This window comes from Barnesiella intestinihominis YIT 11860, assembly GCF_000296465.1.
GTDB lineage: Bacteria > Bacteroidota > Bacteroidia > Bacteroidales > Barnesiellaceae > Barnesiella > Barnesiella intestinihominis.
Genome location: NZ_JH815206.1, coordinates 398,557 through 513,899, shown reverse-complemented (window position 1 = coordinate 513,899; position 115,343 = coordinate 398,557). Strand labels below are relative to the sequence as shown.

The window sequence follows — 115,343 nt, the reverse complement described above, 5'->3', positions numbered from 1 at the left end:
CTGTCGTAATCGGTAAACCACTTTGTATAATTCGGTTGACCTGTTGTTCTATTTGATTTATTTCAGATTCTTCCGGTTCACGTTGGAATCGGAAATCAAGCTTACTCTTTTTTCTTTCTATATGAGCCGATACCGCACGACCACAACCAAAAAGGCGAATCATCGTTTGGTTAAGAATATGCTCCGTCGTGTGCATGGGCGGATATTCTTCTTTATTATGCTCATTTAATTGGGGAATATCTTTCATACCATATATCTTTAAAGTCAAATATTTTTACCTGACCAAGAGATTATTTCCGAGTCTAAAATACTATATACATTCGTATCGACATATTCGCCAGAGAACATCAATTCTCCGTCTCGTTCCGTCCCTTCCAACCGAAATCCCAATCGCCGAGGGATAGCATTACTCGAATAATTTTCTACGGCACACCGAATTTGAATGCGATGCATCAAACGTGCTTCCACAGCCCACCGACAGAGTGTCCGAACACTTCGGGTCATTATTCCTTGTCGCTGATATTCGGGCAACAGCCAATAACCGATTTCGGTACGATGATTGACAAAATCGGAATTCACAAACCCGACCAATCCACAAAACTCTCCTCGACATTCTATTACAAAAGTAAAATTTCTTTCTTCCTCCGGGAAAGACAATACTTGCGATAAGAAGTCCATTTCATCTTGTTCCGAAAGATTAGCAACAAAAGGCAACCACGTTTTCAGATAATCCCTATGATCGGCAATGGCTCGATAAATCATAGGGGCATCGTTCAACGTAACCTCCCTTAATCGGATACCTGTCTTTACATCAATGTCGAATTGTAACATTATTTCAATAAAAAATCATATCGGAAAGAAATCAGCACTCTGGTAAACTGTACATTATCATTCAAAGGTATGGACAACTCAGGACGAACCCATAGCTTATGAGCTCGAAAAAGAATGCCCGGAACAATACGATGTTCGACCATACGATACTCCGGAATATTCGTTATATCCAAAACCAATGCTGCCTCTTGGATCACACGACAAGCAGCATGTACCGTATAGCAAGTGTTATATCCCATACCAGAATCGTACATTGGCATAACACCAGCACCGAACTCCACTCGCCCTATCTTCTTATCCAAGCCGATCTTCAATCCGCTATCATAAAAACGCCCAGCATAATTGGTCCCGAAAAAAGCTTCGGCCGAAAACTTTACGCCCCAAACTCCCGTAGAGTAGCGGAAAGTTCCGTTCGCTCGGATATATTGCTCGCTCAGATGGCGTATAAATATGGTATTTTCCAATCCCACCGACCAATTCTTCGCCTGAAACCCGATCGACGCATATTTATTATTTCTCACTCCTACAAAAATCGACTTGAATTGCAACGAGTCATTTTGCGACCATACACTCAAAAAAGATATTACTCCTATAAACAACAATAAAACTCTCTTTTTCATAATTCCTTCGATAACCTCACATTGAGAATATTATACCCCAAATCATTCAAATGTAACCCATCTAACGAATAGTTCATATTCATTTTATCTTCATGGGCAAAATCGTCATACACATCTAAAAATACACCATAATTCAACGTCTCGACCATTTGAGACAACGCAAAGTTCAACTCTTTGATATAATCGTTTGTATGCGGATTATCGGTCTCTAAGTTTCTAGGTAAAATAGAAATAACAAACACCCGGCGTGGAGCCAATCCTTCGATCGTTCTCTTATACTCATCGACAAAATCGGTAATAAACTCTTGCCTCGTAGCATCATTGAAAAGTTTCCCTCCCAAATTATTCGTTCCTATCAACATCACTACATTTTTGTCTTGATAATTCAGATTCCAAGTAGCAATCTCCTCCAACTTCGCGCCACTTACACCATCGTTTCGTACAATCCATGTGGGAAAAGCATCTTTTACGTCCCACCCAGCAACCAACGAGTCGCCCACGAAACACAATTCACCTTCTTTTTCTTCCGAACATGCACCCAAGCTCAAAATCAAAAGCAACATTATTTTCCCCATTCTACACACCCAATTCAGTCTCATTTTTCTTACTCTTTATTTTTTTGTAAAAATCACTCTTTAAAATTTGATTTATAAACATATCGGTAAAAATCCGAGCGCCATCGCCATTTAAATGCATGTTATCATAAAACAGCTCCGGTCTATCAAAAAAATACTCCATTTGATTATCATCTATCACCCGAATTCCATTCTCTCGGCACAACTCTGTAATAACCCTTTTCGAATAGGGATTCCCCTCGTGCCTCAATTTACGATAATATGGAGGAAAAACGACCACCAATTCTACATTGTTCGATTGTAGCTGCGTTATAATCGCTTTCAAATATTCTAATTTTACCGAGTAAATAAAATCATCATCAGGTTCGTCTCCATAATTTTCAAAGATAGGCAAATTATTGGGTTTATGTTTCGCTACAAATCCATGATTTGCCATTTCTTCTCTCGGCAAAAAAGATTGTAAGAAAATACGGAACCACACGGTATTATATTTATACAAATTAGATCGAAGAAAAGCAGAGCCTTTTCCATCGTTTTGCAAGACCAACGCAGAATCTATAACCGGATTTCTCCCGTAATAAGGATTTAGCAACTCAATTCTACCGATATGATCGTCCGATAAATCATCGGGCTGCAAAGCTAAAATAACTCCCCGTGGTCGATGGTGTTCAAGCAGCCCGTCTATCATACATCTGAAAAATATTATGTTTTGAGCATTGCACCCCCCATTAAAAACAGAAATTCCCAAACTATCCATCATAATATCCGGCATAAAACTATTAATCGCGACAGAAGACCCGATAATCACCACATCTTCATTTGCCTGATGAAACAGATACTCTATCTTTGCATAATCTCCCGGAAGCCCATACCTTTTAGAATAAAATGACATGACTTGCCCGAATATAACATCGAAAACAAGTACGATTACAATAATCGACACACATGTTTTCACCAACTTAAATATACTTCGGTTCATAATCGGTCATCTAAAATTGAAAATAGATAAACGCTCCACCGTTGAATGAAGCCGTCAATATAATAAACGCAATAAAGAGAGATATAGATATGATTCTCACCCAATAGTTCTCAGCATTTAAAGCGTGAACTTTTATAGACATCTCATCTTTTATCTCTTTCAACATCAAAATACCTATACACATAAATCCTAACAGCAACGAAGGTATTCCTTCCCCCGTAAATAACGGACCTCGGTCGGTAAAAATTTTTGCAATGATACTGAATGCCGAATGAAGATCATTCGCCCTGAAAAAAATCCAAGCAAACATAACCAATACAAAAGTTACCAAACAATTAAAAACCGCATGCAATCTTTTGGAGACATTTATCTTCGGGAGCAATCTGTTTTTTTCAATCCCGACAATCTGGTACAGCCCATGCAAACTACCCCACAAAACAAATGTAAGATTCGCTCCATGCCAAATTCCACTCACCAAGAAGGTTACAAACAAATTCCACAAATGTCTGTAATGCCCCACTCTATTCCCTCCCAACGGAATATATAAATAATCTTTGAACCATGTCGACAACGAAATGTGCCAACGCCGCCAAAATTCCTTGATACTTTTCGCAAAATAGGGACGATGAAAATTCTCCATTAAAGTAAAGCCCATCATTTTCGAAGAACCTATGGCAATCAAAGAATACCCGGCAAAATCACAATAAATCTGGAAGGTAAAGAAAAAGGTCGCCAGCAACAAACTGACTCCCGAATGTTCCATATAATTATTGTACACGGCATCGACATAAGTAGAAACTCGGTCTGCTACACACAATTTCATGAAAAAGCCCCATATCATCAACCTAAGTCCTGTATCAAAATTCTCATACGAAAACTTATGTTTTTCTCTAAACTGAGGAAGCATATTTTTAGCTCGTTCGATAGGACCGGCGACCAACTGCGGAAAAAAAGAAATAAACAGGGCATATACTACAAAATTTTTTTCTGCCTTTATCGTTCCTCTGTACACATCAACCGCATAACCGACAGCTTGAAATATATAAAACGAAATTCCCACCGGCAATAGCACGTTCCATCGAGGTATCTCGATTCCTATATTTAGGAGAGAGAAAAAATCGGTAATCAACGAACCCGCAAATTCATAGTACTTATAGAAAAACAAAATACCCAAATTGATAAATATCCCCGAGAATAATGAAATCTTACGCCTTCGACGAGACCGAAAACGGTCCATGCACAAGGCCGAAATATAGGTAATCGATGTACTTGTCAACAGCAACAACGCATATACGGGCTCCCAACACATATAAAAATAGTAACTGGCCAGAAGCAAAAATATCGTACGTCCTTTAATACCCGGCAACAGGTAATAAACCAAGCATACAATCGGAAAAAACAAAATGAATTCTAAGGAATTAAACAGCACAACATTGATTCTTTAATTCGACAAGTAGATTATTCTGCACACAAATGTAATATTATTTTAAAAAGGAACAGATAATTTATTACAAAAATGCAGCTCTCTTAACAGCCTATTAATCAAATCGGAGAAAAAACTTTTCTTGCTTCCCAAAATCGGGCATACAAAAAAGACTGCCTTGCGAATCAAGAACAGTCTTTTTATTTTTCAATGTCAATAACAATAAACGTCATTAAAACAACGACTTACTCTACAATCAATTTGAACGATTTATCGCCAGCGCTCCCAGATACCACAGCCAAATAAATACCCGGTATAAAATTCTGAGTCGAGACACTCGCTTCTCCGTCAACAACTACATCGCATACATTCAAGCCGTCGATAGTATATATCTTCAATCGACCCTGAGCCGCCACGTTCAAAGGCTCCCCCCGTTTCACTGGATTGGGATAAAGTAAGGTGACTTCTCTTTCGGTTCCCGTCAAACCGGTAGAAGTACCGTCCATATAAACCTCAAACTCGGTAACGGTTGCCGACTCTCCGTCTATATTTCCGCTTGGAATTTCAATTTTCACATAACGAGCCTTCACCCTATCCACGGTCACCGACTTATTCGTTTTATTCAAATCGCCCGATGAAACAAGAGTCCAAACGCTATTCTCATCTGCACTATTATTTATTTTATTAAGGTCGGGGGTCTCTGTGGCCACATAGATATTATACCCTTCGATTTGATTCGCATCATATACCTTGAATGCATTTACATCATATTCGTCTTCCAAATCGAGAATGCAATAATGCTTATCGGCGGCAGACCTATCGAAATCCCAATGATACTCGGTATTTTCATTCAACCCGTCAAAAATATGCCGGGCATTGGTATAAAACGATTTAGCCCCCGAGGACTTCAAAAACATTTTACCTACACTCACCAAATTGCCCCTATCCGTTCTTTCTTTCAACTTACCGTAAATATCGAACCCATAGATACGCACGGCATTTTCACCGGTAGGAAGTTCCATCGAAAATTTAACAAACCGGGCTTCCTTAGGCTCGGCCAAACGATGATCCTTTACATTGGCGTTTCCCGCTTCCGCATCATTGCGATTCACCACTTCTTCCCAATCACCGTCGTTTCCCGTCTTACTGACGTAAATACGATAGGAATGAACATTGTTATTTCCCTCTACCGTTTTCGAATCCCGAAAGACAAAACGATCGACCATATACACATCGGCCAACTCAAAGATCACCCAGGGATTGGTACTCTTATTGTCGCACCATTTCACCCCCTTTCCCGGCTCCTCAAAAAGGCAATAAGCCGCTTCGTTATTGCTTACCTGTGCACTGTAAGAGTGTATACGCACTTGCGGTGAATCTATTTCGGGAGAAACCTCTTCAACTCCTATCGGCGACGATGGAGGCATTTCTCCATCGATAGCCCAATCGGACGGTTTATCGCCCATGACAAGCTCCAAAGTCCCGCCATTAACGATTTCTTCATGCTTCAACCAGCACCGACCGAGCTCTTGACCGTTCAGTTTGGCCGATTGAATATAGATATTCTTATCGCTTGCATTAGGAGCCAATACTTCAAACACTTTTCCTCCGTCGAGATTAATTGTCGTCTTCGTAAATACCGGACTTGAAATAAGATATATGTCTTGTCCCGCATTAGGATAAAATCCCATCGCATGGAATATATACCAAGCCGACATCGACCCCGAGTCGTCATTTCCGGGTAACCCCGTAGCAGTCGTATTATATCGCTCTTTCAAAACCCTACGGACAATCTCCGCCGCCTTGTCGGGACGATTCACATAGTTATACAGGCTTGGCACTAAAAATGCCGGCTCATTGCTTATTTGGAATAATCCCATATAGCTGTTTTGGTCGAACCCGTCTTGGACATGCGTAAAATATGTATCCAGCCGCTTCAAGAAAGCCTCTTTACCGCCACATCTCGCAATCAGCCCGTTCACATCGTGAGGCACGTAAAATGACATCTCCCACGGGAATGATTCATATACGATTCCTTCCCAACCATCGCGACGAAAAACATTGTAATCTTTCTCGTTCACCCAGTCGCCACTACCATTTTTCGGCCACAAGAATCCTTTGAATCCAAGACTATTGATGTTGTCGTTCCACAAGTTTTTCCAGTTATTCGACCGTTCGAGATACTTTTCGTAAACATCTTGTTTACCCAATTTCTTTGCTACGGTAGCGATTGCATAATCGCAATAGGCATATTCGAATGTGCGAGTTCCCGATCGCTCGGTCACCGTGGAAATATATCCTTTGGTATTATACTCCTCGACACCGCCACGACCTTCATTTCTCGGGTTCTCCGGTTCTACCTCGGCATTTTTAATCATTGCGGCCAATCCTTTTTCGTAATCAATACCCGGCAAATTTTTTACGATAGCGTCAGCAATCAGTACATCGCTGTTCGAGCCCCCTTGTACACGACCGTTACAATTCCCACTACGGCCGTCCGGCATATATCCCTCGTGCTCATAAATATCTATCATAGACCGTACGATATCGGCCTGACGAGAAGGTTTCAAAAGAGCGAACAACGGGTGTGTAGCTCTGAATGTATCCCAGATGGCATAATAATCGTCGAAATAAGGTTCGGACGATTCCCACAGCGGATTCTCACCCGTGCGGTCGGTAGGTTGTAAAAAGGCATGATACAAAGCCGAATAGAAAATAGTCTTGTCGTTATCGTTCCCCTCGACTTCCACAGTGTTCAACACCTCTTTCCATTGTGCGATTCCTGCATTGCGAATTTCGTCAAAGTCCCAAGACGAAAGTTCCGAAATATTCGCTTTGGCTTTCTCTGTGCTAATAAACGATATTCCTACTTTTACTCTCACTTTTTGACCCTCTGTCGTATGAAACCCGAAATAAGCCCCGGTTTTCTCTGTTCCCGTTGCATCTACCTGCTCGCCCGATTGGACAGACGTCCCTTTCCAAACAGTATACTCATCGGCGGGGGTATCCAACAAAGCGTAGAAATACACCGTATAAGGACCACCTAAATTCCAGCCTCCTTTGACGGTCGAATAACCCTCGATTTCTTTATTCGAAAGAATTTTTACCCCCGAGGCTACCAATTCCTGTGATTCGACATGTAGTGTCAGACAACTTCCTGCATCGATCAATATCTTTGAAGACTCCGATTGAGGGAAAGTATATTCATGAAATCCAGCCTTAGCAGATGCCGTCAGTCTCACTCCCACATTATACTTACTCAAAGAAACTTCATACAAGCCCAATCCGAATCTCTCGTTGGAACGTGCCGACGAATAATCCGAAAGGTTCAAATCTCCGGTTATCGGTTGAAATAAAATATTTCCATACTTGGGACCACCGCCGGTTCCGCTCACATGCAAATGGCTGAAACCTTGTATATTGCCACCCCTTCCCCAACCTGAATTATTGGTTCGGTCTCCACAATCGGCTCCTAATTTCACCATACCGAAAGGCACACATACTCCCGGGAACACATGTCCCTCGCCGTCAGCTCCGATTTCGGGTCTCACATACTCCCAATTCTCTCGGGCAATCACATCTCCTCCGGTACAAACCATCTTCATTGTATTCAAATTGACACGGATTGTATAGACTCCCGTAACAGGCACTTGAAACGCATTATCGAAGCCATCATTGGCGGTAGCCCGCTCATACAAATCGTATTCCTTTCCTGACTCGACGAGCAAATGTCCGGCTATATCTATACGACAAGTAATGGAAGGTTCCCATTTATTCGATACCAAAAATTTGAACCGGCCTTCATCTATACTATAATCCGATAAAGTTCCTGTCCACGTAAAGATACCAGGCTCCTGCTTTTCCATCGGGATAGCGGCATCCGGATCCCAACCTGCCTCCGTAGCATTACCTACCAAATAAAGATTGTCATAAGCGGCAAAAGCCGGACTAAGAAACGATAAGAAAAATACTAAAATGAAAAAAGATAAGTTTTTCATGTTTAAAAATTTTAGGATTAAATATTCATGTCACTTATATGACACGCAAAAAGCCAATAACCCTTAAAAGGCCAAGAATAAAATCTATAATTATGGAATATTAATTTATAATATTAAGATAAGTACCTCATAAACAAGGAGAAAATTCTTCCGATTTTAAAGATTTTTACGACACGCCAAACAGAGCCTTTGAAAAACAAATTTTATTATATTATATTTGCGACTACATACTTATATCACAATGCTTCTCTTTCAATAAATTCATGAAAATAACCGAAAATAATATTATAGAAAGTTTGAAATCTGGAGAAGAACAAGCATTTCGATACATTTACGACAAATACTACGGTTATTTATGTGCCATAGCAAAAGGTTACCTTTCCGATAACGATGCGGCAGAAACTGTTGTAGGAGATGTAATTTACAACATCTGGGAAATACGGAAAAATCTGAATATTCATACTTCGTTACGATCATACCTCATACGTAGTGTAAAAAATAGATCTATCAATTATTTACAGCAAGAGTACATTGCCAAAGAAATTTCTATCAATTCGCTACAAGATTACACCGAGATAGAATCTTTTTACTTTATAGAAGAAGAACACCCTTTGGAAAAAATGCTCGAAACGGAACTTGAAAAAACGATAAAATCTGCTATCCATACACTTCCAGACGAGTGTCGAACGGCTTTTATATTGAGCCGTTATCACGATATGAAATACGAAGAGATAGCATCCCAAATGAATATATCCGTTAATACTGTAAAATATCATATCAAGAATGCCCTATCCAAACTGAGAACAGAATTAAAAGACTACCTTGTCGTACTTTTATTATTTCTATTATCGAATGAACTTTATTGTAACACTATAAAGAAACTATTAGATTTCCTAAATACTTAAAATTATTTAAAACCGCTCATACAGACTACCCCAAAGAAAAAAAACATCTGTCTTTCCTTTGAATATGAAGAGAGCCGACATACATACCGAGCACATAAATAATCTGATTCTTTCATTTTTGAATCGGACAATATCTTCTACCGATTTAAAGGTATTGAAAGAATGGATTGACGAAAATGAAGACAACAAAGCCTATTTTTCGGAAATACAAAAAATTTGGCTGATTTCCAGCATTTACGAAAAGAAAAACTTCGATAAATTAAAAGACCGGGCTTTTCAACAATTCAAAGACCGGATCGCTCAAAAAAACCAAGAACAAGACATTTATATCTCACGTCCAAATTGGAATCGGATTTTTTATATAGCGGCATGTATCATTATTGCATTCTTTGCAGGAATAGGAGTAATGTACTTTACTGGGAATCAAAGACTCTCCGATCAAACACTATCCTATTCGGTAGAATCTCCACGAGGATCGAAATTAAAACTGTCTCTCCCGGACGGAACATCGGTATGGCTCAATGCCGATTCAAAACTATTATATGACAACAACTTCGGTATCAACAACCGCGATGTCACGCTATGCGGAGAGGGATACTTCGAGGTCAGCAAAAACAAAAATCTCCCGTTTCAGGTCGTATCGGACGATATAAAAGTAGAGGTCTTAGGGACAAAATTCAATGTCAAAAATTATCCAGAAGATCCGAATATCAAAGTCGCATTGTTAGAAGGTTCGGTGATGCTATACGATTCTCTTGAAAGCACGATATTAAAACCGAATCAGATAGCACAATACGACAAACAAAACAAAAAAACCACATTAAAGACCATAGCGGCAGAAAATACAAGCGCGTGGATAAACGGTCACCTGTATTTCGACGAGGAAAACATGGAAACCATCGCTTTGGCTTTGGAACGAGCATTCGATGTGAATATTACCATTAAAGACGAGACCCTGAAAAAAATGATATTCTACGGCGACTTCATTATCGAATCGAACAATATCGATGAAATTATGAATATCATGGCTGCCACAAACAAATTTAACTACCACTATAAAATCCGTAAAAACGAAATAGAAATATTTCAATAAACACATTCGATATTTATTGGTGTAATAGACAAATCCAATTTGTCTAATTACCCGTTTCATACCTAAAACCATGCTCAAAACAGTTACTATTTGCCGTTCGGTTTATCCGTTAAGATTCATTTTACTACTCGGTATTCTATTCTCTTTCAATGTTTTTGCTAAGCAAAGCGGAGAAGAATATATCATCGAAAGAGAAAACTGGAAAGCCTTTATTCGTCTTTCGGACGGTACAGTAGACCGATATGAATTTCGGGAACATGGCGTATGGAAAACCATACCCTTTCGCCACGACCGAATGGCCGGACCGGCTTGGGACGGTATCATGCTAGCTCACGATAAAAAAAATCCGGGATCGTTTATCGGTGAAAAAGACCACATTTTATACAATATCTCGTACGTCCCGGCGCAAGACCATCTCATCGTCAAATGCTCCATGACCAACACGGGGAGTACACCATACGCTCCGAAACAAAGCAGGCTGATTCTCGGTATCGATAGTGAAATGCACGCCTACCCTCAATGGGACACTAAATTTTTCCCCACTCTGCTACGTTGTGAAAAAGACTTCGCATGGGGCTATTTCATGTCTCCGAAACAAACCATATTCGGTTTTACAACGGCCGAACCGGTTGCTTCATACGCCATAAACTACATTTACGAGGGTTGGCTTAAATGGAAATGGGGACATCAAATAAGAACTGCCAGTTTAGATATGCTACATTGCTTACCTCTGCCGGAAAGGCATCCCCAGAACTTAACGGAGCTGGCTCCCGGAGAGACGAAATGCTGGCATATACACATGGGACAAATACAGTCCCTTCCCGACGTAAAATCGAAACTTTCGGAATGGGCTGCTATTCCCATGATCGAGTGTGACCGCTACACCATAACATCGAAAGAAAGCATATCCGTACGGGGGTATTCGACCGACTCGATAAGCATCGCAATAAAAGGCCCCGGCATAAAAAATCAAAAAAGCCTCACGACCGACAAAAAAGGCAATCTGTACACGACCTGTTTCCGCCCGACTCAAAAAGGAGAGTATAAAATCACAGCGACAACCCAATCGGGGAAAACGGCAGAAGCCCGCATATTCGTTCGGCAACCGTGGTCGTGGTACATGAAAAATGCCCGAGACTTCGTAGCCGAGAACCAACCCTTATTCTCCAACGCCTGTGAAACATTTTACGGATACTACACCGCCTTTCTTGCGGCAAAACATTTCCCCGACACGGCAAAAGACAACGCCTTGCAAGAACGGTTCGACAACACTCTGCCTCTAATTATCGACACAACCACATGGCTGCCTAACCCGAAATCACTGCCTCACCGCATACAAAATTTCTCTGCCCTAATGGGAATGCTGGTCGACCTATGGGAATATACGGGAGAAAAACATTACTTGGAAAAAGCCGCCCACATCGCAGATTATCTCTGTTCCGATAAAATACAAGGGCCTGACGGAGCTTATCGCTCGCAAGGAACTCATTACACGGCTGTTATCTATACAGCCAAATCGATGCTCGAATTGGTGGCCGCCGAAGAAAAGCTCATCGCGAATCCCGTTTGGAAAGAACGCCACGAACGACATTTAAACTCGGCCCGAAAAGCCGTAGACGATTTGTGCGGACGCCTCGACGACATAGAGACCGAAGGCGACATGACTTTCGAAGACGGCATGATCACTTGCAGCGCCCTGCAATTGGGCATGTATGGATTGCAAACTACCGAACCGTCACAGCAGAAGAAATACAGCGAAGCCGCCCGATATCTGATGGATAAACATAAATGTCTTGAACAATTATTAATCCCCGATTGCCGCATGAGGGGAGCCACACTGCGATACTGGGAAGCTCTCGATATTTATTTTATTCCCAATCAAGCCATGAACTCTCCGCATGGCTGGACGGCATGGAAAATCTACGCCTCTTACTACTTGTATCTGCTGACCGGTGAAGAATTTTATCTAACCGATTTCATGGACACGCTCGGGGCCTGCACCCAAATCATGAAAGAAGATGGTCATTTACGCTGGGGATTCATTCCCGACCCCTATATAGAAGCCAAGCTATATGTAGAAAATCCCGAGCAAAAACACCACGGATTAGTCGTTGACTCTATCGTGGGAGAACAATATTTAGATATGATAAGTCCGTGGTTGCGCCCCGACGATGAAAATACAATCTGTCAATTTAAAGAAAGAGGAGGAGCCGGAGACAATACGGTTCAAGAAATTTTCAAAGTCATGGAAGAGTGCGCTCTCACATCAGCCTATGTCCTCATACGAAAAGACGGCTCTATTCTGGCTTACAATTGTCAGGTTCACAAGAAAAACGGCACTTTGCATATTATACCCGATGAAGCCATCATCTCTAAGGTACACTTGAATACCGCCCGAAAAACAAATATTTCCATACAGGCGACCGGCAAAAAGATTCGCGCGAAATCGGTTCTCGGGTGTAAATGGATCGAACTAAATTAAGTCTTACCTCATGAACAAAAAACTTATTTTTTTAATAGTCAGCTTTTTGTACATGGTGACGGCTACGGCACAACCGTTATTAATCCCATATCCCCGATCGATAGAGATGCGGGAAGGATATTTCGCCCTCACCGCAAAAACAGGCATTATCAATCTCAGCGACAAGAATAACGCCCGGCTGTTAAAACATTATATAGAAGAAGATATCAATATTAACCTCCACGAACAACGAGGCGACAACAATATATTCCTAATCACGAACCGAAAACTCAAAGAATCGCTGGGAGCCGAAGGATACCGCATGAACATTTCGGCTGATTCGATCGTCATCGAAGGAGCTGAAAATGCCGGCGTTTTTTACGGAATCCAAACGTTACGACAGCTAGCGGCACAAAACAGACTGGCTATACCCTGCATGGAAATATTCGACAAACCCGAATACGAATGGAGAGACTTTATGCTCGACGAAGCACGCCATTTCAAAGGGAAAGTCGTCGTAAAGCAACTTCTGGAAGAGATGGCCTATTTGAAAATGAATAAATTCCACTGGCATCTCACCGACGATCAAGGGTGGCGCATCGAAATCGAAAAATATCCGCGGCTCACCCAGATAGGAGCATACCGGGACAGCACCCAAATAGGAGGTTGGAACAGTCCCCTCTACGATGTCAACATTCATGGCGGTTACTATACCCGAGAAGACATACGGGAAATCGTAGACTTTGCGGCCGAACGGCACATTGAAATCGTCCCCGAAATCGAAATGCCGGGACACACCTCGGCGGCTATAGCCGCCTATCCCGAGCTCGGTTCCTTGAAAACACCCCCTACCGTGGCCACATATTTCAACCCCACGTGGGGAGTATTCAACGTGGCCGACGAGCGTGTAATACAATTCATACAAGATGTTTTCGACGAAATTTTCGACTTGTTTCCAAGTCGCTACATACACATAGGCGGAGACGAAGTCCACCCCGAATCGTGGGAAGCCAACAGCGACATCAGCCGCTTCATGGAAGAAAAGAATCTCGACAATTATAGCGAAGTGCAAATGCTGTTTACCAACCGGGTCGCCTCGCTCATACACAGCAAAGGACGCACGATGATCGGGTGGAACGACATCATGGGCAAGAACATTCACGAGTGGGCCGACTCCGATAACGAAAGTACCCATGCCCTCGCTCCTTACGCCGTCGTTCAATTTTGGAAAGGAGACACCGCCCTCATAGCCGAAGCGCTGAAACAAGGTCATCGAGTCATCAACTCATCGCACAGGGATACTTACCTCGATTATAATTATACCAAAATTCCTTTGAAAAAAGCCTACGATTTCTCTCCTTTTCCCAAAGGCATAGACCGAAAATACAAGCCGCTGCTGTTGGGATCGGGCTGTCAAATGTGGAGCGAATGGATACCTCGCATCGAAGATATGCAACGCCAAGTGTTTCCCCGCATAGCAGCCTATGCCGAATCTGGTTGGACTATCGAAAATAAAAAAAATTTCACCCGGTTCTCGACCTCCCTATCCCAAATATTGATTCCTCGATGGAAACAAAAGAACATCGCATGGCATAAAGAATCGACACCGCAAGCCGAATAAATCAATACAGGTGCGTATCCACTCATATAGTTTTAGATAGTTTTTCATTCGGTAACAAAAAAATCACGAAAAAATATTTCGTTATCGACTACCCGATAAACATACAGACTTGTCCTAATTATATAACAAGAATATTGTTTTATGACTATTAACTAAAAAACTTTAATACTAACCTTTAATCAAACCAATCAATGATTAAGCATTACAGAACCCTGCTACTCGTGTTTGCGCTATTCTGTAATACGGTTGTCATTCAAGCTCAGAACGTTTCTCTGAAATTGAATAACGTAACCGTAAAGGAGGCCATCGAAGCAGTGAAAAAGCAAACAGGCAAATCATTCTTCTTCAATGTGAATGATGTAGATCTAAACCATCGGGTAAATATCGACTTAAAAGATGCGCCCCTCGGAAAAGCACTCTCTCAGATTCTTCAAGGTCAAGACATCGATTATGAAGTAAAAGACAATCACATCGTCTTATCCAAAAGAAACAGTACAAAAAACAACCAGACTTTTACAGTCGTAGGGCAAGTTACCGATGAGAAAGGAATGCCGCTCATCGGTGTAAACATCACTGCGAAAGGGCATGGAAACACGGTGACCGACATCGACGGAAACTATTCTATCAAAGCCGCACCGGGTATCGCTCTTGTGTTTTCCTATATCGGATATCTGCAAGAATCGGTCAAAGTAAACAAACAAAAGACGGTCAACGTCCAAATGACCGAAGACACGAAAGCACTGAACGAAGTCGTAGTCATCGGTTACGGAACTCAGAAAAAAGCCAATCTGACCGGAGCTGTCGATGCCATATCTTCGAAAGAAATCGAAGACCGCCCCGTTTCCAACCTAGGTCGTGCCCTGCAAGGAGCCGTGCCCAACCTCAATATCACCTATGGATCGGGAAAGCCCAATGAAGGAACGAACATCAATATCCGCGGTTTCGGCTCGATCAACCAAGATGCCAAACCATTGGTTCTTATCGACGGTGTCGAAGGCAACCTCGACAATATCAATCCCCGGGACGTCGAGTCCATCTCGGTGTTGAAAGATGCATCCTCGGCAGCCATATACGGTGCAAGAGCCTCGTTCGGTGTAATCTTGGTAACCACGAAAAAAGGAAAAGACGGCACGGCCAAAGTCAGCTACAACGGACGATTCAGCTTCTCGAGCTCGACAGTCAAGACCAATTTCCTTACCACAGGTTACGATGCAGCAAGATTGGTCGATGAATACTTGATGTCCTACAACGGGACACGCTACACCAAATACACCGAAGAAGACTTCGCCGAATTGGAAGCTCGCCGGTATGACAAGACCGAAAATCCCGAACGCCCGTGGACAGTTATCAAAAACGTAGGTGGAGTAGACCAATACATGCATTACGCCAACTTTGACTGGTACGACTACCTCATTAGCAATTCAAGACCCACTTGGGACAACAATTTGAGCATTACCGGTGGCACACAAAAGTTAAACTACTTCGTTAGCGCCAACTACCATACCGAAGACGGTATATACAAACAAAACACCGACCGATTCGAAACGGCCAATATCCGTGCCCGTATTAGCGGCGACATAAAAGACTGGTTCAACTTGACGGTCACCAGCCATTTGTATCACTCCCGCTACGAAGCGCCCGGTTTGGAAAACGGCAACAACATCGCGAACTACACATTCCATGCCATGCCTTTCTTAATGCCTTACAACCCCGACGGAACCCACGTGTTCAGTACCCCGATCATTGCACAACAACCCACCGACGGCGTACACATCATGACCGCCGATGGCAACACTTTTACCGACGATAAATTCAAGCGTTTGACAACATCGGTAAACGCTACATTCAAACTCTATAAAGGGCTCACATTGCACGCCAATTACAGTTTCCGATACGACACACAAGACAAAGTCGTACGTACAGCCCCCGCAGAATATTCGACGGAGCCCGGAGTCATTATCCCGGTAACAGGAGACCTGTTCAAAAACAAATTGCGTCAACGTAATAATAGCGAGTACTACCACATGGTCGATGCCTATTTAAGCTACGACAACACATTCAACCACCACCACATAAGAGGACTCGTTGGTTTCAACTACGAGCAAGATTATCAAAAGAATCTTTACTCCACAATGATGGATATACAATCCAACAACCTGAACGACTTCAACTTGGGTAACCACACCGAAGGTGTCTCTTTGGAAGGAGGACAATACGAATGGGCACTCGAAAGTTTCTTCGGACGTGTAGGATACGACTGGAAAGGAAGATACTTGGCAGAAGTAAACCTCCGCTGGGATGCATCTTCGCGTTTCCGCAGGGACAAGAGAGCAGCGGTATTCCCCTCGGTTTCGGCCGGTTGGCGTGTAAGTGAAGAACCTTTCTTCGCACCCATACGCAACACATTCTCCAATTTCAAAATCCGCGGATCGTTCGGGTCGCTCGGCAATCAGGCCATATCCAGCCCCTACCCCTATATACAGACATTGGATTTGTTGCAACAAAACTATCTGGTAAACGGCGAATTCCTCACCTACGCATCCGTCTCCGCTCCCACAGCAGGTAACTTCACTTGGGAAACCGTTGTTCATGGGAACTTGGGTCTAGACCTCGGATTTTTCAACAACCGGTTGACATTCGCCGGAGACTTGTATATTCGCGACACGAAGGACATGCTCGTCCCCGGTAAGACACTACCCGGAGTATACGGAGCCGCTTCACCGAAAGAAAATGCCGCCGACTTGCGCACCAAAGGTTATGAACTGACTTTGAGCTGGAACGACAAATTCAACCTAGCCGGCAAACCTTTCACTTATGGCGTATCTTTCGCTTTGGGTGACAACATCTCCAAAATCACGAAATACGATAACCCCACCAAAGATTTCAACGTTTCTCAATACTACGAAGGCATGACCATCGGCGAAATCTGGGGATACAAAATCGACGGCTTGTTCAAAACCGATGAAGAGGCTGCCGCATACCAAGCCGAAATAGACCACTCGCTCATCGCCAAAAACATCTTGCAAACGGCAACGGGCAAATACAAAGGTCTGAAAGCCGGTGACCCCAAATTCGTAGACCTCGATGGAAACGGTCGCATCGACGACGGTGAAAAAACGGCAAACAATCGTGGTGACATGCGTGTCATCGGCAACTCCCGCCCCCGTTACAATTACAGCGGAAGCATCAACCTCGGCTGGAACGGGTTCGATATTTCGGCCTTCTTTCAAGGTGTAGGTCGTCAGCACCGTTACCCCGACGGCAACGCCATGCTCTTCTGGGGTGGATATGCCCGTCCCTACTCTTCGTTCGTGCCCGAGCACTTCTTGGACGATGTTTGGAGCGAGGACAATCCCGACGCTTACTTCCCTAAATTAAGAGGTTATGCAGCTCAGGGAGACCGCCATTTGGCAAAAGTAAACAACCGCTATTTGCAAAATACCGCATACTGCCGTTTGAAAAACCTCACTGTCGGATATACCCTTCCGGTCGACCTCACCCGGAAAGCCCGGATCGACCGCGTACGCGTCTATTTCAGCGGTGACAATCTGGTCACTTGGACGGCTCTCAAAAGCAAATACATCGACCCCGAACAATTCTCTACCGATGGTAGCGCCCGGGTCTATCCGTTTGCCAAAACATTCTCTTTCGGTCTTGATATTACATTCTAATAACTTTCATTACTTATTCTCATGAAAAAGAACATTAAATATATAGTTGCGGCTGTTGCAGGTTTATGGTTGACCGGCTGTACCGACGACCTTGACCGCTTCCCGCTTTCTTCTCTTTCTCCCGAAACCTATTTCAACACAGAGGAAGAGTTGGAGACTTTCACGAACCATTTTTACAGCCAGTTCCCGAGCGCAGCGTCTGGTTACGGAGAATCCGAAGACATAGTTAACATCTTTACTCTACCCGCAACGACGATCGGGCTCACCCGCACAGTCCCCACCAAAGGAGGCGGCTGGAACTGGGACTACCTGCGTGAAATCAATCTCTATTTGAAATACTCCCATCGCTGTAACAACAAAATAGCTCGGGAGCACTACGATGGTATCGCACGTTTTTTCAGAGCCTATTTCTACTTCGAGAAAGTAAAAAGATTCGGCGATGTACCCTGGTATAACAAACCGTTGGAATCGAACGACCCCGACTTGAAAAAGCCTCGCGACTCCCGCCAACTCGTCATGGACTCGATCATGTCCGACATCGACTATGCGATCAACTACTGTGACGACAACTCCGAACTGTACCGCGTGACCAAATGGACGGCTATGGCCCTCAAATCGAGAATATGCCTGTTCGAAGGAACATTCCGTAAATACCATGGAATCGCAGGATACGAGACATTCCTCGAAGAATGCGCCACCATTTCCAAGCGGTTTATCGATGAGAGCCCTTACAGCATCTACACGTCGGGAGACAAACCCTATCGAGACCTTTTTGCCTCGATGAACGCCATACAACAAGAAGTTATATTGGCTCGTGACTACGACTACACAAAAGGTGTGAAGCACGAGGCTAATTACAACACCATGGCACAAACCTACGGACGTCCCGGCATGAACAAGAAAATCGTAAACAGCTACCTCATGACCGACGGAACCCGCTTCACCGACCAACCCGGCTATAAGACCATGCAATACTACGACGAAATGCAGAACCGCGACCCTCGCCTCACTCAAACCGTCGTAGGCCCGGGCTACATGCGTATCAATAGCGACAAAGTGGAATCGCCCAACTTCTCCTCGTCGACCACCGGATACCAAATCATCAAATGGGTAACCGATGCATCGGGCGACGGATACATGGGATCTTCCAACGACTACATTCTGTTCCGCGCCGCCGAAGTCTACTTGAACTACGCCGAAGCGAAAGCCGAGTTAGGAACCTTGACACAGGAAGACCTCGAAATCTCCATCAAGAAAATCCGCGACCGCGTGGGCATGCCCAACATCGACATGCTTGCCGCCAACGCAAACCCCGACCCCTATTTGTGCGCACCCGAGACCGGTTATAGAAATGTCACCGACCCGAACAAAGGCGTGATCCTCGAAATACGTCGCGAACGCACCATCGAACTCTGCCTCGAAGGACACCGTTATTACGACATTATCCGATGGAAAGAAGGAAAAATGTTCGAGCAGCCTTTCCTCGGCATGTACTTCCCCGGTTTGACACAAGGATCGGGAGACAACCGCTACGACGTGTTCGACATGAACGATGGAATCGCAGGTGACAAAGAAAAAGTGGACATCTGCATCTACACAGGCAAAAAACCTTCGGTGAAGAACATTCGTAAATTCTACAAGCTGGGCGAAGAGTTCGTCTTGACCGATGGAGACAAAGGCAACATCATCTGCCACGACATCGAGAAAGAACCCCGCCAGTGGAACGAAGAAAGAGACTATTTCTTCCCGATACCCACCACCGAAAGATCGCTCACCAACGGAGCTTTAACACAGAACCCCGGTTGGAACGACGGGCTGGACTTCTAAGTGTATAACATGGAATACAGGTGCAGAAGCATAACTTCTGCACCTGCATTCTCTATCCAAATATAAAATTCACAATCTATTAAAAAAAATAGACCGACAGACTACCCTCTCGCAAAAAGCATCTGTCTTTATAATAAACACCCAAATATTAATTTATCATTAACTAAAAAATTCTAAGTATGGAAAAGTTTACTTTTTTAGGTAAGAAAGTCGCTATGTCTGCTTTCTTATGTTGTTTTTCTTTGGTTGGCTTCGCCCAAGAAGATACTCAAACATTCAATTTCGACGCAACAGAAACCCAAGAGTATGCGGCATTCTTCAAACAGCCCTCTGCCATTGAAGGAAAATGCAATGCCGAAGTAATGGGTATCGACATCAATCGTGAAGGATTCTCTTGGGACGACATGAACACTTGGAAAAACGCCGAGGGAAAAATTTGGCATAAATACACCGATGGATATGTTGAAACTCTTTTTGGGGTATGTGCAAATGCCAGCGCTCCGTTCAATGGAAAAACGAGTTCTTTATCTTGGACAAACTCCGAAGGAGATAATAGATGGTATCCGGTACTGCCTGCCGTTAAAAATTTGAAAGGAAAATTCTCACTAACCAATTGTAAAGCTACCGTTGTCCACATCTCCAATACCCAATTGGATACTGTAAGAATCCAAATGACGAACGAAGACAAGGATTGCTATATGCACGTTCGTCGTAATTTAAACTGCAAACAATTGGATATGAGCGGATCCACTGGAAAATGTCGTCAATTGGCCGGTTACAAAAACGCATTCTCCGACGAGAACTCCCTCTTGTTCACAGATTGTCGTCCGGCCGAATTCCTCGATTGGTTGTTCAATATTGAAGACAATCACTACACATTCTCTACATTGCCGGTACACCCTACTACCGGAAAAGTATTAGGTAGCGGATACAAATTGCAATGGGAAGCTGCCGGCGGATATCCCATCGGACAGATGAATGCCGACGGTGAATACGAAATCGCCGTAGGAGAAGATATCGACCTTTCCAGCGAATATGACGTAGATGGTAATATCACGACCTACACATGGAAAAACATCGATGGAGAAGAAATTACGCCTCCCGATGCTTCCGACGGTTGGTTCTGCTTCGACGAATCGAACCTGAATCAAGAATACCGCTGTGAAATGACAAACGAAAAATACCCGGCTTTGGTATTAAAAACAGTATTCGTTAAAGTAGTCAGTGAATACACCTCTGGTATAAACAAGGTAGAAAACAACGGCATTGCAGTAGGACCGAATCCGGCAGCCGATTACATCACGGTGAAAGGCGAAGAAGTACAGAGCGTAGACATCTTCTCGCTTACGGGAGCTTGTGTAAAAAGCGTAAAAGATAATGTTCAAACTATCGAAATAGCAGACCTCGCACCCGGTATCTACACCATCAAAGTAGTAACCGCCAACGGTGAAAAGGTAGCCAAGTTTATTAAAAAGTAAGTAGAAAACAATTTTTTCTTCCAATAACAATAACCGGCAAGATATTTTCCATATCTTGCCGGTTTTCTTTTTCCCATAAAGAGACCGAACCGAACACAACACGGCTCAGCCGATAATTAGCGGGGAGTGTTCGTGTTTGTCCTGTATTTTTACTCGTTTTGTGAATTTTTTAATATAGTTCGTTGCGTTAGCGATATTAGGGGCTCAGTTGATAATTAGAAGCTGTTTTAAATTTATTCCGAGACAGATTGAGCCCTATGTTGAAGCAGATTGGAGTCCGAGATATGCAGCCAATAGCGGGCTATTGACAAAAATCAAAGGATTCAAGATGCGAGACAGGGGCTCAACATGACCGGAACCCACCTGCTTGCAATGATAATATTATTTCTCAATAAATTTAAAACAGCTTCTTAGTGGGGATCCTCCTTTTATACCTCTACCCCCTCAATCAAAGATTATATGATATTTTCAACCCCCTCGCCCTTCGGGCACTCCCCCTATCTCATCTGCGATGAGCAAAGGGAGAGGATTGAAAGTATCACTTTGAACCGTTTTATCCCTTCGGAGCTTTGTGGGGTATTCTCCTCCTCCCCTGCCGTGTCCCGTAGCATTACGGGGTGTTTTGCCCAGCAAAATATAGAGGAGGTGGCACGTAGTGACGGGAGGGTTAAATAATACCGGTAGCGGTAATGACAGGGGTAAGCCTCCTCTCCCCCTGCCGTATCCCGCAGCATGGCGGGGTATTCTGTATAAAATCGGAGCAAAGGCGAAAGAGGAATACATCTCAACCTCTCCCCCTGTGTTCCTGCAAGGAATATAGGGGGAGTGCCCGAAGGGCGAGGGGGTTAGAATACAAGCAAAAGCACAAACCCCGATCTTTTTACCCCCTCTCATTCATTAACATTCAAGTCTATCCCCATGAACTTTCTACTGAACCACAACACCAACAAAAACACAATACTTTCACCCAGCCATAGAACGCCAATAACGATTATTCCCCGATACGACCGACGGCTTCCTCTCAAAAAAAATAATTTGCAGACTACCCTTTTCCACTATATATTTGTCTTGTATATAAATAGCCGTAAGATTTTCGACAACACGTCGGCTTTCAAAACAAAAACATTTATCATGAAAAAAATTACTCTATTACTCGCGTTTTTTATCTGTCTGAACATCAGTTTGAACGCTCAGACATACCCCAAAAAAGAAAATGTCATTCGTCTGCTCACCTACAACACTCATTATTGCAAAGGAGGAAGCGACCCCGGCTCTATCGACGATTACAACACTCAGCGCCTTGCCTCGGTTATCGAAGCCCTCGACCCCGATGTGGTTGCCCTGCAAGAACTGGACAGCGCCATGAGCGACCGTAGAAGGAGAGATCTGTTAAAACAAATCTCTAAATTTACCGGACTCGATTATCAGCACATCTTCGGAGGCTTAGCCCCCATCAATGGCGGTAAAGTAGGTCCGGGACTACTCTTTAAAAAAGATTTGGAAGTAGTAAAGAAAAAGATTATCCCGTTGGCAGGCGATGAAGCCCGTAGCGCAGTACGGGTGGACTTCGAGAAATTCACATTCATGGGAACCCACCTCGACCTGAACGATGCAAAAAGAACCCAAAGCGCAAGCACATTGGTCAATGAAACCGACTTTATCCGTAAACCCTGTTTCCTCGCCGGCGATTTAAACGATTCTCACCGATGGAGCAACGGAGGAATCGCATTCCCCGTACTGGCCGATAAATTTTCTATCGTCAGCGATACAGAAGGTAACACCATTCCGGGCCGGACCGACAACGGGGCTCTCATCGATTATATCTTGTTCAAAGATTATAAAGACTCGGGAATTAAAATCGTTGAGACACACATTGTCCGCACGTTGAAAGTAAACGGGTCTGTCATTGACTTAGGATCGATATCCGACCACTACCCTGTTTATGTAGACATCGAGATTCCCGGGCTAAGCGGAATCGAAAATGCTACCCGAAGCAATTCGATTCGAATATATCCCACCCAAGTGCAAAACACATTAAACATTCAAAGCGAATCCCCCGTCAGAAAAATAAACATCTACTCGATGACCGGTCAAAAACAATTAGAGGCAAACAACCCCGGCACGGCATCGGTCGACATCTCCTCTTTATCGAACGGAATATACATCGTGGAAATTTTCGCAGATAACGGCACGACATTCAAAGGAAAGATTATCAAGAGATAAGTCATTCTTATTAAACTTATTTATACAATTATCAAAGTCCATATAAATGAACTTCGAGTTCTTTTTATCCCTATAAAAACAGCCGACAAACACATAAAACACATCATGAAGAAAGCAATATTACTCTCTATCGTTTTGGCCGGGACATTGTTCTCGGTAAAACCGCAGTCCTATCCCAAAGCCCCGGGAACAATCAGACTACTCACTTACAACACCCACTATTGTAAAGGAGGTTATGATCCGGGAGAAATTAACGAAAGCAACGTGAAAAAACTTGCACAAGTCATCAAAGCTTTGGATGCCGACGTCATCGCCTTGCAAGAATTGGACAGTGCCTCTCAAAGCCGGGGAAACCGTTATCTGCTGCACGAAATAGCCGAACATACAGGAATCGAATATACCGATGTGTATGCCAATGCGGCTCGCTTCGACAAGAAAGGAAGCATCGGTTGCGGCGCATTGGTTAGAAAAAATCTGCCGATTGTCAGCCGGTACATCGCTTATCTCCCGGGAGACGAGCCGAGAGCAGCCATTCAACTGGAACTCGAAAAATTTGTATTCATCGCCACACATTCCGACCTCAATAACGAAAAACGCAGACAAGGAACTAAAATCATTTGCAACGACTCCCGCGAAATGAAAAAACCCGTATTCGTGGCCGGAGACCTCAACGATTCTTTCCGCTGGTCGCGAAACAGCGCATCTTTCCCTCTATACGAAAAAGATTTTATCGTTGCAAGCGACACGGTCGGCAACACGATCCCCGGAAGAACCGACAACGGCGCATTGATCGACTTCATTTTATTGAGCAAAAAAGGGAAGAATAAAATAAAGATAGTCGACAGCAAAATCGTGAGAGAAATAAATATCGAGGGAAAAACGATAGATTTGGGTGAAATTTCGGACCACTATCCTGTATTCACAGACATTATATGTAAATAAATTTAATTGAAACTTTCATAAAGCCATGTTAAGACACTGTTTCTTATTCATAGGACTCATAGCCTTATGGATCACTTCTTGCTCCCGGACTCCGGAATATACAGACTCTGCCGCCCGGCTCGCCGAACGCATTGTACCATCGCACTCCGATAATTTCATCTTTACGCTCGTTCCTGCCGAAAAAGATTTCTTCGAACTAAGGCAGAATGGCGATAAAATAGAGATACAAGGGAATAACGGAATCTCTATGGCACGCGGACTAAACCACTACCTGCGCCATTATTGCCATGCCTCTGTTTCTTGGTGTGGCGATAATCTGGCTTCCATACCCGATACACTGCCCGCAGTCGGTGAACCGGTTCATATCGAAGCCTCTCAACCCCTGCGGTATTATCTAAATTATTGCACATATAGCTACTCTATGGCTTTTTGGGGGTGGGAAGAATGGGAAAAAGAAATAGACCGCATGGCCCTGCAAGGTGTCAATCTCCCTCTCATGGCTGTCAACAGCCAGTACGCCGTTTGGCAAAACACGCTCAAAAGACTGGGATATAACGAAAAAGAAATATCGGAATTCCTTCCCGGAGCCGGTTATGAAGCGTGGTGGCTCATGGGTAATCTCGAAGGCTTCGGTGGCCCCGTTTCCCAAAAATTCATAGACCGGCAAACCGACCTCCAACAAAAAATGCTGCGTCGCATGAGAGAGTTGGATATGGCTCCCGTCTTTCAGGGATTCTATGGCATGGTTCCCAACAGTTTGAAAGAAAAATTCCCCGAAGCCAACATCAAGGAACAAGGTGAATGGCAAACCTATCAACGTCCTGCGTTCCTAGACCCGAACGATCCCCTTTTCGATAAAATCGCCGACATATACTACGAAGAACAGGAAAAACTGTTCGGTAAAGCCGTTTATTTCGCCGGAGACCCATTCCACGAAGGAGGTCAATCGGAAGGTATCGATGTAAAAGCCGCGGCTAAAAAAATACTGAAAGCCATGAGACGTAAAACCCCGGAAGCTGTATGGATCATACAAGGCTGGCAACGTAATCCCATGCGCGACCTATTGGAAGGGTTGGAACATGGCGAGGCCATCATTCTCGACCTCATGGCATGCGAGCGTCCCCAATGGGGCGGCATAAAAAACTCGTTGTTTTACAAAGCCGAAGGACACATGCACCACGACTGGATTTGGTGCGCACTGCCCAATTTCGGCGGGAAAACAGGGCTGCATGGCAAAATGAGCAGTTATGCCTCGGGGGTAGTCTTTGCCAAAAACCACCCGTTGGGAAAAAACCTATGTGGAATAGGAACAGCACCCGAGGGAATCGGTACGATTCCCGTCGTATATGACATGGTATACGACATGGCTTGGAGAGAAGATAGCATCGATATAAAAGACTGGGTGAACCAATATACGCAATATCGGTACGGTAAAGCCGATCCAAACTGCAATCGAGCTTGGGAAATTCTGTCGAAAACCATTTACGAATGTCACAATGAAATAGGAGGACCCGTCGAATCTTATATATGTGCACGCCCCTCCGATACAATCAAACACGCCTCGTCATGGGGTACTGCCGAGATTTTCTATGATCCCGCAGAAATCGTTACAGCATGGGAATGCATGTACAATGTCCGGCACGAATTCGCACAATCCGAAACCTATCAATATGATTTGGTAGATCTCACACGACAAGTTTTGGGTGATTACGCAAAATATCTTCACAAACAGGCAGTAAACGCCTTTTATCGAAACGACTTAAAAGGATTTCAAACCTATTCCTCCAAATTCCTCGTTCTCATTCGAGACGAAGACAAACTGCTGTCCACCCGCAAAGAGTTCAATGTAGGAACATGGATAAACCAAGCACGCAACGCCGCTTGTACGCCTCAGGAACAGGAGCGTTTCGTTGCAAATGCAAAAAGACAAATTACCACTTGGACAAACCACGACTCAAAACTCCACGATTACGCCCTTAAAGAATGGAGCGGGTTGATGAGAGACATGTATCTGCCTCGTTGGAAAGCATGGGTCGACTACAAACTGGCTCTATTGAGAGGAGAAACCGCACAAGAACCCGATTATTTCCAAATCGAAAAAAATTGGGTCGACTCCGATACACGCTACGATAGTACCTCTACCGGAAATGCGATTTCTGCTGTTGAAGAAATCTATAAAAAATACTTCATCGAATTACAACAAACCTATAAAAACATTTAAATATCACGGTTCTCCTATGTAAAAAAACCTATGTCGGTTGTCTTTTTACAGAAACAGAATCCTTAAAAACATACCACATTATGCGACACAAAATTTTTATAGCCTTTTTATCCCTTCTCACCGCCACATCGACCCTCGATATGGCAAAAGCCCAATCCCTACCATACAAAAACAAAAATCTCCCCATCGAGGAACGCGTAGAAGACTTGCTGAACCGCATGACTGTCGATGAAAAAATCGCACAAATACGGCACATACACTCTTCGAAAATTTTTAACGGGCAAGAGCTCGATATGAAAAAACTGACCGATTGGGCAGGTAATACTTCATGGGGATTTGTCGAAGGCTTTCCCCTCACCGGCGACAATTGCGCTAAAAGCATGTATCTCATTCAAAAATACATGGTAGAAAAAACCCGGTTGGGAATACCCATCTTCACGGTTGCAGAATCTCTGCACGGTGCTGTGCACGACGGAGCCACCATATATCCCCAAAACATCGCTTTGGGGAGCACCTTTAATCCCGAACTGGCACGAAAGAAAACGCAAATGATTTCCGACGATCTACACAGCATGGGATTTCGACAAGTTCTATCCCCCTGTATAGACGTAGTACGCGATTTACGTTGGGGACGGGTCGAAGAGTCCTATGGGGAAGACCCATATCTATGCGGCCTTTTCGGCATCGAGGAGGTTTCGGGGTATCTCGAAAACGGCATATCGCCCATGTTGAAGCATTACGGCCCGCACGGCAACCCGTTGAGCGGATTAAATTTAGCCTCGGTAGAATGCGGATTGCGAGATTTGCACGAAATCTATCTCAAACCGTTCGAAATGGTTGTTAAAAACACCGGAATATTGGCAGTCATGTCGACCTATAACTCTTGGAACCATATACCCAACTCAGCATCACATTATCTGCTTACCGATATACTTCGTGACGAATGGGGCTTCAAAGGATATGTATATTCCGACTGGGGTGCTATCGAAATGCTCAAAACGTTGCATTTCACAGCCCGCAACTCCTCTGAGGCCGCCATTCAAGCCATTTCCGCCGGGCTCGATGCCGAGGCATCGAGCAAATGCTATCCCTTCCTGAAAGGATTGATCGAAAAAGGCCAGTTCGATGAAAAAATTCTCGACACGGCCGTCCGCCGGGTTTTATTCGCAAAATTCGCTATGGGACTCTTTGAAGACCCTTACGGCAAAACCTTCAAAAACCGTAAACGACACTCCCCAGAAAGCGTCAAACTCGCCAAAACGATTGCCGACGAATCAACCGTCCTGCTGAAAAACGAAAACCAGCTACTGCCGCTCGATGCCAAAAGCCTGAAATCGATCGCCATTATCGGGCCCAATGCCGACCAAGTCCAATTCGGAGATTACACTTGGAGCCGCAACAACAAAGACGGTGTCACCCCGCTACAAGGTATCAAGAACCGGGTAAACAAAAACACCGCCATACACTACGCCAAAGGTTGCAGTCTCACATCATTGGACACATCGGGAATAGCCGAAGCGGTCGAAGCCGCCAAAAACAGCGAAGTAGCCGTAATTTTCGGCGGTAGCGCCAGCGCCGCTTTGGCTCGTGACTACAAAAGCTCCACTTGCGGAGAAGGGTTCGACCTGAACGATTTGAACCTCACCGGAGCGCAATCGCAACTAATACGCGAAGTATATCGAACCGGCACTCCCGTCATACTTGTATTGGTAACAGGAAAACCTTTTGTCATAGAATGGGAAAAGAACAATTTGCCCGCTATACTCGTCCAATGGTATGCCGGTGAACAAGCCGGAAACTCCATTGCCGATATCCTATTCGGAGAAGTCGTTCCTTCGGGAAGACTCACTTTCTCTTTCCCTCGCAGCACCGGACATTTGCCTGTCTACTACAACTATCTGCCGTCCGACCGTGGATTCTACAAAAACCCCGGAAGCTACGACTCACCCGGACGGGACTATGTTTTCTCGGCTCCTTCGGCTCTATATAGTTTCGGATACGGACTTTCCTACACCTCGTTCGTTTATAAGAATCTCTCCACCGACAAAGACAAATACGAATTGAACGACACGATACACGCCACAGTAGAAGTAAAAAATACGGGGAAATACACCGGTAAAGAAGTAGTTCAATTATATGTCCGAGACAAAGCCAGTACCTATGTGACACCGGTAAAACAACTGCGCGACTTCAAAAAAATAGAATTAGCGCCCGGTGAAACCCGCACCGTACAACTTCAAGTACCCATCTCCGATCTCTATTTGGTCGACGAGAAAAACCAACGCTTCGTCGAAGCCGGCGAGTTCATTTTGGAAGTAGGACAAGCATCGAATAATATCATTTTGTCGAAAACTATCGTGGCGGGAGAACCATCGACGATCGGGAATGACGAAATCGTAAAACCTAAAAACAAAAAAAGTTCCCGCCAAATGGAAGTGAAAGGAGAAGTGCGTGACGTGCAGGCGACCCTCGTTCCCGATATGCAGATTATTGAAAAAAGCACCGGAAAAACCATTGCTGTTACCGACGCAAAAGGTCAGTTCAAATTCACTACCGGCAATCACGAATATCTCATCTTCAAAAAATCGGGATACCAAACTGTCGAAATAGAAGTAAATAACATGAATGTAATCAACATTACTGTAAACTACGGAGAAAACTAACGACCCTATTATTCATCTCATAAAAATTATTTATAATGAAAAGAGCACTTTCTATTTCTTGCCTATGGATTTGTCTTCTCGTCCTATCGAGTTCTGTAATCATGGGTCAAGACAACCATTTGGACATCACTCCCACTCCCCAAAGTTTGGTTCAGAAAAACGGACATTTTACTTTAAATTCCAAAACCTCTTTTGCCATTGGGAAAACCCAAAGAGCTGATTTAAAAAAAGTAGCTGCCTATTTCCAGTCAAAAATCCTATACTCCACAGGATACAATCTAAATATAAAAAACAGCGGGAGCTCAAACACTATCAGTCTGCAAATAGACAAGTCGCTAAAAATAGGGAACGAAGGCTACCAACTGACCGTAACCCCCAAAAAGGTAATTGTCAAAGCCAAAACTCCGCAAGGAGTCTTTTATGGCATGCAATCGGTTATGCAGTTGCTTCCTCCCCAAATCGAGAGCGAAACGATTATCGATAACGTAGCATGGGAAATCCCTTGTGTGGAAATCAAAGATGAACCCGCCTATGGATACCGAGGTATGATGCTCGACGTATGTCGCCACTTCCACGACGTGGAATTTGTAAAAAAACAACTCGACATCATGGCCATGTTCAAAATGAATTATTTCCATTGGCACTTGACCGACGACCATCTGTGGACCATAGAAATAAAAAAATATCCCCGTCTCGCCGAGGTTGGCTCTGTACGCCGGAACGCCGATGGAAGCATACATCGGGGCTTCTACACACAGGAACAAATCAAAGAAGTCGTTGCTTACGCAGCAGAGCGGTACATTACCGTTATCCCCGAAGTAGAACTTCCCGGACATGCACTTGCCGCTTTGACCGCATACCCCGAATATTCATGTACAGGAGGCCCGTTTGAACTACGCAACAAATGGGGCGTGGAAGACAACGTATATTGCGCCGGGAATGACAAAACTTTTGAATTCTTACAAGACATTCTCGAAGAAGTCATTCCTCTGTTTCCCGGCAAATTCTTCCATATCGGCGGTGACGAATGCCCCAAAGTAAGATGGAACGAATGCCCCAAATGCCAGAAAAGAATCAAAGACGAAAACTTGAAAGATGCCCACGAACTGCAAAGCTATTTCATTCACCGTATCGAAAAGATAATCCTTGCTCATGGAAAATCGATGATCGGCTGGGACGAAATTCTCGAAGGAGGACTGGCTCCATCGGCGACAGTGATGTCTTGGAGAGGAGAAGAAGGAGGAATTGCCGCCGCTTCTATGGGACACGATGTTATCATGACACCCTCCAAATGGATGTATATAGATCATGGACAAGGAGCTGTCGAAACCGAACCCATTGCCATTAGATTCGGACTCCCTCTCGAAAAAACTTATAGCTACGACCCCAAATCTCCAAAAATTCCAGAAAATTTGCGTCACCACGTTTTAGGAGCACAATGCAACATGTGGACCGAATATGCCGTAACCCCCGAGTATACCGAATACCTGTTATATCCCCGCATGCTGGCTTTGGCAGAATTGGATTGGACACCCAAAGAGAAAAAAGATTACAACTCTTTCACTCGTCGGCTCGACAATCAATTGATCCGACTCGATATGCACCACATCAACTACCACATACCCATGCCCGAAGGCCCTATGGCCGACCGTATTGCATATACCGAAAATACCACGCTGACGTTCCACAACAGCCGTAACTATCCTATGGTATATACGACCGATGGAAGTGATCCTCAAACAAGTTCGACAAAATACGAAAAGCCGTTATATTTCAATAAAGATGTAACAGTCAAAATAGCCACTATGCTCCCCTCAGGGAAATTAAGTCCGGTACGCTCTATCAAAGTAGTTCACGAAAAGCTCATGCCGGCTACCGAAAAAAGCACCCAACCCGGTATCGAGTTGAGACGTACCGAGGGAAACCTCTATTTTGTAAAAGACCTCGATGGAGCGCATTGGAGTGTACCGAAGATTGTCAAAGATTTTGAATTCAAACCGGATATCGAAGACAAAGGAGCATACTGCTACACCGGCTACTTCGAAGTTCCCGCCGATGGCATATACTATTTTTCCTCCGAAATGGACGAACTGAGAATAGACGGAAAGGTCATCATCAGTAACGACGGTAAACTCATACGCCATTCTCGCACACGTAATTCCATCGCTTTGCAAAAAGGCAAACATGCATTCCAGCTACTGATGATTAACAACAACATCGGCGGCTATCTGCGCACATGGAACAACAAAGGTTTTATCTTGGCTCCCGAAGGGAACGAATTAGAACTACCCAAACCCGAAAAACTAACCCATTAATCAAAGATGCAAATTGAAACAACGGGGAAGTCCTAAGAGTAGGACTTCCCCGTTGTCATATTATCAAGCATATTTGTTTCTGCCCTCGGTTTACACTATCTTTGCCCAAAAGAAAGCAGCAAATGGACTCAGAAAAAATAAACCGGCTCATCGCAGAAAACAATTTGGAAAAAGCTCTTGCATACATCGACGAATGGCTCTCGAACCACTCGAAAGACGACAAGGCATACTACTTGAAAGGACTGGTCTTTTGGAAACAAGGAAACTGGAAACTCACAATCGAGAACTATCTGAAAGCCATAGAAATCAATCCAAACAGCCCGGCCAAACAAGCCTATGAAATGGTAATGAACATTATCAATTTTTCCAATCCCGATCTATACAATCCGTAATCACGGATTAAAAAATCAAAACAAACAAGGCCCAATATACCAGCATTTGCAAACCTTGTAAAATCCACGAAATCTCTCGTCGGGTACTATACACCCGATAACTAATCCACGTAGATAAAACCACATACAAAGGCAATAACATGACCAAAGCCCAAGGTAAAGCATCGCCAGCGGCTTTTTCGACAAATACAAACGTTGCTCGGTTCATCAACCACGGCCACGCAAAAACCGGCAAAGCCGTTATAAGAATTAAAATCTTGAACCAACCGGGAACTTCCCGAGACGACTTTTCTTTCTCCATACTATAAATACTCATTCAAACAAATAGAATCGGCTGACTGTAATCACAGAAAAACCGCAATCATATCTGCACGATCTGTGTTTCCGCCTCCGGGTGCAAAGAGGATCGCCCCGTACAATCAATCCATTCTACACTTTATGCAAATATACAGAAAACAAGATTGAAAAGTGAAAAAGGTTGCAATATAAAAATTTGAGTGTACCTTTGTCCCGAAATTCAAACAATCAAAATTATGTCTACATATACCGAAGATACTCGTAAAGTAACGACTCACCGCCTGATGGAAATGAAACTCCGCGGCGAAAAAATTTCGATGTTAACCGCCTATGACTTTTCAATGGCGACTCTTATAGACCAAGCCGGAATCGATGTCATTCTGGTAGGCGACTCAGCATCCAATGTAATGGCCGGAAATGTAACGACGTTACCTATTACTCTCGACCAAATGATTTATCATGGGAAATCGGTTGTCCGAGCCGTTAAACGTGCCTTAGTCGTCGTCGATATGCCATTCGGCTCCTATCAGGGCAATTCCAAAGAAGCTGTTGCCTCGGCAATCAGAATCATGAAAGAGACGCATGCCGACTGTGTAAAGATGGAAGGCGGAGCCGAAATCCGTGAATCCATCGAGCGCATACTCAGTGCCGGGATACCCGTTATGGGGCATTTAGGTCTGACACCACAATCCATTAACAAATTCGGTACATATACCGTTCGTGCTCGTGAAGAGGCAGAAGCCAATAAACTCATCGAGGATGCTCATCTTCTCGAAGAGATAGGGTGTTTCAGTCTTGTTCTCGAAAAGATTCCGGCAGCATTGGCCACCCGGGTAGCTCAGGAAGTAACCATTCCGGTCATCGGTATCGGAGCCGGTGGTGGTGTAGACGGACAAGTCCTCGTCATGCACGACATGTTAGGCATCAACAAAGGTTTTTCCCCACGGTTCCTTCGTCGATACGCCGATCTAAGTACAACGATCACCGAAGCGGTACAAGCCTACGTAAAAGACGTGAAAACACAAGATTTTCCCAATGAAAAAGAACAATACTAACTACTGTCATTGGAGAAAAACTACGTTTCAACTAATTATTCGATAAAATTCATCACGAACATTTCATAAACAATTATTTTCATGATTAAGAATCGCAATTATTCACTCGATTTATTGAGAGTTATTGCCTGTTACTTGGTCATTCAACAACATGCCAGCGAATTTTACTATATAGGAGAAGGAGGAACGGTTGTTACCGGAAGCAATACTTTTTGGATTGGTATCATAACCACATTATGCCGATCATCTGTACCTCTATTCGTCATGCTGTCGGGATTCTTGTTACTCCCTATGCAAGACAAAATTTCTACATTTTTTCGCAAGCGTTTCACCCGAATCGTATATCCATTCATCGCATGGTGTGTATTATATGCCGGATACTACGTATTAAGCCGTGGGGATTCTTTTAGCCAAATGGCACTTAATATTTTACACATTCCTGTGAATTTCGGGTGTGAAATAGGTCATTTATGGTATATTTACATGTTAATCGGGCTCTATCTGGTAACCCCGATTATTTCCCCCTGGTTACAACAAGCCTCTAAACGAGAACTGGAAGGATATCTCGGCTTGTGGATAATCACAACTTTTCTCCCGTATATTCATTTAGTTTATCCCGAAGTGCTTGGCGAAGCATTCTGGAACGACACACCGTTGCTCTATTACTTCACGGGATTCATCGGATACTTCATTTTAGGATATTATCTGAAAAGATTCGGCTATCCTTCTGCGGCATTATCTTGGATAATACTCATAGTCGGTTTCGCGCTCTCGGCCGGGATTTTCTGTTCACGTATCGATACGGTTCCCACTGTGCCCGAATTGGAGCTTAGTTGGGGATTCTGTACGGTAAATGTATTCCTGATGACATTAGGCCTCTTCTCTCTAATCGGCCGATTATCTTTAAAAGGGAAAAATGCAGCCTGCAAACTGCTGTCGGATATATCGATAAAAAGCTATGGAATGTACTTAGCCCACATTCTGTTTCTAAATTTCTATTATGGACTATTCAAGTCTATCTCGGATGCGGCCTATGTCACAATTCCCTTGATCGCCGTGTGTACATTTATTACGGTTTACATATTCGTATATTTGTTATCCTACCTGCCCAAAAGCAAGTATATCATAGGATAATTTATAAAACCTGTCATCAATAATAATGCCGCTTCTGATAAGAAAGCGGCATTATTATTTTTCGCAGAGAACGAGCTCCTTCTCATTCTTCGTTTTTCTTTAACAAGTCCCGAATTTCCGACAACAATTTCACCTCTTCGGAAGGAGCCGGGGCAGGAGCAGGAGCAGGAGCAGGAGCCGTTTGTTCTTCCTTTTTCTTTTCCGTTAACTTCGTCAAAAGTCGAATAAACAAGAAAATAGAAAAAGCAATAATCAAAAAGTCGAAGGTTGCTTGTAAAAAATTACCATAATTAAGTGTAACCGCAGCCTGTTCTACCCCATCGACTACTTCAGGCCCTTTCATCACCCATTTTAAATCTGTAAAGTTGACACCGCCGATCAGTAACCCGAGAGGTGGCATGATGATATCGGCGACAACCGAAGATACGATTTTTCCAAAAGCGCCACCGATAATTACACCGACAGCCATGTCGATGACATTGCCTCGCATGGCAAATTTTTTAAAGTCTGCTAAAAATGAACTTTTCATAATAGTACGAGTTATTAATATTAGATAGATTACTCAAACTCAACACAATGCAAATAAAGAAATTTTTCTTTTATTTTCACATTCACATACATTGTATTCAAAAAAAATATTTACCTTTGCATCGCAATTTTAGGAACAAAATATACTTGTATGAAATACAAAATTGCCTTTTTGATTGCGCTGCTTGCTTTGATGAGTTGTTGTGCGACACCTTGTGGTTGTTAAACAATATTACAAATGTAAATGTTTTTAAGAAAGCAGAACAAAAAAAGAAGAAAAAAGTAAGATGTTATTTTTTATTCAATAAACACTTAAAGTTTTATTACAATGATTAAAGTAGGTATCAATGGTTTTGGCCGCATCGGACGTTTCGTTTTCCGTGCAGCACAAACAAGAAACGACATCCAAATCGTAGGTATTAACGACCTTTGCCCAGTTGACTATTTGGCATACATGTTGAAATATGACACTATGCACGGACAATTCGATGGAACTATCGAAGCGAATGTTGAAAAAAGTCAATTGATTGTAAACGGAAAAACTATTCGTGTTACAGCCGAAAAAAATCCTGCCGATTTGAAATGGAATGAAGTAGGTGCTGAATATGTTGTAGAATCTACCGGTCTTTTCTTGACCAAAGAAAAAGCTCAAGCTCATATCGAAGCCGGTGCTAAATACGTAGTTATGTCCGCTCCTTCCAAAGACGATACTCCTATGTTCGTTTGCGGTGTTAACGAAAATACTTACGTTAAAGGTACTCAATTCGTTTCCAATGCTTCTTGTACAACCAACTGCTTGGCTCCTATCGCCAAAGTATTGAACGACAAATTCGGTATTCTCGATGGTTTGATGACTACCGTTCACTCTACTACCGCTACTCAAAAAACGGTTGACGGTCCTTCTATGAAAGACTGGCGTGGTGGTCGTGCCGCTTCTGGCAACATCATTCCTTCTTCTACGGGAGCTGCCAAAGCCGTAGGAAAAGTAATCCCCACTTTGAACGGAAAATTGACAGGTATGTCTATGCGTGTTCCGACTTTGGACGTTTCGGTTGTCGATTTAACAGTTAACTTGGCTAAACCGGCTACTTATGCAGAAATCTGCGCTGCTATGAAAGAGGCTTCCGAAGGCGAATTGAAAGGCATTCTCGGTTATACCGAAGACGCTGTTGTATCTTCTGACTTCTTGGGTGATACTCGCACTTCTATTTTCGACGCAAAAGCTGGTATAGCTCTGACCGACACATTCGTAAAAGTCGTTTCTTGGTATGACAACGAAATCGGTTATTCTAACAAAGTACTCGATTTGATTGCCCACATGGCAAAAGTTAACGGATAATTCTATTTCTCCGATAAAAAAAAAAAGGCTGAACAGTTTGTTCAGCCTTTTTCTTTAATCCGACAGGTACACCCTCGTCATATACCCCGAAAGTATCCTTCTTATACCACGCCACACCTTTCGGATCACCCCTCTGTTTATATCATACATATATAACACCGTAACTATCCAAAAAGTTATTCAGCACAGGCAAAATCTCGCCGATGGCCTTTCCCATATTTCCAATAATTCTTACCGGCATATCGGCATATTGGGGCTCTATACCGCACATCATCGACACCGCTTTATGTTCTCTTTCCACTAATTCGATTTCACACATCAACATATAAGCTACTCCGTCGAACTCTATTTCATTCTCATACCTCACCCTCTTTCGTGGCGAATTTTCCCGTTCATAAGCTACCAACCAATGTGCTGCCGCTAATGATGCCAAAGCCGGAGCTTCCCATTCAATCGTTCTCATAACTTCTCCTATTCTGTTAGCACGCTTCCATCAGGGTATATTCACACTGCATTTACCCGTTTTGTCTGTGTATCTCCTCCTTTTGTTTACAATTTTTATAGGCAATATACCCCGATGGAACATGGCTAACTATGTTAATTACTAATCTATTATTTTGTTTTTCAAAAAAAGTTTATACCTTTGTTTTGGTAATAAAACCACACAAATATACTACCGCTTTTATTGAAAAGCAAATTATTTATGGTAATTTTACCATATTATGAAAATAAAAATGTGAACGACTATGGAGAATGAAGCTAAAATAGAAAGAATCAAGACATTGATGGAAAACTTTGGAGTAACCCAGTCGGAATTTGCCAAACGCATATCGATCGATGCGTCCAACTTCTCGAAACACCTGACCGGAAAACTACCTGTCAGCGACTCACTTATCAACAGAATCGTCGCAGACTTGGGCGTATCGAAAGAATGGCTATGTACGGGTAAAGGATATATGTTTCGTCCCTCAGACAACGATGCACACTCTCATATACGCACATTAACTCTTCCCTCGGAAGCGATTATACCAGAAGCAAGAAATGGGGCGAAAGTATACGGTCTGGACGTAACCGCCGGTAATTTGGCGCGGGATCGCATGTTTACCGAAGATTTGGTAATCGGCAGTATAGACGTTCCTTTCATCAATCCCGATTGCAGCATTGTCAAAGTAAGCGGAGACAGTATGAAACCCGTTATTAACAATGGTGACATGATCGCAATCCGCGAAATAAAAAATCCCCAGCTTATCTTCTGGGGGCAAATCTACGTCATATTGCTGGAAGATTACCGCATGGTCAAATATATTCGTAAACACGATAATCCCGATAGGGTTATCCTACGCAGTGAAAACAAAGAATACGACGACATCGAAATCGAGAAAAAAGAAATTTGCGATCTGTTCATTGTCGAAAACATTATACGCATAGACAGCCGCATTTAATGACTACGAGAAATATATATAGCTCGCCCACAATACATTCACGAAAATTATGTCAACATTGGAAGAAATAACCATCGCCATGTCCCACGAGGACTTCGACACTTGGTCGACACTTACGGTCGGATTCAACTACACTAAAAGTCTGGTCATCTGTCTGACCTTTTACGATTATAAAAATGTACAACATCATACCTATGCGACAATCGAAAAAGACGAAGCAATGGCTATGTCGGAACAACTCAATGTAAAATTAACCGACTTACCCCAAACCATATGCAAACATTGCGGCGACACGTCGTATGTATTTGTGCCGTCTCATGTAGAAGAACTTTTCAAAGATGTACTGAATTTCATACTCGACTGCGGCGCACATTATCGCATATCAAGAGATTAAAGATTACCCCCAAATATAGTCTCCATTTTTTCAAAAATTCAGGCTCAACATTCTGTCTGTCAAAACAAAAACACCCGAACATACCGACCCGACAAATAAAATTTGTTTCTACATTCGTTTATACTATCTTTGCAAATACAAAAATAGGGCGCGACTTGGTATAAAAAACGAGCTTGTCCGTTTTATCTTATTCCTATCTCTCTCTATTTTTATAAAACAATCAAACCCGCCGTCACTCCAATGAGAAAGTTGTTATATATCGTTCTGTTCCTATCCGTCGGGAAACATTTGCAGGCGACAAATTACAATTGTCACACCGAAGCGGGACAACTACAATCTCTCATCGGAGAACAGCATCGGACAATTACGAATCTAACCGTCTCGGGAACAATCGACGTTCGCGATTTTGCTTTCATAAACGACTCCCTATTTCACTTAACCGGCATAGACCTTGCAGATTGTACGATAGATGCATTCGAAAGTCGAGATATTTACCTCGGAAATCAAACCCGTTTCGATGCCAACTGTATTCCGGCAAACACATTCTTCGGATTTCAAGAGTTAACGACCGTACGGCTCCCCCGGAATACCGAAAAAATAGGAAAAGGTGCTTTCGCAGGCTGTACTAAACTAAAAAACATAGATTGGGGAAACAACTTACAAGAAATAGCAGGATTCGCTTTTTGCGACTGTTTCTCTTTGAATACATCGTTACCACAGACATTGGAAAAAATAGGCGAATATGCATTCAAACAATGCATCTCTTTTACAGGAATAGACCTCTCCCTGTCTGTCCTTCGTTCGATAGGAAACCAAGCATTTCTCAACTGTACCGCCTTATCCTCGATAACCCTACCCGCCTCGTTACAATCTATCGGCAAAGAATGTTTTGCCGGATGCTCGTCTCTGACGGGAATAACACTCCCTCAAAAACTAGAATCTATGGGCGAAGGTTGTTTCTCCCACTGTATCTCGTTAACAGAGGTCGATATAAAAGAATGTCCATTGGAAAGCCTGCCCCCTTACACCTTTGACCATTGTACAAAACTACTCTCCATACAAGCCCCCAATACCATAACAGAAATAGGAGAAGGCGCATTCTATTATTGCACATCGCTCACCGACTGTATTCTACCAGAGTCTGTCCGAACCATAGGTGATTATGCATTTGCCGGATGCAGTAGAATCGCAGGACTTTCCTTCCTGCCCGAAGGAACTGAAAAAATAGGTCGATGGCCGTTCTATGGCATGAAATATTTATTTTCCGCAAAAATACCGTCGACAGTCAAGACCATCGGAGACCACGCTTTCGATAATTGCACGAGATTGAATGTTATGTTATCCTATCCGACCGAGCCCCCGATACTGGGAGAAAATGTCTTTCGAAATGTTCCGCAAAAAGATTGCCGGCTGGGAATCCCCGACGAAAGTCTATCTCTCTATTTGAATACGCCTCAATGGAAAGAGTTTGACATTCGTTATTTATCCGAGGTAGATGAGCAACAAATCGACGACAAGGCGTTGAAAGCATATTTCGAGCAAAAAATGCTCATCGTAAATTCGTACGAACCCATGCACCGCATAACCCTGTATACAATCGACGGACGTACAATATATCAAAAACAAGGCAAAACGACCGAAGCGAAAATCGATACTCAATCGTATTCGGGAGAAATATTTATCCTTTCGGTACAAATAGAATCAGGAAAATACTATCATTTAAAATTAGGAAGAGTCAATTAACCAGAACCTGTCGATATTCATTTCAAAATGGGAAAAAATAAACTGAAAAAATTCGACGACCTGCAAGGCTACCCACATGTATTCCAATATCCTTTCTCTGCACTACAAGAAAAAGGATTTGAGATGCAAGGCAAATGGGGAAAACAATTCTTCAAAAACGAAAATCCGATAGTCCTTGAATTGGGCTGTGGAAAAGGCGAATATGCCGTAGGTCTGGCAAAACGCTACCCGCAAAAAAACTTTATAGGAATAGATATAAAGGGAGCCCGCATGTGGAGTGGAGCCAAACAGGCCCTCGAAGAAGGAATAAATAACGTAGCCTTTCTTCGTACCAATATAGAGTTGATCGATCGTTTTTTTGCCAAAGGTGAAGTATCAGAAATATGGATTACCTTCCCCGACCCGCAAATGAAGAAAGTGAGAAAGCGGCTCACTTCTACCCGGTTTATGCAACTATATCAAAATATTCTATCGCCCGAAGGTTTGATCCATCTGAAAAGCGACAGTCCGTTCATGTACACCTATACTTGTGAAATGGTAAAAGCGAACAGCTATCCCGTACAGGTTTCGACCGACGATCTCTACCATTCGGGAATAACCGACGACATACTGGAAATAAAAACTTTCTACGAGCAACAGTGGCTCGAACGGGGCATGAATATCAAATATATTCGTTTCGTCTGCCAACCCCGTGAACAATTCATCGAACCCGACGTTGATATTCCTTATGACACATACCGGAGCTTCAACCGGGGAAAACGTAGCGGTAAACAAAGCAGTCAAGAAAATACAACATCAAAATAACACGACAATATGCAACTATATCCGAAACTAATACTCGACGCACTCGCCAAAGTGCGTTACCCGGGCAACGGGAAAGATTTGGTCGCTAACGAAATGATCGAAGACGACATTCGTATCGACGGTAACAAAGTAAGTTTCTCCATCATTTTCGACAAGCCGACCGATCCTTTTATCCGATCGGTCGTGAAAGCCGCCGAAACTGCCATTCTCACTTTCGTAAGTCCAGAAGTAAATATCAAAGGAAATATAGCTGTAAAGGCAAGACAAACAGCTCGTCCGAATCCTGAGAATCCCTTGCCCGATGTAAAGAATATCATTGCTGTTTCATCGGGAAAAGGCGGCGTTGGTAAATCTACCATAGCCTCCAATTTAGCTGTGGCGTTGGCCCGTCAAGGGTATAAAGTCGGGCTGCTGGATGCCGACATATTCGGCCCTTCGGCTCCCACGATGTTCAATATCGAAGACACCGAAGTCTATACCGAGAATATCGGAGGACGCGATCTCATTCTCCCGGTCGAGCGATACGGCGTGAAGATTCTTTCCATCGGTTTTTTTGTTCGTAAAAACGATGCCGTACTCTGGCGGGGAGGAATGGCAAGTAATGCTTTGAAACAACTCATCACCGATGCCGCATGGGGCGAACTTGATTATTTTGTGCTCGATTTGCCACCGGGAACCAGCGATATACACCTCACTTTGGTACAGACACTCGCTATCACCGGAGCAATTGTAGTAACCACTCCGCAAGAGGTTGCTTTGGCCGATGCCCGCAAAGGTATCAGTATGTTTACCGGGGATAAGGTAAACGTCCCTATACTGGGATTGGTCGAGAACATGAGTTGGTTCACTCCTGCCGAACTCCCGGAAAACAAATACTACCTGTTCGGTAAAGACGGAGGGAAACGACTGGCCCAAGAAACCGGAGTTCCTCTTTTGGGACAAATACCTATTGTACAAAGTATCTGCGAAAGCGGTGATGCGGGACACCCCGTGGCACTCGACGATACCATTACCGGATTAGCTTTCAAGCAACTTGCCGAAGCCGTCGTAAAAGCCACAGAGGAGCGCAATGCAACTAAACCCTCGACACAACGGGTAGAAGTTCATAAATAAAAAGCCCATACGACAAAGAGCCGCTATAAAATTTATAGCGGCTCTTTGTTTATATAGATTTGGGCTCAATCGATAATCAATGGATTGTTCAGTGTCTCTACTGTTTCACAGAACACCCCGTAATGCTACGAAACATGGCTGGGGAGAAGGGAGAATACCCACAAAGTTCCGAAAGGGTAAAAAGCTGTTCAAAACGACACTTTCACCCCTTTCTCTCTGTGTAGCTTATAAAATCGAAGCAAGGGCGAAAAAGGAATACATCTCAACCTCTCCCCCTGTGTTCCCGTAAGGGAATATAGGGGGAGTGCCCATAGGGCGAGGGGGTTAAAGGCCCAACATAAACCAACTGATGAAATGCTGTTTCCAACTCCTCCGTCACTTCGTGACACCTCACCTATATGGCTAATGCCACACCCCATAAGGCTACGGGGCACGGCAATAGAGAAGGTCAATAGTAAACTACCCTCTCCAAAAGCCGAACAAGTTCAACCTAACCGAAAACGTTTCTCCTCATAGTTAGCGAAATAAGCCCCTCTCATTCATTAACATTCAAGTCTATCCCCATGAATTTTCTACTGAACATAGACTCGTTACAAACATTAAACAGACAACAACCGAGCGATCGTCTCCGGGTAAAGTTCATGTTCGACCGCATGAATGAGTCCGAATAACTCATCGATATCGTTTCCTTCGTATGGGACAGCCCGTTGGGCGATAATCCGTCCGCCATCTACCGTACGGTCCACATAATGAATAGTTACTCCGAACACTTTCACCCCGTACTCCATAGCTTGTTCTACGGCACGAGCTCCGGGAAAAGCGGGGAGCAAAGAAGGGTGTATATTAATAATCTTACCGTCGTAACGCGATAACAATGTATCCGAAATAATCCGCATATACCCGGCCAAACAAACCAAATCCACCCCGTTCTCATCGAGAAAATCGGCAATGACGGTCTCCATTTCGACCTTAGAAGCAAAAGACTTAGGGTCGAAAGTGAAAGACTTCACACCATGACGTGAAGCTCGTTCTACGACACGAGCCGAAGGTTTATCGCAAACCAAAGCCACTGTTTCGGCCGGAATCTTACCCTGCTCGCAAGCAGTCACAATCGCTTCGAAATTACTGCCGGTTCCACTGGCAAATACAGCAAGACACTTTTTTCGGGACATAAATTCTTCTTTAAAATGGGAACAACAAAGGTAAAATAAAAATCATAACTATCCCCATAATAATCTGTAAAGGCAAACCCACCTTTACATAATCCATGAAAGTATACTGACCGGCAGGCATAACCAGCGCATTGGGTGGCGTAGAAAACGGAGAAGCGAAACACATGCTCGCCCCCACGGCAACAGCGAATAAAAACGGATAAGGACTCACTCCGATCTGTAATGCGGATTGCATGGCGATAGGAGCCAATAAAACGGCTGTTGCCGTGTTACTGATGAACATCGTCATCAATGAAGTCGTAAAATAGATACCAGCCATTAAAGCCAAAGGCCCATAACCGCCCAAACCGCTAACCAAACTATTCGATATATATTCCGATGCCCCTGTCTTTTCCAAAGCCAACGACATGGGAAGCATGGCGGCGATAAGAACGACACTCTCCCAGTTAATTGTTTTATAGGCTGCCTCCACATTCCTGAAACAACCAGTCAATACCATAAGTATCGCAGCAATCATCACAGCCGTAACCGGAGCCACTGGTATAGAATCGAACACCATCATAAGAATCATTAAAAGCATAATCGCAGCAGCAATCGGTGCTTTATAATCGAGAGTAACTTTCGCGGCTTCGCTCAACGGCTGGCCGAGTACCACCCAATCGGAATCCTCCGAACTCAACCGAGCTATATCCTTCCATGTACCTTGCACGAGCAAAACATCGCCCGACAACATCTTCACATCTTTCAAATCATGCAATATATAATCGTTCTTTCTCCTTATGCCCAATACATTGACATTGAATTTTTCCCGAAATCCCGAATCTCCGACCGTCTGTTTCAACAAACGTGACGAGGGCATCAAGACAATCTCGGCGATACCTATATCATAAAAAGCCAAATCGGAAGTCAAGTTTCCCTTACCGTCTTCGATAGTATGGGCATCCAATAATACCAAAGAAAATCGAGAAACAAACTCCCTCACTTTTTCGAAATCGCCATTCACATACAACACATCGCCGGAACGTAATACAGTACCCGGATCGGCCAATTTCTGATTGACCGTTTTCAACAACCGGGACTGCGACGAAACAGTGCGCCGTACCTCCAATATATTCAAATGATATTGTTGGCGAATATTCAACTCGACAATCGTTTTACCGGCAACTATCGATTTTTCGGGGATTTGTATCCGAAACAAATTTTCGGAAAGCTGATATTCCCTTGCCAACTCGTTCAGAGATTTATTCTTGTTTTTACCATCAGACTTTTCGGTTCCCCGTTTGGTCAAGAAAATTTTACTCAAAGGCATCAATACGACCATTCCTACAAAAACACAAATCAAACCGACCGGCAAGAAAGAAAAGAAAGTAAGCGGTTCAAAACCGGCATTGGTCAAGGCATTCTGTATGACAAGGTTCGGCGGAGTACCTATCAACGTCATCATACCTCCCATACTGCTGGCAAAAGCCAAAGGCATAAGCAAGCGACTTGAATTTATATGAGCGTTGGCAGCCAGACTCACGACAATAGGCAGCATCAAGGCTACCGTACCCGTATTACTCACAAAAGCTCCGATAGCCGAAGTAACCAGCATGACCAAAATAAAAAGTCTTGTCTCGCTCTTTCCTGCCAACTGCAATATCTTTCCGCTTATCATCTTCGCCAACCCGGTTTGGAATATCGCACCACCTACCACGAAAAGACCGATCATCATAATCACGACCGAATTGGAGAATCCAGACAACGCCTCATCGGGAGTAAGAATGTGGAAAAGCAGCAATAAAACCAAAGCGCACAAGGCTACCACATCAGAGCGAATTTTACCACTCACGAACAACACCGCCGATAAAGCTAAAATTACTAACGTTACAACCATTCAACCAATTTTTTAATATACCTATATCTTTTCTTGACAGGAATAACAATCATGAATCAATCCATATTCCCTTATTTCACAATTTATCCACACAAATCTAAGAAAATTTTTCAAGGCAGTCAAGCTCTGAATTTCTTAAAAAGAATTGTCTCTCAAACATATAACAATAGCACCCGAAAGGCTATACAGACAGTCTTTCGGGTGCTATTACCCTTTTGGAGAAAATACATTATTTCACTTCCCAAGTCTCCCCGGTCAACAAAAATTCACGCAAGGAGGAATAAGGTACTTTCGAGGTTACCTCTTTTACTTGTCTATCCACCTCTTCGTCATATACGGGGGCCTCCACATTACGAATCACACCTATCGCCAAAGGCAGTTCATGTCCGTCCATCATCGCAAGACTTTGATGTAAGAAATTATCGGGAGACTTGGCATCATGTACTAAAATATCATCGAGAGTCACACCGTTCTCCCCGATAGTCACAGCCTTTAATTTGTAACCGTCCAACACGAGGCCTCGATTATTGCCTTTCCCGAAAATCATCTTTTCACCATGACGCAAATGAACAGTCCGGTCGGCACGAAACTCTTTATCAGCCACATAACTGTGAATATTATTATTGAAAATCACACAATTCTGCAACAGCTCCACCACCGATGTTCCTTTATGGCGGGCTGCTTCTACCAATACTTCTTGCGAAACAGACATCTCCACATCGAGCGAACGAGCGAAGAATGTTCCTCTCGCCCCGAAAACGAGTTCTGCCGGAATGAAAGGATCTTCCACCGTTCCATAAGGAGACGATTTAGTAACGAAACCTCGATCGCTCGTCGGGGAATATTGGCCTTTCGTCAAACCGTATATCTTATTATTCATCAAGACCACATTGATATCCACATTTCGACGTACCGAATGAATAAAATGGTTCCCACCGATAGCCAGACAGTCGCCATCTCCCGAAATCTGCCATACCGTCAGATCGGGATTGGCCGTCTTCACCCCGGTAGCCACAGCTGCGGCACGACCATGAATCGTATGAAAACCGTAGGCATTCATATAATAAGGCAAACGCGACGAACACCCGATACCCGAAATCACCACCGTTTCGTGGGGAGGCACTCCCAGTGTCGCCATAGCTCTCTGCAACACAGCCACGATAGAATGGTCTCCACAACCCGGACACCAACGTACATACTGGTCGCTTTTAAAATCCTTTGCCGTATATTCCTTTTGTTCTTCCATATCCTATTCCTCCAAAAGCTTTGAAAAATGCGCCATCAACTCACTCACCATGAACGGCTGTGCCTGAATTTTATTATATCGCAAGAAATTCACACCCGGAACTTTCCCTGACAAATACGATGCAAACTGCCCGTTATTCAGCTCGCAAACGACCACTTTTTTATATCGCCGTAATATCTCCTCGGTATTCGCGGGCAACGGATTGATATAATTGAAATGAGCGAAAGCCACAGGTTTCCCTTCTGCATTCATAGCTTCCACGGCAGAATACAAATGTCCGTAGGTTCCGCCCCAACCGACAACCAATAAATCGGCAGAAGAATCGCCCGACACTTTCAACAAAGGAATATCGGTGGCTATACCGTCGATTTTCTGCTGCCGGGCACGAACCATCTTTTCATGGTTGATGGGGTCAGTAGAAATTGCGCTAGTCTTATAATCCTTTTCCAATCCTCCGAGCCGGTGCATGAATCCCTCTGTTCCGGGTTTCGCCCAATAACGTACGGATTTTTCGTTACGGTCGTATGGTTTCCACGTACCTTGTTGTTCCGGCATGACATAATTGGGCTTTATCTCGGGATATTCATCGATTTCCGGAATACGCCATGCCGAAGAGCCATTTCCAATAAATCCGTCGGTCAACAAGATAACGGGAGTCATGTGCTCCAAAGCGATTTTAGCCGCTTGAAATGCCATATCGAAACAATCGGTCGGTGTAGAGGCTGCCACCACTACCACCGGACTCTCGCCATTCCGGCCGTATAAAGCCTGCAACAAATCGGTCTGCTCGGTTTTCGTCGGCAATCCCGTGGACGGTCCACCTCGCTGAACATCGATAATGACCAAAGGTAACTCCGCCATAACGGCCAAACCTATACCCTCGCTCTTCAATGCCAAACCGGGCCCCGACGTGGAAGTCACCGCCAAATTTCCGGCGAACGAAGCCCCGATAGCCGTACAAACACCGGCTATCTCGTCCTCCACTTGAATGGCCTTTACTCCTAAATCTTTCCGCTTGGCCAACTCATGCAAAATATCTGTGGCCGGGGTAATGGGATAACTTCCTAAGAACAAAGGCAATCCCGACTTTTCAGATGCGGCTATCAAACCCCATGCCGTAGCCGTATTTCCGTTCACATCGGTATAAATACCGGGTTTCACTTGTGCAGACTCCACTCGATAAGTCGAGACCGAAGCATGTATGTTGTTCCCATAATTATACCCGTCGCGCATAACTTTGGCATTAGCCTCGTAAATAGCCGGTTTCTTGGCAAATTTATTTTTCAATAAATGTTGAGCTTGTTCCAAAGGACGGTCGAACAACCAACAGACAAGCCCTAAGGCAAACATATTTTTACACCGGACAATCGATTTATTATCCAAGCCCGAATCGGCCAATGAATCTTTCACCATTTGGGTAATCGCTACCGGAACGATTTGTGCATGAGAAAGGCCCGCCTCTTGAATGGGATCGTCCGTCGTAAACGCCGCTTTCTCCAAATCGCTGGCCCGAAAGCTATCCGAGTCGATAATCACCACACCGCCTTTTTTCACATAGCGAGCATTTGTTTTTAAAGCTGCCGGATTCATGGCAACCAATACATCGGCCAAGTCTCCCGGAGTGTGAACGCCTTTCCCTATATGAACTTGAAAACCAGACACTCCCCCTAACGTTCCTTGCGGAGCACGTATCTCTGCCGGATAATCGGGGAATGTAGAAATTTCATCACCGATACCGGCCGAAACATTGGAAAAGATATTCCCGGCCAATTGCATTCCGTCACCGGAATCGCCGGAAAATCGTACCACGACTTCTTCCAATACTTTCACTTTTGTTTTTTCCGTCATATTTATATTACAATTTTAATCCAACATGATATATTTCAATTCCAATATTACTATTTTAGCAAAGATAGTGTTTTTTTGTAAGCATTTGAAATATTTTCATAGAAATATGTAAGCTCCCTATCTATTCATCATTTTAAAAGCTGTTCCGATAAAAACAAAGATCTTTTCAAAACATCGACATAAAAAGAGCCATATCATAATAAGGCAATCCCAATCGTATGCTCAACTCCTTATAAGTCAACTTTCCACCGAACAAATACACGGCATTCCGAAGTCTTTCGTCCGACTTTATATGGCCATAGAGCATGGCAGGGTCATTCAAATCGATCAATACCGGAACTAATAAATTACTCAACGCCATCGAGGCCGTTCGGGCAACGGCAGATCCAACGCTCGACAAGCAATAATGCAAAACGCCGCATTGCTCATACACTTTATTACAAGGAGCCTCGCTACAACTCGACGTTTCGAAACAGCCTCCTTTATCCATACACAAATCGAACAACAATGCCCCTCGTTTCATCATCTCGATATAGCTTACTCCTAAACGGCCTCCCTCCGGCACTTCCGTGCCAATAACCACATCGGCCGAGCGCATGGCGTTTTCCAAGACATGAGGGTGCATATTGGAAGTAAAGATGGAAGGACTCACTTCCAACTGAGTAGCTTTTAAACGATAAAAATCATTATCGAATACCCTCACCAAAGCACCCAATCCACAAGCGGCACGAGCCGCCGCACGGCCTGCAAGGCCTCCTCCTATAATCAAAACCTCCGAAGAGGCGACCCCCGGGATACCCCCCAACAGAACACCCTTTCCTCCACTCCGGTTACTCAACAATTCCGAAGCCAACACAATGGCTGCACGACCGTCAATTTCGTCCAATATATCGGCAAAAAGATAACGGCCTCGCTCATCGGTTATCAAATCTATCGCAACTGCCGTAACTTTCTTTTGCATCAATATGCGCACGACCGAAGCCGATTGATATTGAGGCTGCAACAACGTGAGCAGAAACACCCCCGGACGTATCATAGCAGCCTCCTGTTCATTCAACGGAGTAATTTTAAGAACGACATCGCATCTGAAAACTTCTGAGGCTGTTGTCGCTTGTGCCCCAGCCTCGGTATAATGTAAATCGGAATACTTGATACCCTCACCGGCTCCACTTTCCACAAAAACGCGATACCCCTCTTTGGTCAACAAGGCAACCCCCTCGGGCGTCAGAGGGAATCGTTTTTCTCCTCCGTTATGTTCCGCCGGTAGCCCTATGGACAAACGTCTGTTACCGGCCATCGTTCCCAACAATTGTTCTTGGGGTGCGACCCCTGCATTCGATTTACAAGCAAAGCTTCCAGCCATAACCACGAAGTTTAAATTTATAAAGACGAATTTACAAATATACTTCGGTAAAAACCAGAATTATATATTTATATTTCATCGGCTCCATCTCCATAAGCAGGATTTTGCATCAAGACAGCCAGCCGATGCACAGCCTCGTCGACCGAATCGAGCGATTCATACCCGTCGGCATCGAAACGATAATCGGCTTGCCGGTAATAAGACTCGCGACGATTCAACATCTCGGTAATGTACTCATACAGTTCCTCCGGCGTTTTACCCGCCACCAACGGGCGTTTTACTTTTGCATGTGACAAGCGTCTGCACAACGTCTGTACAGAAGCGGCCAAATAAATCGTGACTCCCCGGTGACGCATGTACTCCATGTTATCGAAAAAACAGGGTGTACCTCCGCCCGTAGCGACCAACACATTGTCAAACTCCGCTACCTCATGCAACATACGACGCTCTATATCCCTGAAACCCTCTTCTCCCCGTTCGGCAAACAAATCGGATATCCGTTTCCTGTATCTAGATTCGATATAAGCATCGAGGTCGATAAACTCGACATTCAAAAGCTGAGCCGCCCGGCGTCCCAATGTCGTCTTGCCTGCCGCCATGTATCCAACCAAAAACAAAGGCTTCATTTCTTAAAAGTATTCGATATCGTATTTGTCTCTGTCTGTCCGTTAGCGACCAGAGCATCATGCTTCGCTCTCCAAGTCTCTCCGAACTGTCGAAATTCAAACTCCGACAAAGAGTGAATCAACGCCTGTTTATCTGCTTCTTTCAAAGGCGACTTTGCAATAAAGTCCAAAGCCGTTTGTTTCCCCTCCAATCCCGATAGCAAGACCGATTTGTTCAACAGATAGTCTATATTCGCCGGATCCTCCGTTAAATAACTCTCATACAAAGACAAGGCCTCCGACAGTTGTTTCTCGGCATCTGCCTCGTCACCCCGGTCATAAGCGATAAACCCTTTTACCGTATAAAAATAAGCTTTCATACGGTTTTTCCCCGTTTCTCCTATTTTTTCGATAGCGGCCGAAGCTGTCCGGTAAGCACTGTCCGGACGCCACAAATTCAACTCGTTCAACACCTTCCCGAAATATACATCTATATTTTCACTGTCGGCATCAAGAGCCTGCTCCAATAATCTCTGGGCTGCCAGACAATCATCGATAGTCACGGAATCGCTCCCCAGCAAAACTATCGCTTCTTTATATAAACGCACACTTTCCTCCTTGTCGCTCTTGCCGGGAGCACACCCGATCAGGCCAAACAAGACTACCGATAAAATTCCGTATATACCAATTCTTCTCATCGCTATTCGATTATGCCACGGAGAATCGGCTCATCGGCAATATAAAAGAAACATCGCACCGGCTTATCTCCGCTAACGTGCGTAAAGATACGACAATTTTTATATTTTTGTACCCGTCATTTATAACGATAACCGAATCATGGCCAAATACAAATATTATGTCGTATGGGAAGGGCGTGCCCGTGGAATTTTCGATTCTTGGGAGGAATGCAAAGAACAAGTCGACAATTTCAAAGGAGCGAAATACAAAAGTTTCGACAGTCTGGAAGCCGCTACCGAAGCCTTCCGTAATGCCCCCGACGATTATTTCGATGTCATGCGTAAAATAGGCGAACACTCCCGTGACAAACTGTCTGCTCCCATCTTACCTCCTTCGGTTATCGCCGACAGTCTATCGGTCGATGCGGCTTGTAGCGGAAACCCCGGAAAAATGGAATACCGGGGAGTAGACACGAAATCGGGAATCGAGCTGTTTCATGTAGGCCCTTTGGAGCAAGGTACAAACAACATAGGAGAGTTCCTCGCCCTCGTTCATGGGTTGGCCTACTTGCAACAGCGAGACTCCAATATACCCATCTATTCCGACAGCCGTAATGCCATACTATGGATTAAACAAAAAAAATGCAAGACCAAACTAGCCCCCAACGCAGCCAATGCTCCCATATTCGACCTTATCGCACGGGCAGAACGCTGGCTGCATACTCACGTCTATGCCAATGCCATCATCAAATGGGATACCGAGAAGTGGGGTGAAATCCCCGCCGATTTCGGCAGAAAGTAAAAGGAACGGTTACAAGATACAAACAAAAGAACCCTGTTATTTTCCGGATTCAATAAAACGGGGCGGTATGAAAAAAATCATACTGCCCCGTTTTATATACGATTTAATTCAATCCTTAATCGATAATATCGAACCCGCAATAAGGAACCAACACTTTGGGTATCTTTATACCTTCGGGGGTCTGGTTATTCTCCAACAAGGCTGCCATGATACGGGGCAATGCCAAAGCGCTACCGTTCAACGTATGGCACAAATGCGTTTTCTTATCGGCTCCACGATAACGGCATTTCAACCGATTGGCCTGATAGCTTTCGAAATTGGATACCGAGCTGACTTCCAACCAACGTTTCTGTGCGGCAGAATATACTTCGAAATCGAATGTTATGGCCGAGGTAAAACTCATATCGCCGCCACACAAACGCAAAATATGCCACGGTAATTCGAGACGTTCCACCAGACTCTGTACATGAGCTTTCATCTCTTCCAAAGCTTCATACGAATGGTCGGGGTGTTGTATCTGCACGATCTCCACTTTATCGAACTGATGCAGACGATTCAATCCCCTCACGTCTTTCCCGTACGAACCAGCTTCACGACGGAAGCAAGCCGAATAAGCCGTATTCTTAATCGGTAGATCCGATTCATTGAAAATCACGTCACGGTAGAGGTTCGTCACCGGAACTTCGGCTGTGGGAATAAGATACAAATCGTCTTCGTTGCAATGATACATTTGACCCTCTTTGTCGGGTAATTGCCCTGTGCCGTAACCGGAAGCGGCATTCACGACATAAGGAGGTTGTATTTCGAGGTAACCGGCCTCGCGAGCGGCATCCAAAAAGAACGAAATCAAAGCCCGTTGCAACCGAGCGCCTTTGCCTTTATACACAGGGAATCCTGCACCGGTAATCTTCACACCCAACTCGAAATCGATTAAATCGTATTTCTTGGCCAAATCCCAGTGCGGAAGCGCATCGGCGGGAAGTTCGGGAATCACTCCGCCAGTCTTTTCCACAATATTGTCTTCGGCAGTACGACCTTCGGGTACTCCGGCATACGGCAAATTGGGAACAGTCAATAAAATATCGGTAATCTCCTTTTCTGCCGACACCATCGACTCTTCCAACTCTTTGGTAGACTCTTTAATGGTTGCTGTCTTCATTTTCACAGCTTCGGCTTCCTCTTTTTTACCGGCTTTCATAAGTTGTCCGGTCTGAGCCGCCAAAACTTTCAATTCGGCCAACTTCCCGTCCAACTCGGCCTGAGATGCCCGACGTATTTTATCCAATTCAAGAACCCGGTTTATAGCTTCTTTGCCATCGAAATGTTTAATTGCCAAACGACGAATCACCTCTTCGGGATTCTCCTTAATAACACTTAGTGTAAGCATAGTTCAATTCAAATATTTATTCTGTATTAAGCCAACAGTTCTTTTACTTTCGCAGAAATAGCGCGGCCATCGGCACGTCCTGCCAACTGTTTGGTGGCTACTCCCATCACCTTTCCCATCTCTTGCGGAGTAGTAGCTCCTACCTGAGCGATAATCGCTTTCAACGCTTCGGTCAACTCTTCCTCGTTCATCTGCTTCGGCAAATAGGTTTCTATGACAGCAGCTTCGGCCAATTCCGGTTCGGCCAAATCGGGACGATTCTGCTCGGTATAAATCTGAGCGCTTTCCTTCCTCTGCTTCACCATCTTTGCCAATATCTTCATCGCCATGTCGTCCGTCAATTCTCCGTCGGCGCCTTTGGCTGTTTTTGCCTCTAAAAACTCTTTCTTAATTCCCCGCAGGGCTTCCAATCTTACTTTGTCTTTTGCCAGCATGGCACTTTTAATGTCGTTGCTGACCTGATCGAATAAATTCATAATCCTATATCTATTTTATAGTTTTCGATTAAAACCTTATGGTACGACGGCCACGACCGTTACTCTCCTCTTTTTTCTCCGAACCGTCGAAATTATCGCGAAAATCTTTCGGACGGTCATAAGCGGGTGTCTTATCCAACTTTTCTAACAAATCGTTATCATCGAGTTGATCGGGTTTCAAAACAATATATTGCGATTGAGCGATATGCTCGTCGGCATCACCGCCATATTCTCCTTTGAACGTCAAGTCAGATACCTCGAATCCCGTAGCCAAAATGGTAATTTTCACGGCCTTACCCAAAGAAGAATCGTGAGTATATCCCCAAATAACATTTACTTTCTTCTTGAAACGCAACATAAACTCGCTCAACTCTTTGGACTCCTGCATACGAAGCTCCTCCCCCTCTTCGGGTGAAAAATAGAGATTGAACAGTACTCGTTCCGCTCCATAAATATCGCTCTCTTTCAAAAGAGGAGAAGTCAGTGCATTTTGGATCGCACGGCTCATGCGATGCTCACCCTCGCCAGATCCGGTACTGATTACAGCAGCTCCTCCGTCTTTCAGCGTCGTGCGTACATCGGCGAAATCAAGGTTGATTTTTCCATCTTTCGACACCAGCTCGGCTATACTCCGGGCTGCATTCGACAACGAATCGTCCGCTTTGGCGAAAGCGGTCGTCCAAGAAAGATCGGGATATATCTTACACAATCGCTCGTTATTGATCACCAACAAAGCATCGACATGCTTCCGCATTTCCTCCACACCAGCGAAAGCCTGTAATATTTTCGGTTCTCCTTCAAAGAGAAACGGGATTGTCACGATGCCCACTGTAAGCACACCCTTCTCCTTAGCAATACGGGCAACCACGGGAGCGGCTCCCGTTCCGGTTCCTCCGCCCATTCCGGCCGTAATAAAGGCCATGCGTGTATTATCGTCGAACAGGGCTTCGACTTCGGCGGCACTCTCTTCGGCCAATTTCTTAGCGACCTCCGGAATGTTTCCGGCTCCCTCACCCTTAGCCCCCAACTGAACTTTTACAGGAACAGGCGAATTTCGCAACGCTTGCGCATCGGTATTACAAAGAACAAAACTGACACCACCTATGCCTTGATGGTACATATGGTTCACGGCATTTCCTCCGCCTCCGCCGACACCTATCACTTTAATCTTTGCCGGTTCGTCCTGTTTTTTTTCATCAGCTCCGGGAACAATAAAATCGGGTAACTGAGGATTATTTATATCTAATTCGTTCATGATGTTCTCCATTTAAAAATTATCGTTTTCATCATCGAGCAGGTTTTCGGCCTTCTTCACCATCTCTTTCAATTTTCCGAAGAGCCCCGGCCCCTTCACTTTCTCCTCTTTTTCTCGCTTCTTACGTTCCTTTTCTTCTCGCTTTGCATCTGCGGCTTCCCGTTTCCGACGCTCTTGTTCTGCTTTCTCCTGTGCCTTCTCTTGCGCCCTTTTCTCCTTTGGGCTCAACGGCTTTACTTCTTCATGCGGCTCGTCTTCCGGCTCATCGACAACCTTAGGTAAGACTTCGACGCAATTCTCTTTTCCGCAATAAAGCAACCCCAGAATCTGCAAATAGTCGGCACTCTTCGATTGGGAAGCTACATCTAACAACATATCCTGACGAAGAGCTCCTTTCCTCACACGAATATCGCACTTCTCTGCGATAAGTTCCGCCAGATTGGACAGTTTGGATGCGCCTCCTACAATCACCATACCGGCTCCTAAACTTTTACGGTCACATTTCGCATACTCGAAGTGAGCATTGACATTGGCCACGATTTCCTCGATACGAGCTTTGACTACCTTCGACAAATCCAAACTTTTTATTTCAGACGAACTCTCTCCCCGAAGCGTAATGTTCGATTCTTCGCCCATTACCTTAGCAGAGCCCAACCGCACTTTAAACGACTCGGCCTCCGGTTCGGTAACTTTCAATGTCATAATATCGCAGGTAATGTTATACCCTCCTAACGGTATCGTAGAAAGATAGCGCAAAAGCCCGTCCTTATAAATCGAAACTGTCGTCGTTTCCGCACCGAAATCGACCAACATGACTCCGGCTTGGCGGTCTTCGTTACTCAACGCCACATAAGCAGTAGACAACGTAGTAGGAATATAACGCACTACCGAAGGCTCGCCGGAGAAACAACGGAACACACTTTTTTTCAAATCGTCACGAGCCACGATCAACTTCAAACTCATTTTCAGATTCGAGCCCTCGATTTCTTCTCTGCCCGATTTAGGTTTATCATCGACAAGTACTCCGGTACGAACGACCTCCAATATATCGGCTCCGGCAATAGGCATTTCCCGGGCTTCCTCCTGCAAGCGTTTGATAATGTCCTCCGTAATGGGAGTTCCTTCGGGATAATCTCGGCTTATCATGTGGTCTTCCGCATGTAAAGATTGTCCCCCGATTCCCACATACACCTGTTTGATTTTTTTCGAAGCGCCTATACGATTATTCAATTTCCGTATCAAACGTTTCACTTTCGATGAAACTTCATCGGGATTAACGACGAAACCCCGCTTCACACTCCCGGTCAATGGTTCGGTATCTACTCCCAGCACAGTAACGACCCCTTTCAGAGAACGAGTTCCTATCGCGCCTGTAATCTTCGAGCTTCCTATCTCGACAGCTACTATGTATCTTTCCGTATCCATATATATTGTTACTTTTATTTCATTTTTTCTTTCGGGTACAAACGACTTGATTCTTAAATTTCAACGAAACCGTATCGTACATCGCCCAACCGGCTTTACTGAATACCTTTTTATAAACCAGCATCAAGTTATCCAATTTCGTTTCAAAATCCTGCACCGAGCCTAACAAAATGGTTTGGTCTCCCACTCTGGGAACCAACTCTACTTCATGACGCTCATTGACATAAATTTGTTCAATTTGAGCATTCCAAAACCGATGATTATAAATATACCGAGCCAACGGCAACATATCCCGATAGGTCAACACGCTGTCCACTCGTCCCGTCACCAGAGGTAGATGCGCTTGATATTGAGTTCTGACAGCCATGCGCTGCCCCTCTGCATCGACGTAGTAATTTCCGTCGTCAGCCATCACCCGCATGACCGGAATACGCTGTGTCACTTCCACACACACGGTTCCGCCTACTTTCTTATAACATTCGACCGAGCCCAACACCCCGTTCGACATAAGTGTACGCTCCATCTTTTCAGTATCGATTCCTCCCAAAGGCTTCCCGCAAGGATCCATCTCGAAATCCTCGATATAGTTATATACATCGGCCGGTGAGATATAATGCAATACAGCACTGTCGGTTATCTCCACTTGTAAGTCCCTGCATTTATCCTCCGCTGCATAGGAGCGTAAAAAAAAGAACGAGACAAACAGATAGGATACCAACACTACCATCAACAAAAATCTCAACAGTACTTTCATTTCGACTCTACGATTGCCGCTATTTCAGGAAGCAAACGGTCTATATCGCCGGCCCCCATCGTCAATAAAATGTCAAAGTTACACTCTTTTATCCGTTCTAACAACTTTTCACGCAAACAAAGTTCTTTATTTCTGCATGTTATCTTGTCAAAAATAAGTTTCGAAGTTACGCCTGGTATCGGTAACTCTCTCGCCGGATAAATGTCTAACAGAAAAACCTCGTCGGCAAGGGACAGCGCCTCGGCAAACTGTGGAGCGAAATCGCGAGTACGGGAGTACAGATGAGGCTGAAAAATCACCGACAACCGACGGCCGGGATAAAGAGCCTTCACAGAACGGATACTGGCTTTCAATTCATCGGGGTGATGTGCATAGTCGTCTATCATTACCCTGTCGGGACGTCTCACCCAAAACTCGAACCGGCGTTTTGCACCCTTGAACGAGGCCATAGCTCTCCGCATATCGTTGCCAGACACCCCATTCAACCACGCTATCGCCATAGCAGCCACTGCGTTTTCGATATTTATCTCCACAGGAACACCCAGCTCTATATCTGCGACACTCCCTTCCGGCATCACAAAATCAAACACGATGGTTCCGTCGCCTATACGTATGTTACCGGCATGAAAATCCCCCCCGTCACGAGCCGAATAAGTATATATTTTTACATTCTCCTTTACGCTGGGAACCAGCTTGATACCTTTCTTCATAATCAAACAGCCACCCGGCTGTATCAACGAAGTGAAATGAGCGAAACTCTCCAAATAAGCCTCCTCGGTTCCGTAGATATCCAAATGATCGGGATCGGTTGCCGTAACGACAGCCATATAGGGATGCAGCCAATGGAACGAACGGTCATATTCATCGGCCTCGATTACCGTAAACGGCGACTGTTCCGACAGGATAAGGTTACTGTTATAATTACGAAGAATACCACCCAAGAACGCATTGCAACCTATCGGAGATTCATGAAAGATATGAGCAGCCATGCTCGATGTCGTGGTCTTGCCATGAGTGCCGGCAAAGCACAGGCCTTTGCTCGATTGCGTAATCAGCCCCAACAACTCGGCACGCTTTACCACTCGGAAACCATGCTCCCTGAAATAAACCAATCCGGCATGACTTGCGGGAATCGCCGGAGTATAAACGACCAAAGTCGTCTCGGGATTCCGGCAATAATCGGGTATCGACTCTACCGACTCTTCATAAACGATTTCCAGCCCCTCGGTTTTAAGTTCGGTAGTCAGAGGTGACTGCGTGCGATCATAACCCGCGACTTTATATCCCTTCGCCAAAAAATACCGGACCAATGCACTCATGCCGATACCTCCGGCTCCTACGAAATAAAGAGATGTATACTGTTTCATTTTTTATTGACTATATCAAAAATTATATCGGCTATCCGGGCTGCCGAATCACGCTGCGCCAACGCCGCGATTTCCCGGCTCATCGAAGTCAGAGATTCCTCATCGTGAACCACCGACAAAGCACAAGGCATCAACCGTTGGCGAGCCTCGGTATCCCGCACGAGAATCGCCGCTCCTTTCGACGACAAGGCTTCGGCATTTTTGGTCTGATGATCTTCCGCCACATTAGGCGACGGTACTAAAATCACAGGCTTCCCAAGTAAACAAAGCTCCGATATGGAACTGGCTCCCGCTCTCGAAATAACCAAATCGGCTGCCTTATAGGCCAAATCCATGCGTGCGATAAACGGCATTTGTTTAATACAAGTAGGATTGCCTGCTGCTTCCAATACCATTTTAGCTCGTTCGTCGAACCGTTTTCCGCATTGCCAAATCAACTGGACTCCGCTTTTCACAATCTCTGGAATAGACTCTGCCACAGCCGTATTCAATGTCAAAGCTCCCAAACTACCGCCTATCAACAAAATAATTTTTTTATTCGGGTCGAAGCCGAAGAAAGCGGCAGCCTCGGTACGAGTTAAAGCCTCATTGCACAAATCCTGCCGTACCGGATTGCCGGTCAGCACCAATTTTTCAGCAGGGAAAAAGCGTTCCATACCATCGTATGCCACACAAATGGTATGTGCTTTCGATGCTAACAACTTATTCGTGACCCCCGCATAGGAGTTTTGTTCTTGAATGAGAGTAGGTACACCTCGATGCGCAGCGGCCCACAAAGTGGGACCACTGGCATATCCGCCCACACCTACCGCCACATCAGGACGAAAATCCCGCACGATACGGCGAGCCATACGCAGACTTCTCCACAGCCGCCACAACACTTTGAAGTTAGCCAACGGATTACTCCGGTTAAAGCCGCTTACGGGAAGACCTTTAATCGGGTATCCCGCAGCCGGAACCTTCTCCATCTCCATGCGGTTATCGGCTCCGACGAACAATATCTCGGCATCGGGGCACTTCACCTTTATCGCATTGGCGATAGAAATAGCCGGGAAAATATGTCCCCCCGTACCTCCGCCGCTAATCAAAACTCTTATCGTTCGCTTCATATTCTTTCTATGCTAAATTGGTAGGATTCGCAGCCTGCAAGTCCTCCGGTAAATCGTTTTCTTTCTCTGTTTTTATTTTCTTTCCGGAATCTTTCACCGCATAACGGCTCACGCTCAACATCACACCGAATCCGAAACTCATCATCCAAATCGAAGTTCCCCCCTTACTAATCAATGGTAACGGTTGTCCCGAAACCGGGAAAACCCCCACGACGATAGCCATGTTGAATAAAGCCTGCAACACGATCATTACCGCCATTCCCATAACCAGCAATGCCGGGAAAGCCCTCGTACACCGGCGGGCTATCAAACCGGCACGAGCCAAAATCATCAAATAAGCCACCAAAAGGCCTACGCCACCGACGATAAATCCCAAATCTTCTATGATAATCGCATAAATATAGTCCGAGAACGCCAACGGAAGCCGAGACGATTCCCTACTGTTACCGGGTCCTACTCCGGTAATTCCACCGTGAGCCATAGCCATAGCTGCCCGATGTTCCTGCAAGTTCTTGTGCGTAGTCTCTTTTTCATATTCGGGAGTAGGGTCGAAAAAGTCTTTCAGGCGGCTTTTCCAAGTCGATGACCGAACGATCACCTTATCTCCCTCGTTTCTATCCTGTACCGTTACCTCCTGCGTCTCCGGCTGTGCTTTTACTTCCGTTATCAAATCTTTCGCCTGCATGACAGCCAAAGCCAAGACCACATACACCAATAAGATACCGAACAATTTATAAAATTCGACACCCCCGATCAACATCATGCAGACACTTATCCCGATAAATAGCAACGTGTTGGTCAATCCCTGAGTAAACAGCAAAGCGCTGAATATCGTCACCAAACCGACCACCCACAAAACGCCTTTCATATTTACCCCGCGTTTTATCTGGGTCTTCGCCAAAACGGTCGCCATAGCCAACACAATCGTAACTTTGGCGACTTCCGAGCCCTGTAAGGATACTCCCAATACCGAAATCGTACGTTTTGCCCCGTTAATCGTATCCCCCCAGAAAAGGATGCTCACGAGAAGAACGATCGTCAAAGGTATCATCAGATAGGCCAAGACCTTGAACCATTTATAATGTATCTGGGAAGTGACATAAGTAATGACAAAGCCGGAGAAAAGAAGCATGATATGTTTGATGATGGGAGAATACACGTCACCACCCGTAATCTCCCGGCTTATCGCACTGTAAACCTCGACAACCGAAACGATATACAAGATGATAATGATACCCCAAATGTACGGGTCGCTTCTCCTTTTCTCTTTTTCCGATACTTCTATTTCCATAACGATAACGGTTATAAAGCTCGAACACAGGCCTTGAACTGGTCGCCCCTGTCCTCATAACTTTTGAACAAATCAAAACTGGCGCAACAAGGCGACAACAGAACCGTATCGCCCGGAGCAGCCAAAGCAAACGACTTATCCACAGCCTCTTTCATAGAGCTCGCCTCGGTTATATAAGGGACTTTTCCCTCGAAAAAGGCATGGAGCTTACTATTGTCCACACCCAAAAAGACTAAGGCTTTCACCTTGTCCCGAACCAATTGCTCTATCTCGGAATAATCATTTCCTTTATCTTTTCCCCCTAAAATAAGTACCACAGGTGTTTTCATGCTTTCCAGAGCATACCAGCACGAATTAACATTCGTAGCTTTCGAATCATTGATAAATTGTACACCCCGCACCGAAGCCACCCGTTCGAGACGATGCTCTACCGACTCGAAATCGCTCAATGCCTTGCGAACATACTCTTTCTTCACATTCAACAGGCAGGCCGAAAGACCGGCTGCCATCGAGTTATACAAATTATGCCTTCCATGTAACGACAGTTCATCGGTCTCCATCGTCAACTTTTCCTCAGGAGTATCGATCGTCAAAGCTCCGTCTTCGGTGTACGCTTGCGTCCCCGGCTCGTGAGTTTCGGCAAACGGGTATCGCTGCGACTTCAAAGGCAACTGCGATAATTTCTCGGTAATCACGGGATCGTCATTCCAATAGATAAACGCATCGTCTTCCGTCTGATTTCGAATAATCCGAAACTTGGCATCGACATAGTTCTCCATTTTATAATCGTACCGGTCCAGATGATCCGGTGTAATGTTCAACAAGATAGCTATATGGGCTTTGAAATCATACATATTATCCAACTGAAAACTACTCAATTCGATGACATAATAATCATAGTCGCAAGTCGCTACCTGCAAGGCCAAACTTTTCCCCACATTACCGGCAAGTCCCACTTTCAATCCGGCACTTTTCAGAATATGATATGTCAACAATGTAGTCGTCGTTTTCCCATTGCTCCCGGTAATGCAAATCATGCGGGCACGAGTATAACGACCGGCAAACTCTATTTCCGAAATAATAGGAATATTCTTTTCACGTAAAGCCGCTATCATGGGAGCCCTATCGGGAATACCCGGACTCTTGACCACCTCGTCGGCGTTCAATATCAAATCCGGGGTATGTTTCCCCTCTTCAAAGGGGATTTCATATCGATCGAGCTGTTCTTTGTATTTATCTTGGATAACCGACATATCCGAGACAAATACATCGAACCCTTTCACTTGGGCAAGCACAGCGGCTCCGACACCACTCTCTCCTGCACCCAACACTACAATTCTTTTTTTCTTTTCCATTTTAGAACCCTTTCTATCGCATTTTCAGCGTCACTATCGTAATGGCTGCAAGCATGATGCAAACAATCCAGAAGCGAACGACGATCTTCGACTCCGGCACAGCTTGCAACGGTTTTTGTATCAAAGCGTTGATTCCTGCATGACCCGGTTTTTGAAAATGATGGTGCAAAGGCGTCATCTTGAAAACCCGACGACCCTCTCCGTATTTTCGTTTCGTAATCTTGAAATAAGCGACCTGTATCATTACCGACAAATCTTCCACGAAGAAAATCGCACACAAAATCGGAATCAACAACTCCTTATGTATACAAAGAGCGAACACGGCAATAATACCGCCCAACGTGAGGCTACCCGTATCGCCCATAAACACCTGAGCCGGGAATGCATTATACCACAAAAAACCGATTGTCGCCCCCATAAAAGCGCTGGCGAAAACAACCAGTTCCTCGCTCCCCGGTATATACATGATATTCAAATACGATGCGTACGCTATATGCCCCGACAGATAGGCCAATATGCCCAATGTCAAACCCATGATGGCCGAAGTTCCCGTCGCTAAACCGTCGAGACCGTCTGTCAAGTTCGCTCCGTTCGAAACGGCTGTCACCACAAAAATCGTAAGCAATATGAAAATAACCCAGCCGCCGGTCTGGGCATGTTCGCCCAAAAACGGGACCAAATCGGCATAATCGAGATTATTATTCTTGAAAAAAGGAATGGTCGTCTGGGTAGACTTGATATTTTCCGATTCATATTTTACCACTTCGGTATCTGCTCCCGGCGTTTGCACAGCCACATTCTCGCGAATAACTACATCTGGACTCAAAAACAGCGTCAATCCCACGATAAGACCGAGTCCCACCTGTCCGACTATTTTAAATCGCCCGTGCAACCCCTCCTTATCTTTCTTGAACACCTTGATATAGTCGTCCAAAAAACCTATGGCTCCCAGCCAAACGGTCGTAATCAACATCAATATCATGTAAATATTTCCCAGTCTCCCGACCAACAAACAAGGTATCAATATAGCGATAATAATGATAATCCCACCCATCGTAGGCGTGCCTTTCTTGGACATTTGTCCTTCCAACCCGAGATCACGCACGAGCTCTCCGATTTGCAAAATTTGCAGCTTATTGATAATACGCCGGCCGATAATGGTAGCAATAAACAAAGCCAAAATAAAAGCGACCCCAGACCGGAAAGATATGTAGGAAAACAATCGAGCTCCCGGAAAATCGAATGAAGATTCAAGGTATTGAAACAAATAATACAGCATACTCTTTCTATTTCACAGTTATTATTAAATTCTCTCTTCCGCGAACAATTTTTCCACTTCTTCCTTATCGTCGAAATGGTGTTTCACCCCCTCTATCTCCTGATAGTCTTCATGCCCTTTGCCCGCAATCAAAACGACATCGCCCGGTTGGGCAAACTGCGTAGCCGCGCGAATCGCTTCCCGGCGATCGACGATAGCGAGAGTTTTACGACGCTGTTCGGCATCGAGGCCCTCCAACATATCGTTCAATATATCGTTCGGGTTTTCGAACCGCGGATTATCCGATGTCAATATTACCCGATCGCTCAAATTCACCGCTTCCCGAGCCATCATGGGTCGTTTCCCTTTATCCCTGTTTCCACCGGCTCCCACAACCGTAATGATATGTCCTCTATTTCCCAAGACGTCACGAATGGAACTCAACACATTGTTCAAAGCATCGGGAGTATGAGCATAATCCACGATAGCGGTATAACCTTTTGAAGAATGAAGAGTTTGGAACCTTCCGGCGACAGGGACCAATAAACTCATCTTTCGTAAAACTTCTTCCGGCTCCTGTCCCAACAAACAAGCCGCTCCATAAACCGCCAGTAAATTATAAGCATTGAATTTACCGACAAACATCACTTCCACCTCTTTCCCGTTTATTTCCAGAGTCATGCCGTCGATACGACTTTCTATGATCCGCACTCTGAAATCGGCCAAAGTCCGCAACGAATAAGTATGCTTTTCAGCTTTGGTATTCTGCAACATAACTAACCCCGACTTATCGTCGATGTTAGTCAAAGCGAATGCTCCTTTGGGTAACCCGTCGAAAAACGATTTTTTAGCTTTCAGATAAGCCTCGACGGTTTTATGATAATCGATGTGGTCTCTCGTTAGATTCGTAAAAATCGCCCCGTTGAAATCGAGACCGGCTATGCGATGTTGCGCAGCCGAATGCGAACTTACCTCCATAAACGCATATGCGCAGCCGGCATCGACCATTTCACGAAGTAAACGATGCAGGTGTAAAGGGTCGGGGGTCGTATGAGTTGCAGGAACAGCGATGTCGTCTATATAATTGCAAACGGTAGATAAAAGACCGACCTTGTACCCGAACAGACGGAACATTTCATACAGCAATGTCGCCGTAGTCGTCTTCCCGTTCGTCCCGGTGACACCCACCAGTACCAACTCTTTCGAAGGATTTCCATACCATGCCGCTGCCAACAAACCGAATGCGACCGCACTGTCTTCCACTTTCACATACAACACTTGCGGCTCCGACTTTTCGGGAAACTCTTCGCAAACAACGACAACAGCCCCCTGTGCAATAGCTTGGCCGATAAAATCATGACCGTCGACCGAAGCTCCCCGCACCGCAACAAATAAGTTATCTTTCTTTACCTGACGAGAATCCGATTCCACTCCCGAGACTTCTGTCACGACCGCCCCTTTGCGTTCCACCACCTTAATTCCCGACAATAAACATTCCACATTTTTCATATCATCGATATCCTTCTATTTCAATTTTAAAATTACCGTCGTACCGGGTTGTATGACTTTTCCCGAAGGGATAGACTGCTCTACCACCTTTCCCCGACCTTGTATATTTACATTCAATCCTTCACGCTCCAATATATACAATGCATCTCGCGCACCCATACCGCAGACATCGGGCATACTGTCGCAATAGACCTCCATATCGCGACATTGGGTCACATCTCCCCGAACTCCCAAATGCTGCAATACTTGCCTTGTCTCTGCAATATCCCCCTTTAAAATAGCCGGACTCCGAACACTCGTCGAATCCGAAGGTATATCCATAGGCACATCGAGGCGACCCATGGAATAAAGCGTCTCCGCTATCTTCTTCAAAACGCCGCCACAATAGTAACCGGCCGAAGGCATACCCGGTAAATTGGGCTTTCCCAAAAGAACGATACACGAGTACTGTGGATTTTCATACGGGAAAAAACCGCAAAAAGTGATTCGATAACGAGTCTCGTATTTCCCGTCGACACCTATCGTTCTCACCGTTCCTGTCTTCCCGGCTATGGTCACTTTTTTCGAGCGAGCCCGACGACCGGTCCCGTCATCGTCATTTACGACCGCATATAACATATTTCTCAATGCTCTTGCCGTTTCGGGTTTACATGCCTGTTTTCGGATATAACTAATATCGAAGACCGTATCGGTTACCCCGTCCCGAATCAACTCTTTTACCAATCGGGGCTTCACGAATTGCCCGTCGTTAGCGATGGTATTATACAATGCCAATGTATAAATGGGAGGTATTTTTGTCGTATATCCATACGACATACGAGTCAGGTTAATACGATCTTGCACCGTCGATTTCAAATGTCGTATAGTAGGACGGGCCGCCCCCGGTATACAAAGATCGAACGGTTCCATAAAACCCGACTTATAAATGCGCTGTACAAATTCATCGGGATTACGTTCATATCCTCGCAGTATAATTTCCGACAGACCTATATTGGAAGAATATTTCATCGCTTCGGTAGCGGTCATCGAAGCCCTACCGTGCGTATCGGTTATGGGGCGGACTTTCATTCCCGCCGGATAACGGAAAACTCCATCGTGCCCGTTTACGACATCATGGGGACGGATAACACCGTCGTCGAGAGCTATCATCATCGACAAAGGTTTAACCACCGAACCCGGTTCATAACCTTGCACGGCATTATTCACAGTTTCTACATATTCCCCTCCGGGCAATCTCGACAAATTCGACATGGCCTTTATATCACCCGTCTCCACTTCCATCACTATGGCAACGGCAAACTCCGGCTGTGTCTCTTCGATGGTCTGCAATAAAGCCTGCTCCGTTATATCCTGTATATCCACATCGATAGTCGTCTTCACATCGAGTCCCCGCCGAGGAGGTTCGGCCACCCAATCGACCATACCCGACGGAATCTGTTTTTTCACGGTTTTACCCGGAATACCGTATAACAAAGAATCCAATGCTTTTTCCAATCCGCTGTTTCCGTGAAAAGTCTCGTCCAACCCTCCGATGGCACGCGAAGCCATCGTACCGTAAGGCTTCTCTCGTTTGACTATTTTCTCCCGCTCGGGGTCTATATGAAATCCCGAATACTGAGTCGAATGCCGTAAAAAGGGAAACGTCTTCAACAGTTCGTAATCCCTTCCCGTAATTTCCCGAACCAATACGAAATAACGTTTTTTTCTCAAAAAAGCAGTTCGCATAGCCTTTTCATAAGCGGCAGGAGTCCTTTCGGGGAAATATTTTCCCAATAGTTTACACAACGTTTTTAGACTGTCATTAAACTCTCTGGACTTGAATTTGGGAACGCCAAAATCGATTAACGCACGATAATAAGTCATGTTCGTAGCCATCACTTCGCCGTTTTGAGCCAAAATATCGCCCCGCTCAGGCATTACCTCATGAGTGACAGAAAGCATACGTGCGGCTTTCTCGTTCCATTTATCGGCATGTATAATACATGTATCGGCCGCTTTTTTCACAATAGCGACACTGAACACGAGCACCCCGACAATCACCAGAGCATACCGCAACAATATGTGATTTCTATTCCTTGTCTCCATCTTGCGGTATTAATTTTACGGGAGGAGTATCTGGTATTTCAAGTCCCAATTTATTTTCATTGACAAGGGCGATAATTCTGGAATGACGCACCAACCCCATATAGCGGGCTGTGGCACGCACTCGCTCCGTCTTGGCATTGGACAATTCAAAACGCAAATCTTTAATGGTCTCGACCTTTGTCTGACAAACATATCGGTTAGCGATCGACAACCAAAAAAGGAAAACGACCGAAGCGATAAATACCCAATGAGATCTGAAAAAATCCAAAGAGAATATACGCCCCTGTACAAGCAATTTCAGATATTTGATAAATCCGTCTTTCTCGTTTTTCCCTTTTTTAGCCATATCTATACCTTCTCTGCGATTCTCAGTTTAGCGCTCCGCGACCTCGGATTCCGTTCTATTTCCGCTTCATCGGGAACAATTACTTTATTGTTGACCGGCCGAAGAGGTGCATTTATCCGACCGAAAAAGTCCTGTTCGGCACGCCCTTCCACATTACCCGTCTTCATAAAATTCTTGACCATACGATCTTCCAACGAATGGTACGTAAGAACCACCAATCGGCCGCCCTGCGGAAGTAACTCTACCGACTGTTCCAACAACCGGCGCAGACTTTCCATTTCTTGGTTTACCTCTATCCGCAAAGCCTGAAACAACTGAGCCAATTCCTTTTTTTCCTGCTTCCGATTGATATAAGGCCGCACTACCTCCAACAATCTCTCTGTCGTTTCTATGGGAGCCGATGACCGAGCGGCGACAACTGCGGCCGCTATGCGCCGAGCGCTCTTCAATTCACCATACAAAAAAAACAAATCGGCCAATTTTTCCTCGCTACACGTAGCTATCAATTGAGCCGCCGTCTGTCCCGAACGTCGATTCATTCGCATATCGAGAGGCCCTTCGAAACGAAAGGAAAATCCCCGGTCCGAATCATCGAAATGGTGAAAAGAAACTCCCAAATCGGCTAAAATCCCATCGACCCGATCCACCCCGTAATAACGCATGAAGTTTTTCAAAAACCGGAAATTACTATGGACAAACGTAAATCGAGGATCATCAAGGCTATTCTGCCGGGCATCTTCATCTTGGTCCAAAGAAAACAAACGTCCACATTCGCCTAAATGTCCTAAAATGGCACGAGAATGACCGCCCCCGCCGAACGTAACATCGACATAGGTTCCACCCGGCTGGATATTCAATCCGTCGATACATTCTTCAAGCAGCGCGGGCACATGATATACAGCCGATTGCAACTCCATTTATCTATCTTTCTTCAACTTTGTTTTTTCGCAGGGTAAAGATAGAAATTAATCCCTAATCCAAAGGTGCTCTTTTTGACTTTTTTTCTGTATTTCTTTAAATCGACATGGCTCTCGCAATCATCAGAAACGACTCTGCGATTCGACTCTCAAACAAAAACATCTCGCAAACTCACAAAAACAAAAAAAATACAGTAATTTTGTATGCACTTTTTACAAAAGATATGAGTTCTGAGCCTTTAAAAATCGACATAGAAAAAGTCGTCAAGGAGAAAGCTCCGAAATATGCAAAAAAAATTCCGGGATTTCTTTTTCGCTACCTTGAACGCACGATACACCAAGACGAAATAAACTACATTCTCAAAACATATAAAGACAGTACCGGTGTAAAATTCGCCGACGATTTGCTTTCTTATATGAACGTGCATATCAATGTGATAGGGAAAGAAAATATCCCGCCCGAAGGTCGTTTCATTTTTGCATCGAATCACCCGTTGGGAGCCCTCGACGGAGTTGCGCTCATTCGTTTCTTCGGACATTTTTACAGCGGAAAAATTAAATTTCTCGTCAACGATCTTCTCATGCATATCAAACCTTTGGCGCCGGTGTTTCTACCGATCAACAAGTACGGTTCCCAAGCCAAAGAATCCAGTCTGCAAATCAATAATGCTTATGAATCGGACGAGCAGATGCTCATTTTCCCGGCAGGCTTGTGCTCTCGGCTGCAACACGGAAAAATAAAAGATTTGGAGTGGAAAAAAACATTTATCGCCAAGGCCGTTCAATCTCAACGAGACATCATTCCCATCTACTTCGAAGGACGAAATTCCACTTTTTTTTATCGTTTTGCGCAAATACGTAAATGTATCGGATTAAAATTTAATATAGAATTGATATATTTGCCCGACGAAATGTTTAACAGCAAAAACAAGACATTCGACATATACATTGGCAAACCTATCCCGTGGCAAACTTTCGATAAATCGAAAAGTTTGCAAGAATGGGCCCAAATCGTGAAAGAAAAAGTCTACCAGATAAAAAAGAATCAATAGCATGGAACCCATTATTGCGCCCGTTGATAAAGAACTTATCAAAGCAGAACTAACCCCGGACAGATTTATGCGGGATACTCGCAAGGGCGGAAATAAAATATATATCATCGATTGCAATAATGCTCCCAATGTTATGAGAGAAATCGGGAGGTTGCGCGAAATAGCATTCCGTTACCCCGGAGGCGGCACTGGATTACCGCTCGACATAGACGAATTCGATACTATGGACCCGCCTTGCCAACAACTCATCGTATGGAATCCCGATGCCGAAGAAATCATAGGAGGATACCGTTTCATCGTAGGAGAAAATATTCGTAACGACGAAATGGGGCGACCCCGTATCGCAACATCTCATTTGTTTGAATTTTCTCAGAAGTTCTTACAGGATTATCTGCCCCATACAATCGAGTTAGGCCGTTCTTTCGTTACGCTCGAATACCAATCTTCGAGAGCCGGTGCGAAAGGATTATTCGCTCTCGATAACCTTTGGGACGGATTAGGAGCGCTGACCGTAGATTATCCTCAAATAGAATACTTTTTCGGGAAAGTAACCATGTACCCCACTTACTCTCAAGAGGGGCGAAACATGATACTCTATTTTTTGAACAAACATTTTCCCGACCCCGATCGTCTCGTTTGGCCTAAACACCCGTTACAAACCGACACCGACGAAGAAAAAATGAGCAAATTGTTCATTTATGACGACTTTAAAGAAGACTACAAAATTCTAAATCAAGAAGTACGCAAACTCGGGTACAACATTCCGCCGTTAGTCAACGCTTATATGGGATTATCTCCCACGATGAAAATGTTTGGTACAGCCATTAACGACGAATTCGGGAACGTTGAAGAGTCCGGTATCCTCATCGCGATAAAAGATATTATCGCAGAAAAGAGAAGCCGATATATCGAAACCTACGATAAACTTCCGCCGATAAAAATATCATAGATGATATTATACTTAATCGGTGAATAAACATATTCGCCATGAAATATTTCCATTTCATACCTGCTGCATGCATTTTCTTGTTTTGTCAATGCGGAGGACAAGATTCTCATTTCCTGTCCGATACCAAATACATACCTGTGTTTAGCGAAGATTCTTGCCAATACATAGACCACGGAGACAATTTGCATTTTACCGGAACATATTCCGATGCCTCCCTGTTTTACGACAATATGGCTCTAATATGCAATCAATCGGATAAAAAATGGGGATATATCGACGATTCCGGTGAACTTCAATATCCGGCGGTATATACCCGGGCAACTATCTTCAACGAAAACCGGGCTTGGGTAGTACGACCCGACGAAGCCCCTTGCGCCATAGATACGAAAGGGAGACTGCAACTAACTCTCACCCGCGCTTCGAAGGTCATGATTTTTTGTGAAGGAATGGCAGCTTTCGCCCAAAAAGAGAAAAAAGGAGAACGATGGGGATTTATCGACAAATCGGGAACACCCGTTATTAAACCGCTCTATAAAGATGTAAAACCGTTCTCATCGGGTCTTGCCGCAGTTAAAAACGAGAAAAATCTATGGGGGTATATCGATTCCAAAGGGATTGAACAAATACCGGCGCAATTCTCGTCGGCCGAGTCTTTCTCAAAAGAACGGCATGCGGTTGTCCGGTCCGCCAAATCGGGACTGTTTCAAGTCATCGATACCAAAGGCGATACTTTGTGGACGATCGAATGCGATGCACTCATCTCCGACGGGAATACCTTTCGGATAAAGAAAGATAAAAAATGGGGGTGGTGCGACAACAAAGGAAACATATTTATCGAACCACGATTCGAAGACAGTGAATCTTTTGGAAACCCAGACTTGGCCCCTGTCAAAATACGAGGGAAATGGGGTTATATAAACCGTAAAGGCGAATGGAAAATAAAGCGGCAATTTTCCAAAGCATTTCCGTTTTTCGATGGCTTGGCCGTGGTACAAACCGGAACAGTATACGGGTTAATAGACCCGGACGGACATTTCCAAATCAATCCTCAATACGACCGTATTTCCGAAGACTACATTCATCAATCGATCAGGAAAGGCTCGGCATTCACACTGGTAGAAAGCGATCACGCCCGATACAAATAAAACCTTCGCAACTTATTTCCCCTCCAACGAACGGACAGATAACTCTCCCAGAGAGAGTTTCTTGATTTCGGGGGTCCCTCGATAATACACTTCACCGTTTCCGGTAGCCTTTGCCGTCAATTTCTGGGTAGCATGACACCCGATTACTCCTACCCCCCGGATTCGGCAGGTTACATCGCGGGCGGTTAATCTATCGGCTTCTATCTGCCCTGCCCCGGTCACAGAAAGCTCGGCTTCTCGGCATTTACCCGTCAGCGAAATTTTTCCTTTGCCGGTCAATACAGATGCTTTTACAATGCCATAATCGATTTGAGGAGCCGAAATAGAACCGTTTCCCAGTACTTTGGCCTGAAACGCCGCTCCCGATATAGGCGAAACAATCTGTATCGATCCCAATCCATTATTTTCGACATACTCCAAAGCCGTGGAATAAACGATAATAGCACCCTGCATCTGCTCTTTATCCGACGAACCTTTATACTTAATCGTCAACTGACCTTTTTTCGATACACATTCGACATGAGAAATATCCTCGGTCGATGCCATTATCACGATAACACCGGCCGAATCGGCACTCTGACGATAAGACACATCGAAATTATTATATACCTTCATCTTATAAAAATCATCTACCGAAAGCTGTTTCACAGAAGTTTCTACTGCCTGCAATGCGGTAAGAGACATCGATAAAACCGCCAATATACTCCACACCTTTTTCATATCTCTCTTTTTTATATTTGTTCTGGTAAAATATCACATTCTATCTTATCGAGAATAGCAGTCAATTCATCGACCGTATTCGCTTGTAACATGGCTATGCGAGTATCCCTGAAATTAGGAATGCCTTTAAACAAAGGCGTCGCCGCCAAATGTCTGCGAATATGCAATATGCCCCGGCGTTCGTCCAACCGGGCCACACTTTCACGCAACTGCCTCCTCAAAACCGACATCTTCTCGTGGATCGAAAGAGGAGGTAAAAGCTCGCCCGTCTCCAAATAATATTTCATCTCCTTGAAAATCCACGGACAACCGAAACTCGCCCGACCCACCATAACGGCATCGACCCCGTAACGATCGAATCGCTCTTTGGCAATTTGGGGAGTCGTCACATCTCCGTTTCCGATAATGGGGATACGCATGCGAGGATTGTTTTTTACCTCTCCGATCAAAGTCCAGTCGGCTTCGCCCGTATACATTTGGCTGCGCGTACGTCCGTGTATGGTCAAAGCAGCAATGCCGCAATCCTGTAACCGCTCGGCCAAATCGACGATAATCTTCGAATCATGGTCCCAACCCAACCTCGTTTTTACCGTTACCGGTATTTTCACGGCATCGACCACGGCCCGGGTAATTTTCAACATCAACGGGATATCCCTCAACATACCGGCTCCGGCGCCTTTGCCGGCTACCTTTTTTACCGGACAGCCGAAGTTTATATCCAATACGTCGGGATTAGCCTCCTCGCAACGACGAGCCGCATCGACCATAGCATCGACAAAACGTCCGTAAATCTGTATGGCGACAGGCCTCTCCGCATCCTGTATGCTCAATTTCCGCATGGTACTGTTGATATTCCTTACCAAAGCATCGCTCGACACGAACTCCGTGTAGACCATATCGGCTCCGAATTCCTTACACATCAAACGGAAAGACTCGTCCGTGACATCTTCCATCGGAGCCAATAACAAAGGATACTTGCCAAAATCGAGATTACCTATTTTCATTCAAAATATAATATTTGAAAATACGAATATACAAAAACTCCACACTTCATCTGCCCGAAATTGTAAAAATTAACCACGCCTTACTCATAAATTAACATAGACAAACGATCCTCTGACAACAACTCGTTAGCGACTTCCAAAATATCGTCGGCCGTAATCCGCTCCATCAAAGACGCAATCTCCTCCAAAGAATCGAAACGACCGTAACGGAGGAAACTCTTTCCCAAAGCCAACGCCACATTCTCCGAATGATCGGTAGAAACCTCTATCTGCCCCATAAACTGACGTTTGGCCGCCGCCAACTTCGCCGGCGAAAGCCTTTGCTCTCGAACCCTCTTCAACTCCCTCTTCACCAAATCGATACATCGCTGAGCATAACGATGATCCGTCCCGAAATAAACCGTAAAAAGTCCCGTATCGGTATACGATGTCACAGACGATTCCACCGTATAGACATACCCTCTCTTTTCCCGGAGGCTCACATTCAACACGCTATTCATGCCCGGGCCACCCAATAAATTATTCAACAACAGTAACGGACGGCGACGTTTGTCGAACAAATCATACGCCCTCGCCCCTATAATGACGTGCGACTGATGAGTATCGCGGTTCACCGTCCGGGAAAAAGACTCGACAAACGGTTTCAACTCACGAGACAACTCTTTCTTAGGACGGCATAAATGACCGAAATAGCGCTCCGCCAGCCCCCTCACCCGATTGAAAGACGTCGAACCCATAAAAAAGAATACCATATTTTCGGGCGTATAATAATCCGTCAGAAAACGACGGGCGACGTCCGATGTGATTCGAGTCAAAGAATCCACGTCTCCCAAAATATTCCGGCCCAAAGAACACCCCTCGAAAAGAGACGATTCAAACTCGTCGTAAATCAACTCCGAAGGAGTATCCCGATAAGAGTTTATCTCGTCGACGACTACCTCACGCTCCTTGCACAACTCTCTCTCCGGGAACTGAGAATCTGCGACAAGGTCGCCGAGTAACTGCATGGCACGAGCCAGATGAGCGCCGGGGAAAACAGAATACACCACCGTCTCCTCTTTCGACGTATAAGCATTCAACTCACCGCCGACAACCTCCATGCGGTTCAAAATATGCGAAGCACGCCGATGAGTCGTCCCCTTGAAAATCGTATGTTCCACAAAATGAGCCAATCCGCTGTAATCCTCGTCCTCGTCGCGAGTCCCGGCATTGACAGTAAATCCGCAATACGAAACCGCCGATTGCGTCGGTCGGTAAATCAGACGGAGACCGTTCGGTAAAGTATGTGTTTGAAATTCTTCCATAAAATATCCCTGTGTTAAGGAGGTGCAAAGATAGCGCAAGTCAAGAGTAAGAACAAGCCCACTTGGTTATACCGAGACGCAGCCTATTTTCGCAGCATGCAAAAATAGTGCAAGTCGAGAAGAGAAACAAGTTTATTGAGTTATACCGAATTTTCATTACCTTTGAAAGAAAAACAGAAACACATGCAAAACATTACCATTTTCTGTTCTGCATCAGACACGGTCGCTCCGATATATAAAAACGAAGCCGAAACAGTAGGACAATGGATAGGAACACACCACAAGACATTAGTATACGGAGGAGCCAACGGAGGCCTCATGGAAATTGTCGCTAAGGAAGTGCGTGACAATGGAAGCCAAGTACTCGGTATCATCACCCGCCACATCGCCGAAATGGGTCGATCCAGTCAACAACCCACCGACCTCGTCACAACCGACAGCATGGGTGAACGTAAACGGCTGCTCATCGAGCGAGGCGACATACTCGTGGCCCTTCCCGGCGGAATAGGGACTATCGACGAACTTTTCGACGCCCTCACGACAAAAATGCTCGGCACACACGACAAACCCGTTATCATCTGTAATACACAAGGCCTGTTCAACGCATTGATTCAGCAAATAGAACTGCTGCGCAAAGAAAATTTCTTGCGATACGACCGTCCGGATCTTTACCACATCGTACCAGATGCTAAAACCTGTTGCGAACTTCTCGAACGATATAACCGTTAATACCCAAAAACAAAGATATGAAAAAAAGTAACCTATACACAATGACCGGAGATAAAGGCACGACATCGTTAGTAGGAGGACAACGTACCACTAAAAACGATCCGAGGCTCGAAGCCTATGGAACCGTCGATGAACTCAATGCCCACATAGGACTCCTTCGACAAACAGGAAATCGGTCCGAAGACGATGCCCTGCTCCTCTTCATTCAAAATAAACTCTTTGTCATCGGCTCCTACCTCGCCACCGACACGTCCTTCACACAACTCCGAGAAGCCAGCCGCCTTTGTCCCGAAGACATCGCTCGGATAGAAGACCGTATCGATACATTGGATGCGACCGTTCCTCCGCTCCATGCATTCCTCCTACCCGGCGGAACCGCCGCTGCCGCCCAAGCACACATCTGTCGAACCGTTTGCCGTCGAGCCGAACGCCGCATCTGCCAAGTAGCTCAAGAAGTTTTAGTCGATGAAAACATCATGAAATTCATCAATCGTCTGTCAGACTACTTTTTTGTTTTAGCAAGATTTAACAATTACACTGCAAAACAAGACGAAATTTTCTGGGATAAAGATTGTAAATGAAAATAAATAAATTACTTTTGCGAAAATTTTATAGGAGGACTTAACGTTAAATTTTTATCACTATGTACTGGACATTAGAATTAGCATCGAAACTCGAAGACGCACCTTGGCCTGCGACAAAAGAGGAATTGATTGACTACGCTATGCGTTCCGGGGCGCCTCTCGAAGTTATTGAAAACTTGCAAGAGATGGAAGACGAGGGGGAAACCTACGAATGCATCGAAGATATTTGGCCCGATTACCCCAGCAAAGAAGACTTCTTCTTCAACGAGGAGGAATATTAGTGCGGTTTTAAGCACGGAAACGATTATTAAATCCCTGTCAATCAATAAAATTGGCGGGGATTTTATTTGTTTGGACAACATCGTATGACCGCCTCAAATGGCGCGGTTTATTTGGACAAAATACGTTTTTCGGAGGAAAAACCGGGATTTGTTTGGACAAAATTCATTACCTTTACAGAGGTTTGTGAGTATTACCGCAACCTCTGTTTTTTTAATTTCAAACATCTCCAGTATGGGACGACCGAAACGACTATATCCATTGGGACGCTACCGCCTGCATGTCAGGGGTGAGATCGATCCTGCCAAACAGTATCTTGTCCAGCTTGAATACACCTGGAACCGGCAGGTGATACGCAAGGGTATGAATATCTTTGTCCGGTTGGGAGACTGGAACGAGAAAGCCAACAAGGGACGTGGCGGAGTCAGGGCGAGCTATGGCCCGGAAGCCAACCGTATCAACAGTCTGTTGCTTGCCCGAGTAGATAAGATTGACAGCTTTTTGGCCGAGTTTCAGCAGAAACATCCAAACCAGATTACGGAGCAGGTAATATCAGATCTTTTGGCCGACAAACCGCTCACACGGGAGGACAAAGGAAAGGATTTTATTGAGTTTGTTCAGGAAAGGCTTGAATCCGATTATTCGAGAAACCGAATCGGACGCAGCCGCTATGAAAACGGCAAGAGCGGCATGAATATTTTCCGTATCTTTCTCCGAGCAACAAAGAACGGTACCTATAAGCCGGACAGTATCTATTTAGGTGAAATATCGGTTGAACTGATTGACGAATACATCAGGTGGCGTCGTGAGATAAAACAGAACAGCGATGCAACAATCAACCATGCTTTGACTCCGATTCTGAAGGCATGTGCCTATGCTTCCGAAATGAAGATGATAGACCATGCCGTCAATGCGAGGATTCAGGATATGCGTATCACCTCTAAGATATCTCTTTCGGACGAAGACAACGAGTTTGATGGCAAGTACCTTTCAAAGGAACAGATGTCTGCGCTGTTGGAATATTACAATACCTGTACAGAACCGCGCCGTAAGGAATTTTTGGAAATGTTCTTCTTTGCCTTCCATGCCTGTGGACTCCGTGTTGTCGATGTGATGACATTGCAGTGGGGTCATGTCAATTTTGAGAAGAAGGAACTGAGAAAAATCATGATCAAGACGAACAAGCGCCATGTAATTCCTCTTACAGAACCTGCCTTGCATATACTACATCGGTGGCAGGAGAAACGTGCCGGATGCCGGTATGTATTCAACTTAGTAAAGGATGATCTGGATCTTGATGATGCTGAGGCTCTGTACAAGTCCCGTAACAATGCAACGAAATGTATCAATCAGTCGCTGGCGGTTGTCGGAGAACAGATAGGGCTTTCGTTTACCCTCTCAATGCATGTGGCTCGGCATTCGTTTGCGGTCTTTGCACTGAACAAGGGACTTTCCATGTCGGTTGTCAGTCGTTTGCTCGGTCATGGAAGCACGGATGTCACCGAAAAGGTTTATGCCAAATTTCTGCCCGAAACGCTGTCGGCGGAAGTGGCACGTCTGAAAGAGGATTTTGCTTCTCTGGAAATTGTCAGATGAATGTAGATGGCTATTGGAAACATTCATTAATTTTACACCTAAATTGATTTGAGATGACTATTACGCAGATATTCCTATTGCTGGTGTGTGCATTTGTTCTGGCATTGGTGCTTTCTACCCTATTCAAACGGTACCATAGAATAATCATGTGGTCTGCTGCAATAGTCTTTTTTATAGGGACTTTGCTCCTTATAGGTCTTGGGATAATTGATCCGGTAAAGGACAATCGTCCTGATCCTGTAGTAATAACAGGCATCTTCACCGCCCTTGTCTTATCGGGGTTATTTGCATACGGAGCAGAAAAACTGCGTATCAAACTTAGGGAAAAGAACCAGCAAACCGTTCAACCCATAGATAATCATTCTGAATGTCCGGATTCCCCCAAAGGGGTTGTATTGTCGGGAAGGCTTGATACTTCACTTGCCCGTACAATCTTTGCGAAAGCAATAGAAGCCGGATATATTGAAGAGGTCGGGTCCCATTATAGCTGGAAAGGGACAAAGGCTCTTCTTGCCTATATGTGTGGTCGAATATATTGCGGCGATTATCCTGAATATTCCAAATACGAACAGAAGACTTTTTGGGAGTTCGGCAACGGACTCTTCCCCGATGTCGAACTTAACGCACTATTTGAACAAACCGGTATCGGACAGTCCCGGCAGAACAGGAGGGATATGCCCGTCCCTAACAATGCCGGAGAAATTGACAAGTTTTTTCAGAAGTGATAAAAAACGAAGAGTATTATCTTCGTTCTTGGCAAGTCTTAGCTTCTGGCTTGTTATGCATTTTGTTTTGCTTCATCTGGCAATCTTCGATTTTTCCAATTTTATTTTTCTCTTTTTTATTGTTGGTAATCAACTGGTTACACACAAAGTTGTGACAGAATCATAACTTTCCATAACACCTGTCATAACATTGGATAATTTATTGTAACTTATTAGTAATCAGCTATTTCATACATTCGTGCCGTGATTCTGGTGCGATGTGCACAATCGTACCATATCGTATAACCAGGCTGAAGGTCTGAGTGTGCATCAGGGCAATCGGCCATAATTGTTTTAAGTATGGCTAAAGAAACGAATGTAGAGAAGCTATGCGACCGGGAATTGCTTGAAAAGATTCTCAGCATAGTGGAGAGACAAGAGAAACTGCCGCCTCCGACTCATGAAGGCGGACACCGTCTATATGACAACAAGTCTTTGATGGAGAAATTGAACATCAAAGAAAAGTATCTGAAAAAGTTGCGAGACAACGGCTATCTCGGCTACTCGCGTGAAGGTGATAAATACTGGTACACGCAGGAAGACGTAGACCGCTTTCTGCGTCGTTTCCATTATGAAGCTTTCGCTATTGGTGATGAACTTCCCAAACAGGAAGGAGGTGGCTATGTTTGACACCGTTCATTTGACCAACATGCTTCGTTCGGAAGTGGAAGGCATTCCGGAAACAGGTCTTCCGTTGGATGACTTCCCGGATAAGATACAGGAGATTATCCTCAATCTTGCCAGATACGAAAATTTCAATGTGGAATATACTGCGTCTATTGTTCTTTCTGCTGTCGCTACTGCAATAGGCAACTCTTGTCATATCCGTATAAAGGGCGAGTGGAAAACTTGTCCATCCATTTATATGATGTTGGTCGGTCGTCCAGGGCTTGGGAAAACACCTCCTCTCGGTTTTATTTATAAGCCGATTAATGAGTATGATGACCGGCTGCATGAGAAATATAATGAGGAATATGACGAATATGAAAGATCCATGTCAGCAGGCAAGCACGGAAGTGACGGGGAAGAACAGTTGCTTAAGAAACCGAATTTTGTAACGACTGTCATTTATGATTCTACCCCGGAGGCTATGATGAATATTCATCAGCATAATCAGCGTGGGATAACATTGGTCGTCGATGAAATCCTGGCTTTGTTCAATTCCGTCAAAAGGTACAACAGCAAGAACAACCTCATTGAAGATCTGTTGACAGCTTATAGCGGACAGCCGTTAAAGATTATCCGCAAATCAGAATCACGTCCTGTTCTAATCAAGAATCCATGTATAAATGTCATCGGTTCAGTACAGACGAATATGCTGCAGGAAGTCTTCCGTGCAGAGTTCCTTGCCAACGGATTGCTTGACCGTTTTCTGTTTGTCTATCCTAAAAACAGGAAGATATCCGGATGGAGACGGGAAGAACGGAATACAGCCCGTCCTGATATCATGAATCAATGGAGGACAATAATTAACAGAATCCTAAGTATCCCCTGTATCCTTGATGACAAGGGTACAACGGTCAATCCCCGTATCCTTACAATGTCTGACGATGCGGAAGAATACTTTTATGAATGGTACAATGGAATTATCGATGCTGTAAATGCCATTGAGGATGATGCAGATGTTGAAAGCCGCAAGATGAAACTCAACGGCCATGTAGCACGTCTTGCCCTGTTGTTTCAGGTAATGAAATGGGCTACTGATAGTGGAGATATGCAATATATTGAGCGGGACTCTGTAGAATCGGCAATCCGTATGATTGATTATTATGAGGAAACATACAGGAGGATTCAGGAAGCCATTGTCATAAACAGTATCGGCGAAACTAAGGAAGCGTGGCTTTCTCTGTTGGAAGATCGGTTCACTTCCGGTGATGCTGTTATTGCCGGTAGAAAAGTTGATATGTCCCGACGTACCGTCTATTATGCGCTTGACCAATTATGCCGGCTTAAGCACCCTCTTATAGAAAAGCTTCAGCATGGAGTCTATCGCAAACTTATGACAGAAAATACTGATGCACCTTGCACTATTGCACTTTCATCTTGCCAGGATACCGTGCAATCTTCTCAAAGTGCAAAAGTGCAGAGTGCAACCACACTAAAATCAGAAGACCATGAGTGAATACAGATTCCATTTGCAGAAATACCGCCCTGGAAGCAAGACTACTTGTCCGAACTGTGGTAAAAGCCGGTGTTTTGTCAGGTATATTGATGAACAAGGCAGCATTAGCTTTCCCGGTAATGTCGGCAAGTGTGATCATGAAAACAGTTGTGGCTACCACTATACACCTAAGGAATACTTCAAGGATAATCCTGATGTGTTGGAAATGGATGAGGGAAGCGGCAAGTCACTTCTTTCTGCCCCTTATAAGACGGCAGATAAAACTCCGTCTTGTATCGCCCCTTCGTATATTCCTTCATCTTATGTGTTAAGGAGTCTGTCACATTATTCAATTAACCCCTTATATCAGTATTTCTGTCATGTATTTGGCGAAAATGAGGCAAGCAGATTGTTTGAAATGTATCGCATAGGGACATCTTCAAAATGGGGAGGCGCAACGGTTTTCTGGCAGACAGATATAAATGGACAGGTAAGAACCGGCAAGGTAATGTGCTATAATGCCGAGACAGGCCATCGGGTTAAAGAGCCTCAGGCTTTTGTCAGCTGGGCACATTCCGAGTTGAAGTTGCAGGATTTCCATTTGAAGCAATGCCTGTATGGGGAACATCTTCTGAAAAATTCATCGTCTCCGGTAATGCTGGTGGAAAGTGAAAAGACCGCTGTTGTAATGAGCCATTTTTCCCCGATTATATATGGCTGGCAACAGGTGGAAAGAACGGTTGTTTCAACAGTGAAGCTATGCAGGTTCTCAAAGGCAGGGAGGTTACTCTCATCCCTGATTTAGGAGCAACCGAACAATGGAAAGAAAAGTCTGCTTTATTGTCTGGAATATGCAAACGCGTTGTTGTGTCCAATGTTTTGGAATGTACATCCGATGAAGAGCAACGCAGTCAAGGATTGGACATTGCAGACTTCTTTCTGTATTCACCATCAAAGAGACAGATACTCCATCAGATGATACAACGTAATCCAGCATTGCAGCTGCTCATTGATGAGCTGGATCTGGAACTTATTGAATAGTAAAGGAACTTGTTCCGTGGATTTATAGAAAGTCCATAACACGATGAGGACTTTTTGCCTGACGGCAATAAAATCCGGTCATTGTCCCGCAGAGCGGACTGGCACAAGAGCAAGCTCAAATATTAATCATTTATCAAAAGAATACCCTATATGAACACAGATATTAAACAGGCCATGCATGTTGAAGCAGGGAAGTCATTCGGCACAGCAGAGGCGAATGAAAATGAAAGGCGTTGGAATGACGACAAGATTGACAGAAAGAATCAGGAGCCGACCAATCACTATGACAAGACCCGAATGAAACTGAATTTCGAGATTGGGTCCGATAGGAAAGTTCATCCGTTGGGCTATCAAGAGAAATCGCTTGAAGTACGTTTACAGGAACGGTTGACTGAATTGGGCTGGAAGCCTTTCAAGCCGGACAGCAAAATTCAACCAAACTGTTGTGCGAAATTTATCTTCGGAGGCAATCATGACCGTACACTTGAGATGGCATTTGGAACTCAAGCCGTAAATCTGGACAAGGGTGCAGATAACAGCCATCTCCAGCGATGTCCGGAAATCGAACAATGGGCAAAAGATGTCTATGACTGGTGCGCCAAACGATACGGACAGGAAAACATCATCGGTTTTCAGGTTCACCTCGATGAGAGCAGCCCGCATATCCATGCCTTGATCGTTCCTGTCGGACAACGTTCCAAAAGTGGACGTGAATGTGTCATGTGGTCGGCGAAGTTCGGGAAGAACCGCTACGAGTACGGACGGATTCTTCGGGAAATGCACACCTCACTATATGAAGAGGTAGGAAGCAAGTACGGGTTGGAACGTGGTGATAGTATTGTTGGGCGCAATGTTCAGCATTTGCACAAGCGAGACTATATCCGCAAATTGGCTAAAGAGGCAAAACAGGCGGAAAAAGCACTCAAGGGACTTCAGGCAATGATACGGAAACTTGAACGGGAAATGCTTGCCGGAAGGAACCGGCTTAAAGAAATCGATGAAGCTCTCGCGTCCGGCAAGATAACTCTTGACAGGTATGAAGCGCAGAAGGCGGACATACAGAAACTCATTACCGAGTATCAGGAAAAGCTCGAAGACAAATCCAATAAACTTCATGCAAAGGAGCATGAATTGGAGCAATTAACAAAGGATGCGGCGAAAGCCCGTTCTGTTATACAGCCATTTCGCAACCACAAGGTTGATTTCACACCACCGCAAATAACAGAGAAAGTTCCGCTATTTGGTACAGACAAATGGATTGAACGACAGAATAGACTTATCGCCAAGCAGTTCACCGAGATTGTCCGTAAGATAGAATCTCTATACAGAAATGATGCAGCCCGACAGGTCGAAGCCGCCCAACGCAATGTCCTAGCGGATTACGGAGAATTGTATCAGTTGAGACAGGAGAATAAAATTCTTTCAGACACAAACGAAAATTTGGAGTCAGAGCTGAATACATTGCTCTGTCAGTTGGCTATACCTTCAGTTCGCAATATGATTTTTGCAGTAGCTGATGCGCTCATTAGTGGGCAACCGATACCAGTTTCTTCCGAAGGCGGTGGTGGTAATTCCGACTCAGACCTTCGTTGGGATGGACGCAGACAGGATGAGGAGGAAGATGAGTATAAACGGAGATGCCTGATGCACACAGTGCAAGTTGTCCGTAATTCTCAAAGAAAAACTATACGCAGGTAACTCCAAAATAAATCATTAGGATAGCTGCAAATTCTTGTGGTTGTCCTAATGATTAAGTTAATACAAGCCGATAAATCAGAATTTAGAAGCGATGGCAAAACAGCTTTATGATTACTGGTTTGTGCAGTTTGACTTTCCTAATGAGGATGGTAAACCGTATAAATCCAGTGGTGGAGCAATGGTTTGGAACGAAAAATTGAAAAGGAGAATTCCGGAAGGATGGAATGTTATGTCGATAAATGAAATATGCACAAGTTGTAGAGGAGTATCCTATGGAAAAGATGATTTATTGTCTGATAGTAATGGTGTACTTGTTCTTCGAGGTAACAATATAGAAAACAATCGTATAGTTTATGATTCAAATGTAGCATTTGTTCCTAATGATTTTGTTAGTGAAGAGCAACATATTAAAGAGGGCGATATTATAATGACTATGTCAAGTGGAAGTAAAGCTCATGTAGGCAAGTGTGCAATGTTTCATAAGGACTCAGAACACACTTTTGGGGCTTTTCTATCAAAATTTACTCCTAAGAAAGAATTGCGTTATATGACATTCTTATTTCTAACATCAGAATATTTCAAATCTCTTATTACAGCATTTTGTAATGGTACAGGCATTAACAATTTGACAAATCAAACTTTCGATGATGTCCTTTTGGTGCTACCAGACAAAAATAAAACTCGTATGTTTGAAAGTAAGGTGAATAACTTATTTACCATGATTGGTAATAATGAGGAAAATATGAGAAAACTTACTAAGCAGCGAGACGAACTTCTACCGCTCTTAATGAATGGTCAAGTATCGGTAAATTCTGATTTATCGCACGATTAAGTTCTATTTTTCGGTCGTAATTGTTCCATATATCAGCTATTGTCTTTTGAATATCATAGTCAGGAAACATAAAACATAACGACGAAAGATCGGAAGGGTTTATAGAAGGATATGCAGACACAGCAGTATCTGCTATGTTCCCTATATAATCAGTTATAGTTGGTTGGGTAAGTAATAAATATAAATATCGCGGGTCAATTTTGTCTTTGTACAAGTCCTTTATATCTATAGTTGTAAAGCCTGTTGATATGATAAAATTATTTTGTGGACGACTCAATATCCCGTAATGTTTTAGGCGAGGACGAACGGTTGAATAAATAATAGTATTATTAGTTACCTTACGTTGTGCTCGGCTAGGAGCTTCTTTTGTATTCATAACAACAGTGCCAGAAACAACATTTTCCGTAATGCTGCTTGTATCAAGATAGATAATCTCCTTAAATGTTTCGGATTTGCTAATAGAGCTTTTATTAAAATCGGCAATGTCTGCCAGCTTATATTTTTTCAATTCCATTTACCGTGTTGCTTTTTTAACATAATCTTGAATTAAAGATAGATTTACCTCAATCTCCCTGCGCTTGGCCAATAACTGATCGAGATGCGCTTTCTGTTCTGCTTTTTCTTGTGCTGCTATGATATGGTCAATTCTTGCTCCTCCTATAAAAGGGGATACCATATCAACCTCCATTTGAGCATCTTCAATCTCTTTATCCAATTCTACAAGTTGCTGTTGATATTTTCGTTGTGCTTCTACTATATCCAGATTATTAGCAGCTACGAATACATCAAGCAAGTGACGAATTGCAGCAATCTGCTTTTGTGCATCCTTCGATGAACTGCGAGCTACATGTAGTGCGACAATTATAGCAATTACACTAATTATTGGGCTTAATAAGGTAGCCCATTGAACTAGGTTGTTAATCATAATTCAGTTTGTTTCCCATCTAGATTTTCACCTAATCTTGCCTCAATCTCTTCGATAGTAGGCATAGTACCTTCCACCTTTTCAGGGTATAGTTTTGACAGCTCATATTCAGATATTCCCAATGGGAGATTGCTGCCTTCCAATGCGTATTGGGCAAGCATTGAATCCTTTTGGCGGCAAATAAGCAGACCGATTGTAGGATTGTCTCTTCCCTCTTTTCTAAGAATATGATTACAAGCGACCACGTAGCCGCTTAACTGTCCGAGGTCTTGAAAATCAAATTCGCCGATTTTCACTTCAATCACTACATAGCATGATAGATTCAAGTTGTAGAAAAGCAAATCGATAAATTTCTCCTTTTGTCCGATCTGAAGTCTATACTCTTTGCCTATGTATGCGAATCCGGTACCGAGTTCCAGCAGGAATTGCGAGATATTGGCAAGCAGCGCATCTTTGAGAATATGCTCATTATAAGGTTGAGTTATTCCTGTAAAGGCAAAGTTATAAGGGTCTTTTGTCAGTTCCTGTGCAAGATCGCTTGTCGTTTCCGGCAATGTGCGGGTGAAGTTTGTCAAGGCCTTTCCTTCCCGTTCATACAGGCCGTTGTCCATAAAGTTGAGCAATGTGTCGCGACTCCAACCCTCTTCCATCGTCTTTCTTACATAGAAGAGAGCCTTTGCCGGTTCTTTGCTGTATCTGTCCATCAAATAACGGTGATGTCCCCAAGGTATGGAAAAAAGCATTTCTTCCAATTGTCCCACAGGTTGTGGAACAACTTTTAGATACTGAGAATAAAGCAGATAGAATTTCTTTGCGTAATATATATTGGTTCGAGAAAGGCCTGTGGCGTTGAGATTTTTGCGCTGTAAATCCACAGAAAGATTTTTGATGACTTTCTCACCCCACCGTTCTTCCACACGCATCTCTTCTATGTCACGACCAAGTTCCCAGTAATATTTAAGCAACTCACGGTTAACCCTGACCGCGGCTTTAATTTGACTTTGACGATAGCGTACACTAAGGTCTTCCACCCATCGGATGTAGTCTTTATCTATGATGGTCAATTCTTTACTCATTATTTCCAACATTTACGTTAAAGTGCAAAGCGTCCAACTGCTTCATTATCTCTTCCTCCAAACGATGGCTTTCAGCGAACTGTTCGCTCAATGTCTTTCTATATTCTGCCATACGGGAGTTAAACTCCTCTTCCGTAATATCAACATAATTAATTTTGATGTCGAAGTACTGCCCGGCAGACAACGAATAACCTTTATCTTTAATCTCATCGTAGCTTACAGCAACTGAAAAATCCTCTACGGCTTCTTTATTTTTGAATGTATTGACAATTAAGTCAATATCATCCTTCAGCAATCTACGTTTTTTATTTTTCCCCTCCTTATATTCCTCGCCTAACTTGCTCGCATCAATCAATATGACTTTATCGGCAGAGGCCGATTTATCAAAGAACAGGACGGAAACATTCGTACCTGTATTTGCAAACACATTGCTTGGCATGGAGATACACCCATATACCCAATGGTTATCTATAATTTTTGTCAAAACCTTTCTTTCAACACCACTTTTCGCCGTAATGAATCCTGTAGGAATGACAATTGCCCCTTTCCCGGTCGTTTTCAGTGAATTGATAAGATGCTGTATAAAGCACAGATAGATCGACATTGACTCTTTCTTCTTTGCCGGAACAGATGGCACACCAGCCCAAAAACGTACTGTATCAGAAGCCAATGTGTCTCTAAAATCCGAGAAATCCAGATTGAATGGCGGATTGGACACGACGAAATCGAATTTTCGGAGCGCTCCGTTTTCTTCCTTATGGTATGGTTCTGTAAGCGTATTACCTTGCACAACATTCGGAAGACTTCCCGAGAGATTATTCAGGATGAGATTCAGTCGAAGCATTTCACTGGATTTTTCAGATATGTCCTGACTGAAGATCGTGCAACGGTCTTCCCCTATCTGATGAGCCAGGGCCATAAGCAAAGTACCTGTTCCTGCTGACGGATCATAACAGGTCATACCACGCAAGTCTGCATTATCACCAACCAGCAAACGAGCCATTACCTGTGCGATTGCTCTTGGAGTATAATATTCCGCATATTTTCCGCCTCCTGCGTTATTGTAATCTTTTATAAGATACTCAAATATCCGTGAGAAAAAGTCATATTTTTCTGCAAAAACACTTTCAAAATTGAATGACGCAACGGAACTCATCAATGAGCGTGCAAAATCATCCCTTTTTTGCGGATCAGTTACAAACTGTGTAAGCGCACTGAATATATTGACCCTGCTTTTTCCGGAAGTTACGACAGAAAAAGTATCTGCATTCAGATTGGCAATATCAATCAGCGTAGCATCTAACCGTGTAGAAAAATCTCCTGCTCCGGAGGTATTATACAAATGCGCCAGTGTATGCTCAGGCTTAAGCAAAGGGACGGATGCCGGAAGATAGCTGAACAAATCTTCGACCTCCTCTTCAGTAAATTTATCATATTCCGCATCCCACTTGTCGGCCTTACTCAATCTTTCTCCATAGATTTTATCACGTTTTGCCTCATATCCGAACTTGTCATTGAAATACTTATACAGGAACATTTCCGTAATAATTTTATACTCACTCCCACTGTTGGCTAGACCATAATGGGAAGTGGTCGATTTCAATGAGTCGATAAGGGCTATCGTAGCTTCTGATATATTCTGGGTATTTGCATCCATATTATCTTGAGTGAACTTGATTGTATTGGTTTATATATTCATTTGCAATGAGATTGTTGATAAATTTCCGGTCGGAAATACTTGCATTTATCCCCAAATCTATGAGTTGATGACCTATCATAGCCAATGTGTCCCTCTTGAAACTGTTTTCATTCGCAATGATGTTAATATCAAGGTAAATCCGATTGTCAATCTCACGTTTCATTTTTGACAGACTTTCTGCTATTTCGTATTCTGCTTTAGAAATAATAGGTTTTTCGCGCTTTTCATTTTCTTCCTCAATGCGCTTGTGAATACGGACAAATCGCTCGTCTCCCTGATATTTCTTTTTGAGTATATTGTTGCGACGGTTGATTTCACGAATCTTCTTCATCACTGAATCCATATAATCAATGCTTTCTTTGGCATCTTGCGTACTTTGAGGAACAAAGCCTTTCTTCCTGAAGTATTCCCGGAACTCGTCAGCCAAAATCACATATTTGTCTTCTGTTCTATCAAAATTGGCTTCAAATTCTGCCTGAACTCTTTCACAACGTTCCCGAATGTCATTGACAATGATACGCAATTCCTCTGAAATTCCTTTCTTAAACTCAAATTCCAACTCGGAAAGAGCGACATTGATAATTCCGGACACATCTGCCTTATGTTCGGTACTTTCCAGCAGATTAACTCGTTCTATACGGTGCGAAACCTCTGTTATGAGTGTAGGAATAGTACCTTTGGGCAGACTGTTGATTTTCGCTTTAAGTTCTTCATCTCCAAATGCTCTTATTTGGTTTATGATTGCCTTGGCATTTTCAAGAGTAGAACGGAGAGTATATAGATTTTCTTTATTCTCAATCTCATCTATTTCCTTTCTGAACTCTTCAGGATTATCGCATGTGTAATTGAACAAAATATTGCGGATTTCCTTTATCTGCTCTATGATCTGCTCCTTATCAACAATGAGAGCTTCTCCAACTGTTTTCTTTTCACCTGTTTCCTCAATATCGGCAGTACGGTTCAGTTCACGCAGATAGCGGTCATTCGTAGCATCGAAATTTTCCTTGATATTCACAAAATCCACGACATAACCATACTTGAATTTATGGTATGGCCTGTTTACCCTTGTCAATGCCTGCAACAAATCGTGCCCGTCAAGGCTACGCCCCAAATAGAGTTTCTTCAATCGGGGAGCATCAAATCCAGTCAGAAGCATCTGGTTGACAATCAAGATATCAACCGATAGCTTCTTCTTGTATTCATCAATGTATGCCTTACGTTCTTCTTTGTCCCCTTCATCATGCAAGATTAAAGAAGCCTTCAGCGGTTTTGTATGGTGTCCGTAAGCAACCATCGGTTCAGCAGCCATCATCAGATTTTCATCATATTTCTCATCTATTTTCTCATCTATATACAATGACTTGTTGAAACGTTCCTGCCACAAACGATACATTTCACGGGCTTGAGGATTTGTCTTGCACACAATCATCGCCCCCACCGTATCATCATTCTGTTCTATGCGGAACCGTCGGAAATCGGAAATAATATAGTCTATCAATGCATTGAGGTAAGATTCATGCTCAATGATCTTGTTTCGGTCAATATCACTTTTTCTGACTTCAATACCACCTGCCAGTTTGTCAAGAATACTCTCTATTTTTTCTTTATAGATTGTTTCTACTGGTTCTCGCATGAGTTTCAGAGTATAGCCGTCTGCTATTGACTTGTCATAATAATAGGTATCAATGTAATCACCGAATACACGCCAGGACTCCCTCTCCTCTTTTAACAAAGGCGTGCCTGTCAAAGCAATTTTTATAGCATCCTTATCGGCTGCTAATAGGTTTGCCAAGAAACTTCCCTGTGGATTGTAACCTCTATGGGCTTCGTCAATAAAGAATATACGCTGTAAACGGATGCTGTAATTGGAATCAATCTGTATTTTGGCAGAATCCTGTTTGAATTTCTGTATATTGACCACCATTATTTCCGCTTTTCCTTCTGCATTTTCAGTCAAATTCGTGCTGCGTATATCTGACATCAATTCATCCCTGCTGTTAGCAGTTCTGACAGACAGCCCTCTTGCCACAAATTCATCCTTTGCCTGTTCCATCAAGTCAAGACGGTCAACAATGAAATAAAATTTCACAGCCGTTTTCTTTGCCGCATAAAAATCTGTCAGACTACGTACGGAATAATATGCCAAGGCTGTTTTTCCACTGCCTTGTGTATGCCAGATAATACCGCTCTTGATACCATTATCCAATTTCTTTCGAATGGCAAAAGAGGCAAAAAGCTGCTGATAACGCATTACATGTTTTTCCAACTGGGTGGTCTTACTGCCGTCTTCCAATTCGATCTTTCTGTCCACATAGGCAAAACCATATCTTAGTAAAAACAGAAATCTCTCTTTACTAAGCATCGATGTTAGAATCCTGTTGGTCGGAGTATTTATATCTTTGTTTGTATTATATTCAGGCAGGTTCTTGATAACCACACAATTCCTGTGCTGCAATATCTGTTTTTCCGTACTGTCAGATATAGCCTTATAAGGATACCCTGCTACAAAACCTTTATCAGCCTCACGGAAGACGTTGAAGAATGCTTTGTTCTTGGACGTACAGCAATAGAATGCTCCTTGAATCGGAACTCTACTTTCATTGTCATACTCCTGATTGTTGGAAAATATCATCAACTGAGTAACATTCAGGAATCTCCGGAATTTTTCGTTACTCATTCGCATGTTAATACGCTCCCTTTCTGCCAGAATGCCGTCATGGTTATTCGGCTTCTTGACCTCAATAAAGGCTAATGGAAGCCCGTTTACAAAACATGTTATGTCCGGTCTAAAACTGTCTCCGCTATCCTGATCCTCACACTCAAATTCAGTGGTTACATGCCATTCGTTACGATCGGCATTTTGGAAGTCTATCAGTTTTATATTACTGTTGGAAGATAGTTTATTATAAAACTCCCTTCCAAGGTCATTATTGTTAAGTACCAATATGATTTCACTCAACAATTGCCTTGCCTGTAAATCGGACAGTTCCGGATTGAGACGTTGAACGCTGCTCAAAAACACATCCGTCAGAATATTAGTCTTGCTGTCATATTCTGTTATATTGTCCAAATATGTATATCCAAGCCTACACAAATGCAAGGCCGCCGGGACCTGTACTCGGGTATTTTCATTGAATTTATATTCCATGGCCTTACCTTTCTTCTTTATCGGTTATCAGGTCTTTTAAATCCACCTGTAGGATAACAGCTATTTGCTGAAGGGTCTCCAGGTTTGGTTGAATCCTATTGCATGCATAAGCATTCACCATGCTGAAACTCTTGCCAAGTTGTTTTGCCAACCATGTCTGGGAAATCCCTTTCTCTGCCAATACTGCTTTTATCCTATTTAGTTTCATATTATACCTCGATTGAATAGTACAAATATAGGGAATTATATTCGATAAATCGATTAGTTTTCATATATTTGCCATATGTATAGTAAATAAGTGTCTATGGAAAATAATCGTATTTTACAGAACAATAAAATTTCTCATTTTATTCTTCGAATTGATTTTACGAAAGACATTCAGATTGACTATAAAATGTTGTCTGAATCCTTGAAGGATGAGTTTGCAACCTTTAAGACTGAACTGCATTCAAATTACAATGTTAATATAGACAACTTTGAAGTGAAAAAAGAAGACTTTATTAGGTATCTTTTAAGCACTTCTACCATCAGTCTTAAAATTGATTCTTTTGAAAAATCTATTATAGTAGAACTGCAGCAGTATAAAGATAAATCGTCTTATATTCAATGCCTTACAAAGGTTATAGAAAAATTAAAAGCATTAGATATAGAGATTAATTCTCAACGCATTGGAATGAGGTATATTAATATCTTCTCATGCTCAAAGGTTTCAGATATTTCTAAGATATTGAATCCAACTGATGCAAAGTTTATTAAGGAAACTGTTGTCAGGGAAGGCATTGCTAGATCAATGATTGTTCACGAATATCAACAAGGAGATCATCTCGTACGTGTTCAATATGGTATCCCTAATAGATTTTATCCGTCTGTGATAAAAAATTATGATATTGTATTGGATATAGATGTGTATAGTGGTGGACAACAATCAATTGACACATGGGAAGAGTCAATCACACAATTTAATCATCAAGCATACAACATGTTTATCAGTTATATTAAAGAATCTTTCCTTAATACGCTAAAATAATGGATGAAAAGAACTATATTGATTTGCCTGAATCTATTGATCAAAATATTCCGCAAACATATAAATTTGATAGTGCATTAAAGCCACAACGTATTATAAGATTATATCAAACTAGTAATGACCCAAATATCAGCAAAAATAAAGAAGACGGAAGGCAACAGGATAAACCAATGTGATATTTTTCATGATATAGATATCGTGGAATGTATTACAGAGGGAGCTGATGGCGTTTCGGTCTCGTATATTCGTTTCCCGCTTATGATATGTTTGAACCAAGATTGTGATTTAAATAGTGATGAACGAGACAAATTAAAGGAAAATTCAAATAAAGATTGTAGGTTGCTTCATTTGATTGTCGCACCTCTGTTTAATTTTGATGTGTTCAAAGACGGACAACACTGGGGCGATATTTTCCAAACCGGACAAAAATACAATCCGAACAGAACAGATGGAAAGAAAATTATGAATAATGAAGATCCCCGTTTTCATTTTCTTCATTTTGAGGATGGATTTGAGTTGCCAGATATGGTTATCGATTTTAAACATTTTTATACTGTTAGTACGGAGTATCTATATCGAAACATAAACAATCGAGTTTGTTCGTTGAGCGAATTATACCGAGAAAAAATCAGTCAAAGATTTGCTTATTTTATATCACGTATAGGGCTGCCAGAATAATATTTACAATCTCAGATTTGTTTGTCTACCCATTCCTCCCATCGCCTCAGCCCGTCTCAGACGGTGTGGTTTGTTTGCGTAAATTTTATTGATTACCACATAATATATTGATAATCAATATAGTTGAATTTCTTCAACGAGGAGGAGTACTAACCTTTTTTAGAACAAATAGTAATAGTGTTGTAAATCAAATTTTATAGAAAAGCCACCTGATTTCTCAGATGGCTTTTCTTGCTTTCACGACCTAAAAAATATAATACAATTCACGTAATATTTTCAATCCAAACTATTCCAATCTTGTAAATAAAATAGTTTATCATTTGTATGGAAGAGCAAGCCATCTATTCAAACAAAAACTCAAACCAATAATCACATCGCTCGAAGATTTTGCTGCCCCGTTAATGCAGACTTTTAAATAAGGTATTTTTAAACCCTCCCTGCTATCCTCTTTGCCATCTAAAAACACGACTGTAATAATTTGACAATTACTGTCTTGAATAACTATCGTGGAAATTCAACAAAAAATACCAGCAAAATCATTTCTCTTTTTCAAAGAACCCACACATTAAATAAGCACATATTAAGTTAAAATCTTAATCCGTTTTACCCATTTATTCCACAAATTTTCCTAACTTTGCTTTATTGAATAGTATCTGCATTTATAGAGATTTATGCACACCGCTATAAAGTATCTGTTTTTATAATCACATGAACATTATCATCACCCCTCGACAAGAGGCAAAACCATGAAAAAAATAAAGTGCTTATGAAATCCTACCGTACAATGTGTAAGAAAACTTGGGCTGTTATACTTGCGATAGCCTGCCATCTACCCGCTACATGGGCAACAAACGCTAACGAAATCGAAATCATTCCGAAACCCGTTCACGTAGAACAGACATCGGGCAATTTCCGGCTTTCCCCCAAATCCACGATCGGTTACGATGCCGCTCTTCAAGGACAAGCCGAATACTTACAGCAAGTGCTCGGTCAATCCACCGGCTGGGATTTGAAACTGAAAAAAGATGCCCGCAAAGCCACTATCCTCTTGACATTAAACCCCGAAAAAGTAGATAAACCGGAAGGCTACCGACTGGACGTAACGCCCAAAGGAATCTCACTGACCGGCCGGGACGCAGGCGGCATATTCTACGGCATACAAACGCTGCTGCAACTCTTTCCGCCCCAAGTGTACAGCGACAAACGGCAGCATGGAGTGGAATGGATCGCCCCCGCCGTAACGATATACGATGCTCCCAATCGCCCGTGGCGAGGCATGATGCTGGACGTGGCTCGTTATTTCTACGACAAAGAGTTCGTGAAAAAATACATCGACATGATGGCCATGTACAAGTTAAACAAACTGCAATTCCACTTGATTGATGACTCCGGCTGGCGATTGGAAATCAAAAAATATCCCCGTCTGACCGAGGTGGGTGCATGGGCAGGTCCCGATCACAACCGTTTGGGAGGATTCTACACCCAAGAAGACATAAAAGAACTGATCGCTTACGGACAAGTCCGTAACGTGGAAATCATTCCCGAAATCGAATTTCCGGCTCACATTCTGTCTGCCGTCGTTGCCTATCCGTGGCTCAGTTGCACGGGCCTGCAACACGAAGTCCCCACACAACATTTCATCAGCCGCGATCTGCTTTGTGTCGGCAAAGAATCTTCCCTGCAATTTTTACGAGATGTATTAGACGAAACCGTTCGATTATTCCCTTCCTCGTACATCAATATAGGGGGTGATGAAGCCGTTTACACTCGTTGGGAAGAATGTCCCGACTGCCAAAAAGTGATGAAGCGGGAAGGATTGAAAAAGGCTTCCGAACTGCAAGGTTACCTTACCAACGTCGTAGCCGAAATGATGAAAGAAAAAAATCGTACCGTTGTAGGGTGGGAAGAAATCTTTTTGCGAGGTGATGTCAAAACCCCTGTTGTCGGGCTTATTTGGCACAATGTCAGGGACACCCTTCTTGCTACGCAGCGCGGACATAAAGCTATTCTGACACCCGCCACGCACATGTATTTCGACTTCCCCGAAAGCCGTACCCCGGGAGAAGTGAAAGCCGCCACTTGGATGCCGCCTATCTCTCTCGAAAAATGTTACAGCATGGAAATCAACGACTACTCTCCCGAATCGACCGTATTAGGAGTACAAGGCTGCTTTTGGAGCGACCAATTTATTCACGGCACTGTATTGCAAGAGATAGATTATCTGAATGAAAATCGCTCCGAAAACTATGCCGAATACTTCACTTTCCCCCGTCTGTTAGCTCTTTCAGAAGTGGCATGGTGTCGACAATCCGACCGCAATTATTCCGACTTCCGTTGCCGGTTGAGTCACCATTTCAATCGACTCGACTTCAAAAATTGCCATTACCGTGTACCGGAACCCATCATAGAACAGATGAATCCGACTGCTACCGGTGCAATAGAATTTACATTATCTCCGGCCGTCGCCGATGCCGACATTCGCTATACCACCGACGGCTCCTATCCTACGGTTCATTCCCCCCTTTACACCACTCCGGTAACCGTCAATGACAAAAGCGACTTCCGGGCTATCACCGTAGTAAATCCCCGTCACTATTCGCTGCCCATTTATTTCGCCCCCGACTATTCGGGCTATAAACAGTACGGTGAATATACAGCCGAATGGAAACCCTTGAACGTACAGCCCTATCTAACTCCTTGGCGATTCGAATGTACAGGCAAAATATCAGGCAATGGCACATATACGGTATCGTTCATCTACACAAAAGGTGAAACCCCGTTCCGGTTAGGCACATTGAAACTTTACAAGCGAGACGAACTCCTCGCCGAAGTTCCGCAATCGGTTCTGATAAATGCCAATTCCCCCATAGCGACCTACCGCTTTACCGTCGATTCCTTCGAAGCCGGCACTCCCTTTTTCATAGAAGTAGAAGCCTGCGGAGAGAAAGGAAACGATACCTCGGGATTAGTATTCATAAACAAAGTCACTCAATAACCCATAAAAAAATAAGATACACAAAAGGCAGCTAAGCTGCCTTTTGTGTTATATAACATTCGATCGAAATACAGACCGATTCTCCGAAAAGACTATCTTTGTAAAAGAAGATATCATAAAATAATTTTATACCACGTAACACAGAAATTTTATCATCATGGCAAAAGCGCATATTTTTATCAGTTATGCCCACGAAGACAAAGAGTGGGTACTGGAAGGTCCGGGAAACATTCATCTGATACCTCGAATTAGACGACACACGAGTCCGGATGCAGAAATATGGTTCGATGAAGGATTGGTTATCGGCGAAAAATGGGACGAAGAAATACACAATCACATCGTTCAATCACACATTGCCATTTTGCTGATTAGCGAAAGTTTCGTATCCTCGGATTATATCGTAAACAAAGAACTCGTTTGGATTAAAGAGCAAGTAGAAAAAAACGATATGAAAATCGTTCCTCTACTCATCGGAAACATTACCGAAAAATCGAAACGAATAATCGACTGGATATATCAAAGGCAAATACACCCTTCCGAGACACAACCGCTTTGCAACTATCTCAACGATAAAGCACAATGGGACCACATGATTACGAGCATATTGAACATCATCGATGCCAAAATCGACCAAGTGCTCGAAACTCTTTTGCTGAACGAAAGCACCCGGCAAACCGAAAATTCGATTAAACCGTCTGTCATGCCCGACAGTAAAACAGTTACTGGATATATCGAAAACCGAGACACGAAAATTACCGATAAAACGACGGCGGCACACCCGACAGGAGTAAACCCCGCACTTTATCAAGAAGCCATCAGACTATACCGGAATCACAAATACAAAGAAGCATCGGATATCCTTCTGAAATTAGCCGCCGCAAACAACACCGAAGCTCAAAATCTACTTTGCGACATTCTTTGCAACAAAGTAAAAGGGTATCAACTATGGCCCGGAATTTTAGAAACATTCCTACCCTACGCAGAAAAAAATCTTGCCTTCGCTCAAACCATCGTAGGAAAAGTCTACTATCGGGGAAAACTGAATGAGCGCAATTACGAAAAGGCTTTCGACTGGTTCTCCAAAGCAGCCGAAAGCGGGAATTCATATGCCCAATACTTGTTAGGCAACATGTATGAAAACGGGACATTCGTAGAACAAAATTACGATACAGCTCTCTCCTATTATAAAAACTCGGCAGCACAAAACAACATCATGGCCATAGGAGAAATGGCATTCATGAAAGATAATGGTTACGGTATGCCCATGAATAAGGAAGAAGCCGAAAAAATATACCTCCAACTGGCCGAAGAACGCGACGATGAGTGGTCCATGATCAAACTGGCCTATATCGAAATGGATAGAGGAAATTCCGAAGAAAGATTGAAATGGATACAAAAAGCGCTTGAAAAAGAGTATATCGACGCCTATTTTGAGCTTGGTTTTTTCTATCAATTCGACGAAGCATACAAAGACCTCGAAAAAGCGCAGCAATCTTATTATCAAGCGGCACAACTAGGAAATCCCGACGGAATGAACGGATTGGCGCTGATCTATTACAATATGCCGGACTATAAAGGAGACGAACAAGCGTTTCGATGGTTCTCCAAATCGGCCGACTTGGGAGACAGTCTCGGACTATATTATCTGGCTGTTATGTATGAAAACGGCTTCGGAACCAATGTCGACAAACAAAAGGCTTGGGATCTATATCTAGCTTCGTCCGATCAAAAATTCTCGCCGGCCTATCGTAAAATAGCGCAACTCATCGAAGAGGGCGAAGCACCTGCATCATTCACAGGCCGAGAATTGGAATACTATATAAAAGCTGCCGAAAGAAATGACATAGACGCTATACACGATGTCATACGGTTCTTGGAGAATGATCCCGACCGGCAGAAAGAATTGTTCTCTTGGTGTCAACGAGGAGCACAGCTCAATAACGGGAAATGTATTTGTAAATTAGGAAAACTCTATTTCTACGGCATGGGGACAGAAATGGACGAATTCAAAGCGATGAACTGTTTCCGCAAAGCCGAAACGATGGAAATCCCCGAAGCCTACTATTTCTTGGGGCTGGCCTACTACGAAGCCAAAGGTGTGGTTAGCCCGAACATACAAAAAGCCGAAGAATATTTTAGAAAAGCTGCCGAAGCCGGATATTCCGACGCGATTAAAGCAATCGCCGAGCTTTATATGCAGTCGGGACAAGAAAACGGATATGAAAAAGCCATCGAATATCTGAAAACGATTGCGGAGGGAGAACATGCCGACATCGCTTATGAAGGACTCATGCGAATCGCCGTGGAACAAATGAACGCTCAGGATTACGACGACCCGCAGAACAGCGAATTATATCAAAAAGCTCTCCGATTCGAAACATCAGGGAAAGAAGCCGGTATGACCGAGTCGTTAAGTAAAGCGTTCCTCGATCGAGGAATAAATTTATACAATATCGAAAAATACGAATCGGCCATAGCACCCTTGCTTTTAGCAGCACAAATGGGAGAATCGGAAGCCGCGACGCATTTGGGAGATCTATATTTCTACGGACATGGCGTCGATACCGATTACGAACAATCCTATTATTGGTTCGCCAAAGCAGCGCAAAGCAACAACGCTTATGCCCAATATTCCATTGCATTCATGTATATAAAAGGACAGTTCGTAGAAAAAGACGACACGCAAGTAATCAAATGGATGAAATTAGCGGCAGAGAACGGCTACACCGAAGCGCAAAAGAACATGGGAGAATACTATTATTATGGCTCTTTCGGTTGTCGAAGAGATATGAAAGAAGCTATAAAATGGTATGAAATGGGAGCAAAAAGCAACGAACCGACATGTGTGTTCACTCTGGGATTAATCTATGAAGAAGGAGACGGAGTACAAAAAAATATCCTGAAAGCTGCCGATTGGTATCAAAAAGGAGCACAAGCCGGCATTCCTTCTTGTTTGTATAATCTTGGGAAGCTAATTATCAATAAAGAAATATCGGGAGAAGAAGAGAAAGGATTCAACCTCATACAACAAGCCGCGGAAAGCGGATACTCCTTTGCCCAAAACTACATGGGACGTGCATACCGTTTCGGGTGGTATGTCAATGCAAACCCGGTCAGAGCCACCAACTGGTTCACCAAAGCGGCAGAACAAAATATGCCGGACGCAATGTGCAATTTAGGCGACATGTACTCCTATGAAGACGGATTGACCATCGACTATGAAAAAGCGTTCTATTGGTACAAAAAAGCTGCCGAAACAAAACACAGCAGAGCTTTGACCGAACTGGGAGACATGTATTATGCAGGGAAAGGTGTCCGACAAGATTACCAGAAAGCAATGGAATATTACCAGAAAGCGTGTGACGAAGGTTATCCTTATGCATTCTATTCATTAGGCTTTATGTATTGGAAAGGACAAGGAACGCTCCCCGACAAAGAAAAGGCTCAGGAATATCTCAGTCAAGCCGCCGCTATGGGAAATGAAAGCGCTTTCCAACTTTTGAACCGCATGGATCACGAATCGGAAGAAGAAAAAGACATCGACCCATTCGCCCGACAAGCCTATTTAGAAGCTCAACAAGCCCTTGCCGACAAAGAAACAGAAAAATATATCAACCTTCTATCCCAATCGGCGAATTTAGGATATGTTCAAGCCCTGAACGATTTGGGAGACCTCTATTTTAATGGAGAATTGGCCCCTAAACATATGGGCAAAGCATATGAATATTTTTTGAAAGCCTCTCAAAACGGATCTGGATATGGTTCATACAGTTGCGGATTCATACTCATGAAAGGGTCTTCCGATATTCCCCGGGACATTGAAAAAGGACTTTCCATGTTCCGCTTGGCGGTTGAGCAGAATTACAAAGCGGCAACCCGGGACTTGGCTCGATATTACTATTCGTTGGAAACCGAAGAGGACAATCGCAAAGCGTTGGACTACTACCTGCAATACATCGAATACAATCCCAAAGACACCGATACATTGCTTCATATCGGATTGATTTACGAATCGGGATTGGGAGTTCCGCTCAATATCGACCTCGCCCGTAGATATTATGAACGAGCTGCCGAACAAGACGAAACCGGCATGGCATACAACTTCTTGGGAGGAACCTACATGAATGACGAAGAAACCGAGAGCAACGAACGAAAAGCCGTGCACTATTTCCAAAAAGCTATCGAATTGGGCAACACGAATGCAATGTTCCGAATCAGCTACTACCTCCACAACGGTAAAGGAGGATTACAGGTCGACATACCTCGGGAAATCGAATTGCTCACCGAAGCCTCCAAACGCGGAAACCATCAAGCCACGTATCGGCTGGGATTATTATTCGAAGATAACGAAAGTGGAATGGCTCAAAATCTCGAATTATCCGTCAAATACTTCCAATTAGCCGCCGACAACGGTATTCTCGCCGCCATCAACAAGATGGGAGAATTATATCTTTTCGGGGAAGTAATACCGGCAAACCTGACGAAAGCCATATCTTGCTTTACGGCAGCCTCGGAACAGGGATATGGGAAGGCCTCATATTGGTTGGGAAGGCTTCATACCGATGGTATCGGACAACTCGAAAAAGACACTCAAAAGGCGATGAACTATTACCGTAAAGCTATCGAACAAGGTTATGAAGAAGCCCGGGAGTGGATGGAACAACTCCAAAAAAATTTGGTGGACGAGACCATAACAGATATTGAAATACCCCAAGACAAGTCAGACGAAGAGTTATACAAAGAGGCTAAAAATGCATTGGAAAAAGCCCAATTCAAAACGGCTTACGCCTATTTTTCCTATTTAACGCAAAGAAACCATGCCGAATCGTTCAACGAACTAGGAGACATGTATTTCTACGGCAGAGGAATGGCAATCAACCAAGCCAAAGCTCTGGAACTATATAAAAAAGCCGCGGCACTCGATAGTGTTTATGGTTTCTTTAATGTCGGATTCTTATATTGGAACGGACCCGAAGAAATACAAGATCCCGAACAAGCATTACAATATTTGAAAAAAGCGGTCCAAATGGGCTATACCTACGCACTGAGTTTCATCGGAGATATCTATCGAACCGGACCGGAAGAACTTATCGATTATGCCGAAGCGAAACGATACTATCAAAAAGGAGTCGACGTTAACGAAATCAATGCAATAAAAGGTATGGCTCTTTTATACCTTTTGGGACAAGGCGTAACACAAAACAATGCTATGGGAGCATTCTATTTGAAGAAAGCAGCCGATAAAGGCAACGCATGGGCCATGTATCACTTAGGACGTCTGTATTATTACGGCGAGGGTATTCCCCGTAACCCCAAATTGGCATTGGACTATTTACAAATGGCTTATGATGCGAACTATCCGGATGCATGCAGTCTGTTAGGACTACTCTATGAAAGAGGCGAAGGCACTGCACCAAATATAGAATTAGCCAACAAGTTATACATCAGAGGGCATGAATTAGGCGACGACCAATCCATGTGGTACTTGGCTTGCAATTATCTCGATGGAAACGGTCTGCCCAAAGACTACAAAAGAGCCGAAAAACTCTTTATACAAGCCATCGAAAGAGGGAACGAACCGGCTCGAATCGACTTAGCCAGAATGATATTTCACGGATTAGGAACAGTACAAGACCCGCAAAAAGCATACGAAATCATAAAACCCTGTTTAGAGCAAGGATACGGACGAGCATATATGTTAATGGGAGAAGTTTACGAAAACGGATTAGGTGTGGAAAAAGATTATAAACAAGCCAAAGAACTATATCAAAAAGCGCTCGACTTAGGATATAGTTTTGCACAAGAAGCACTCGATCGTTTAGATAAGTTCTGCTAAAAATAAAGCTGTCAAAAACAAAGGAGCACCTCCTTCCCTTTCGTACTCTATGGCATTGCGTGACATTTCAGTCCTCCTCCCCTGTGTTTTGTAATGCAAAATATAGAGGAGGTGGCACGAAGTGACGGAGGGGTTGAAAAAACCGGCAACAGTAGTGACAACTCTCTCCCTGCCGTGTCCCGTAACATTACGGGGTGTTTTCGAAGAAATATAGGGGGAGTGCCCGTAGGGCGAGGGGGGGGTAAAGCAGAAAAGACCTCTGCACGTCTGCAATGAATATAGCCACACTCCTCCCCTGTGTTTTGTAATGCAAAATATAGGGGAGGTGGCACGAAGTGACGGAGGGGTTGAAAAAACCGACAACAGTAGTGACAAGGTTAAGCCTCCTCTCTCTGCCGTGTCCCGTAGCATTACGGGGTGTTTCCGCAAGGAAATTTATTTTGTCCCCTTATTTTTCAATGACAAGTTGTACTTTCTTTGTCCCTAAACGAGCCTGTAACCACTCCTTGAATCTTTTTTGCTCCGACAAAGAAAAGACTTTGGAATGACGCACCACAGCAAGAGTTGTCGTGTCTCTCGCCTCCGTATCGATACGGCTGAAAATCGTTTTCGAAATGGCAATATCGGTCACATTAGGGAAAAGAACCTTTATTTCAGGAGCGATTTCCACCCCCACAGAATCATATTGTTGGTAATGCGATGCCAGATTTTCCAAAGAATCTATCGTTTTCTGCTGGCGATCTATCTGCTCTTGATTATGCAAATAAATATCTTTAAACATCGCACTGCTCAAAGTACTTATATCCGCTTGATTTTGCCCATACCCTTGACGAACCTCCAATATAGCACCGCCCAATCCATACTGGGGCAATCTCGCCTGTGCCACAGCTATGGAATCTTTCGGGATTTCGGCTCCTACCAAAGAGACGCGTATGATGTGCTTTCCGTGCTCCGTCACGGCACTTTTACTTAAAACCTGAGTATCGGCATAATTGAAATTCTGGGAAACAAAGCGGGATGCTGCGACCTCGAAAAAGTTCTCTTTCACCATATTGTAAGTAAGGTAAATACTCGGAGCCATAGTCAGTATCAAAATGGTATACACCATTCGTTCCACCTTCTTACGCCGTTCATCGTCCACAAACTCCTTCTTCGAATATTTCATTAACTTCACGCCCAAAGTCGTTGCGAACGCAATAAAAACCGAATTGATGAAAAACAAATAAAACGCTCCGAAAAAATAATAGAAATTACCGGTAGCCAACCCGAATCCCGCCGTACACAACGGCGGCATCAACGCCGTGGCGATGGCGACACCGGGTAAAACATTTCCTTTTTGTTTAGACGACATCGCCACGATACCCGCCAATCCTCCGAAAAAAGCGATCAACACATCGTAGATAGTCGGCGAAGTACGAGCGAGTAATTCACTTCGGGCCTCATTCAGGGGTGAAACCCAAAAGTAAATAGTCGACGTTATCACACTGAACAACGTTGCGACTGCCAAATTCCGAAAAGAACGTTTTATCAACTCATAGTCATTGATACCTAACCCCAATCCGATACCCATGATGGGACCCATCAGAGGTGAAATCAACATAGCGCCGATAATCACAGCGGCCGAATTGGTATTCAATCCCAACGAAGCGATAAATATCGCGAATACCAAAATAAGAATCGTAGAACCCTTAAACTCCACTCCTGCGCGAATCGCTTCTACCGAAGCCGCCTCTTCTTCCCTGTCTTGACTCATATCAAGATAATGAGTCAAAAACCTTTTGACAGAATCAACGAATTTGGGAAATGACATAATTACTTTTATTAAAATACCGGAAACTCAAAACCGCTCTTTCAAAACTTGGACACGAAACGTCTTAACCCGGGAACCTCGTTCATCGGCAAATCATGGCGGAACAAATAGACCAAGAACACACCCAAGAGCAGAGTCCTGAATGCCAAACGCAAAAAGAGGGATTCGATAGGGACAACCATCGCCACCGCATACAGCACAACCGTCAACAGCGTATAGCGGAAAGCCGACTTCAAATCATAGCGTATCGGGTAAACACGCTGCCCGATAAAAAAAGAGGCCAACATCATACTCGCATAACAAACGAACGCCCCCCAAGCACAAGCCATATATCCGAAACGGGGAACCCCCACGATGTTGATAATCGCCGTAATGGCAAAACCGAACAAAGAGAACCAAGCGCCCCATTGTGTCCGGTCGGTCAATTTATACCACAAAGAAAGATTGAAAAACACACCGAAGAACAATTCGGCAAGCATGACAATAGGAACAACTTTCAATCCCGTACAATACGTCGCCGGCATAAAGAACCGCACGAGGTCTATATAAAACATCACTGCGAGGAAGATGAAAAACCCGAATATGATGAAATACTTCATCGCATCCGAATACGACTTTTTATTTCCGTCGCCGGCATCTTTACTTCGGGCAAAAATGAATGGTTCGTATGCAAAACGAAAAGCCTGTGTAAACATCACCATCACGATCGCTATTTTATAAACCGCACCGTATATGCCGAGTTCCGACATGGCATCCGGGCGATTGCTTGCCAGTTGAGGATAAAACATCTTGTCGAAGGTTTGGTTCATAATACCGGCGATCCCCAAAATTAATAATGGAAAAGAATATTTCAACATGCGTGACAACAAATGCCGGTCGAACCGATAACGTATCCCGAAAATCTCTGGGAACAAAACCAACAATACAACTCCCGAACTGATGACATTCGAGACCAATATATATCCCACCAAAAAATCGGGGTCGAAAAACCAAGAAATCCACTCGGGGTGAATACCATACAGCCACGGACAAAGCAGAATGAAAAACAAATTCAATGCTATGTTCAGGAATATCGAAAACAATTTGATCGAAGCGAACCGTATCGGACGACGCCGATAACGCAAGTAAGCGAACGGCAACGCCGTAAAAGCATCGACGGCTATAATGGCCGCCATCATCAACACATAATCCTCATGCTCGGGATACCCCAACAACCTCGACAGAGGTGTTATAAACACCCACACAAGAACAAAAAACAACGTCGATGTAGTCGCCAGCGAAATAAGCCCGGTAGTATAGACCCTCTGCGGCTCTTTCTCCTCCTTATCGTTGGCAAACCGGAAAAAACCGGTCTCCATGCCATAAGTCAGGATAATCAACAAAAGAGCCATATACGCATACAGATTGGTCACGATGCCATACTCGGCAGTCGTTTTCAATACATTGATATAAAGAAAAACGAAACACCAGTTCAAGAACCGCCCCAATATACTACTTAAACCATATATGGCGGTATCTTTCGCCAAACTCTTCATGCCGGCCATACGTCTCTGCTTATACGTGATTAAAACAATGTACCCTGCTCCGAAATCCGTCGCCGATTCAAATGGGTATAAGCCAAATCGGTCACCTCGCGTCCCCGGGGCGTACGCTTGATAAATCCCTCTTTAATCAAATACGGTTCATATACCTCCTCCAACGTTCCGGGATCCTCGCCCAAAGCCGTCGCAATAGTCGTCAACCCTACGGGGCCGCCTTTGAATTTATCGATAATGACCGAAAGTATCTTATTGTCGATCTCGTCGAGCCCGTATTTATCGATGTTCAACGCTTCCAAAGAATACCGTGCTATCTCCAAATCGATACTCCCCGACCCTTTCACTTGGGCAAAATCACGAACACGACGCAACAAGGCATTCCCGATACGAGGCGTTCCACGACTGCGCATTGCGATCTCGGTAGCCGCCTCATGCGTACAAGGCACACACAACAGCTTGGCCGACCGCTCTATAATATGAGTCAATACGGCATGATCGTAATATTCCAAATGACAGTTTATCCCGAATCGGGCACGCAACGGACTCGTCAATAACCCGCTTCGGGTAGTCGCACCCACCAGCGTAAAAGGATTCAATTCTATCTGTATGGAACGCGCGCTCGGCCCTTTGTCGATCATAATATCGATACGGAAATCTTCCATCGCCGAGTAAAGATATTCCTCCACTACCGGACTCAGACGATGAATCTCATCGATAAACAACACATCGTTTTCCTCCAACGAAGTCAACAATCCAGCTAAATCACCGGGCTTGTCGAGTACCGGTCCCGACGTTATTTTGAAACCCACCCCCAACTCGTTAGCCACGATATTGGCGAGTGTGGTCTTCCCCAATCCGGGAGGGCCATGCAACAATACATGATCGAGCGGCTCTTGGCGCATCCGCGCCGCCATGACGAAAACCCGTAGGTTCTCTATAATTTTCTCCTGTCCGTTAAAATCGTCGAATGCCAACGGACGCAGAGCTTTCTCGAACTCACGCTCGGTATCCGAAATTTTTTGCTCTCTTATGTCGAATCGATTATTTTCCACAGGCTCTTGCGTTCACCGTATTTCGACGACAAACTTAACAATTTATTTTGTGATTACGAGAAGCCGATTGGAGTTTTTTAGGGCTATGCACGAGAACAGAGCTCTAAATATTCCTATTTATTTCAAGGAATGGGAACTTTCACGTCGGCGTTTCAAAGTCTCTTTTCGCTCTATCTTGGTCCAAAACTCCCTATGCGCTCGCAAAGCCTCCTCTATGGAAGTAACCTCGTCCCACCCTCGTAAACGAGCATACACCCCTACGACATATCGCACGACCGACTCGTCCCGACAAAATCGGTTGAAATTGGCTAAGCACATTTTCGGAGTCATCGGTATAAACCGCATACGGTTCAGGTCGATAATAGAAAACACGATACCCTCCTCCTGCTTGTCGAACAAAATATTTCCGGCAGAATAGTCCAAATGTAAGACCCCTTTTTTATGCAAACCTACCGTAAAAGCGGCGAACGCTTCCAGAATATCCTCACGTCCGGCAATACCGCCCTCCTCGAATTCTCGCATCATACGAGGATAAGAACAATTTTCCGACACAAAAAAAGAATGCTGCAAAAGTCCCCCGCTTTTTAGTTCGATATAAGCGACCGGGGCAGGGGTTTCTATTCCCATAGACCGCAATTTCAACGCATACTCATAAGCCCGGGAAGCCTTGCTGGGACGGAAAAAAGTATAAGCGATTCTATTGATAAACAACGGCACTTTATAATTCTTCACCACATACCACTGCCCCTCATAAGAAAACTTGCGAAGCTCGTTTCTAGCTTTATAAATGCAATCACCCAACGTAGGAAATGAAATCGGCAGTTTCTGTACGAAATTTCGCAGCTGACAATATGATGGATTCAGAACAAGTTTCATTTTCTGGTCATCGGGTCTTGAATAATATGATGATAAAAATACGCTTTTTCAACGATGTAAGAAAAATGTATTCAACCTATTTCTCTTTTATTAGAGTTTCTAAACTTTTCACGCGATCGACAATAGTTTCCGGGGCTATCTCCAAACATGCATAATCCTTTCGATAACAAGGCTTATTGCCGAATACAGAACAAGGACGACAATCCAGTGGCAACTCAACCACACCGCTATCCGACTGTCGCCAACCTAAGAAGCCGCAATACGGGTGCGTAGCTCCCCAAACCGAAACGACCGGAACCGCCACCAACGATGCCAAATGCATATTGGCCGAATCCATCGAAATCATCACGTCGAGACGGCTCATCAAAGACAGCTCGACCGCAAAGCCATAACGCTTGTCCGCCAAAGAAATCACCCCCGAATAACGCTCACGCCATAAGGACAAAATCTCCCGTTCCCGATCGCCCGCTCCAAACAAAAAAATCTTTACCCGGCTTTCCTCCGATAACTCCGAAACGACCTTTTCCATACGGTCGAGCGGGTAAATCTTACCTTTATGCTTGGCGAACGGAGCCACTCCTATCCAACGCTCTCCGGAAGATTTCGGGAGCGTCAACTCCGAATACAATCCTTCGTCGCCCACACCCTCATTATACAAAGAGACGAAGTTAGGAACAAAACTAAACCCGAGCGAAACAAAAACCTCGCCGTACCGTTCGAAAGAGGAACGAAGCGGACGCAACACTTTCGCCCTGCGAGACGTTAATTCCTGTTTTTCTTTCCGTCCTTTATCGATTACGGCAACACGAATCCCCCATAATTTGAAAAAAAAGCGCAACACCTTCGTTCGCAACACATCATGCAAATCCGCTACGGCATCGATGGACAACCGACGAACCTCCCGAGCCAGATGATAAAGCCCGACAAAGCCCTTGTGCCTTCCCTTGACATCGGCGACGACAACCTGTAAATTTCTCGGAGCGTTTATGAACAACTGTGAAGCCACTTTTTGAGTAAGCATCACGAATGTGGTTTCAGGATAAGCCCGGCATACGGAATAAACCACGGGAATAGTCATCGCGACATCGCCCAATGCCGACAAACGTATAATCAGTACTTTGCGATAAGGCATAAAAAGTGTATTACTTTTTATATAAAACCGGATTCAATGCCGGATCGTTATACATCTTCATCTGCTTGTAAACCTTCATATATTTCTTGCCAGACTCTATTTCATCGAGCAACTGGGTGATCGCCATAGACAAATCGGCTCGTTGCTCCAATAAAATTCTCAGCTTTTCCCGGCATTTGGCGATATGCTCGGGAGAGGCATCCTTACGCTCTACCTCTTGTTGCATATGATAGATTTTAACGGCAAGAATCGACAGACGGTCTATGGCCCAAGCCGGACTTTCCGTATTGATGGTTGCATCCGCTTTTACCTCGACGTTGGCATACTTTTGTAAAAAATAATCATCGATCATTTCCACCAAATCGGTACGCTCCTGATTCGACTTATCGATCCTTCGCTTGATAGCTAAGGCCTCTTCGGGATCTATCTCGGGATTGCGAATAATATCCTCCAAATGCCACTGAACCACATCGATCCAATTTTTCAGACACAGATAATATTCTATACTCCCTTCCGAATAAGGATTTTCCAACGGGGTATCGACTTGGTCGAACCGATGATAATATTGTGTTGTATTCCAAAAAATACGATTACACGTTTCAGCGAAATTCATAACTTATTGCTTTAACGAATATGACTTCTTTATCACAAAAACAATTCCCGCACAGCAACCAGCGACTTCACTTCTGCCGGGCACGGCCTATTTTTGTTTCATGCAACAAACATAACAATAGTTTTACGAACTTCCGCTATTTTCCTCACATAAAAATAGCTTTTCGCTTCTTTACCCTAAAAAATTACTATTTTTGTTTATCAAAAAAACATAGCGATGAACACGATTCCATATATTATAGCAGACAACAAAATACCCTACCTGAAAGGGATTCTCGAACCTTACGTGCGAATCGATTACCTATCCCCCGAACGGATAAATGCACAAACGGTACAAGATGCCGATATACTTCTAATCCGCACCCGGACAAAATGTAATCGGGAACTGCTCGACCGAAGTCGCTGCCGATACATAGCGACGGCGACCATAGGCTACGACCATATCGATACGCTCTACTGTAAAGAAAAAGGCATCTCTTGGCAAAACGCGCCCGGTTGTAATGCATCTTCTGTCGGGCAATACGTATTGTCATCACTGCTGGCTTGGAGCAAAAGCACCAGAAAAAACCTGCAAGACTGCACCATAGGCATCGTAGGAGTAGGTCACGTGGGCAAAATAGTCGCCCGATACGGCAAATTATTGGGAATGCAGGTTCTGCTCAACGATCCCCCCCGACAAGAAGCCGAAAGCGAAACCGATTTTGTTTCTCTCGAAAAAATTTGTCGGGAGGCCGACATCGTCACATTTCACACCCCTCTGACACATGAAGGAAAATACCCGACATATCATTTGGCCGACACCGACTTTTTCAACGCCCTTGAAAAAACGCCCCTCATCATCAATACGGCGCGAGGAGAAATAATAAATACCGAAGCATTGAAACGAGCGTTGAAACAAAAAAAAATATCGTCGGTTATCCTTGATTGCTGGGAAAACGAGCCGAACATAGATAAAGAATTATTGGAACAAGCCTTCATTGCCACCCCCCATATCGCTGGATATTCTGCCGACGGTAAATCGGAGGCGACACGCATGATTGTACAGTCGGTCGGGAAATGGATAAAAACCGCTATCCCCACCCAAAATATCGTACCACCCGCACCGGTACGGGAAATTATCGACCTCTCCGGGGCTACCAATCCTCTGCAACAAGCCGTATGGGAATCCTACAACCCTTTCGACGATGACCTCAGATTGAGAAAATCCCCCGAAACATTCGAGATGCAACGAGGCCTGTACCCTCTAAGGCGAGAGTTTCCGGCTTATTATATAAAAGGTATTCCCCCGATCGGGTCTCCCATTTTAGAAAATTTAGGATTTCACCTCGTATAAATATACACATTTTATACTTGTATAGAAAAGAAAAATGAATAAATAGCTCGATAAAAAATGACCCTTTTTAACCCCTTCTCACATATAAAAACACGTATTTTTTGCACACAAAACCTATAAATGTGCAAAAAACGAGTAATTTATAAGAGAAAATTTTTTTTGTTCGGAGAAAAATATATTCCTTTGCACTGCAAAAAATAAGAACGTTAATTTATTTATTAATTAAAATTTAAAAATTATGTCTGACGTAGCATCAACAGTAAAAGAAATTATCGTAGAAAAATTAGGTGTTAAAGAATCAGAAGTAACTCCCGAAGCAAACTTTACGAATGACCTCGGTGCAGATTCTTTGGACACTGTCGAAATGATCATGGAATTTGAAACCAAATTCGATATCAAAATCGCTGATGATCAAGCAGAAAAAATTACAACTGTAGGTGAAGCTATCGCTCACATCGAAAAAGCTATCGCAGAGAAATAATTTATGGAGCTTAAAAGAGTCGTAGTAACAGGTCTTGGTGCAATCACTCCGTTGGGAAATGATGTTCCCTCTACATGGGCTGCCCTTTTAGAAGGAGTAAGCGGAGCAGGGCCTATTACGCTTTTCGATGCATCTGAATTCAAAACTCAATTTGCTTGTCAGGTCAAGGACTTCGATCCGTTGAAATACTTCAACGCAAAGGAAGTGCGCAAACTCGATCGTTATACCCAATTTGCTCTCGCAGCGACCCAAGAAGGTATCGCAGATTCGGGATTAGACCTCGAAACCGTCAATAAAGATCGTGCCGGCGTTATCTTCTCGGCAGGTATCGGCGGAATCAGCACGTTTGAGCAAGAAGTCGGGAATTATGCCGTCGCTCCCGAAAAAGGGCCTCGGTTCAACCCGTTCTTTATCCCGAAAATGATTGCAGACATCGCCGCAGGACAAATATCCATGATATACGGTTTCCGGGGACCCAACTTCGGTATCGTATCGGCATGTGCATCTTCTACCCACGCCCTCATCGACGCATATAACTATATACGTTTGGGCAAAGCCGATTTCATCGTATCGGGTGGAGCCGAAGCTGCGATCACCGTATCGGGTGTCGGAGGATTCAATGCCATGCACGCACTCTCCACAAGAAATGATTCGCCGGAAACAGCGTCACGTCCGTTCAGCGCTTCGCGCGACGGATTCGTTATGGGCGAAGGAAGTGCCTGCCTCATTCTTGAAGAATTGGAACACGCATTGGCCCGCGGGGCTAAAATCTATGCCGAAATCGTAGGAGGCGGACTCTCTGCCGATGCCTACCACTTGACGGCTACTCACCCCGAAGGTTTAGGTGCTAAATTGGTGATGCAAAACGCTCTCGACGATGCTCACATGGCTCCCGAAGAGATCGATTACATCAACGTTCACGGTACATCTACACCCGTAGGTGATAAATCGGAAGCCAAAGCGATTTTGGAAGTTTTCGGAGATCACGCATACGACCTCAACATCAGTTCTACGAAATCGATGACCGGGCACTTGCTCGGTGCGACTGGTGCATTGGAAGCCCTCATCTGTGTGAAATCTATCGATGACAGCATCGTACCCCCCACTATCAACCATGCCGAGGGAGACGATGATCCCGAAATCGACAGCAAATTGAATTTCACATTCAATAAAGCGCAAAAACGCGAAGTAAATGCAGCGCTGTCCAACACCTTTGGTTTCGGTGGCCACAATGCAAGTATAATCGTAAAAAAATTCACGAAGTAAAAACGTGTTCAGAACGATTTATAACCGTATAAGGCTCCTTATGCTGCGACATAAGGAGCCTTATGTTCTTTATCGTAAACTGTTAGGTTTTTATCCTACCGACATACATCTGTATGAACAAGCCTGTTTGCATCGTTCTTCCTCGATATGCGAACAAGGTCGGCGCATTAACAACGAACGACTCGAATTTTTGGGCGATGCAATTCTCGATGCCATCGTCGCCGATATATTGTTCCACAAGTTCAAGACGAGCAAAGAAGGGTTTCTCACCAACACGCGGGCAAAAATAGTTAAACGCGAATCACTCAACGAAATCGCCGTGAAATTAGGTCTCGATAATTTCATCACCTATTCCATGCGCACCAGTTCGCACAACAACTACATGTTCGGCAATGCCTTCGAAGCCCTCATCGGAGCCATTTATTTGGATAAAGGATACCGATACTGCAAGAAATTCGTCGAGACCCGTATCATCGACCCATATATCGATCTCGAAAAAATCTCGAAAGAAGAATTCAATTTCAAGTCCCGACTCATCGAATGGGGACAAAAACACAAAGTCGATATAGAATTTGCACTGATCGAGACCATCGTCGACCAAGACAACAACCCCGTATTCCAATCGCAAGCCCTGCTCGGAGGTATATCCGGTGGGATAGGAATAGGATACTCCAAAAAAGAATCGCAGCAAAATGCAGCACGCATAGCGCTCAACCGAATCCGCAGAGACAAAAACTATCAGCAATCGGTATTAGCCACTCAGGAGAATGGGAATAACACGATCGTAACATAAAAATCATAGACAAAACAATGGGAATCACGGGAGAAATATCTATTTTTGCCACTTATTGAAAACGTTCGTCAAATGAATCCTACAAAGTTGATACGTTCGATATTTGCAAAACGTCTCTCTCAAATAGACCGTTATGCCGATTACGGCGACATCATACAGCAAAAAACACTGCTCGACCTGCTTCAAAAAGCAAAAAACACCGAATTTGGAACAAAATTCAAATTCAACGACATATCCTCCTATAAAAGTTTTGCCGAAAACATTCCCATCAATGGATATGAAGAATTAAAGCCCTACATCGAACGAACGATGAGCGGGGAACAAAATATCTTATGGCCCACACCGATACGGCATTTTGCAAAATCATCGGGAACGACCAACGATAAAAGCAAATTCATTCCCGTCAGTGCCGAATCCCTCAGATACTGCCATTATCAAGGAGGCAGCGATTGTGTAGCCCTATACCTCAGAGAAAATCCCCAAAGCCGTTTCTTTTCGGGAAAAGGCCTGATACTCGGAGGAAGCCGGGCACAAAACCCTTTTGGCAAAGCCTATTGCGGAGACCTATCGGCAATACTCATTCAAAATATCAATCCGCTCATCAACCTGATAAGAGTCCCGTCGAAAAAAATAGCGCTCATGAGCGAATGGGACACCAAGCTCGAAGCCATCGCCGAGAGCACGATCGATCGGGATATCACCAATCTGTCGGGAGTACCCTCGTGGTTTCTAGTCCTCATCAAACACATCTTAAAAAAAACAGGTCGGCAGAACCTCACGGAAGTATGGCCCAACCTCGAAGTTTTTTTCCACGGAGGAATCAGTTTCGCACCCTATCGCGAACAATACCGGGAGCTCATCTCCAACCCCGACATGCACTACGTCGAGACCTATAACGCTTCCGAAGGATTCTTCGCCGTACAAAACGACCTATCGGTTGCCGGTATGCTACTCCTCATCGACTTAGGCATCTTTTATGAATTTATCCCGCTGGGAAAAAGCAACGAACACGCCGTTCCGCTGTGGGAGGTAGAAGCCGGGCGCAACTACGAGATGGTCATCACCTCTAACGGAGGCCTATGGAGATATCGCATGGGAGACACCGTAAAAATACTCTCCACGAATCCGTTAAAGATAAGCATTTCGGGACGCACCAAACACTATATCAATGCCTTCGGAGAAGAACTCATGGTCGATAACGCAGAACAGGCAATCGCCCGCACCTGCGCACAGACAGGAGCCAGCGTACTCAACTACACAGCCGCTCCCGTATATATGACCGACCACAGCAAAGGACGCCATCAATGGCTCATCGAGTTCGGCGAACTCCCCGTTCCGGTCGAAATATTTGCAGAAAAGCTCGACACGAACCTCCAAAATTTAAATTCCGACTACGAAGCCAAACGATTTAAAAGTATCGCACTCGAATGCCTCGAAATCATTCCCGCCAAAACAGGGATATTCGATGCTTGGTTACGTGACCACAACAAACTCGGCGGACAGCACAAAATCCCCCGGCTATACAATCGACGCGACATCATAGAAGAAATACTCCGGTATAACCGGTAATCCTTAATATCCGGCTTCTCAATTAAACAGAAAAACAGGGCTGCCCGACTGAATTCACATAAGAGGAAATTCCCCGCCTCCCTTGCCGCGTCCCGTAGCATTACGGGGTGTTTCCGTAGGGAAATATAGGGGGGGGTGAAAGACAAACACGATACATCGTAAGGTATTAACCTCCTCCCCTGTGTTTTGCAACGCAAATATAGGGGAGGTGTCCGCAGGACGGAGGGGTTAAAAATACCCACAGCAAAGGAAACGAATTAAGGTGTCACCCTCTCCCCCTGCCGTGCCCCGTAGCATTACGGGGTGTTTCCGTAAGGAAATATAGGGAAGAAAGACAAACACGATACATCGTAAGGTATTAACCTCCTCCCCTGTGTTTTGCAATACAAAATATAGGGGAGGTGTCCGCAGGACGGAGGGGTTAAAAAATACCCACAGCAAAGGAAACGAATTAAGGTGTCACCCTCTCCCCCTGCCGTGCCCCGTAGCATTACGGGGCGTTTCCGTAAGGAAATATAGGGAAATCGGAGGGGTTAAAAACTAGAAAGAAGAAACAATATAAGAATTTGGCACGACAACAACATCTGGTTCCAATTCTCAAAAATCACTCCTAAAATAATCCCCGCGAATCATCAAGTCCGATATTCGCCACGACTGCTTCATTCTTTCTATCGCCTCGGGACAAATACCGGTTGTATCCCCGGCAATCGTCAAATTCCAAATAGCCGCGACACCTAGATGAGACGGGTCTAGAATACTCTGCCCCATACCTTTCCAGCCATAATCGTCCAGTCCGGTCAAATCCAATAATGTCGAATAAATATCTACTTGCCCCATAACTTTCTCGTACCGCATGCCCACCGGCGAATTAATCACGATAAAAGGAGTATATTCAAACGGAGAGACAAGTCCACCACCCTCTTTTGTTTCACACAACGACTGCCGCAAATAAGCCAATCCCTCATGGTCGCCCGTCACGACAATCATCGTCTCGTCGAACAACCCCTCCTCCTGCAATCGTTCGATAAACTTCCCTATTGCATAATCTGTGTAATTGGCAGCCGTCAGGTAATTGTTCAGCACCTCGGGCATTCCCGGAGAAAAAGAAATCCGTTTGTACTCATCGGGAATAATAAATGGCCCATGTCCCGAATAAGTAACCAATTGAAAAAAACAACGAGAACTATCACCGCTTCCGGCTATCTCCTCGGCTATTTTCTCGGCACACTGTTGCAAAAACGGATAATCGCCCACCCTTTTCTTCACTCCCATTCGCTCTTCTTTCGTGAAGGACTTCTCATCATACAATCGGTCGAATCCGAAAGCCATAGCCACACCCTGCTGGTTCCACACGATTCGTTTGTCCGAGGTCATACCTACCATGCGACCTTTTTCCCCACAGGCCTGTTTCAAAGCCTTCGCCAGCGAAGGATACCTATGATTCGGGAAACGAATACTGTATGCACCGTTCGCTATCGGTAGCAACCCC

The 115,343-nt window shown here is 44.1% G+C and carries 89 protein-coding genes and 4 pseudogenes (2 of these 93 only partly in view); 46 read left to right on the top strand and 47 right to left on the bottom strand.

The window, feature by feature from the left end:
* The 7 genes from HMPREF9448_RS14015 to HMPREF9448_RS14305 form a co-directional block, all read right to left on the bottom strand.
* A protein-coding gene (locus tag HMPREF9448_RS14015) for an alanyl-tRNA editing protein (RefSeq protein WP_008863242.1) crosses the window boundary here: on the bottom strand, window positions 1-247 show its 5' portion. The gene continues 215 nt to the left of window position 1, outside the view; the window shows 247 of its 462 coding nt (coding positions 1-247); it begins with the start codon at window positions 245-247; its stop codon lies off the left edge, out of view.
* A gap of 17 nt (window positions 248-264) precedes the next feature.
* A complete protein-coding gene (locus tag HMPREF9448_RS14010; protein ID WP_008863241.1) occupies window positions 265-831 on the bottom strand; it encodes a GNAT family N-acetyltransferase in 567 nt (188 codons plus the stop codon).
* A complete protein-coding gene (locus tag HMPREF9448_RS14005; protein WP_008863240.1) occupies window positions 831-1,451 on the bottom strand; it encodes a hypothetical protein in 621 nt (206 codons plus the stop codon). The genes HMPREF9448_RS14010 and HMPREF9448_RS14005 overlap by 1 nt, the downstream gene beginning before the upstream one ends.
* Entirely contained in the window at window positions 1,448-2,050 is a 603-nt protein-coding gene (locus tag HMPREF9448_RS14000) for an SGNH/GDSL hydrolase family protein (RefSeq protein WP_008863239.1), read from the bottom strand. Before HMPREF9448_RS14000 ends, HMPREF9448_RS14005 begins: the two co-directional genes overlap by 4 nt.
* Window positions 2,028-3,005, bottom strand: a complete 978-nt coding sequence (locus HMPREF9448_RS13995) for an SGNH/GDSL hydrolase family protein (RefSeq protein WP_008863238.1) — start codon at window positions 3,003-3,005, stop codon at window positions 2,028-2,030. Before HMPREF9448_RS13995 ends, HMPREF9448_RS14000 begins: the two co-directional genes overlap by 23 nt.
* Window positions 3,006-3,015: 10 nt before the next feature.
* The gene (locus tag HMPREF9448_RS13990) at window positions 3,016-4,434 is read right to left on the bottom strand and encodes an MBOAT family O-acyltransferase (RefSeq protein ID WP_008863237.1); all 1,419 of its coding nucleotides are present in this window, start codon (window positions 4,432-4,434) and stop codon (window positions 3,016-3,018) included.
* A 239-nt stretch (window positions 4,435-4,673) separates the two neighbouring features.
* A complete protein-coding gene (locus tag HMPREF9448_RS14305; protein ID WP_008863236.1) occupies window positions 4,674-8,426 on the bottom strand; it encodes a GH92 family glycosyl hydrolase in 3,753 nt (1,250 codons plus the stop codon).
* 263 nt (window positions 8,427-8,689) lie between these two features.
* Between HMPREF9448_RS14305 and HMPREF9448_RS13980 the strand changes: the two genes are divergently transcribed.
* From HMPREF9448_RS13980 to HMPREF9448_RS13915, 13 genes are all read left to right on the top strand, one after another.
* Window positions 8,690-9,331 (top strand): RNA polymerase sigma-70 factor, encoded by a 642-nt coding sequence (locus tag HMPREF9448_RS13980; protein ID WP_008863235.1) that lies wholly within the window; start codon window positions 8,690-8,692, stop codon window positions 9,329-9,331.
* A 64-nt stretch (window positions 9,332-9,395) separates the two neighbouring features.
* Window positions 9,396-10,424 (top strand): FecR family protein, encoded by a 1,029-nt coding sequence (locus HMPREF9448_RS13975; RefSeq protein ID WP_008863234.1) that lies wholly within the window; start codon window positions 9,396-9,398, stop codon window positions 10,422-10,424.
* 70 nt (window positions 10,425-10,494) lie between these two features.
* Window positions 10,495-12,906 (top strand): hypothetical protein, encoded by a 2,412-nt coding sequence (locus HMPREF9448_RS13970; RefSeq protein ID WP_008863233.1) that lies wholly within the window; start codon window positions 10,495-10,497, stop codon window positions 12,904-12,906.
* 10 nt (window positions 12,907-12,916) lie between these two features.
* On the top strand, window positions 12,917-14,506 hold the full coding sequence (locus HMPREF9448_RS13965) for a beta-N-acetylhexosaminidase (RefSeq protein WP_008863232.1): 1,590 nt from the start codon (window positions 12,917-12,919) through the stop codon (window positions 14,504-14,506).
* Between the two features lie 191 nt (window positions 14,507-14,697).
* On the top strand, window positions 14,698-18,177 hold the full coding sequence (locus HMPREF9448_RS13960; RefSeq protein WP_008863231.1) for a TonB-dependent receptor: 3,480 nt from the start codon (window positions 14,698-14,700) through the stop codon (window positions 18,175-18,177).
* Between the two features lie 21 nt (window positions 18,178-18,198).
* Complete coding sequence (locus HMPREF9448_RS13955; RefSeq protein WP_008863230.1) at window positions 18,199-20,004, top strand: RagB/SusD family nutrient uptake outer membrane protein; 1,806 nt, start codon at window positions 18,199-18,201, stop codon at window positions 20,002-20,004.
* Window positions 20,005-20,183: 179 nt separating this feature from the next.
* On the top strand, window positions 20,184-21,482 hold the full coding sequence (locus tag HMPREF9448_RS13950) for a T9SS type A sorting domain-containing protein (RefSeq protein WP_008863229.1): 1,299 nt from the start codon (window positions 20,184-20,186) through the stop codon (window positions 21,480-21,482).
* Window positions 21,483-22,613: 1,131 nt separating this feature from the next.
* Window positions 22,614-23,705 carry an endonuclease/exonuclease/phosphatase family protein gene (locus HMPREF9448_RS13940; RefSeq protein ID WP_008863227.1) on the top strand — a complete coding sequence of 364 codons (1,092 nt, stop codon included), beginning with the start codon at window positions 22,614-22,616 and terminating at the stop codon, window positions 23,703-23,705.
* A gap of 105 nt (window positions 23,706-23,810) precedes the next feature.
* Window positions 23,811-24,647 (top strand): endonuclease/exonuclease/phosphatase family protein, encoded by an 837-nt coding sequence (locus tag HMPREF9448_RS13935; RefSeq protein ID WP_008863226.1) that lies wholly within the window; start codon window positions 23,811-23,813, stop codon window positions 24,645-24,647.
* Window positions 24,648-24,672: 25 nt separating this feature from the next.
* The gene (locus HMPREF9448_RS13930) at window positions 24,673-26,868 is read left to right on the top strand and encodes an alpha-N-acetylglucosaminidase (RefSeq protein WP_008863225.1); all 2,196 of its coding nucleotides are present in this window, start codon (window positions 24,673-24,675) and stop codon (window positions 26,866-26,868) included.
* An 80-nt stretch (window positions 26,869-26,948) separates the two neighbouring features.
* Entirely contained in the window at window positions 26,949-29,531 is a 2,583-nt protein-coding gene (locus HMPREF9448_RS13925) for a glycoside hydrolase family 3 C-terminal domain-containing protein (protein ID WP_008863224.1), read from the top strand.
* Between the two features lie 35 nt (window positions 29,532-29,566).
* Window positions 29,567-31,846, top strand: coding sequence for a family 20 glycosylhydrolase (locus HMPREF9448_RS13920; protein ID WP_008863223.1), 2,280 nt, complete (start codon window positions 29,567-29,569; stop codon window positions 31,844-31,846).
* Between the two features lie 122 nt (window positions 31,847-31,968).
* Window positions 31,969-32,238: a tetratricopeptide repeat protein gene (locus tag HMPREF9448_RS13915; RefSeq protein ID WP_008863222.1), complete on the top strand. Its 270-nt coding sequence runs from the start codon at window positions 31,969-31,971 to the stop codon at window positions 32,236-32,238.
* A gap of 7 nt (window positions 32,239-32,245) precedes the next feature.
* On the opposite strand, the gene HMPREF9448_RS13910 is transcribed toward HMPREF9448_RS13915, so the two are convergent.
* Window positions 32,246-32,539 (bottom strand): hypothetical protein, encoded by a 294-nt coding sequence (locus HMPREF9448_RS13910; RefSeq protein ID WP_008863221.1) that lies wholly within the window; start codon window positions 32,537-32,539, stop codon window positions 32,246-32,248.
* 232 nt (window positions 32,540-32,771) lie between these two features.
* On the opposite strand from HMPREF9448_RS13910, the gene panB reads away from it, so the two are divergent.
* Window positions 32,772-33,590 (top strand): 3-methyl-2-oxobutanoate hydroxymethyltransferase, encoded by an 819-nt coding sequence (gene panB / locus HMPREF9448_RS13905; RefSeq protein ID WP_008863220.1) that lies wholly within the window; start codon window positions 32,772-32,774, stop codon window positions 33,588-33,590.
* Between the two features lie 81 nt (window positions 33,591-33,671).
* Window positions 33,672-34,724: an acyltransferase gene (locus HMPREF9448_RS13900; RefSeq protein ID WP_008863219.1), complete on the top strand. Its 1,053-nt coding sequence runs from the start codon at window positions 33,672-33,674 to the stop codon at window positions 34,722-34,724.
* An 82-nt stretch (window positions 34,725-34,806) separates the two neighbouring features.
* Here the strand turns inward: HMPREF9448_RS13900 and mscL are convergent, their stop codons facing one another.
* Window positions 34,807-35,256 (bottom strand): large-conductance mechanosensitive channel protein MscL, encoded by a 450-nt coding sequence (gene mscL / locus HMPREF9448_RS13895; protein WP_040296293.1) that lies wholly within the window; start codon window positions 35,254-35,256, stop codon window positions 34,807-34,809.
* A gap of 324 nt (window positions 35,257-35,580) precedes the next feature.
* Here mscL and gap point away from each other — a divergent pair, with 324 nt between their 5' ends.
* Complete coding sequence (gene gap / locus HMPREF9448_RS13885) at window positions 35,581-36,591, top strand: type I glyceraldehyde-3-phosphate dehydrogenase (RefSeq protein ID WP_008863215.1); 1,011 nt, start codon at window positions 35,581-35,583, stop codon at window positions 36,589-36,591.
* 142 nt (window positions 36,592-36,733) lie between these two features.
* Here the strand turns inward: gap and HMPREF9448_RS13880 are convergent, their stop codons facing one another.
* A complete protein-coding gene (locus HMPREF9448_RS13880) occupies window positions 36,734-37,054 on the bottom strand; it encodes a hypothetical protein (RefSeq protein WP_008863214.1) in 321 nt (106 codons plus the stop codon).
* Between the two features lie 283 nt (window positions 37,055-37,337).
* Here HMPREF9448_RS13880 and HMPREF9448_RS13875 point away from each other — a divergent pair, with 283 nt between their 5' ends.
* The 5 genes from HMPREF9448_RS13875 to HMPREF9448_RS13855 all read left to right on the top strand — a co-directional run bounded on the left by HMPREF9448_RS13875 (window position 37,338) and on the right by HMPREF9448_RS13855 (window position 42,087).
* Window positions 37,338-38,033 carry a LexA family transcriptional regulator gene (locus HMPREF9448_RS13875; RefSeq protein ID WP_008863213.1) on the top strand — a complete coding sequence of 232 codons (696 nt, stop codon included), beginning with the start codon at window positions 37,338-37,340 and terminating at the stop codon, window positions 38,031-38,033.
* 49 nt (window positions 38,034-38,082) lie between these two features.
* The gene (locus HMPREF9448_RS13870; RefSeq protein ID WP_040296292.1) at window positions 38,083-38,427 is read left to right on the top strand and encodes a hypothetical protein; all 345 of its coding nucleotides are present in this window, start codon (window positions 38,083-38,085) and stop codon (window positions 38,425-38,427) included.
* A 240-nt stretch (window positions 38,428-38,667) separates the two neighbouring features.
* On the top strand, window positions 38,668-40,170 hold the full coding sequence (locus HMPREF9448_RS13865; protein ID WP_008863211.1) for a leucine-rich repeat domain-containing protein: 1,503 nt from the start codon (window positions 38,668-38,670) through the stop codon (window positions 40,168-40,170).
* Window positions 40,171-40,197: 27 nt separating this feature from the next.
* Complete coding sequence (gene trmB / locus HMPREF9448_RS13860) at window positions 40,198-40,974, top strand: tRNA (guanosine(46)-N7)-methyltransferase TrmB (protein ID WP_008863210.1); 777 nt, start codon at window positions 40,198-40,200, stop codon at window positions 40,972-40,974.
* 9 nt (window positions 40,975-40,983) lie between these two features.
* The gene (locus HMPREF9448_RS13855; RefSeq protein ID WP_008863209.1) at window positions 40,984-42,087 is read left to right on the top strand and encodes an Mrp/NBP35 family ATP-binding protein; all 1,104 of its coding nucleotides are present in this window, start codon (window positions 40,984-40,986) and stop codon (window positions 42,085-42,087) included.
* A 599-nt stretch (window positions 42,088-42,686) separates the two neighbouring features.
* Here the strand turns inward: HMPREF9448_RS13855 and purN are convergent.
* The 7 genes from purN to HMPREF9448_RS13820 form a co-directional block, all read right to left on the bottom strand.
* Window positions 42,687-43,259 (bottom strand): phosphoribosylglycinamide formyltransferase, encoded by a 573-nt coding sequence (gene purN, locus HMPREF9448_RS13850; RefSeq protein WP_008863208.1) that lies wholly within the window; start codon window positions 43,257-43,259, stop codon window positions 42,687-42,689.
* Window positions 43,260-43,269: 10 nt separating this feature from the next.
* A complete protein-coding gene (locus HMPREF9448_RS13845) occupies window positions 43,270-45,135 on the bottom strand; it encodes an SLC13 family permease (RefSeq protein WP_008863207.1) in 1,866 nt (621 codons plus the stop codon).
* A gap of 229 nt (window positions 45,136-45,364) precedes the next feature.
* On the bottom strand, window positions 45,365-46,381 hold the full coding sequence (locus HMPREF9448_RS13840; RefSeq protein WP_008863206.1) for a 2-oxoacid:ferredoxin oxidoreductase subunit beta: 1,017 nt from the start codon (window positions 46,379-46,381) through the stop codon (window positions 45,365-45,367).
* Between the two features lie 3 nt (window positions 46,382-46,384).
* The gene (locus tag HMPREF9448_RS13835; RefSeq protein ID WP_008863205.1) at window positions 46,385-48,229 is read right to left on the bottom strand and encodes a 2-oxoacid:acceptor oxidoreductase subunit alpha; all 1,845 of its coding nucleotides are present in this window, start codon (window positions 48,227-48,229) and stop codon (window positions 46,385-46,387) included.
* Between the two features lie 166 nt (window positions 48,230-48,395).
* Window positions 48,396-49,592: an alanine dehydrogenase gene (locus HMPREF9448_RS13830; protein WP_008863204.1), complete on the bottom strand. Its 1,197-nt coding sequence runs from the start codon at window positions 49,590-49,592 to the stop codon at window positions 48,396-48,398.
* 68 nt (window positions 49,593-49,660) lie between these two features.
* A complete protein-coding gene (locus HMPREF9448_RS13825; RefSeq protein ID WP_008863203.1) occupies window positions 49,661-50,218 on the bottom strand; it encodes a shikimate kinase in 558 nt (185 codons plus the stop codon).
* The gene (locus HMPREF9448_RS13820) at window positions 50,215-50,895 is read right to left on the bottom strand and encodes a tetratricopeptide repeat protein (RefSeq protein WP_008863202.1); all 681 of its coding nucleotides are present in this window, start codon (window positions 50,893-50,895) and stop codon (window positions 50,215-50,217) included. Before HMPREF9448_RS13820 ends, HMPREF9448_RS13825 begins: the two co-directional genes overlap by 4 nt.
* A 139-nt stretch (window positions 50,896-51,034) precedes the next feature.
* Here HMPREF9448_RS13820 and HMPREF9448_RS13815 point away from each other — a divergent pair, with 139 nt between their 5' ends.
* Entirely contained in the window at window positions 51,035-51,676 is a 642-nt protein-coding gene (locus tag HMPREF9448_RS13815) for a ribonuclease H1 domain-containing protein (protein ID WP_008863201.1), read from the top strand.
* A 115-nt stretch (window positions 51,677-51,791) separates the two neighbouring features.
* Here HMPREF9448_RS13815 and serS read toward each other — a convergent pair whose 3' ends face one another.
* The 14 genes from serS to rsmH are packed head-to-tail and all read right to left on the bottom strand — an operon-like array spanning window position 51,792 to window position 68,210.
* Window positions 51,792-53,063, bottom strand: coding sequence for a serine--tRNA ligase (gene serS / locus HMPREF9448_RS13810; RefSeq protein ID WP_008863200.1), 1,272 nt, complete (start codon window positions 53,061-53,063; stop codon window positions 51,792-51,794).
* 26 nt (window positions 53,064-53,089) lie between these two features.
* The gene (locus HMPREF9448_RS13805) at window positions 53,090-53,539 is read right to left on the bottom strand and encodes a GatB/YqeY domain-containing protein (protein ID WP_008863199.1); all 450 of its coding nucleotides are present in this window, start codon (window positions 53,537-53,539) and stop codon (window positions 53,090-53,092) included.
* Between the two features lie 28 nt (window positions 53,540-53,567).
* Window positions 53,568-54,794: a cell division protein FtsZ gene (ftsZ, locus tag HMPREF9448_RS13800; protein WP_008863198.1), complete on the bottom strand. Its 1,227-nt coding sequence runs from the start codon at window positions 54,792-54,794 to the stop codon at window positions 53,568-53,570.
* A 12-nt stretch (window positions 54,795-54,806) separates the two neighbouring features.
* Window positions 54,807-56,219: a cell division protein FtsA gene (locus tag HMPREF9448_RS13795; protein WP_008863197.1), complete on the bottom strand. Its 1,413-nt coding sequence runs from the start codon at window positions 56,217-56,219 to the stop codon at window positions 54,807-54,809.
* A 19-nt stretch (window positions 56,220-56,238) separates the two neighbouring features.
* Window positions 56,239-56,973: a cell division protein FtsQ/DivIB gene (locus HMPREF9448_RS13790; protein WP_008863196.1), complete on the bottom strand. Its 735-nt coding sequence runs from the start codon at window positions 56,971-56,973 to the stop codon at window positions 56,239-56,241.
* The gene (gene murC, locus HMPREF9448_RS13785) at window positions 56,970-58,340 is read right to left on the bottom strand and encodes a UDP-N-acetylmuramate--L-alanine ligase (RefSeq protein WP_008863195.1); all 1,371 of its coding nucleotides are present in this window, start codon (window positions 58,338-58,340) and stop codon (window positions 56,970-56,972) included. The genes HMPREF9448_RS13790 and murC overlap by 4 nt, the downstream gene beginning before the upstream one ends.
* On the bottom strand, window positions 58,337-59,449 hold the full coding sequence (gene murG, locus HMPREF9448_RS13780; RefSeq protein WP_008863194.1) for an undecaprenyldiphospho-muramoylpentapeptide beta-N-acetylglucosaminyltransferase: 1,113 nt from the start codon (window positions 59,447-59,449) through the stop codon (window positions 58,337-58,339). Before murG ends, murC begins: the two co-directional genes overlap by 4 nt.
* Before the next feature lie 7 nt (window positions 59,450-59,456).
* The gene (locus HMPREF9448_RS13775) at window positions 59,457-60,740 is read right to left on the bottom strand and encodes an FtsW/RodA/SpoVE family cell cycle protein (protein ID WP_008863193.1); all 1,284 of its coding nucleotides are present in this window, start codon (window positions 60,738-60,740) and stop codon (window positions 59,457-59,459) included.
* Window positions 60,741-60,751: 11 nt separating this feature from the next.
* Window positions 60,752-62,095: a UDP-N-acetylmuramoyl-L-alanine--D-glutamate ligase gene (gene murD, locus HMPREF9448_RS13770; RefSeq protein ID WP_008863192.1), complete on the bottom strand. Its 1,344-nt coding sequence runs from the start codon at window positions 62,093-62,095 to the stop codon at window positions 60,752-60,754.
* Window positions 62,096-62,108: 13 nt separating this feature from the next.
* Complete coding sequence (mraY, locus tag HMPREF9448_RS13765) at window positions 62,109-63,374, bottom strand: phospho-N-acetylmuramoyl-pentapeptide-transferase (RefSeq protein WP_008863191.1); 1,266 nt, start codon at window positions 63,372-63,374, stop codon at window positions 62,109-62,111.
* Window positions 63,375-63,398: 24 nt separating this feature from the next.
* Window positions 63,399-64,862 (bottom strand): UDP-N-acetylmuramoyl-L-alanyl-D-glutamate--2,6-diaminopimelate ligase, encoded by a 1,464-nt coding sequence (locus tag HMPREF9448_RS13760; RefSeq protein WP_008863190.1) that lies wholly within the window; start codon window positions 64,860-64,862, stop codon window positions 63,399-63,401.
* A gap of 15 nt (window positions 64,863-64,877) precedes the next feature.
* Window positions 64,878-66,947 (bottom strand): penicillin-binding protein, encoded by a 2,070-nt coding sequence (locus HMPREF9448_RS13755; protein ID WP_008863189.1) that lies wholly within the window; start codon window positions 66,945-66,947, stop codon window positions 64,878-64,880.
* A complete protein-coding gene (locus HMPREF9448_RS13750) occupies window positions 66,931-67,293 on the bottom strand; it encodes an FtsL-like putative cell division protein (protein ID WP_008863188.1) in 363 nt (120 codons plus the stop codon). The genes HMPREF9448_RS13755 and HMPREF9448_RS13750 overlap by 17 nt, the downstream gene beginning before the upstream one ends.
* A gap of 2 nt (window positions 67,294-67,295) precedes the next feature.
* The gene (gene rsmH / locus HMPREF9448_RS13745) at window positions 67,296-68,210 is read right to left on the bottom strand and encodes a 16S rRNA (cytosine(1402)-N(4))-methyltransferase RsmH (RefSeq protein ID WP_008863187.1); all 915 of its coding nucleotides are present in this window, start codon (window positions 68,208-68,210) and stop codon (window positions 67,296-67,298) included.
* A 224-nt stretch (window positions 68,211-68,434) separates the two neighbouring features.
* On the opposite strand from rsmH, the gene HMPREF9448_RS13740 reads away from it, so the two are divergent.
* The 3 genes from HMPREF9448_RS13740 to HMPREF9448_RS13730 are packed head-to-tail and all read left to right on the top strand — an operon-like array spanning window position 68,435 to window position 71,356.
* Entirely contained in the window at window positions 68,435-69,262 is an 828-nt protein-coding gene (locus tag HMPREF9448_RS13740) for a 1-acyl-sn-glycerol-3-phosphate acyltransferase (RefSeq protein ID WP_040296344.1), read from the top strand.
* A gap of 1 nt (window position 69,263) precedes the next feature.
* A complete protein-coding gene (locus HMPREF9448_RS13735) occupies window positions 69,264-70,211 on the top strand; it encodes a GNAT family N-acetyltransferase (protein ID WP_008863185.1) in 948 nt (315 codons plus the stop codon).
* A gap of 38 nt (window positions 70,212-70,249) precedes the next feature.
* Entirely contained in the window at window positions 70,250-71,356 is a 1,107-nt protein-coding gene (locus tag HMPREF9448_RS13730) for a WG repeat-containing protein (protein WP_008863184.1), read from the top strand.
* Between the two features lie 12 nt (window positions 71,357-71,368).
* On the opposite strand, the gene HMPREF9448_RS13725 is transcribed toward HMPREF9448_RS13730, so the two are convergent.
* The 3 genes from HMPREF9448_RS13725 to HMPREF9448_RS13715 form a co-directional block, all read right to left on the bottom strand.
* Entirely contained in the window at window positions 71,369-72,076 is a 708-nt protein-coding gene (locus tag HMPREF9448_RS13725; protein ID WP_008863183.1) for a GIN domain-containing protein, read from the bottom strand.
* An 11-nt stretch (window positions 72,077-72,087) separates the two neighbouring features.
* A complete protein-coding gene (gene dusB / locus HMPREF9448_RS13720) occupies window positions 72,088-73,080 on the bottom strand; it encodes a tRNA dihydrouridine synthase DusB (RefSeq protein ID WP_008863182.1) in 993 nt (330 codons plus the stop codon).
* A gap of 80 nt (window positions 73,081-73,160) precedes the next feature.
* On the bottom strand, window positions 73,161-74,384 hold the full coding sequence (locus HMPREF9448_RS13715) for a M16 family metallopeptidase (protein WP_008863181.1): 1,224 nt from the start codon (window positions 74,382-74,384) through the stop codon (window positions 73,161-73,163).
* 183 nt (window positions 74,385-74,567) lie between these two features.
* Here HMPREF9448_RS13715 and HMPREF9448_RS13710 point away from each other — a divergent pair, with 183 nt between their 5' ends.
* From HMPREF9448_RS13710 to HMPREF9448_RS15020, 11 genes and pseudogenes are all read left to right on the top strand, one after another.
* A complete protein-coding gene (locus HMPREF9448_RS13710; RefSeq protein WP_008863180.1) occupies window positions 74,568-75,113 on the top strand; it encodes an LOG family protein in 546 nt (181 codons plus the stop codon).
* A gap of 17 nt (window positions 75,114-75,130) precedes the next feature.
* Window positions 75,131-75,694: a cob(I)yrinic acid a,c-diamide adenosyltransferase gene (locus HMPREF9448_RS13705; protein ID WP_040296291.1), complete on the top strand. Its 564-nt coding sequence runs from the start codon at window positions 75,131-75,133 to the stop codon at window positions 75,692-75,694.
* A gap of 62 nt (window positions 75,695-75,756) precedes the next feature.
* A complete protein-coding gene (locus HMPREF9448_RS13700) occupies window positions 75,757-75,978 on the top strand; it encodes a DUF2795 domain-containing protein (protein WP_008863178.1) in 222 nt (73 codons plus the stop codon).
* Window positions 75,979-76,210: 232 nt separating this feature from the next.
* On the top strand, window positions 76,211-77,572 hold the full coding sequence (locus tag HMPREF9448_RS13695; RefSeq protein WP_008863177.1) for a tyrosine-type recombinase/integrase: 1,362 nt from the start codon (window positions 76,211-76,213) through the stop codon (window positions 77,570-77,572).
* 53 nt (window positions 77,573-77,625) lie between these two features.
* A complete protein-coding gene (locus HMPREF9448_RS13690; protein WP_008863176.1) occupies window positions 77,626-78,297 on the top strand; it encodes a hypothetical protein in 672 nt (223 codons plus the stop codon).
* Between the two features lie 339 nt (window positions 78,298-78,636).
* Window positions 78,637-78,966, top strand: coding sequence for a MerR family transcriptional regulator (locus tag HMPREF9448_RS13685; protein WP_008863175.1), 330 nt, complete (start codon window positions 78,637-78,639; stop codon window positions 78,964-78,966).
* Complete coding sequence (locus tag HMPREF9448_RS13680; RefSeq protein ID WP_008863174.1) at window positions 78,959-80,458, top strand: DUF3987 domain-containing protein; 1,500 nt, start codon at window positions 78,959-78,961, stop codon at window positions 80,456-80,458. Before HMPREF9448_RS13685 ends, HMPREF9448_RS13680 begins: the two co-directional genes overlap by 8 nt.
* A pseudogene (locus HMPREF9448_RS13675) lies at window positions 80,451-81,478 on the top strand (DUF6371 domain-containing protein). Before HMPREF9448_RS13680 ends, HMPREF9448_RS13675 begins: the two are co-directional and overlap by 8 nt.
* A 150-nt stretch (window positions 81,479-81,628) precedes the next feature.
* Window positions 81,629-83,176 carry a MobV family relaxase gene (gene mobV, locus HMPREF9448_RS13670; protein WP_008863171.1) on the top strand — a complete coding sequence of 516 codons (1,548 nt, stop codon included), beginning with the start codon at window positions 81,629-81,631 and terminating at the stop codon, window positions 83,174-83,176.
* A gap of 70 nt (window positions 83,177-83,246) precedes the next feature.
* Window positions 83,247-83,406, top strand: a pseudogene (locus HMPREF9448_RS15025) (restriction endonuclease subunit S); the annotation flags it as partial.
* Window positions 83,406-83,792, top strand: a pseudogene (locus HMPREF9448_RS15020) (restriction endonuclease subunit S); the annotation flags it as partial. The pseudogenes HMPREF9448_RS15025 and HMPREF9448_RS15020, both read left to right, overlap by 1 nt.
* Window positions 83,793-84,042: 250 nt before the next feature.
* On the opposite strand, the pseudogene HMPREF9448_RS14515 reads toward HMPREF9448_RS15020, so the two are convergent.
* The 6 genes and pseudogenes from HMPREF9448_RS14515 to HMPREF9448_RS13635 form a co-directional block, all read right to left on the bottom strand.
* Window positions 84,043-84,522, bottom strand: a pseudogene (locus HMPREF9448_RS14515) (restriction endonuclease subunit S); the annotation flags it as partial.
* The gene (locus HMPREF9448_RS13655) at window positions 84,523-84,933 is read right to left on the bottom strand and encodes a hypothetical protein (RefSeq protein WP_008863168.1); all 411 of its coding nucleotides are present in this window, start codon (window positions 84,931-84,933) and stop codon (window positions 84,523-84,525) included.
* Complete coding sequence (locus tag HMPREF9448_RS13650; protein WP_008863167.1) at window positions 84,930-86,009, bottom strand: PDDEXK nuclease domain-containing protein; 1,080 nt, start codon at window positions 86,007-86,009, stop codon at window positions 84,930-84,932. The genes HMPREF9448_RS13655 and HMPREF9448_RS13650 overlap by 4 nt, the downstream gene beginning before the upstream one ends.
* On the bottom strand, window positions 86,002-87,666 hold the full coding sequence (locus tag HMPREF9448_RS13645) for an HsdM family class I SAM-dependent methyltransferase (protein ID WP_008863166.1): 1,665 nt from the start codon (window positions 87,664-87,666) through the stop codon (window positions 86,002-86,004). Before HMPREF9448_RS13645 ends, HMPREF9448_RS13650 begins: the two co-directional genes overlap by 8 nt.
* Window position 87,667: 1 nt before the next feature.
* The gene (locus tag HMPREF9448_RS13640) at window positions 87,668-90,856 is read right to left on the bottom strand and encodes a type I restriction endonuclease (RefSeq protein WP_008863165.1); all 3,189 of its coding nucleotides are present in this window, start codon (window positions 90,854-90,856) and stop codon (window positions 87,668-87,670) included.
* A gap of 4 nt (window positions 90,857-90,860) precedes the next feature.
* Window positions 90,861-91,064, bottom strand: a complete 204-nt coding sequence (locus HMPREF9448_RS13635) for a helix-turn-helix domain-containing protein (protein WP_008863164.1) — start codon at window positions 91,062-91,064, stop codon at window positions 90,861-90,863.
* A gap of 96 nt (window positions 91,065-91,160) precedes the next feature.
* On the opposite strand from HMPREF9448_RS13635, the gene HMPREF9448_RS13630 reads away from it, so the two are divergent.
* From HMPREF9448_RS13630 to HMPREF9448_RS13615, 5 genes are all read left to right on the top strand, one after another.
* A complete protein-coding gene (locus HMPREF9448_RS13630) occupies window positions 91,161-91,883 on the top strand; it encodes a TIGR04255 family protein (RefSeq protein WP_008863163.1) in 723 nt (240 codons plus the stop codon).
* On the top strand, window positions 91,883-92,059 hold the full coding sequence (locus HMPREF9448_RS14665) for a hypothetical protein (protein WP_008863162.1): 177 nt from the start codon (window positions 91,883-91,885) through the stop codon (window positions 92,057-92,059). Before HMPREF9448_RS13630 ends, HMPREF9448_RS14665 begins: the two co-directional genes overlap by 1 nt.
* A 22-nt stretch (window positions 92,060-92,081) precedes the next feature.
* Window positions 92,082-92,561, top strand: a complete 480-nt coding sequence (locus HMPREF9448_RS13625; RefSeq protein WP_157260392.1) for a hypothetical protein — start codon at window positions 92,082-92,084, stop codon at window positions 92,559-92,561.
* A gap of 766 nt (window positions 92,562-93,327) precedes the next feature.
* On the top strand, window positions 93,328-95,556 hold the full coding sequence (locus HMPREF9448_RS13620; protein ID WP_008863160.1) for a beta-N-acetylhexosaminidase: 2,229 nt from the start codon (window positions 93,328-93,330) through the stop codon (window positions 95,554-95,556).
* A 157-nt stretch (window positions 95,557-95,713) separates the two neighbouring features.
* Window positions 95,714-101,392, top strand: coding sequence for a TIR domain-containing protein (locus HMPREF9448_RS13615; RefSeq protein ID WP_008863159.1), 5,679 nt, complete (start codon window positions 95,714-95,716; stop codon window positions 101,390-101,392).
* A gap of 448 nt (window positions 101,393-101,840) precedes the next feature.
* Here the strand turns inward: HMPREF9448_RS13615 and HMPREF9448_RS13610 are convergent, their stop codons facing one another.
* The 6 genes from HMPREF9448_RS13610 to HMPREF9448_RS13585 form a co-directional block, all read right to left on the bottom strand.
* Complete coding sequence (locus HMPREF9448_RS13610) at window positions 101,841-103,202, bottom strand: TIGR00341 family protein (RefSeq protein ID WP_008863157.1); 1,362 nt, start codon at window positions 103,200-103,202, stop codon at window positions 101,841-101,843.
* A 41-nt stretch (window positions 103,203-103,243) separates the two neighbouring features.
* A complete protein-coding gene (locus HMPREF9448_RS13605) occupies window positions 103,244-104,746 on the bottom strand; it encodes a lipopolysaccharide biosynthesis protein (protein WP_008863156.1) in 1,503 nt (500 codons plus the stop codon).
* A 20-nt stretch (window positions 104,747-104,766) separates the two neighbouring features.
* Window positions 104,767-105,792: a Holliday junction branch migration DNA helicase RuvB gene (gene ruvB / locus HMPREF9448_RS13600; protein ID WP_008863155.1), complete on the bottom strand. Its 1,026-nt coding sequence runs from the start codon at window positions 105,790-105,792 to the stop codon at window positions 104,767-104,769.
* Window positions 105,793-105,909: 117 nt separating this feature from the next.
* Window positions 105,910-106,668, bottom strand: a complete 759-nt coding sequence (locus tag HMPREF9448_RS13595; protein WP_008863154.1) for a lipopolysaccharide kinase InaA family protein — start codon at window positions 106,666-106,668, stop codon at window positions 105,910-105,912.
* A 76-nt stretch (window positions 106,669-106,744) separates the two neighbouring features.
* Window positions 106,745-107,800, bottom strand: a complete 1,056-nt coding sequence (locus HMPREF9448_RS13590) for a glycosyltransferase family 9 protein (protein WP_008863153.1) — start codon at window positions 107,798-107,800, stop codon at window positions 106,745-106,747.
* Window positions 107,801-107,810: 10 nt separating this feature from the next.
* Entirely contained in the window at window positions 107,811-108,413 is a 603-nt protein-coding gene (locus tag HMPREF9448_RS13585) for a DUF4254 domain-containing protein (RefSeq protein WP_008863152.1), read from the bottom strand.
* Window positions 108,414-108,629: 216 nt separating this feature from the next.
* Between HMPREF9448_RS13585 and pdxB the strand changes: the two genes are divergently transcribed.
* The 5 genes from pdxB to HMPREF9448_RS13560 all read left to right on the top strand — a co-directional run bounded on the left by pdxB (window position 108,630) and on the right by HMPREF9448_RS13560 (window position 113,854).
* Window positions 108,630-109,745 (top strand): 4-phosphoerythronate dehydrogenase PdxB, encoded by a 1,116-nt coding sequence (pdxB, locus tag HMPREF9448_RS13580; RefSeq protein ID WP_008863151.1) that lies wholly within the window; start codon window positions 108,630-108,632, stop codon window positions 109,743-109,745.
* Between the two features lie 238 nt (window positions 109,746-109,983).
* The gene (locus HMPREF9448_RS13575) at window positions 109,984-110,226 is read left to right on the top strand and encodes an acyl carrier protein (protein WP_008863150.1); all 243 of its coding nucleotides are present in this window, start codon (window positions 109,984-109,986) and stop codon (window positions 110,224-110,226) included.
* Between the two features lie 3 nt (window positions 110,227-110,229).
* Window positions 110,230-111,492, top strand: a complete 1,263-nt coding sequence (fabF, locus tag HMPREF9448_RS13570; protein ID WP_008863149.1) for a beta-ketoacyl-ACP synthase II — start codon at window positions 110,230-110,232, stop codon at window positions 111,490-111,492.
* A gap of 40 nt (window positions 111,493-111,532) precedes the next feature.
* The gene (rnc, locus tag HMPREF9448_RS13565; RefSeq protein WP_008863148.1) at window positions 111,533-112,285 is read left to right on the top strand and encodes a ribonuclease III; all 753 of its coding nucleotides are present in this window, start codon (window positions 111,533-111,535) and stop codon (window positions 112,283-112,285) included.
* A gap of 72 nt (window positions 112,286-112,357) precedes the next feature.
* Complete coding sequence (locus tag HMPREF9448_RS13560; protein ID WP_008863147.1) at window positions 112,358-113,854, top strand: GH3 auxin-responsive promoter family protein; 1,497 nt, start codon at window positions 112,358-112,360, stop codon at window positions 113,852-113,854.
* Between the two features lie 597 nt (window positions 113,855-114,451).
* Here HMPREF9448_RS13560 and HMPREF9448_RS13555 read toward each other — a convergent pair.
* Window positions 114,452-115,343, bottom strand: partial view of an LTA synthase family protein gene (locus HMPREF9448_RS13555; RefSeq protein ID WP_008863146.1) — the 3' portion only. 869 nt of this gene lie beyond the right edge of the window; the window shows 892 of its 1,761 coding nt (coding positions 870-1,761); its start codon lies beyond the right edge, outside the window; its stop codon occupies window positions 114,452-114,454.

What these genes read in the sequence shown, in the direction of transcription:
- HMPREF9448_RS14010 (WP_008863241.1), bottom strand. Translation starts at nt 831, where the DNA reads ATGTTACAATTCGACATTGATGTAAAGACAGGTATCCGATTAAGGGAG.
- HMPREF9448_RS14005 (WP_008863240.1), bottom strand. Translation starts at nt 1,451, where the DNA reads ATGAAAAAGAGAGTTTTATTGTTGTTTATAGGAGTAATATCTTTTTTG.
- HMPREF9448_RS14000 (WP_008863239.1), bottom strand. Translation starts at nt 2,050, where the DNA reads ATGAGACTGAATTGGGTGTGTAGAATGGGGAAAATAATGTTGCTTTTG.
- HMPREF9448_RS13995 (WP_008863238.1), bottom strand. Translation starts at nt 3,005, where the DNA reads ATGAACCGAAGTATATTTAAGTTGGTGAAAACATGTGTGTCGATTATT.
- HMPREF9448_RS14305 (WP_008863236.1), bottom strand. Translation starts at nt 8,426, where the DNA reads ATGAAAAACTTATCTTTTTTCATTTTAGTATTTTTCTTATCGTTTCTT.
- HMPREF9448_RS13980 (WP_008863235.1), top strand. Translation starts at nt 8,690, where the DNA reads ATGAAAATAACCGAAAATAATATTATAGAAAGTTTGAAATCTGGAGAA.
- HMPREF9448_RS13975 (WP_008863234.1), top strand. Translation starts at nt 9,396, where the DNA reads ATGAAGAGAGCCGACATACATACCGAGCACATAAATAATCTGATTCTT.
- HMPREF9448_RS13970 (WP_008863233.1), top strand. Translation starts at nt 10,495, where the DNA reads ATGCTCAAAACAGTTACTATTTGCCGTTCGGTTTATCCGTTAAGATTC.
- HMPREF9448_RS13965 (WP_008863232.1), top strand. Translation starts at nt 12,917, where the DNA reads ATGAACAAAAAACTTATTTTTTTAATAGTCAGCTTTTTGTACATGGTG.
- HMPREF9448_RS13960 (WP_008863231.1), top strand. Translation starts at nt 14,698, where the DNA reads ATGATTAAGCATTACAGAACCCTGCTACTCGTGTTTGCGCTATTCTGT.
- HMPREF9448_RS13955 (WP_008863230.1), top strand. Translation starts at nt 18,199, where the DNA reads ATGAAAAAGAACATTAAATATATAGTTGCGGCTGTTGCAGGTTTATGG.
- HMPREF9448_RS13950 (WP_008863229.1), top strand. Translation starts at nt 20,184, where the DNA reads ATGGAAAAGTTTACTTTTTTAGGTAAGAAAGTCGCTATGTCTGCTTTC.
- HMPREF9448_RS13940 (WP_008863227.1), top strand. Translation starts at nt 22,614, where the DNA reads ATGAAAAAAATTACTCTATTACTCGCGTTTTTTATCTGTCTGAACATC.
- HMPREF9448_RS13935 (WP_008863226.1), top strand. Translation starts at nt 23,811, where the DNA reads ATGAAGAAAGCAATATTACTCTCTATCGTTTTGGCCGGGACATTGTTC.
- HMPREF9448_RS13930 (WP_008863225.1), top strand. Translation starts at nt 24,673, where the DNA reads ATGTTAAGACACTGTTTCTTATTCATAGGACTCATAGCCTTATGGATC.
- HMPREF9448_RS13925 (WP_008863224.1), top strand. Translation starts at nt 26,949, where the DNA reads ATGCGACACAAAATTTTTATAGCCTTTTTATCCCTTCTCACCGCCACA.
- HMPREF9448_RS13920 (WP_008863223.1), top strand. Translation starts at nt 29,567, where the DNA reads ATGAAAAGAGCACTTTCTATTTCTTGCCTATGGATTTGTCTTCTCGTC.
- HMPREF9448_RS13915 (WP_008863222.1), top strand. Translation starts at nt 31,969, where the DNA reads ATGGACTCAGAAAAAATAAACCGGCTCATCGCAGAAAACAATTTGGAA.
- HMPREF9448_RS13910 (WP_008863221.1), bottom strand. Translation starts at nt 32,539, where the DNA reads ATGGAGAAAGAAAAGTCGTCTCGGGAAGTTCCCGGTTGGTTCAAGATT.
- panB (WP_008863220.1), top strand. Translation starts at nt 32,772, where the DNA reads ATGTCTACATATACCGAAGATACTCGTAAAGTAACGACTCACCGCCTG.
- HMPREF9448_RS13900 (WP_008863219.1), top strand. Translation starts at nt 33,672, where the DNA reads ATGATTAAGAATCGCAATTATTCACTCGATTTATTGAGAGTTATTGCC.
- gap (WP_008863215.1), top strand. Translation starts at nt 35,581, where the DNA reads ATGATTAAAGTAGGTATCAATGGTTTTGGCCGCATCGGACGTTTCGTT.
- HMPREF9448_RS13880 (WP_008863214.1), bottom strand. Translation starts at nt 37,054, where the DNA reads ATGAGAACGATTGAATGGGAAGCTCCGGCTTTGGCATCATTAGCGGCA.
- HMPREF9448_RS13875 (WP_008863213.1), top strand. Translation starts at nt 37,338, where the DNA reads ATGGAGAATGAAGCTAAAATAGAAAGAATCAAGACATTGATGGAAAAC.
- HMPREF9448_RS13870 (WP_040296292.1), top strand. Translation starts at nt 38,083, where the DNA reads ATGTCAACATTGGAAGAAATAACCATCGCCATGTCCCACGAGGACTTC.
- HMPREF9448_RS13865 (WP_008863211.1), top strand. Translation starts at nt 38,668, where the DNA reads ATGAGAAAGTTGTTATATATCGTTCTGTTCCTATCCGTCGGGAAACAT.
- trmB (WP_008863210.1), top strand. Translation starts at nt 40,198, where the DNA reads ATGGGAAAAAATAAACTGAAAAAATTCGACGACCTGCAAGGCTACCCA.
- HMPREF9448_RS13855 (WP_008863209.1), top strand. Translation starts at nt 40,984, where the DNA reads ATGCAACTATATCCGAAACTAATACTCGACGCACTCGCCAAAGTGCGT.
- purN (WP_008863208.1), bottom strand. Translation starts at nt 43,259, where the DNA reads ATGTCCCGAAAAAAGTGTCTTGCTGTATTTGCCAGTGGAACCGGCAGT.
- HMPREF9448_RS13845 (WP_008863207.1), bottom strand. Translation starts at nt 45,135, where the DNA reads ATGGTTGTAACGTTAGTAATTTTAGCTTTATCGGCGGTGTTGTTCGTG.
- HMPREF9448_RS13840 (WP_008863206.1), bottom strand. Translation starts at nt 46,381, where the DNA reads ATGGAAGAACAAAAGGAATATACGGCAAAGGATTTTAAAAGCGACCAG.
- HMPREF9448_RS13835 (WP_008863205.1), bottom strand. Translation starts at nt 48,229, where the DNA reads ATGACGGAAAAAACAAAAGTGAAAGTATTGGAAGAAGTCGTGGTACGA.
- HMPREF9448_RS13830 (WP_008863204.1), bottom strand. Translation starts at nt 49,592, where the DNA reads ATGGCTGGAAGCTTTGCTTGTAAATCGAATGCAGGGGTCGCACCCCAA.
- HMPREF9448_RS13825 (WP_008863203.1), bottom strand. Translation starts at nt 50,218, where the DNA reads ATGAAGCCTTTGTTTTTGGTTGGATACATGGCGGCAGGCAAGACGACA.
- HMPREF9448_RS13820 (WP_008863202.1), bottom strand. Translation starts at nt 50,895, where the DNA reads ATGAGAAGAATTGGTATATACGGAATTTTATCGGTAGTCTTGTTTGGC.
- HMPREF9448_RS13815 (WP_008863201.1), top strand. Translation starts at nt 51,035, where the DNA reads ATGGCCAAATACAAATATTATGTCGTATGGGAAGGGCGTGCCCGTGGA.
- serS (WP_008863200.1), bottom strand. Translation starts at nt 53,063, where the DNA reads ATGCTTACACTAAGTGTTATTAAGGAGAATCCCGAAGAGGTGATTCGT.
- HMPREF9448_RS13805 (WP_008863199.1), bottom strand. Translation starts at nt 53,539, where the DNA reads ATGAATTTATTCGATCAGGTCAGCAACGACATTAAAAGTGCCATGCTG.
- ftsZ (WP_008863198.1), bottom strand. Translation starts at nt 54,794, where the DNA reads ATGAACGAATTAGATATAAATAATCCTCAGTTACCCGATTTTATTGTT.
- HMPREF9448_RS13795 (WP_008863197.1), bottom strand. Translation starts at nt 56,219, where the DNA reads ATGGATACGGAAAGATACATAGTAGCTGTCGAGATAGGAAGCTCGAAG.
- HMPREF9448_RS13790 (WP_008863196.1), bottom strand. Translation starts at nt 56,973, where the DNA reads ATGAAAGTACTGTTGAGATTTTTGTTGATGGTAGTGTTGGTATCCTAT.
- murC (WP_008863195.1), bottom strand. Translation starts at nt 58,340, where the DNA reads ATGAAACAGTATACATCTCTTTATTTCGTAGGAGCCGGAGGTATCGGC.
- murG (WP_008863194.1), bottom strand. Translation starts at nt 59,449, where the DNA reads ATGAAGCGAACGATAAGAGTTTTGATTAGCGGCGGAGGTACGGGGGGA.
- HMPREF9448_RS13775 (WP_008863193.1), bottom strand. Translation starts at nt 60,740, where the DNA reads ATGGAAATAGAAGTATCGGAAAAAGAGAAAAGGAGAAGCGACCCGTAC.
- murD (WP_008863192.1), bottom strand. Translation starts at nt 62,095, where the DNA reads ATGGAAAAGAAAAAAAGAATTGTAGTGTTGGGTGCAGGAGAGAGTGGT.
- mraY (WP_008863191.1), bottom strand. Translation starts at nt 63,374, where the DNA reads ATGCTGTATTATTTGTTTCAATACCTTGAATCTTCATTCGATTTTCCG.
- HMPREF9448_RS13760 (WP_008863190.1), bottom strand. Translation starts at nt 64,862, where the DNA reads ATGAAAAATGTGGAATGTTTATTGTCGGGAATTAAGGTGGTGGAACGC.
- HMPREF9448_RS13755 (WP_008863189.1), bottom strand. Translation starts at nt 66,947, where the DNA reads ATGGAGACAAGGAATAGAAATCACATATTGTTGCGGTATGCTCTGGTG.
- HMPREF9448_RS13750 (WP_008863188.1), bottom strand. Translation starts at nt 67,293, where the DNA reads ATGGCTAAAAAAGGGAAAAACGAGAAAGACGGATTTATCAAATATCTG.
- rsmH (WP_008863187.1), bottom strand. Translation starts at nt 68,210, where the DNA reads ATGGAGTTGCAATCGGCTGTATATCATGTGCCCGCGCTGCTTGAAGAA.
- HMPREF9448_RS13740 (WP_040296344.1), top strand. Translation starts at nt 68,435, where the DNA reads ATGAGTTCTGAGCCTTTAAAAATCGACATAGAAAAAGTCGTCAAGGAG.
- HMPREF9448_RS13735 (WP_008863185.1), top strand. Translation starts at nt 69,264, where the DNA reads ATGGAACCCATTATTGCGCCCGTTGATAAAGAACTTATCAAAGCAGAA.
- HMPREF9448_RS13730 (WP_008863184.1), top strand. Translation starts at nt 70,250, where the DNA reads ATGAAATATTTCCATTTCATACCTGCTGCATGCATTTTCTTGTTTTGT.
- HMPREF9448_RS13725 (WP_008863183.1), bottom strand. Translation starts at nt 72,076, where the DNA reads ATGAAAAAGGTGTGGAGTATATTGGCGGTTTTATCGATGTCTCTTACC.
- dusB (WP_008863182.1), bottom strand. Translation starts at nt 73,080, where the DNA reads ATGAAAATAGGTAATCTCGATTTTGGCAAGTATCCTTTGTTATTGGCT.
- HMPREF9448_RS13715 (WP_008863181.1), bottom strand. Translation starts at nt 74,384, where the DNA reads ATGGAAGAATTTCAAACACATACTTTACCGAACGGTCTCCGTCTGATT.
- HMPREF9448_RS13710 (WP_008863180.1), top strand. Translation starts at nt 74,568, where the DNA reads ATGCAAAACATTACCATTTTCTGTTCTGCATCAGACACGGTCGCTCCG.
- HMPREF9448_RS13705 (WP_040296291.1), top strand. Translation starts at nt 75,131, where the DNA reads ATGAAAAAAAGTAACCTATACACAATGACCGGAGATAAAGGCACGACA.
- HMPREF9448_RS13700 (WP_008863178.1), top strand. Translation starts at nt 75,757, where the DNA reads ATGTACTGGACATTAGAATTAGCATCGAAACTCGAAGACGCACCTTGG.
- HMPREF9448_RS13695 (WP_008863177.1), top strand. Translation starts at nt 76,211, where the DNA reads ATGGGACGACCGAAACGACTATATCCATTGGGACGCTACCGCCTGCAT.
- HMPREF9448_RS13690 (WP_008863176.1), top strand. Translation starts at nt 77,626, where the DNA reads ATGACTATTACGCAGATATTCCTATTGCTGGTGTGTGCATTTGTTCTG.
- HMPREF9448_RS13685 (WP_008863175.1), top strand. Translation starts at nt 78,637, where the DNA reads ATGGCTAAAGAAACGAATGTAGAGAAGCTATGCGACCGGGAATTGCTT.
- HMPREF9448_RS13680 (WP_008863174.1), top strand. Translation starts at nt 78,959, where the DNA reads ATGTTTGACACCGTTCATTTGACCAACATGCTTCGTTCGGAAGTGGAA.
- mobV (WP_008863171.1), top strand. Translation starts at nt 81,629, where the DNA reads ATGAACACAGATATTAAACAGGCCATGCATGTTGAAGCAGGGAAGTCA.
- HMPREF9448_RS13655 (WP_008863168.1), bottom strand. Translation starts at nt 84,933, where the DNA reads ATGATTAACAACCTAGTTCAATGGGCTACCTTATTAAGCCCAATAATT.
- HMPREF9448_RS13650 (WP_008863167.1), bottom strand. Translation starts at nt 86,009, where the DNA reads ATGAGTAAAGAATTGACCATCATAGATAAAGACTACATCCGATGGGTG.
- HMPREF9448_RS13645 (WP_008863166.1), bottom strand. Translation starts at nt 87,666, where the DNA reads ATGGATGCAAATACCCAGAATATATCAGAAGCTACGATAGCCCTTATC.
- HMPREF9448_RS13640 (WP_008863165.1), bottom strand. Translation starts at nt 90,856, where the DNA reads ATGGAATATAAATTCAATGAAAATACCCGAGTACAGGTCCCGGCGGCC.
- HMPREF9448_RS13635 (WP_008863164.1), bottom strand. Translation starts at nt 91,064, where the DNA reads ATGAAACTAAATAGGATAAAAGCAGTATTGGCAGAGAAAGGGATTTCC.
- HMPREF9448_RS13630 (WP_008863163.1), top strand. Translation starts at nt 91,161, where the DNA reads ATGGAAAATAATCGTATTTTACAGAACAATAAAATTTCTCATTTTATT.
- HMPREF9448_RS14665 (WP_008863162.1), top strand. Translation starts at nt 91,883, where the DNA reads ATGGATGAAAAGAACTATATTGATTTGCCTGAATCTATTGATCAAAAT.
- HMPREF9448_RS13620 (WP_008863160.1), top strand. Translation starts at nt 93,328, where the DNA reads ATGAAATCCTACCGTACAATGTGTAAGAAAACTTGGGCTGTTATACTT.
- HMPREF9448_RS13615 (WP_008863159.1), top strand. Translation starts at nt 95,714, where the DNA reads ATGGCAAAAGCGCATATTTTTATCAGTTATGCCCACGAAGACAAAGAG.
- HMPREF9448_RS13610 (WP_008863157.1), bottom strand. Translation starts at nt 103,202, where the DNA reads ATGTCATTTCCCAAATTCGTTGATTCTGTCAAAAGGTTTTTGACTCAT.
- HMPREF9448_RS13605 (WP_008863156.1), bottom strand. Translation starts at nt 104,746, where the DNA reads ATGGCCGGCATGAAGAGTTTGGCGAAAGATACCGCCATATATGGTTTA.
- HMPREF9448_RS13595 (WP_008863154.1), bottom strand. Translation starts at nt 106,668, where the DNA reads ATGAAACTTGTTCTGAATCCATCATATTGTCAGCTGCGAAATTTCGTA.
- HMPREF9448_RS13590 (WP_008863153.1), bottom strand. Translation starts at nt 107,800, where the DNA reads ATGCCTTATCGCAAAGTACTGATTATACGTTTGTCGGCATTGGGCGAT.
- HMPREF9448_RS13585 (WP_008863152.1), bottom strand. Translation starts at nt 108,413, where the DNA reads ATGAATTTCGCTGAAACGTGTAATCGTATTTTTTGGAATACAACACAA.
- pdxB (WP_008863151.1), top strand. Translation starts at nt 108,630, where the DNA reads ATGAACACGATTCCATATATTATAGCAGACAACAAAATACCCTACCTG.
- HMPREF9448_RS13575 (WP_008863150.1), top strand. Translation starts at nt 109,984, where the DNA reads ATGTCTGACGTAGCATCAACAGTAAAAGAAATTATCGTAGAAAAATTA.
- fabF (WP_008863149.1), top strand. Translation starts at nt 110,230, where the DNA reads ATGGAGCTTAAAAGAGTCGTAGTAACAGGTCTTGGTGCAATCACTCCG.
- rnc (WP_008863148.1), top strand. Translation starts at nt 111,533, where the DNA reads ATGCTGCGACATAAGGAGCCTTATGTTCTTTATCGTAAACTGTTAGGT.
- HMPREF9448_RS13560 (WP_008863147.1), top strand. Translation starts at nt 112,358, where the DNA reads ATGAATCCTACAAAGTTGATACGTTCGATATTTGCAAAACGTCTCTCT.